Source organism: Azospirillum thermophilum (assembly GCF_003130795.1).
Taxonomy (GTDB): Bacteria; Pseudomonadota; Alphaproteobacteria; order Azospirillales; family Azospirillaceae; genus Azospirillum; species Azospirillum thermophilum.
On record NZ_CP029352.1, the window covers coordinates 175,001 to 290,343 of the forward strand.

A 115,343-nucleotide genomic window follows, 5' to 3' on the forward strand; every position below is an offset into this window, starting at 1 on the left:
TCGACTTGATCGCCCGCCGCGTGTCCCCATTTACCATCCAGGCGGATGGTGAAAGGATGGTAAGCAGATGGTCGACAACGTGCACGAGATCAGGCCGAAGGGCGGCGACAGCGAGAAGATCACGATCAATCTCGGCTACGTCGATCTCGGCCATATCGATCTGCTGGTGCAGGAAGGGTTTTACGCGAACCGCACCGACTTCATCCGCACCGCCATCCGCAATCAGATCGACCGCCACGGCGACGCCGTGCGGCAGGCGGTGACGCGCAAGAGCGTGGACCTCGGCCTGCGCCACTACACCCGCGAGGACCTCGAAGCCGCGCGGGACGCCGGGCAGAGGCTCGACATCCGCGTCCTGGGACTCGCCAGCATCGCCCAGGACGTCACCCCCGAACTCGCCCGCGCCACCATCGCCTCGGTTGCCGTGCTGGGGGCGCTGCATGCCAGCGCCGCCGTCAAGGCAGCCCTCGCGGACCGTATGCGGTAGGGCACCCGCCGCCCGCCGCATCCCTGAAAGGACACCGGGCCGGGTCTCCCAGCGAGCCCGCGTCCGAGCACAGAAAGCACCGATATGACCGACCGATTTCCCAGCGGTATGGCCGAGGCGACGCGCCTCACCCGCGCCGGCAAGCTCGCCGACGCGACCGCCCTCATCCAGCGCCTGCTGACGGGGGAGGGGGTGAGCGCGGCTTCCGACCCGGCAGGCGCCGGCTCCCCGGCCACCATCGACGTGAACCCCGTCACGGTGGGGGTGGCGGATGCGCCGCCGCACCGGGCCGCGACGGCGACGTCCGCCGGGGCATCCGCCGGCCGGTTCCATCCCAGGCCCCGGGCCGGTCTGGGCGAGACGCTGCGCGATCTCGCCAGGCGCGTGATGCCGGATGGCCCGGACCTCGGCGGCGGCGCCATGCGGCCCGCGGCCGACCCGCTGCCGGACGGCGCCTCCTTCACCACGGCGTCCTACCGCAACGAGGCGGGAGCGCGCGCCTACAAGCTCTATGTCCCCGCCAACCGGCGCGGCGGAGAGCCGCTTCCGCTGGTGGTCATGCTGCACGGCTGCACCCAGTCGCCCGACGATTTCGCGGCCGGCACGCGGATGAACGCGCTGGCCGAGGAGCACGGTTTCCTCGTCGCCTACCCGGAGCAGCCGTCCTCGGCCAACGCCAACAGGTGCTGGAACTGGTTCAGCCCGGACGACCAGCGGCGCGACCGCGGCGAGCCCTCGTTGATCGCGGGGATCACCCGCCGGATCATGCAGGATCACGGCGTGGACCCGGGCCGCGTCTACATCGCCGGGCTCTCGGCCGGCGGGGCGGCGGCGGCCGTCATGGCCGCGACCTATCCGGACCTCTACGCCGCCGTCGGCGTGCACTCGGGTCTGCCGCATGGGGCGGCCCGCGACCTCCCATCCGCCTTTGCCGCCATGCGCCAGGGAGGGGGAGTGGCGGTCCGGCGGTCCGGCGCCCCGGTCCCGACGATCGTCTTCCACGGAGACCGTGACACCACGGTCCACCCGCGCAACGGCGACGATGTCGTGGCCCAGTCGACGGCGGGTGTGCAAGGGACGCAGGCGACGGTGGAGCGCGGCACGGTGTCCGGCGGGCACGGCTACAGCCGCACCCTGCACGCCGACGGCTCCGGTCGGGTGCTGTGCGAGCAGTGGTCCATCAACGGCGCCGGTCATGCCTGGGCCGGTGGCAGTCCGGCCGGGTCCTACACCGATCCGCGCGGGCCGGACGCCTCGCGGGAGATGCTGCGGTTCTTCCTCGCGAACCCGCATCGCAGCGTGTCGTGACCTCCCGCCGGACCCGGCCCATGGCGCGGCCATCCGGCTGCGGCGTGGGCCGGCTTGCAGCAAGGCGGCCGCCGCCCGGAGGTCGATGACGCTGGGGCCGGATGCCGCGATGGCGCGCCGCATCCTCCAGCAACAGGCCGGCGGCCGCCACGCCGCTGGTGGTGGTCAGCGCCACCGGCAGCAGCCACTCGGCCATCTCGCGCTGGTCCGGTTGGGTGAAGGTCCGGAAGCCATAGATGGCGTACAGGGCTTCGAACTGGTCGTATCGGGGCTGGAAGCGGACGGCGTAGTCGGCGACGACGGACAGATCGGCGGGGCTGATGGTGCAGTAGCGGATCAGGCCGGGCTCGGCCGTCGGCAGCGCCTCGGTCTGGGCATCGGTGAGAGCGTGGCGGCGCGGCACGGTGGGGCTGTCCTGTTTGGAGTATGGCGCCCTCCCTTCGGGCATGAGAAAAGCCGCCGGGAAGCTGCCGGGCTGCTGGTGGGACGAGATGTCAACAAACTGAGACAGGCGGCCAAGCGCAAATCGGGCTCGTGGAGTACGATGCCGTTCGACATCAACTCTTCATCACGGAGGCACGCCGTCCATGACCGACGAGAAGGAGCAGCCCGCTGGCAGGCCAGTCGCGTTGACCGATAGCGAACTCGACGCTGCTGCTGGAGGTGGTGTGAAATACTATCCAACGGGAGCACTCCAGGGGCTCCCGATGGACGTTCTTATCGGACCCCCCTGGACCCAGGCATCCCCTCCTCCCTCACCCGGCAGAAGCCTGGCCAATCCACGTCCGATTGACCATCGTGGTCGAGGTGGCGCGCGAATGAACCGCTCCGGGTTTGTCGGAGGCCATTCGGCGAGTCACGCCGCCATGGCAGCGTCCTCAGCTTGGGCATGGTAGCGTGCTTCGGCTTCGGCGGGAGGAATACTGCCGATGGAGACGAAGCCCTGCCATGTCGACACGTATGTGAAATCGGCTACCCACAAGGCGTTCGGCCGTGGCGCCTGGAACTGCCGGTTCACCCGGTCGAGCGGACAGGATGCCGCCTTTTCGCTGACCGTCGTGCGCACCGTCTTGCCCCGCGTCGCCCCTTTCAGCCCCATGCGCCGCATCAGGCGAGCCACCGCGCAGCGCGCCACGTCGAAGCCGTCCCGCCGCAGTTGCCGCCAGACCTTCCGTACCCCGTAGACCTGGAAGTTCGCATCCCGGACCCCAGCCCCGCAACGTCTCCGCCGTGATCGAACACCATCCGCACCGTGCGCTCGCGGACTTCAGGGGCGTATTTGGGTGATGCCTGTTTCGTCATGATGACCCCATCCTCTCAAGAAACGGGGCCTCCGACCAATCCGGAGCGGTTCAGTCCCAGCAGTTCCCCTTGCGGCTCATGGATTGGACGATGCCGTGATCCTTCAAGGCTTTGCGGTACTGCGCCGCCGCGTACCGGCTGCCGCGGTCGGAGTGGAGGCTGCGGCTAGCGTTCCGATGCCGTAAAAGACAACTGCTTGTGCCGTGCCCGTGGTCAAGGCAATCCATCCGGTAGTTTTGTTTCCCCGATTCTTCTTAATCTTTCATAGTGGCAGAGATAAAGCGGAAAAAGCGACGGAAGAGGAATAAATTATTCCCGCCGGGATCATTGAAAATCCCGAATTTGTTATCTTTTCGCGCGGCGGCAATACGGGTCGGCTCCAATGCCGTTTCGCCAATAGCCATTGGCCATTTGTTTGCTCGGAGCCTGATCTGCGCGGTAAGCGCTGACGCGAATGGGGCGGCTGGCAATGAATGCAAGCTCGGTGCGAATGAGCATGGAACAAGAGCTCTGCCGCAGATTTGATGGTGCGACCTCATCCGGCCCCGATGACGCGCGCCTGAAGGATGTCGAGCTTGCCGCAGCCATACATCTGCCGATTCACCAACTTGAACTTGGTGACCTGCCCTCGGTCCGACCGTTGGACTACGGCAGAGTGATGGCCGCGATGACGGCATTCCGGTCCTTGACGGCCATGTTGGTGACGGATGTCATCAGGAAACCAGAGCCAGCAACAGCCCAGCACCGTCAAATCTGCGACAGAGCCCCTTTTCAGAGCCGATCCGGGGGCCCATTCCGATACCGGTTGGCAATCTGAGCCGTCAGATCAAATCCCGCGCCATGCCCGACCGGATCAGCAAGTCGGTATCCGGCGAGAACCGCGCCTTCAGTGGCAACATCGCCGCCCCCAGCACGCGGGCCATCGGGCCGATCGATCCCGCAATCACCGGCGCGGCCTTCAGCCCCGACCGGTTGAAGCGCTCCACCGCCGCCGACAGCCGGTGCGTGAAGCGGTCGCGCCAGGACGGCGGCAGGAAGCCGTCGACCACCACCTCCTGAAAATCGATGACGCTGAGCGCGGAGACGACGGCGCGCGACAGCTCGGCGCATGCCGTTTCGGCCCAGGCGTCGAAGATGGCGTCCGCCCGCTCGCCGCTGCCATCGGCAAGCGCGGCCGACAGCGCCGCCGACGGGTCGATCCCGGCAGCTTCCAACTCCCGTTCCAGCAGAAAGATGGACGCGCTGTGGATCAGTTGCCCCGGCGAGTTGCCCGGCCCGGCCGGACCCGTGGGCATCGAGCCGATGGCTCCCGCATTCCCCTGCTCCCCCCGATAGAGCCGCCCGTCAATCACCACCCCGCCACCGATGAAGGTGCCAAGATAGATGTAGAGCGCGCTGCGGCTGGTGATTGCATGGCCGGCGATCATCTCCGCCGCACAGGCCGCCGCCGCGTCGTTGTAGAGCGTCACCGGCAATCCGGTTTCGCGGGCGAAGGCGCCGCCAATGTCGGCATCGCGCCAGCCGTCCAGCGCCCTGGGCGCAAGCCCCAGTTCCGCCGACCAGGCGTGGATCTCGTCCGGCATCGCCACGCCCAGCCCGACCACCCGCGACCGGGCCGCCGGCGAAAGATGCGCCAGCAGCCCGACCGCCTGGGCGATCGCCGTGGAGATTGTCGGCTCCGGCAGCGGTGCGTCGTAGCGCACGCGGCTCGCCCCGAGTTCCTCGCCCAGCAGGTTGATCAAGATCGCTTCGACGCTGCGTCGGCCGATCTTCACCCCCAGCGAATAGGCCCCCTCCGGATTCGGCGCGATCGGGGTGGACGGCTGCCCGACCTGCCCGCGCACCTTGTCCAGCTTGACCAGCAGGCCGTCCTCCAACAGCCGGTTGACGATTACCGACGCCGCCTGTCCGCTCAGCCCGGTTTCCCGCGCGATTTCCGCCTTGGACAGCATGCCGGTCTGCAACAGCGCATGCATGACCAGCCGTTCGTTGTAGGCGCGCAGCCCGGTGGTATCGCCGCCCCGCATTCTCCCGCCGCCTCCCGCCTCTCATTCGAACGATAGTCCGTATAACAACCACTCTTAATAAAATCAAAGTGATTTATTTAATCGAGGCAGATCGCGATCATGGCTGCCGGTCCGATCGTCTTTGACCCCTCGCCACCCTAGCAAGCGGCAGCCGAAGGGGGCAAGATCTGCTGCAAAATCGGCCTAACCCTTTTCCGACACACCTTTCGCCTTACGCCACCCCCAACCGTCCCTCCGTGTCGATGGCAACCGCGACGGCGACTCGTCGGTGAATATCAAAATCAATATGATTTATCTATTGCGCCCCTCTGTTGCCTGCGCCATAGTGTTCGTACGCCATACAAACCGAATGCCGCAGATGCATCCGGGCGACTGGTCGCCGAGGCCGGCGGGATGAAAGCCGGGGCGCGGCCGAACAGGACATTGGGGAGGAAAACAGGAATGAAGCGTGCGCTTTCCTTGATCGGCGCGGCCGTCGCCGCGGTTCTCGGCGGCCCGACCCAGGCGGAGACTCTGTCGATCGCCACGGTGAACAACGGCGACATGATCCGCATGCAGAAGCTGTCGGAGCATTTCACCAAGGCCCATCCCGACATCACGCTGAACTGGGTGACGCTGGAGGAGAACGTGCTGCGCCAGCGCGTCACCACCGACATCGCGACCAAGGGCGGCCAGTACGACATCCTGACCATCGGCACCTACGAGGTTCCGATCTGGACCAAGCAAAAGTGGCTGATGCCGCTGACCAAGCTCGGCTCCAACTATGACGTCGAGGATCTGCTGCCCTCCATCCGCAGCGGCCTGACCACCGGGGGCACCCTCTATGCCGCGCCGTTCTACGGCGAAAGCTCGATGGTCATGTATCGCAAGGACCTGTTCGAGAAGGCCGGCCTGACCATGCCGGAGGCGCCGACCTGGGCCTTCGTCGCCGACGCGGCGCGCAAGCTGACCGACAAGAAGAGCGAGGTCTACGGCATCTGCCTGCGCGGCAAGGCCGGCTGGGGCGAGAACATGGCCTTCCTCAGCGCCATGGCGAATTCCTTCGGTGCCAGCTGGTTCGACATGAACTGGAAACCACAGTTCAACAGCGACGCGTGGAAGAAGACGCTGACGACCTATCTCGGCCTGATGAAGGACGCCGGCCCGCCGGGCGCCTCCTCCAACGGCTTCAACGAGAATCTGGCGCTGTTCCAGTCCGGCAAATGCGCCATGTGGATCGACGCCACCGTCGCCGCCTCCTTCGTCTCCAATCCGGCGCAGAGCAAGGTGGCGGACAAGGTCGGCTACGCGCTGGCCCCCGACACCGGCCTCGGCAAGCGGTCGAACTGGCTGTGGGCCTGGAGCCTCGCGGTCCCCGCCAGCAGCAAGAAGGGCGACGCCGCGCAGGCCTTCATCTCCTGGGCGACCTCCAAGGATTACATCGACCTCGTCGCCAAGGAGGAGGGCTGGGCCAACGTGCCGCCGGGCACCCGCAGCTCGCTCTACGCCAATGCCGAGTACCGCAAGGCCGCTCCCTTCGCCGACCTGACGCTGAAGTCGATCCAGGCCGCCGATCCGCAGCACCCGACGGTCCAGCCGGTCCCCTACACCGGCGTGCAGTTCGTCGCCATTCCCGAGTTCCAGGGCATCGGCACCGCGGTCGGGCAGGCTTTCTCCGCGGCGCTGGCCGGCCAGATGTCCGCCGATCAGGCCCTGCAAAGCGCCCAGACGCTGGCCACCCGCGAGATGACCAAGGCCGGCTACATCAAGTGACCGGCCACGCCTGACCGCGCGTCCCGCAACGTCGTTACCCAAGGGTCGAGCCATGGCCACCGCCCATTCGCGTGCAGCCGCGCGCCTGACGATGTCTCCGGCCGTCGTCCTGCTGCTCGGCTGGATGCTGATCCCGCTCGCGATGACGCTCTACTTCTCCTTCCTCCGCTACAACCTGCTGATGCCGGGGACGGAAGAGTTTATCGGCACGCTCAACTACCAGTATTTTCTGACCGATCCGGCCTTCTTCGCCGCGCTCGGCAACACGCTGGCGCTCGTCGGCGGGGTGCTGGTGCTGACCATCGCCGGCGGGATCGGGCTGGCCCTGCTGCTCGACCAGCCTTTCTGGGGACGGGGCATCGTCCGCCTTCTGGTCATCGCCCCTTTCTTCGTCATGCCCACCGTCTCGGCGCTGGTGTGGAAGAACATGCTGATGAACCCGGTGAACGGCCTGTTCGCCGCCATCGCCAAGGGGCTGGGCCTCCAGCCCTTCGACTTCCTGGCCGAAGCCCCGCTCTCCTCGATCATCCTGATCGTGACGTGGCAGTGGCTGCCCTTCGCCACGCTGATCCTGCTGACCGCGCTGCAGTCGCTCGACCGCGAGCGGCTGGAGGCGGCGGAGATGGACGGCGCCGGCGCGCTGGACCGCTTCGTCCACATCATCCTGCCCCACTTGGCCCGCGCGATGACGGTGGTGACGCTGATCCAGACCATCTTCCTGCTGTCGGTCTTCGCCGAGATCCTCGTGACGACCAACGGCGGGCCGGGCACCGCCACCACCAACATCACCTACCTCGTCTATGCCCAGTCGCTGCTGCAGTTCGATGTCGGCGGCGGCTCCGCGGGCGGCATCGTCGCCGTCATCCTCGCCAACATCGTCGCCGTCTTCCTGATGAGGATGATCGGCCGCAACCTGGACATCTGACCATGGCGCGCGCTGCAACCAACCGCCGCATGCTGGTCGTGACCCTTCTGGCCTGGACCATCGGGATCGTGATCTTCTTCCCCATCCTGTGGACCGCCCTGACCAGCTTCAAGACGGAGGCCGAGGCGGTGGCGACCCCGCCGACCTTCCTCGCTTTCGACTGGACGCTGGAGAACTATACAGAGGTCCAGCAGCGCTCCGACTATTTCCTCCATTTCTGGAACTCGGTCGTCATCTCGGTGGGATCCACCCTGCTCGGCCTGCTGGTCGCCGTTCCCGCCGCCTGGTCGATGGCCTTCGTTCCCGGCAAGCGCACCCGCGACGTGCTGATGTGGATGCTGTCGACCAAGATGCTGCCGCCGGTCGGCGTGCTGATCCCGATCTACCTGCTGTTCCGCGATTTCGGCCTGCTCGACAGCCGCATCGGTCTGGTCATCGTGCTGACGCTGATCAACCTGCCGATCATCGTCTGGATGCTGTTCACCTATTTCCGCGAAATCCCGGGCGAGATCCTGGAAGCCGCAAGGATGGACGGCGCCGGCCTGCGCGACGAGATCCTGTTCGTGCTGCTGCCGATGGCGGTGCCCGGCATCGCCTCCACCCTGCTGCTGAACATCATCCTGGCGTGGAACGAGGCGTTCTGGACGCTGAACCTGTCCGCCTCGCAATCGGCGCCGCTGACCGCCTTCATCGCCAGCTACTCCAGCCCGGAGGGGCTGTTCTACGCGAAACTGTCGGCCGCCTCGACCATGGCGGTCGCGCCGATCCTGGTTCTCGGCTGGTTCAGCCAGAAGCAGCTGGTGCGCGGCCTGACCTTCGGCGCCGTGAAGTAGGGGGGAACCCGCTATGGGTCAGATCACGCTCGACCGCGTCACCAAGAGTTTCGGCGACATCGCCGTCATCCCGCCGCTGGACCTGACCATCGGCAATGGCGAGTTCGTGGTGTTCGTCGGCCCGTCCGGCTGCGGCAAGTCCACGCTGCTGCGCCTGATCGCCGGGCTGGAGGACGTGTCGTCCGGCACCATCCGCATCGACGGCAAGGACGCCACCGTGCTGCCGCCCGCCCAGCGCGGGCTGGCGATGGTGTTCCAGTCCTACGCGCTCTATCCGCACATGACCGTGCGCAACAACATCGCCTTCCCGCTGAAGATGGCCCGGCTGGACAAGGCCGCCATCGACCGCAAGGTGGAGGCGGCGGCGAAGGTGCTGAACCTCACCAGCTATCTCGACCGCCGCCCGGGCCAGTTGTCGGGCGGCCAGCGCCAGCGCGTCGCCATCGGCCGCGCCATCGTGCGCGAACCGACCGCCTTCCTGTTCGACGAGCCGCTGTCGAACCTCGATGCGGCGCTGCGCGTCAACATGCGCCTGGAAATCTCCGAGCTGCACGCCAGCCTCGGCACCACCATGATCTATGTGACCCACGACCAGGTGGAGGCGATGACCATGGCCGACAAGATCGTGGTGCTGAACGCCGGCCGGATCGAGCAGGTGGGCTCCCCCATCGACCTCTACAGCCGTCCGCGCAACCGTTTCGTCGCCGGCTTCATCGGCTCCCCCGCATGAACTTCATCGAGGGCGAGCCCGCGCGCGGCGACGGCGCCGACTGCATCGGCATCCGCCCCGAACATCTGACCCTCTCGACCGAATCCGGCCGCTGGTCCGGCACCGTCACCGTGTCCGAACATCTGGGCTCCGACACCTTCGTCTATGTGCAGGTGGAAGGGATCGGCACGCTGGTGGCGCGGGCGGGCGGCGAGTTCCCCGTCCATCACGGCGACCGCGTCTGGCTGACGCCGCAAACCGAAAAGCTCCACCGTTTCGACGACCAGGGCAATGCCCTGTCTTCCGTCGCCGCCGGTGCGAAAGTGGCATGAAAGGCTCCACCATGAAACGTCTCGACGGCAAGTCCGCCATCATCACCGGCGCCGCCCGCGGCATCGGCCGCGCCTTCGCCGCCGCCTATGTGCGCGAGGGCGCCACTGTCGCCATCGCGGACATCAACGTCGCCGCGGCGGAGAAGACGGCGGCGGAGATCGGCCCCGGCGCCTATGCGGTGGCGCTGGACGTGACCGACCAGTCCTCCATCGACGCGGCGGTCGCCACGGTGGTGGAGCGGGCGGGTGGCATCGACATCCTGGTCAACAATGCCGCCCTGTTCGACCTCGCCCCCATCGTCGAGATCACGCGGGAGAGCTACGACCGGCTGTTCTCGATCAACGTCGCCGGCACGCTGTTCACCCTGCAGGCCGTGGCGAAGCGGATGATCGCGCAGGGCCGCGGCGGCAAGATCATCAACATGGCCTCGCAGGCGGGTCGCCGCGGCGAGTCCCTGGTGGCCGTCTATTGCGCCACCAAGGCGGCGGTCATCAGCCTCACCCAGTCGGCCGGTCTGAATCTGATCCGCCACGGCATCAACGTCAACGCCATCGCCCCGGGCGTGGTCGACGGCGAACATTGGGACGGTGTCGACGCCCTGTTCGCCAGGCATGAAGGCCTCCAGCCCGGCGAGAAGAAGCGCATGGTCGGCGAAGCCGTCCCCTTCGGCCGCATGGGCCGCGCGGAGGATCTGACCGGCATGGCGATCTTCCTGGCCAGCGCCGAGGCCGACTACATCGTCGCCCAAACCTACAACGTCGACGGCGGCAACTGGATGAGCTGAAGAACTCTCTCTGGAGCATCGCGACTCCCGCTCCCGCCCGCCGCAGCCCCCCTGAATCTCCCTCACCCGACCCGATCCCGGGGGAGAGAGGGATCTCCCCGCAGGACCCCGCCATGACCATCGCCCTTTCCGCCGCCACCCTCCCGGACATTGCCGCGCGGGCATCGGTGCCGGTCTACGACCGTTCCACCCTGTCCGCCGGGATCCTGCATTTCGGCGTCGGCAACTTCCACCGCGCCCATCAGGCGGTTTATCTCGACAGCCTGTTCACCCGGGGCCGCGACCATGACTGGGCGATCCTCGGCGCCGGCGTGATGCCGTCGGACCAGCGCATGCGCGACGCGCTGGAGGGTCAGGACTGGCTGACCACCGTGGTGGAGCAATCCGGTGCGCGGAGCCTCGCCCGCGTCACCGGCGCGATGATCGGCATGCTGCCGGTCGGCGACGGCGACGCCATCGTCGCCAGGCTGGCCGATCCCGCGATCCGCATCGTCTCGCTGACGGTGACGGAGGGCGGCTATTACATCGACGCCTCCGGCAAATTCGACACGGACCATCCGGCGATCCGCGCCGACATCGCAGCACCGTTCCGGCCGACCACCGTCTTCGGCCTGATCGTCGCCGGTCTGGCCCGCCGCCGCGCCGCCGGCACGGTGCCCTTCACCGTCATGTCCTGCGACAACATCCCCCACAACGGCGTCGTCACCCGCAACGCCGTGCTGGGCATCGCAAAGGGCATCGACGCCGACCTCGCCACCTGGATCGAGGGCGCCGTCGCCTTCCCCAACGGCATGGTCGACCGCATCACGCCAGCCACCGGCATGCAGGAGCGCGAGGCTCTCGACCGCGATTTCGGCATCGCCGACAACTGGCCGGTCTTCTGCGAGGACTTTACGCAGTGGGTGCTGGAGGACCGCTTCTCCGCCGGCCGCCCGGCCCTGGAGGCGGTGGGGGTGCAGTTCGTCCCCGACGTGACGCCCTTCGAGACGATGAAGATCCGCATCCTCAACGGCGGCCATGCGGTGATCGCCTATCCCGCCGGTCTGCTCGGTATCACCTACGCGCATGAGGCGATGGAAACCCCGCTGATCCGTGCCTTCCTGCAGAAGGTCGAGCGGGACGAGATCATCCCGACCGTGCCGCCGGTGCCGGGCACCGACCTGACTTCCTACTTCGGCATCATCGAGCGCCGCTTCGCCAATCCCAAGATCAAGGACACCATCCGCCGGCTCTGCCTCGACGGCTCCAACCGCCAGCCGAAATTCATCGTCCCGTCGATCGCCGATCGCCTGAAGTCGGGTGCCGGCATCGAGGGGCTGGCTCTGGAATCGGCGCTGTGGTGCCGCTACTGCTTCGGGACGACCGACGACGGCCAGCCGATCGAGCCGAACGACCCCGACTGGGACCGCCTGAACCGCGTCGCGGCACAGGCTCGCAGCGAGCCGGCCGTATGGCTCGACCAGGAGGACATCTACGGCGAGATCGGCCGGGCACAGCCCTTCCGCGACGCCTTCTCCACCGCCCTGCGCGCCCTGTGGACGGACGGCACCCGCGCGGTGCTCGCCCGCTATGCCGGCGGATCCAACTGAGGAACTTGCCCGCCATGACCGCCTTGCCGCCCCCCGCATCGCAACCCATCGACGTGCTGTGCCTGGGCGAGGTGCTGATCGACTTCATGCCCGCCGGGTCGTCCCGGCCCGGCGTGATCGGCGCCTTCGATCCGGCGCCGGGCGGTGCGCCAGCCAATGTCGCGGTCGGTCTGGCCCGGCTGGGCGTGCGCAGTGCCTTCATGGGCCGGACGGCGGCGGATGGCTTCGGCCGCTTCCTTGCTGGCGCGTTGACCGGGGCCGGCGTCGATGCCTCCCGCCTGCGCCGCGTCCCCGACGCCAGGACCCCTGTCGCCTTCGTCTCCCTCGACGAGGAGGGGGAGCGGGAGTTCCTGTTCTATGGCGAGCCGATGGCCGGCTTCTCCTCTGCCGACCTCGACCTCGATGCCATCGCTGCGGCCCGTCTTCTGCATTCCGGTTCCATCGGCCTGATCGACCCGGCGGCGCGCGAGGCGAGCCTGCTGGCGGTGGAGACGGCGCACCGCCATGGCCGGCTGGTGTCCTTCGACGCCAACCTGCGCCTCGCCCTCTGGCCCGACCGCGACACGGCGGAGCGACTGATCCGTCAGGGCATCGCCGCCGCCTCCATCGTCAAGCTCAGCGACGAGGAGTTGGAGTTCCTGACCGGCATCGCCGACCCCGACACCGCCGGCCGCGGCCTGTGGCATCGGGGCTTGCGCCTTCTGGTGGTGACGCATGGCCGCGACGGCTGCACCTTCCTGACCGCCGATGCGTCCGGCCATGTGCCGGGGGTGGCCGTCACCACCGTGGATACCACCGGTGCCGGCGACGCCTTCGTCGCCGCCCTCCTGGCCGGTATTCTTGAGGACGTCGACACCGCCTTCGCGCCAGACCGGCTGCACGAAATCTGCCGCTTCGCCAACGCCGCCGGCGCGCTGACCACCACGGCCCCCGGCGCCATCCCCTCCCTGCCCGACCGCGCCACGGTCAAGCAACTGCTGGACCGCTGAGGCAGGGCAGGTTTTGAAACTACCGGGGAGTGCGGAAGCCTCGCACCGGACGGATCAACTGCTCCAGCTTGCCGTGGCCGGCTTCCGTGCCAATGACGGTGAGACACGAGCCCCCATGAAGTGGGCGCCCAGCGCGGCGCGGCGGCGGGGCGTCAGGCGGCACTGGAGGACCGAGAACTGCAGCCAGCGTCCATAGGCTCCCGTCGCCTTGAACACGCGGTGCCAGCGCTTTGGGTCAGCACGCCGTCCTCGCCCTCGATGACATCCATCCTGGCGATCAGGCCGAGCCGGTCGGAAGCCAGTTCGATGGAGCGCAGCTCGAAGGGCGGGGCGGTGTCGGCCTCCTCCGGCGGGGGCAGCGTGCCGCGCCCGGCGTCCACGCGGGCGTGGGCGCGCTTGTCCTCCTCGGTGTCGGCGTTGGCCGCCCAGGCGCCCTCCACCCACTCCAGATAGGCCAGCCGCGGGCAGTGGACCCACTCGTTCACCATGCGCGCCGGCACCGGCAGGTCCGGATCCGTCTCCGGCGGGGCGGGAAGGGGCAGGGTCAACTGGTCGGTCATCGCGGCGGCTCCATGCCGGAAGTCAGTCGTCGGGCTTCGGCTCGGCGGGCATGAACAGGCCCAATCCGAAATGGCAGGCGTAGCCGAGCGCCAGTGGTCCCCGCTTCGCCTCGGGCAAGGTGATGCGCAGGAAGGTGCCGGCGGTGTCGAGCTGGGCTTCGCCGCGGCTGGCGCGGAAGCGGTGGAAGTGAAGGGGGAGGCGGTCGCGCCCGTTGATCCGGATCGTCTTTTCCTCGGTCACCTCCAGCCGGTGGGCTTGGTCGGCCGGAACGATTCCCCGGCGGATCAGCAGGCGCCGCGCCTCGGCACAACGCCCACCGGCTTTCAGGTGCCCGGAGGCGAGGAACGGGGTGGCGCTGATCCATGTGCGGCTTTCACGAAGGAATGGAACATCGTTCTCGAAGTCCTTCGGCGTGCCGAACCCCTCCAGTGCCAGCCGCCATTCCTGGCGGATGTCCGGGGCCTCGTCCGTCTCCTCTTCGGATCGGCGGCCCCGGTCCGGCTCCCGGATCCACAGCCGCGTCACCTGATCGAGGGCGGCCCGGGCCTTGGCATCGAACCCGCCATTCGCATAGACCACCACATGGTCGATGAACCCGTCCCCATCCGCATCCTGCGGCAGCCAGAAGGCGTGGGCGTGGGCGGGGTCGTCGGCCAGCGGACGGCCGTCGGCGTTCTTTCCCAGGAACACCGCCGGCGCACGGGGTCGCCGCCGGCCCGTCGCGGGATCGGTGTCCCAGCCGAAGCGGGCCAGCGTGGCAAGCCGCATCAGCTCGCCGATCTTCACCGTATCCTCGACGCGCGGGCGCGGACGCCCGGCCAGAAGGAAGCGGGCGACGGTGGGCAGGTTCGTCTCCGTTCGGTTCGGCCGGCCCGTGCGGTGGCGGGGCAGGGGGGACAGCGGAACGCGGCGGTACAGAACGTCGCCGCTGGCCGGCGGGCGGCTCCAGCCCTGGCGCTGGAAGTCGCCGGTGTCCAGCGCCAGCGCGTCGAACAGCCGTTCCGGAAGGATCGCCGCGGTCGGGGCGATCAGCTTCGCCAGGGCCTTGCCGGTGGGCGGCTTGGGCTTGGTCCAGGAAGCGAGCACCTGTGCCTCCGCCGCGGCCAGCAGGCGGGTGCGTTCCTGCGCATACCCGGCGGGCGACAGCGGGGCGATGATCCGGACGGTTTCGGCCCCATCCTTCCTGTCGCCATCATCGCCGTCCTGATCATCGGACGACGACGGGCGGCAGTTGATCGTCCACCTCTTGTCTTCGGTCTCCACCCGACATTCGGCCCAGCTTTCAGCGCGGCCGAGATAGCCGATGCGCTCCGCCAGATGGCGCAGCAGGGCGAGAGCCTCGTCCTCCAGCGTCAGATCTGGCCAGACGGCCACGATGGGCTCTCCCGCCGGGAAGCGGGCGAAGGCGTCGAACACCAGCTTGGTGTCCCCGGCCGCCGCCTGCGGCATGTAGTGCCGGCTGTGGGCGTGGACGACCGACTCCGGTAGCGCATAGTCGGGCGGCCGTTCGGCCAGACGGTCGATCAGCGCGGCCAGGGCGTCCCCGGAAAAGGCGTCGCGATCCGCCTTGCGGTACCATGTCGCGACCAGGGCGCGCAGGATCCGCCAGGGCTCCGGCGGCCAGGCGACGTCCGCCTCGTTGACGTGGCGGCCCCAGGGCGTGGCGTGGTAGCGCCCGGCGGGAAAGGTGAAGACGAGCGCCAGCATGGGCGGCTCACTTGCGCCAGGTGACGGTCAGGGCCGGCGGGTCGTTGAACAGCCCTTCCGCCGCCACGGCGCGGATCAGGCCGGGCAGCGCCGCCTCCAGCTCCGCCAGCGGCGGCAGGGCGAAGTCCTTGGGCGCGGTCACGCGGGGATCGCCGGCCAGCCCCAGGTCGCAGGCGGTGCGCAGCCGCAGGCTTCCCTCCAGGAAGCGCCGGATCTTGTAGAGCGCCAGGACCACCAGCAGCGTTTCGACCGTCACGCCCAGGCCGAAGGCGCGGATCTGCTGCAGATCCAGGTTGAAGTAGGCGAAGATGTGCTTGGCGACCCATTCCTCGCGCGCGAAGGGCACGTTGCCGAAGCCTTTGGCCGCGTCGCCGCTGGGGCTGACGCTGTCGTTCTTCACGCCGCCGCTGACCGCCTCGCGCACGTCTTCCGCTTCGATGAAGGAGGACAGCGCGCGCGGCAGGCGCAGGCGCCCTCCGGCCAGGTCCTTCTTCGCCAGGAACAGCCCGTGCAGAAGCGCGTTGGTGTCGAGCTTCAGCACCACGCGCGCGAGCTTGCGCAGATCGACGCGGCCCTCCTCCATCGCCGCGAGTTCAGCTTTCAGGAGGTCGAAGACCGTCTTGTCCTTGCCCTCCAGGATGTAGGGGGAATTCAGCCGGTGCGCCTCCAGCACGGAGTTGGTGAGCGGCTCGCCGTCGGCATTGACGACCTTGACCAGGGGCAGGCCCGACAGCGGCGGCTGCCAGTCGTCGGCGGTTTCGTTCCAGCACAGGGTTTCCAGGCGGTTCGCCATGCTCTGGGCGCTTTCCACCAGGATCATGCGTCCGCGGCCATCCGGTGCGGCGAAGACCGCGTGGCCGAGGTTGGGGAAGCCGGTCGGCTGGAAACGCTTTCCCTGGAGAGGCTCCAGCTCCGCCTTGATCAGCAGGCGCGGTGCGGTGGCGAGGGGGGAGAGGTCAAGCGGCATGGTCGGCGGTCTCCGTATCGGCGTTGGCGTCTGCGTTGGATTGCGGGTAGGCACGCTCGATCACGCGGTCCAACCCGTTGTCGTCGATGGGGATGAGCAGGGCGGCGGCAAGCCGGCGGGGATCGACGGCTCCGATCGCGAAGGTCCCCTCCCGGACCCGGCTGTCCAGGAAGGGCGACGCGATGCCCGAGGCGTGGGCGCGGAGCAGCGCATCGCGCACGGCCGGCGCCACCTCGCCGCGAAGCAGCCGGGCGACGAGCCCCGACGGGATGGGCAGCGCATGGTCGCGGGGAAGCGGGCTGCGCCGGCGCTCCCCGATCGTCCGTTCCTGGTGCAGCCGGTCGGCGGGCGTGAACAGTGGCTTCAGGACGGCATAGGGCAGGGGCATGGCGGCCCAACCCCGTCCAGCCGAATCCCGTCCAGGCGAATGCAGGCGCCACCGCCCCGGCCGCACCCAGACCAAGCCGGCCAGCAAGGCGGCGCAGCGCGCGTCGACGAAGGAGGACGTGTCGAGGAACGCCAGCACGGCGGACAGCGGCGCGCCCGTGGAGGCGCACAACGTGTCGTCCACACCCTCCTCCCGCCCGGTGCGGCCGATCAGGCGGCGGTTCAGCATGGCGATCAGGTTGCGCGTCAGGTCGCCATCGCCCCACACCACCTCCAGCCGGCCGTCGCGGGCGCCGGCCTTGCGGCGCTTCTCGTCGTACCAAGCCGGGCCCTTCTTGAACGGCTGGGTGAGGTCGAGCGGGGCGACGTGGGCGGCCACCGGCAGGATCGGGTCTTCCCGCTTCCTGTCGTCTTCGGCGGCCTTGGGTGGAGGGTGCCCGAGGCTCGCCAGGGCGGCGGCCACGTGGAACTCCGGCGAGCCATCGTCGGCCAGACTCAGCCACCGGGGGGACAGGGCCGGGGGCGGGGGCACGGTTTCCCGCGCCTTCGGGGCGACGGCGAGATAGCGCGCCACCGCGCCCAGCGCGATCAGCGCTGCCTGCACCTCCGGCTTCCCGGCGCCCGGCTCCGTCAGCGCGAACAGCGCGTCGTCCAGGCGCTGGGCCAGGATGCGGGCGCGCGCGCCTTCCTCACCCTTGCGCAGCCGGTATCGCACCCGCTCCAGCCAGTGCCCCTCTTCCAACTCGGCGATCAGCGCCACGGCCGGCGGCGCGACGGCCGTCACCCGGCGGCGTCCCAGCGGGGTGGCGAGGTAGGCCTTGCCGGCCCGCATGACGAAGCCATAGCGCTGGAAGGCGTCGATCCCGCGCGAGGTGCCCAGCGCTGCGGCGGCGCGGGCGAACTCCAGCCCGTCACGCGCGGTGCGGCCGTTCAGCACGGCTCGGCCTTCCGCCAGGAACTGCCGGATCTCCGCCGCGGTGGCGGGGCGGGACCACAGAGGTGCCCAGAACTCCGCCCGCGCGTCGTCCTCGTCCTCCACCCCGATGCCGCCCCAGCCGGCGCCCGTGGCCTTCACGGTGAAGGGAAAGCTGGCCCCGGACTGGCGCGCGCTCTCGTTCCGCCGGGTCAGCGCGCCGGCGAACAGCAGCGCCCCCTCGATCATCAGCACGAAGTCCCAGGGGTTGAGGTTGGGCGCGCCCTCGAATCCCGCCGTGGAGTTCGGGCCGCCCGCCGCACCGGGGGCGAACTGGCCGATGGCCGCGTCGGTCAGTCCATCCGTCGCGTCGCCGAACAGGGCGGCCCGCAGCATGGGCACGGCCTCCGGCCGGTGCGCGCCGGTCTGCGCGTCGAACAACCCGCGCGGCGTCTTGGACGAGACGAGGCGGCGCATGAAGTTGTTCGTGAAGTCCAGCCGCCCGTCGTTGCCGCCGGTGCCCAGCAGAGGCGGGAACAGCAGGTCGTCGCGCGACAGGGCGAGTGCCGCGTCGATCCAGATCAGCGCCTCGTCCGGCAACTGCCCGCGCAGGCGCAGGACGAAGGACAGCTTCGCCTCCCCCTGCGGGCGTTCGACGAGACCGGCGTCGGCCAGTGCCCGCTCGCAGATCTCCATCGCGGCGCGGAGGCCGGCGAAGCGCTCCGCCGGGCTGTCCCGCAACGGCGCGAAGCCGTCGCGGTTGTCGCCGGCGAAGAAACCGCTGCCGCCGTTCCACGGCGCCACCACCGCGCTCGGCCGGTAGTGGTCCAGGAAGAAGGACAGCAATTCCTCTCCGGTCAGCCGGGTGCGGAGGTGGAAAGCCTCGTCCCGCCACCAGCCGGCGACGTCCTTGTCCGCCTGTCCGGCAACCGGGTGTTCGGCGATCAGGCGCAGGACGCCCAGCGCCTTCAGATAGCCGGCCAGAGGAACCGGCGCGCAGCCGTTCAGGACATGCTCGTGCCGTTCACTCTTGCCCATGGTCGTCCTCCCGGGTCTTGCGCTGCCGGGCCTTGTCCTGTTCGTCCGCCGAGGCGCGCCAGTCGGCGATGCGCACCAGGCTTTCCAGCCAGGCGAGCCGGAACGGCTTGTGGTCTTCCAGCAGGCGCGCGGTGCGGGCGGCCCAGCTGAGCCCCTGCGTCTCGCTGTCGCCCAACTCCATCAGTCCGAGCGACAAGGACACCGGGTCCGACCGGCCGCCGTCGCCGAGATCGACGGCCGGCAAACCGTCCCCTTCATGGATGCCGCGGGCGAAGCGGAGCACGCCGGCCGGTGCGCTTTCCTGCGGAAGGGCGCGCAGCGACAGCCGGACCTTCCCATGGTGCGCGGCAATCAGATAGGCGACCAGATCGGCTCCATTGACGTTGGCATCCGCTCCGCCGTGCTGTTGCAGAAAGGCGAGTGCCGAGGCCAGCTCGTGCCGGAAATAGGGGCGCCCCTTCCTGCGGTCGTACCGCGACGCCTTCGCGAGAAGCGCGCCGTCCGGGCGGACGGGCTCGGTCATCCGCTCCTGGAACTTGGGATGCGCCTTGCCCACGTCGTGCCAGCGGGCGGCGGTCACGACCGCGGCGCGGTCCGCCGGGGACAGCGGATGGGTCTGTTCCAGCGCCGCGCACAGCGCTTCCGCCGTCTCCGCCACATGGACGAGATGGTCGGTCAGCGGGACCGGCCGGTCCTGGCGCGTGTCGCGGTCGTCGTCGTGGCTCTCGGTGTCGGGATCGGGCGCCCCGGCCTGCGGGGCGGAGGGCGGTTCGTGGATCGGAACCTTCCTGTCCGTGATCTCGGGCGCGAGGCCGATGACCGGATCGTAGCCGCCGAGCGCCGCGTCCAGCATGACGACGAGGCCGGGCCAGGGCTTGCCGTCCAGGCGCACCCAGATGGACTCCGTCCCTTTCGCCTGCGGATTCAGGCGCCAGCCCTGCCGGGCCTTCAGAAGCTCCTCCCCGCGCCGGATCGGCACGCTGCACAGCTCCTCCGGACGGGGCAGGGGCTGGTCGTCCGGTTTCCCCGTGGCGAAGTCCCGCCAGAGCACCTGGAAGTCGGTATCCTTCGTGTCGCGGATGAAGGGGCTGACGTCGATGTCGAAGCCGGTCAGGTCGGGATCGGTGTCGAACAGGTCCAGCAGATCCTTGCGCCGCAGCACATGCCGCACCGGCGGCGTGCGGTCGCCCGGCGTCCGTTCGGGCGGCGGCAGGTTGGCCGGCGCCGCGTCGACAAGGTCGGCGAGCCGGGTGTGCGCCTCCGCCAACCCCTCCGCCGCGTAGGGCACCGCCAGTTCGCCCTTGGGGTCGACCTCCTTTGAAACGGGCAGGTCGATCCAGCGGATCTCCGCACCGTCCCCGCACTCCCCGTACCGGTTGACGCGCCCGAAGCGCTGAACCAGCGACGGCCAGGGCGCCAGTTCGGTGAACAGCAGGGCGGAGGTGACGTCCACGCCCGCCTCGATGGCCTGGGTCGCGACGACGATGCGGTCCGCCGTGGCTTCCGGGCCGGTCAGGCGCTCCAACTGCGCCTTCCGCTCCGCCGGGCGGAAGCGGCTGTGGATCAGGAGCAGCCTGTCCGCGCCCTCCGGACCCATGCGCTTCGTCAGCGCCCTGTGCACCTTCTGTGCCCGCGCCACGGTGTTCAGGATGACGATGGTGGTGCGGCCGGGGCGATGCGCCTCCAGCACCTCGCCCGCCAGAGCCGCCGCGTAGGCGTCGATGTCCTTGCCGCCGGCGCCCCCTGGCCGTGACGTGGCGGGGCGGACATGCTTATGGGCCTCGACCAGCAGCCGGCGGACACGGGGGTCGGCGGCGTCCTGCGGCACGTCGTCGGGCACGCGCAGGATCCGGCTGGTATCCCGGTGGTCCACGGTGACGAGCCATGCCGGGTCCAGGGTCGCCGACAGCCACAGGGACCGTGCGGGGCGGGCCGTTCCCAACGCCTCCCGCAGCCCTTGCAGCTGCGCCGAGGTCGCCAGCCCGGCGCCCATCGCCTGCACCTCGTCGAACACCCATTGCGCGTCGTTGTGCAGCAGGGCGAAGTCCACCGGCCAGCGGAAGCGGCTCATGCCGTAGCCGCGCATCAGCGCCCGGCTCAGCAGCATGTCCTGGGTGCCGATCAGGATGGCCGGGCGTTCGGGGTGCCGCATCCAGGGCGGGGGCTCCTTCTCCCGCTCTCCGCCGCCCATCAGGACGACCACTCCGTCCTCCGGGTGGGGCAGGGAAACGTCCTCGCTGGCCCCGAGCCTGTCGAGCCAGCCGCGCACGGCGTCGCGGGTCTGCTCCACGAGCGTCCGCATCGGCAAACACAGCACCAGCCGCAGCGGCGTGTCCTCCCGCGCGATCCGGCGGCGCCACAGCCACCCCAGCACGATCGCAGCCGTCTTGCCGAGACCCGTCGGGGCAATCAGCACCTCCGGCCAGGGTTCCACCGCCAAGCGCCGCTGGTATTCGTAGGGCTGGAGCGGGTTGCCCATGGCACTGGCGAAAAAGGAATCGAAGGAGGTCATCGCGACCACTCCTGGAAGGGCAATGTGCAAATGATTGCTTACGGGTAAATTTATGTGATTAGCCCCGCCTTCGGAGTTATCATCGTGACAACGATAACTCAGGGATTGCAACCCCTGCTTTTTGTAATCAGCAGGGGTTGCAGGCCAAGCCCTTGCCTTTGGGCAAGGGAAGAGGCTTCCCTGTCATAGCTCACACCTAAAAGTGAACAGATAATCCCGCATGCGCCAAACCGGGGCGAGCGTAAGGAAAATGTGTCAACTCTTCGTTCATCTCACCCCATCCACCATTCCCGCACGCACCACGCGGGGATGGATCCATGCGGATACTGTTCGGGTGGCATCTGGACGGGCCGTGCTGGCCGGAGTCCTTTGACGGGTTGGACGCCAGCCTGGACACCGACGTCGTCGGGCCCGCCGGGCTGATCCGCTTTCTGGAGACCCGGCTGGGGCTTGCGGGGCCGGAATCCTCCCCGGCTCTGCGCATCGCGCAGTATCTGGCGCGGCTGCGCGCGGTCGATGACGGGCGGCGCTTCTTCAGCCGCTCCCTGGCGGCCGACGGTTGGTCCGTCGCGCGAATGGTGCTGGGCTGGCGCGACTCCCTGGTCGAGGCAGGCTGGAGCGGCGCGGTCGTCGGGGACGGCCCACGGCTCGACACGCTGGCGGAGGTGGAGCGCGTGCCGGGGGACGTGACCCAGGCTTGAAACCTCTCCCCCACCCAGACCATCCTGCAAATGGGAGTCGCGCCCAAAACGGAAGCGGGAACGCCGCTCCCTTGTTCGGGATCAAGAGGAAGAGACGTGCGTCCAACGATTGTCGAAATTCCTGAACAGAACACAGCGGTGGCGGTGCCAGCCCTGCAGGTGCTGTGGCCGAAATATGATGCAGCGGAGATGGGCAGGATCATCGACACGATGTTGCGGCCGAATGGCTATCGCCTTGTCGGTATCGTTCCCAAAGAGGGCGAGCCAGCGGCGTGCGTCATGGGATTCCGCCTGCAGCATTCCCTATGGCTTGGAAAATCCCTCTATATCGTCGACATTGCTACGCTGCCGGATTGGCGAGGCCGAGGGTACGCCTCCCACATGCTGGACTGGGCGGCGAAGGAAGCCGAAAGGCTGGACTGCAACGCGCTGCACCTCGATTCCGGGGTCGGTCCGGACCGGAGCGACGCGCACCGACTGTACATGGCGAAGCGGTACCGGATCGGCTGCCACCATTTCGTGCGCAAGCTGGGATAAGTCCCAACTCCCCCATGGCGGACAGAGCCCGCCTCCATGTCGTGAACCTCCATGTCGAGAAAAGGAGAGCCGGCCGACAAGTCCGCTCCCGCCCCCCGACCTGAACTCTCCTCCGGATTGGCCGGCCATCCGCCGGCACGGAGACGATCCGGCGCCGCACCAAGCACCAATTTCAACGGCGATTGATTTGGTCCTCCGAGGCTTCGGGCTAATTTGCCCGCGCAAATAAGGGGTATCCCCGCCGCCTCACCCAGGAAACCACATGCCGATCTCCATGTTCTACGAGCGTCCGGCCGCGCTGAATCGCGAGCAGCACGCCACCATCAAGCTGAAACCGAACGGGATGGATTTCTCCTTTGCGGCTGGAGTGAACTCGGTTCCTCTCGCGGGTGTCGAGTTCGTCGAAGCGGCCCGCTCCTACCCGATCTTTTTCGTCGAGCCGCAGGGGGCGACGCCTTTCCGATCGCGCTGCTCGGCATGGCATCCGACGGGAACCGCTTCGTGGCCAAGGACGGGGGATGGCGCGACAGCTACATTCCGGCATTCGTCCGCCGCTATCCCTTCGTTCTCGCCGACGACAGCACCGTCTGTTTCGACGAGGCCTATCCGGGCTTCAACGAGGCGGACGGCGAGCCTCTGTTCGACGCCGAGGGCAAGGAAAGCCCCTTCCTCAGCCAGACCATCGCCTTCCTCGTCCAGTTCCAGGAGGAAATGCGCCGCACGCAGGAGTTCGCCAGGCAACTGGCCGACCTGAACCTGCTGAAGTCCTGGGCGATCCAGACCAACGGCGTGGACGGCCAGCCGCAAATCCTCGACGGCCTGTCGATCGTGGATGCGCGCAAGCTCGCCCAGCTTCCCGACGAGGCGGTGCTGTCGCTGTTCCGGTCGGGCGCGCTTGCCTGGATCCACGCGCATCTGCTGTCGCTCGGCACCGTTCCGGCGCTGACCGTTCCGGCCGTCGCTCCGGCGAACGCGGACGCATGATCCCGCAGGGCCGCCTCCGGGCGGCATGCGGACTCTGAAAAAAGACGCCCCAGGGAGACAACCATGGTCAGGAAAGATCAACGGCGCGCGGCTGCGCCGCGCCACGGCGCATGCCATCTCGCGGCCTCCTGGCGGCGTGTCCTGATGCGCTCGACGGCGTTGTGCCCGTTGATCATCCTGGCCATGGCGGCCGGGGGCCCGGCGCAGGCGCAACAGGCGCCCGCCAGCAACTTGATCGTTCCCGACGGACGGACCGCGACCCGGCTGGACGTCCAGGGGAGCAAAACCGACATCACCACCGGCACGGTGAACGCGGGGATCGGTTTCAACTCCTTCTCCCAGTTCCAGGTCGGGGCCGGCAACACCGCCAACCTGCATCTGGCCCCGGGGACGGACCATCTGGTCAACATCGTCCGGAACGGGCCGGCGGTCGTCGACGGCATCCTGAACGGCTACCGCGAGGGCCGCATCGACGGTCATGTCGTGTTCGCCTCCCCCCAGGGATTCGTCGTCGGCGCGTCCGGCACGGTCAATGTCGGGGCGCTGACCGTGGTCACCCCGCCGGCGGACTATCTCGACCGCGCGGTCGGTCCGAACGGGGCCGTCGATCCGGCGCTGGCCCAACAGCTCGTGACCGGCAGCACCCCCATCTCGCCCGGCGGGCTGGTCGCCGTCCGGGGCAAGATCAACGCGCCGGGCGGCGCACGCCTGAAGGGCAAGCGGGTCGAGGTCGCCGGCAGCGTGAAGACCGGCCCGCAGGCCGCGCTCGACCCGGCCTTCGTCGCGGCGGTCAACACGCAGGGGCTGGCCGCCGGTGCCGGCATCGTCGAGCGCAACGGCGCCATCGAGATCGTGGCCGAGGACGATGTGGCGCTGTCCGGCCATCTGGCCGCCGACGGCGGCACCGGCCCCGCCGGCGCCGTGCATGCCGCCCGCGAGGTCAAGATCACCGCCGGCCGGGACATCGCCGTCGCCGGGACGGCGGCGGTCACCGCCAACGCCAACCGCGACGGCGCCACCGGCGGGACGGTCAACCTCTACGCCAGGCGCGACAGCAAGGTCGAGGCCGGCGCCCGGATCGAGGCGAAGGGCGGCCGCGGCGGCCGCGGCGGCTTCATCGAGGTCAGCGCGGCGAAGACCTCCGAACTTGCAGGCGGCAGCTTCGACGCGTCGGCCGCCGGCGGAACGGCGGGCGCCGTCCTGTTCGATCCGGCCGACCTGACGGTGTCGCGCAGCATCGCCGTGGCCGGCGACGTCACCCTGACCGCCGACAACAGCATCGTCGTGGCGCCGGGGGTGACGATCTCCAGCCGGAACGCCGTCAACGGGCAGTCCGTCGGCAACTCCGGCACCATCAGCCTCACGGCGCCCAATATCAGGGTCTCGGCGGGCGCCCTGCTGGACGCCTCCGCGAACAACGGCTTCGCCGGCGGCGACATCCGCCTGATCGCGCGCTCCGCCGGCGAGGCCCAGATGGGCCGGCTGACCAGCGCCACGAACATCTCGGTCGCCGGCACGCTGCGGGGCGCCAACATCACCCTGTCGGCCATCTCCACCGTCAAGGTCGAGCACACCGACGGCAACCTCATGCTGAGCGGCGAGGCCATCGGCGGCGACATGCCCGGCCTGACCGCCGGCCTCCTGGCGGGTCAGGGCAGCGCCGGGGTGTCCATCCTGGGCGGCGCGGTCATCAGCGGCACCGGCAACGTGACGCTGGAGGCGGCCAACGTCGTGTCGGTCAAGGAGAAGGCGTACAACGACGAAGGCTCGCCGGTGAACGTCACCGCACTGTACGGCGAGGCCATGGCGTCGGCCGAGACCCGCATCCGGGCCGGCGCCACCGTCGGCGCCGGCGGGACGCTGACGGTCCGCGCCGCCAACGCCGTGAACCTCACCGTCAAGGCGGTCAGCGAGTCCTCCAACGAGAGCAGCTACGTGGACGTCACGCTGGCCATCGGGAAGGCCGACGTGCGCGCCAGCGCCGTGATCGACAGCGGGGCGTCGCTCAGCGCCGGCGCGCTGAACCTGCTGGCGCGGAACGACGGCTCCTTCTCCGTGGAATCGAACGCCAGGGCGTATGACAAGGGGTCGATCGGCATGGCCGCCGCCATGCAGTACATCGACACCGACGCGACCGCCCACCTCGGCGCCAGCCTGACCGGCGCCAGCACCGTGATCGTGGATGCCGCGACCACCATCAAGGGGCTTTCCACCTCCGCCGGCACGTCGGCCGGCACCAGCAGCCTGGGCATCTTCGGCACGCTCGGCGGCGACAAGGCGCGGGAGCGGATCAAGGGCAAGTTCGACCAGTTCCAGGACGCGAAGGACGCCGTCGGGACGGAGGGCGGCGACCTGTCGTCGCCGATCAAGCTTGGCTCTGCGATGGCCCTGACCGTGGCCAACCAGACCGTGCGGGCCGACATCGAGGCCGATCCCGGATACGCGGCCCCGTCGGTGGCGGCCAGCAAGGCGATCGCCGTGACCGGCCGGTTGACCGTCCAGGGAATCCACAACAAGGCGGACAGCGCGGCCGAGGCGAAGGGCAAGGACGTCACGGCGACCCTCAGCGCCGGCATCGCGACCGGCCTCTACACCAACACCAACACCGCCATGGTCGGGCAGGGCGTTTCCCTGGCCGCCCCGGTCGTCGGCGTCGGTGCGGATACGGACCTGCCGCTGGCGGTGGACGTCGCCGACATCCTGACCTGGACCAAGTGGGACGATTTCGACACCATCAAGACCCGGGTGATGTCGCTTACCGACCTCCCGAAGATGCTGACGTCCTATGCCAGCGCGACGGCGCAGGGCAAGGCGGAGGTCAATGTCGGCGGCGCGGTCAACCTGTTCAGCCTCACCAACAGGACCACCGCCTGGGTCGACGACGGCGCCCGGATCACCACCGCGCCGTTCACGTACGATCGGACCACCAGGCTGGAAACCGGCTGGGACGCCGCCACCGGCGTTTCGACCTACCGGACGCTGACCTGGGCGGATACCGTCACGGTGCAGGCGCGGACCGCCGTCACCACGATCGACATCGGCGGCAACATCAGTCTGTCGCTGCAGGGCACCGGCGGCAACGAGGAGGGAGCCGCCGTCGGCGGCGCCACCAACATCGTCACCCACCGCACCACCACCAATGCCGGCATCGGCGCCGGCGTCGTGGTGGACACGCTGGGCGGCCTGTGGGTCAAGGCCGACACCACCAACTTCCTCCTGGCCGTCAGCCCGACGGCGGGGCGGGGCAGCGGCATCGGCGTCAACCTCATCCTCGGCCTGGTGACGGTCGGCGACGCCACCCATGCCAGCGTCAGCAGCGAGACGGACATCAGGGCCACCCGCGTGTACGTCGCGGCCGACCAGGCGATGAACGTCTGGAACGCCGCCGGCGCCTTCTCGATGAACAAGGAGGCGAGCGTCGGGGCTGCGGCCGCCGTCAACGTGCTGGCGACCGACACGGTGGCGCTGGTCGGCGACAACGGCGTCTATGACCCGACCGAGCGCAGCGCCATGTCGTCCGGCCGCCGCATCCGCACCCAACAGCTGGACGTCCGGGCGCTCAGCGACGGCGTCTCCGGCGCGCTGGCCGTCGCGGGCACCGTCACCAAGAATTCCAACGGTTCGGGCAAACCGGAGGACGACAAGGCCGACGTCGAGAAGAAGAGCGGCATCGGCGACAAGATCAAGGGGCTGGCCACCAGCGTCAAGGACAAGCTCGTCGAGACCTTCCCGGGCGTGGTGCGGGTGGCGTCCGAGATATCGGCGGCCATTCCGTCCGACCCCGGCGGGGAGCCGAAGCCGTCGGACGCGCAGTTCGGGCTGGCCATCTCCGGCTCCGGCACGGTGCTGCTGTCGGCGATGAACACGCGGGCCTCCGTGGACGGGGCGCTGGTGGAGAAGGAGGAGCCCTGGCTGAAGACCAACGTCCAGGCCGTGAACAACTCCTTCCTGCTCAGCCTGGCCGGCGCCGGTGCGCTGACCTGGTCGAAAAGCACGTCGAGCCAGCTGAACGCGGCGGTCGCCGGCGCGATGGCGATGAGCCTCAGCGACAACCACACCGACGCCGCCATCACCAATTCCCGGATCGAAAAAGCCGACTCGGTGCTCGTGCAGGCGCTGAACGGCGGCATGAACATCTCCATCGGTCTCGGCCTCGCGGTCAACAACTCCTCGGGCGAGAGCAACCTCAGCGGTGCCGGCTCCGTGTCGGTGTCGCTGGTGCGCGACACCGCCAGGGCCATCATCGACGGCTCGACCATCACCGGCGACCCGGGCAACCACGCCAACATCGACGGCGCGCCGGGAGACTACGTGAACGTCACCGCCTACCAGCGGACCGACATCGGCGTCGGCGGCGGCGCCCTGTTCGCCGGCGGCAAGGCCGGGGCGGGGCTGGCCTTCACCCTGGCGATCGTGGGCGATGGCATCGACGCCTACGGCGACCCGCTGAACGCCGCGGAGGCCGCCATCCGCAGCAGCACGATCAGCGCCTTCGACAGCGTGACGGTGTCCGCGCTCGACGTGCGCCGGATCGGCGCGGGCGCCGCGATGGGCAGCGCCATCACGGAAAACTCGGCGGCGGGCGCCTTCGCCCACGTCGATTCCGCCGCCACCAACCTCGCCGAAATCCGCGAGTCCTCGGTCCAGGCGACCGGCGCCATCGCCGTCCTGGCCGACGGCACGGCGAGTGCTACGCTCGACCACGCGCTGGCGCAGGACGGCAAGCTGGCGACCAGCGCCGACGCCTTCGACTTCGCCGGGAAGACCGTCGACAAGAACGGGCTGGGATCGACCATCGTCAGCGTGGCCGGCGTGGTGCAGCAGGGCCAGAACAACGTCGGCCTCGCCTACGCCGGCACGTCGGTCCGCAACCGCCACAGCGCCTCCATCGTCACCTCCACGGTGACCTCCAGCGGCGGCGCCGTGACGGTGGATGCCCGCGACAGCACCCTGATCGTGGCGGCCGGCATGGGGGCGGCGGTCGCCCAGGGCTCCTTCGCCGGGCTGGGCACCATGACCTTCAACCTGGTGCAGAACGAGACCACGGCGCGGATCGGTTCCGGGTTCACCGAACCGGGCGCCACGGTGGTGGCCGGCACCCAGGTGGCGGCCCGCGCCAAGGACGCGACGATCATCGCCTCGACCTCCGGCAATGTCGGCTACGGCGGGTCCATCGCGCTGGGCGGCGCCTTCTCGGTCAACGTCCTCGGCAGCGCGACGGTGGCCGAGATGGCGCGGACGATCGTCACGCCGGGCGCCGGGGGCCTGTCGGTCCTGGCGGATTCCAGCAGCCAGATCTGGGCGGCGGCGATCCAGGGCGCCTTCTCGAAGGAGACGGCGCTGTCCGGCTCCGGCACGGGCAACAACATCTCCAACCGGCTGGAAGCGACCATCCGCGACGTCGTCGCCGACGCGCCGGCCGCGAACGCCACGGTCAAGGTCACCGACAGCTCGTCGATCCGTTCGGCGGCGGGGGCGGCGGCCTTCAGCCTGAACACGGCGGCGGTCGGCGCCGGGCTTGCCGTCAACCGGCTGGGCAACACGCTGGCGGCGACGGTGCGCGGTCCCGACACCAATCTGGCCGTGCGCAACCTGCTGGTCGACGCCGAGACGCGCACCGAAATCACCACCGTGGCGGTCGGCGTCGCCGGCACGAACATGGCGGCAGTGGCCGGGTCCGTCGCCACCTCGATCCTCAACACGTCGGTGACGGCCGCGATCCGCGAGGGCGCCGTGGTGACGGCGGAGAACAACGTCGGGGTCACCGCCTCCTCCATCGACCGGCTGGACGCTTCGGGCGGCGGCGCCGGCGTGGCGTTGCAGTATTTCGGCATGGGCATCGGCACGGCGGTGAACGTCGTCACCGGCAGCACCAAGGCAGTGATTGCGGAGGGCGCGACCGTCACCGGCAAGGGACAGGAGCCCGGTGACCTGCTGACGGTGTTCGACGGCGGGCTGACCACGGCGCTCGACCTGTCGAGGCTCGACAAGACGGCGGACACGGCGAGCCGGTACGCCGTGACAAAGATGGAGGGATCGACCAAGAAGGTCGGTGGCGTCGCCGTCAACGCGGTGTCGCTGCAGCAGGTGGGCAGCTCCGCCGGGAGCGTCGGGCTGGCCTTCAACCTGATCGGCTCGGCGGCGCTGGCCGCGTCGGTCAGCACCAACGTGCTGGCCGGCGAGACGCTGGCGCAGGTGGACGATTCCACGGTGCGCGGCAGCAACCTCGACGTGCTGGCCGGCAGCCAGACCTACGCCGCCAGCATGGTCCAGGGCGTGGCCGGCGGTGCCGGATTCAGCGCGGCCGGCGCGATGCAGAGCACCGCCTTCAACCGCAAGACCAGCGCCACCGTCACCAACAGCAACGTGGAGGTCGGCGGCGCGGCCGGCATCGGCGCCACCGCGGCGCAGGCGTCGGTGGCCTTCAACATGGGGGCCAGCGTCAGCCTGGGCGGCATCGCCGCCGGGGCCATCGTCACCGTCTTCGACGCCCTGACCGAGGCCTATGCCGGGGGGAGCCTCATCGCCGCCGACCGGATCGCCATCAACGCGACAAGCCGGAACGGCCTGACGGCCATGGGCGACACGCTGTCCATCGGCGGCATCGGCGTCGGCGGCACGCTCGCCGTGACCCACAGCACGAACCGCACGCACGCCTATGCCGACGCCAAGGACGGCAACGGCATGACGCTGAACGCCCGCAGCCTGGACATCCGCGCCGACGGCGACAACCACTTCCTGGTCCAGGCCGTGTCCGCGTCCGGCGGCGCGTCGGCGGTCGCGGCGATGGCGAGCGTCCTCTACGCCGGCAACGAGACGCGGGCCGGCCTCTACAACGCGTGGGTCTACGGCGCGGCGCCGAGTTCGGACGTGACGGTCAAGGCCCACGACACCCTGGACGTCAAGGCCTGGGCGGGGGCGCTGGCCGTGGGCGGCGGCAGCAGCGTCGGCGTCGGCGCCAACATCGTGGTCGGCAAGTCGGACGTGGCGGCCGAGATCGACGGGGCGACCCTGACCGACGGCATCGGTGCCGTCACCGTCACCGCCCAGTCGGACCGCAGCGCCGACGTCATCACGCTGGGCGGCGCGCTGGACGTCGATGCGGGCATCGGCGGGTCGGCCGCCCTGGTCCTGTTCGGGCTGGGCAGCGCCGGCGATGCCTACAAGGTGCTGGACAAGGACGGGCAGGGCACGCTGACCAAGGCCGGCGGGCTGTCCGACACGACCGCCCTGACCACCAACAACCGCAGCCTGTCGGCGCAGGAAAAGGCCGACATCGACGCCCGCAGCCACCGCAACGTCGCCGCCGCCGTCACCTCCGGCAAGGCCAACACGACCAAGGCCCGCTTCGACAACAGCACGCTGGTGGGCAGCGGCCTGTATGTTTCGGCCACGGACCGGACGAGCACCCGCAACATCGTCGGCGGCGTCGGCGTCGGCCTCTCCGTGGGCGTCGGCGGGGCCGTGGGCGTGACCCGCGTCTACAACGACGTCACCGCCCAATCGGTCGGCAGCAGCGTCCTGGCCACGACGGTCGACATCCGGGCGGGTGCGGGAAACCTGGGCGATCACGCCGTCGACGTGATCGGCATCGCCGGCGCCCTCGGGTCCGTGGCGCTGGGCGCGGCCTATGCCGACGCGGCGATCGACAACCGGGTCACCGCCAGCCTGGACGCCGCCACCGGCACCGGGGCGGGAGCCGTGTCCGTCGCGGCGGCCGACGACAGCACGGTGAGCAGCAAGACCTACGGCGCGCAGCTCGGCCTGACCGCGGCGGGCCTTTCCATCGCGCGGGCCGGCAAGGACAGCGCCGTCCAGGCCTCGGTCGGCGGCGGCAGCAGCCGGTCGGTCACCGGATTCAACACCCTGACCGTCGACGCCGGGGAGAGCGGGGCGGTCATCGCGGAGTCCATCGCGGCGGCGGGCGGCATCGGGCTCTCGGTCACCGGCTCGGCGGCCGAGGCGCGGGACCGCGGCAAGGTGGCGGCGCTGATCGCCGCCGACACCGCCGTCGTCACGGGCGGTGCGGTGAGCCTGCACGCCCATGCCGCGCCGGACGTCCGGTCCCACGCCATCGGCGCCAACCTGTCGAAGGTCGGCATGGGCGCGTCGGTCGCGTTGGCGTCGCTGGAGACGCAGGTGACCGCCGCGACCGGCGACCGCTCCACCATCACCACCCCCGGCGCGGTCACCATCGCCGCCTCCGCCGCACCGGTGAGCGGCCGGGACAGTGCCCACGCCGAGGCCTACGGCGGCGTCGGCGGGCTGCTGCTGGGCGCCAACGCGACGGACGCCACGGCCCGCAACAGCTCGGCCGTGCGGGCGACCACCGGCACCGGCTCGTCCATCACCCACGGCGGCCTGTCGGTCACCGCGACGAACACGGCCGTCCAGACCGCGAAGGGGCTGGGCGTCACCGTCGGCGGCCTGCTGGCGCTGGGCGCCAACCTGTCCACGGCGGAATCCGAGATGGTGACCGAGGTGACGCTCGGCACCGGCAGCTACCGCGCGGTGACCGGTGCCGACGGTGCGGTGCGGGCCGGGACGGCCGTCCTGCTGTCCGCCGTCGGCGCCAGCACCAGCATCGCGGAGTCCGTGGCCGGCACCGGCGGCCTGATCGCCGGGTCGGCCTCGGTCGCGACCGTCAAGGACGACAGCCGGGCGCTGACGACCATCGCCGGGGGCAGCCGCAAGCCGGACGCGAGCCCGGCGACCCTCGTGGAGGGCAGCGGCGTCACCGCCGCCGCCGCCCACACCGCCACCTACCGCGGCCACGCCAATTCGGTGCAGGCGGCCGTCGCGGGCATGAGCGGCTCGCTGGTCGAGAACACGCTGACCGCCGACGTCGGGGTCGTCCTCGGCGACAACGTGCGGCTCTACGCGACGCGCGACGCGATGGTGCTCGACTCCCGCGCCTCGGTGATCCAGAACAACCCGCTGGACCGCGACGGCACCCCCGTCAGCAACGCCGAGGGCGGAGCCGGCGGCGTCGTGACCGGGGCGGCGGTCGCCAGCCGCACGGCGCTGAACACCCAGTCCCGGGTCGAGGTCGGCCAGGGCGATGAGCTGTGGGCCTTCGGCGGCGCCGTCCTGAACGGCGGCAAGCCGCTGGACATCAACGCCTCCACCATTCTGTCGATCGCCGACCGGGCCAAGCTGGTCACCGGCGGCCTGATCCAGATGCCGGAGGTGTCCTCGACGCTGACTGGCAGCGTGAGCAACGCCGTCTCCATCGGTGCCGGGGCGCATCTGAACGCCATCGGGAACATCGGCATCGGCGCCTATGTCGACGGCACCGTCACGGCAAGCGCGCTGGGCAAGACCTACGGCCTCGCGGGGGCGATCTCCGGCACGGCGAAGATCGGGCTGACCGCCAGCCAGTCGGTAGTTGTCGGCCCGGACGCCGACATCTGGTCGTGGGAGAACGCATCGCTGGCGGCCGGTGGGCGCGGCGACGGCAGCACGGGCAACCGGCTGCACATCGCCGCCTACACCGACATCTACAACGGCACGCCGTTCGCGGTGAAGACGGACCCCTACGCCGAATCCGTGGTCTCCAGCCTCAACACGATGCTGCTGGACGAACGGTCGAAGGTGCGCGCGGTCCGCGACGTCCGCCTGACAGCGGATCAGGGCGACACGGACGTCTACGGGTCGGGCAACGGCACCAACCCCTGGCTCGACCTGTTCGGCCAGAAGATCAGCGATTCCAAGGCGCTGCTGACCGCCACCGCGCGGATGGCGCTGCGCGGAGTCGTCGATGCGGGTGTCCTCTACGACCAGTCGCTGGTGATCGACGAGGCTCCCAACGATCCGACCCGCGTGGTCCTGACGAACGGCACCAACGGCTGGCAGGCTTTCGCCACCAGCGGCGGCGTGGTCGACACCGACCTGCGCCAGAGGCTTCAGGCGTTCCTCACCGCGAACCCGGGTCAGGCCGCGTTCTACGACCACCTGCTGGCCGGCCTTCCCGCGGATCAGCCCTATCGGGCCGTCGTGGTGTCCGGCCTGCGCGCGGCTCCCGGCAACATCGTGCTTCGCACCTCCGCCATGAGCGACGAAAGCCGGGCGACGTTGACCGCGCACGGCGCGCCGAGCATCCGCATCGTCAACAACAGCCGGCACAACCTGCTGCTCGACGGCGTCCACATCGCCGACGGCAGCGGCGGGCAGGTGCTGTTCGCCGGCCCTCTGCGGCGGACCGGCGCGCCGGCCGGCCTGACCATCGTGGAGGATGGCAAGAACCAGCTTCCCTCCGTCACCATCCTCAACACCTACGACAGGACCGACGCGGCGCCGCTGCTGGGCCTGCTGGGCTCCGTCTCCAACGCGCACGGCGCCGTCACGCTGGAGAACAAGTCCGGCGACATCCTCCAGATGGGCGGCATGTCCGCCCTGTCGCTTTCCGTCAGCGCGCCGCGGGGCAGCTTCACGCAGCGCGTGGACGGGATCTACCAGCTCGGCGGGGTCAATCTCACCCAGGTCGTGGCCACGGACCTTGCGAACGTCGGCGACCTCGCCAACCTCACCCGGAGCCTGAGCATCCTCTACCAGTCGAGCGCCAGCCGCGCGCTGGACACGCCGGCCTTCCTGGCGGGGAGCGGGCTCGTCACGGCCGGAAAGGTCGCGATCGTCGCCGACATCATCGACGTGGCCGGACGCATCGTCAGCCAGCAGACCTACAACTACGCCGTCCAGTTCGACCGGAACGACTCTGCTCTGATGGCGACCATGAACGCCGCCCGGTCCGCGTGGCTGGCGGGAACGGGTCCGCGCTACACCGACATCACGGGCACGGTGCTGAACGGTGCGGCACTCGCCACGGCGCAGTACGACGCGGCCAGCGACCGTATCCTGCTCAAGGACATCGTGTCCTCGACCCGGTCCGGCGGGCTTCCGACGGCGAACAGCGTGAGCACGCCGGGCGGTACGGTCAGGACCGTGTCACTGGTCGGCGGCGGCAGCGTCTATCTGGAAGGCAAGATCGTCAACACGTTGGGTTCGACCTTCGGCCCGTCCGGCATCGAGGTGCAGGCCGGTTACGGCAACCTCGAGGTGCGGAACACCACCGGCCGTGAGCTGGTCCTGGGCGGCATCGACGTTGGGGGCGCCAGCACCGGCCGGGTGACCCTGGTCGACAGGCTGAAGACCGACCAGCAGGGGCGCCCCCTGATCTCGATGTACGAATTCACCGCGGGCCAGGGACGAACCGACTATGTCGGCTATGACCCGGCCCGGCTGACCCCGGTCCCGGTGGCGGGCGACACGCAGCAGACCCGCAACCTCGTCTACAACCCGATGGCGGGGGCGGGCTTCCATTACACGTATTCCGCCGTCGCGGAGGTCTACCGGAGCGGGCCGGAACTCAACGACGCCTCCGTCCGCTGGGTCTCGCCCTGGACGAAGACCTTCGGCCCGGACCTGGCGGTGTTCACCGATCCCCTCGGCAACAGCGCGTCGGCCCTCAGCCAGACGCATCGCACGCCCGGCAACGGCGTGGACCCGATCAAATATGGTCTGGTCGACCTGCAATTCTGGCGGCGCGTCGGCGCGGACGCGCCGATCAACATCCGCTTCACCGGCAACGCCGCCGGCAACGTCACGATCAACTCCGACGCCAACCTGATCGTCGGCGGCGACATCCGGAACGGCGGCGGCACCACCGCGCTGTCCTCCTCGCTCGGCAACGTCACCAGCATCAACAACGCGACGATCACGTCGCAGGCGCTCGCCATCACGGCGGAGAAAGGCGTCGGCCTGCCGGGCGCGGCGCTGACCGTGGAACTGACCGGGAACCGGCTGTCCGCCGTCGCTCGCGAGGGCGACATCGACCTGACCGTCAAGGCCGCCAGCCTGTCCGCGCAGATCGACGCCCAGACGGGCAATGTCCGCCTGACCAGCAACGGCGAGATCACCGGCCACGACCGCGCCGCCAGCGGCTGGGGCTATGACATCCACGGCCGCGCGGTTTCGCTCACCACCACCGGCGGCGGCATCGGCACGGGCGCAGCACCGCTCGCCCTGCTGGCGACGGAGCGTCTGGACGCCAGGGCGACCAACGGCATCACCCTCACCCAGGTGCAGGGCGACCTCAAGGCCGGCTCCATCGTCTCCACCGGCGGCGACGTGAAGGTCGTGGCGCTGAACGGCAGCGTCACCGACGCCAACCCGGTCCAGATCGACGTGGAGAACCAGAAGCGCCTCGCCCAGGTCTGGAAGGCGCTGAACCTGACGGAAAACCGCACCGAGACGGAAACCGTCGCCGCCTACCAGAACCATGTGAAGGCGCAGTACCAGGAATACTGGAACATCCGCAGCGTCGCCTATTCCGGCGGCCACTTCGACCTGACCGGCAGGGCTCACTTCTTCAAGACGCAGGCGGCCGGGGCGCTCGGCAAGAGCAACCCGACCGACGCGGAGATCGCCGCCTGGGTCCAGGCCCGCTACGCCGAACTGACCGGCTTCTTCCAGCAGGAGGTGTTCGAAGGGGCGCCGCTGCCGGCGGCCTTCACCACCTACGACGCCAACTGGACCTACACGCTCGACCACGGATCGGCGCGGTACGCCGCGATGACGGCGGGCGCGCAGTGGAAGCAGTCCCAACTGCTCTACGCCGTCGACGCCAAGGCGGTGACGCCGGTCACGGGAACCAGCGTCCGCCGGGGCGAGCCCAACCTGTCGGGCGACAACGTGACGATCTCCGCCGCCCAGGGCGCCATCGGCAGCCCCGGCGCGCCGGTGGTCATCCATGTGCCGGTCAGCGGCGACTTCACCATCACCGACGCCCAGGCGGCGGCGCTGGCCGGTGCCGCACCGGGCGAGCTGACCACCGTCGAAAACGCCGACCACAGCCACACCATCACCATCGACAGCCCGAACCCGCTGTTCGTCAACGCGACCGGCCTGCTGCGGGCGACGGCCCTGCGCGACATCGTGCTGTCGGCCCCCGGAACCATCCGCACCGACGGCATCACTTCCACCGGCAACGGCGACGTCAAGCTGACCGCCGGCAACGGCATCCAGCAGGTGGGGACGACGGACAGCATCTCCGGCAGCCGGATCAAGCTCGACGGCGGCAGCGGCAGCATCGGGTCGCTCGACAACCCGCTTCTGGTCACCGGCGTGTCGGGCTGGGTCGACCTCGCCACCGCGGCCGGCGACATCGCCATTGCCCGCAGGACCGGCGACCTCGTCATCGGCAACGCCTATGCGGGCGGCAAACTGCAGCTCGACGCCCGGGCCGGCTCGATCCTGTCGGAGTTCGACACCTCGCGCGAGGCCATCCACCTCCAGGCCGATTCCATCGACCTGACGGCGGCCAACGCCATCGGCGACTGGACGTGGCGCCTGTCGGTCGGGCTGGGCAACGGCGTCCTGAACGCGCGTGCCACCCGCGATGTCTTCATCCAGTCCTTCGCCGACACGCTGCGGATCGGCAACGCCTCCACCGACATGACGCTGGTGCTTGGCGCGGCGAAGGACATGACCGTCACCGGCACCATCACGGCGCCGAACGTCGCTCTGGACGTCAAACGCGCCCTGTCTCTGGAGGCCGGCGCCGCCATCACCAACACGGTGCATCCGCTGGTCATCAAGGCGGGAAGCCTGTCCATGGCGGGCGGCAGCCGCATCTCGTCGGTTCAGGGCGTCGGGCTGGCGCTGAGCGGCGGCGCCACCATCGGTCAGGAGGGCGCCCCCGCCGCCACCATCACCGCCGCCGGCGCGCTGGACATCGGCAGCGGCAGCGGGGTCGTGACCCTGCGCGGCGCCGGCACCACCCTGAAGAGCACGGGCAACCGCGTGTCGATGACGCTGGCCGGGTTCGACCAGGGCGAAGGCACGGCCATCCTGGCCCGCGACAGCCTGACGGTCACCGGCACCGGGGGCATGGCGCTCAACGGGGCGATGACGGGCGGCGACGTGACGCTGGCGGCGAATACGCTGTCCGGGACCGGCGCCCTGTCGGCGGCCGGGCTGCTGTCCCTGACCAGCGGCGGCGACGCCCGGCTGACCGGCGGCAGCCTTACCGCCGCGACCGTTCGGCTGCGCAGCACCGGCGGGGCCTTCGATACCGGGCTGGCGACCGTCTCCGGCACCACCGTGCGCATCGATGCCGCCACGGCGCTTCGTGTCGGCGGGGCGGTCAAGGCGAGCGGCGCGGTCACCCTGGCCGGAGACAGCCTGGCGCTGGACGCCGCCGTCACCGGTGCGACGATCGGCGCGACCGCCGCCGGGAACGGGGTCGTGAGGGGCAACCTCAGCGGGACCAACGGCGTGACGCTCTCCGCCGGCGGCGACCTCGTTGTCGACACCGGGATCGAGGTGAGCAGCGCCTCGGGCGACGTGGCGCTGAGCGGGCGCTACCTCCGCCTGAACCATGGCAGCCGCGTGGCGGGCGGCACCTTGACGCTGACGACGACCGGGACCGGGGCCAACCTGGGCGAGGGGCTCGGCCCGGTGACGCTGAGCGCGCGCGGCGCGGCGACGCTGAGCTTCGCCGGCCTGACGGGTCTGGACGGCAGCATCACCACGGGCGGCGGCCTGATGCTGACGGCGGCGGGCGGCTTCGGTACGGCCGACAGGTCCGTCCTGCAGAGCCGGAGCGGCGACGTCTCGGTGACCGCCGCCTCCCTGGCGCTGACCGGCAGCACGCTCTCCGGCAAGGCGGTGACGCTGCGCGGCACCGCGGGCGATGTGGCGCTGGGCAGCAGCACCATCCAGGGCGAAACGGTGGTGCTGGAGGCGAAGGGCGCCCTCAGCAGCGCCGGGACGGTCGGTGCGACCGGCCAAGCCACCCTGACGGCCGGCGGTACCCTGAGCACCGCCGCCGGGGCGAAGGTCACGGGCGGCAGCGGCGACCTGACGCTGAGCGGTGCCAGCCTCACCCTTGGCGGCGACCATGCCGGCCGAGTGGTGACGCTGCGCGGCACCAGCGGTGCCGTGACCCTGGACGGCACGCTCACCGCGGCCACGCTGGACGCGCGGGCGGTGGGGGCCCTGACGGCCCGCCGGGCCTTGGCGGTCGGCGGGGCGGCCTCGCTCCAGGGGGCGTCGGTGACCCTGGCCGGCCTGAGCGCCGCGACGGCGACCATCCAGGCGACCGGGGCGGTGACGCTGGCCGGGGCGGTCGCGGGCACCCAGGGCGTGACGGTGTCCACCACCGGCGACCTCGTTGTCGACACCGGGATCGAGGTGAGCAGCGCCTCGGGCGACGTGGCGCTGAGCGGGCGCTACCTCCGCCTGAACCACGGCAGCCGGGTGGCGGGCGGCGCCTTGACGCTGACGACGACCGGGGCCGGGGCCAACCTGGGCGAGGGGCTCGGTCCGGTGACGCTGAGCGCGCGCGGCGCGGCGACGCTGAGCTTCGCCGGCGCGGCGGGGCTGGACGGCAGCCTCACCGCGGGCGACGGGCTGACGCTGACGGCGGCGGGCAGCTTCGGCACGGCCGACAGGTCCGTCCTGCAGAGCCGGAGCGGCGACGTCTCGGTGACCGCCGCCTCCCTGGCGCTGACCGGCAGCACGCTCTCCGGCAAGGCGGTGACGCTGCGCGGTACCGCGGGCGACGTGGCTCTGGGCAGCAGCGCCGTCCAGGGCGAGACGGTGGCGCTGGAGGCAAAAGGCGCGCTGAGCAGCACCGGGACGGTCGGCGCGACCGGCCAAGCCACCCTGACGGCCGGCAGCATGGCGCTGGGCGGCACGGTCACCGGCGGCAACGGCGTAAGCCTCACGGCCGGCGATGTGCTGAGCACCGCCGCCGGGGCGAAGGTCACGGGCGGCAGCGGCGACCTGACGCTGAGCGGGGCCAGCCTCACCCTTGGCGGCGACCATGCCGGCCGAGTGGTGACGCTGCGCGGCACCAGCGGTGCCGTGACCCTGGACGGCACGCTCACCGCGGCCACGCTGGACGCGCGGGCGGTGGGGGCCCTGACGGCCCGCCGGGCCTTGGCGGTCGGCGGGGCGGCCTCGCTCCAGGGGGCGTCGGTGACCCTGGCCGGCCTGAGCGCCGCGACGGCGACCATCCAGGCGACCGGGGCGGTGACGCTGGCCGGGGCGGTCGCGGGCACCCAGGGCGTGACGGTGTCCACCACCGGCGACCTCGTGGTCGACACCGGGGGCGAGGTGAGCAGCGCCTCGGGCGACGTGGCGCTGAGCGGGCGCTACCTCCGCCTGAACCACGGCAGCCGGGTGGCGGGCGGCGCCTTGACGCTGACGACGACCGGGGCCGGGGCCAACCTGGGCGAGGGGCTCGGCCCGGTGACGCTGAGCGCGCGCGGCGCGGCGACGCTGAACTTCGCCGGCGCGGCGGGGCTGGACGGCAGCCTCACCGCGGGCGACGGGCTGACGCTGACGGCGGCGGGCAGCTTCGGCATGGCCGACAAATCCGTCCTGCAGAGCCGGAGTGGAGCCGTGTTGGTGACCGCCAGGAGCATGGCGTTGGGCGGCGGCACGGTGTCCGGCTACAGGGTGACGTTGCGCGGCACCGCGGGCGACGTGGCGCTCGGCAGCAGCACCGTCCAGGGCGATCTGATGGTGACGGTGGAGGCGAAAGGCGCGCTGAGCAGCACCGGGACGGTCAGCACGACCAACCTGCTTGCCCAGACGGGCGGCAGCCTGATCGCCCTGACAGGCGGCAGCCTGGCGCTGGGCGGCACGGTCAGCGGTGCGCGGGTGAGCGCCACCGCCACCGACGCCGTCGCGCTGACCGGCGCGATCACCGGAAGCATCAGCGTGAACGTCACGGCCGGATCCACCGTGACGGGCGCCGGAGGGACGGCGATCACGGGTGGCAGCACCGTGACGGTGAGAGGGGGAAGCCTCGCTCTCGATGGCGGCCTCGAAGCCAAGACGATCACACTGGGCAGCACCAGTGGCGATGTGACCCTGGGCGGCACGCTCACTGCGACCACGCTGACCGCACGGGCGGCTGGGGCGCTGACGGCCCACCGGGCACTGGCGGTCGGCGGGACTGCCACGCTCCAGGGGGCGTCGGTGACGCTGGCCGGCCTGAGCGCCACGACCGCGGCCATCCAGGCGACCGGGCCGGTTGCCCCGGCGGGTGCCCGCGTCGTCCGGATCGCCGGGCTTGCCGCTGCGACGCTCGACCTCAGCGGTGGCGTCGTCACCATCGATGCCGCGCGGGTGACCCGTGCCACCATCAACGCCGACCGCCTGCGGATCAACGACATGGAGGTCGGGGACGGCGTCATCCTGCGGTCCGGCGACATCGTCGCCACGCTGCGCCAGGCGGCGGGCGCCGCTGCCGATGGCCGGGATCTCAGCCTCCACATCGACGGGCTCGATCGCGGAGCGGGCAGCGCGGCGATGCGGATCACGGCGGTCGCCGTCGCCGGGGAGTTGAGCCGCCTGCGCACCGTCGTCTTCGACACGACAGCGGCGCGGGTGCGCTTCCAGAACAGCGACGTCGCCGGAACCATGCGGCTGAACGCCGCCGGCGTCGGCCTCTGGATGGACAACGCGGACGGAACGCCGGTCGCAGTGGATCGCCAGTACCACGCCCCGAACGGCATGTTCGACCTCGCCGTCGACAACGGAGCGGTGACGACCACGGCCGCCCGGATCGTCCGTCCGGCGCCATCCCCCGCACCGGTGGAGTCCGGCAGGACTTCGGCCGTGCCGCCAGCGGACCTGGGCTCGCTGGCGAGCCGGATGGTGTCGAGCGCCACGGCGGCGGCGGCCATTCCGTCGGACACCCCTGCGGGGACGCGGCCGGCGTTCGCTCCGGGCGGGGCACCGGGTGCCTTCTTCAACGCCGGCCTTCCGGCCGGCGGCCCGGCTGCTCCGGTCGTCTCGCTTGCCGCAGGGACGACCCTCGGCGTCAACCTCGGCGGCCTGGAGTACGGACGGCCAGGCGCTGGCGCTGCCGGCCAGGAGCCGGGCGCCGGACGGTCGGTGGCCGCGCCGGGGCAGGATCAAGGAATGCAGCCTTCCGCGCGGCAGCCGGAGGAGCCCGCCGCGGGCGTGATGACCGGCGGTTCGGCGAACGGGAACGGCGAGAAGCGCCGGACCGCCGCGGAAACGAGTCAGCCGGACGCGGACCGCGAGTCCTCCGCAGGCAATTCCTCCAACCCGAAGAGTGAGCGTGACGGTGTCTGATCGAGCGATGGGGGGGCGTCCGCGGATCTCGTGGACGCAGAGGCGCGATGCCCGGCATTGCGGCATCGGCGGGTTGCTGCTTCTGGCGATGCTGCCCGGTGCGGCGTGGGCGCAGGGCCTTCCGCCCCAGACCCTTCCGCCCCAGACCCTTCCGCCTGCCGCCACGCCGAGCGTGATCGGTTCCGGCGGGGAGCGGCGGGAGGGGCCGGCGGAACCGCCGCCGCTGCAGGACGAGCCGCTGGTGGGCGGGCAGGGGTTGAACGGCCTGCCCCGCATCACCATTCGCGGCGGCGGATCCCGCTTCACGCTGAATGGCGTGGACTTCGATTCCTCCGGGCTGCTGGCGGTCGAGGAACTCCAGTCGGTGGCCGGACGCTACGTCGGACGCAGCCTGGGGTTCGACGACCTGCAGGAGATGGTGGACGCGGTCAACGCGCTCTACGACGCGCATGGCCAGGCGGCCGCACGCGCCGTCCTGCCGCCCCAGAGGATCGAGGGCGGGCGGGTGCGCATCCAACTGGTGGAAGGGCGGCTGGACGGCGTCGCGGTGCTCGGCGACCCGGCGGTCGGCGCGGAGTATGTCCGCAACCGCGTCCGTGCCGAACGGGGCGCCGTGCTCGACACCCGGGCGCTGCATCGGGACGTCCTGCGCTTCAACCTGACCAACGATGCGCAGCTCCGCGCGGCGCTGCAGCCCGGTCCGTCCTTCGGTCTGACCAACCTCGACCTCGCGGTGCTCGAACCGCCTCGGGTGTCACTGGACCTGCTGGCGGACAACTATGGGTTCGAAGCGACCGGGCGCGGGCAGGGCGGGGTCCTGTTCCGGACCGGCAGCCTGTTCGCCGCGGGCGACCGGGTGATGCTGTACGCCTCGGGGTCGCGCGGGACGCGGATGGCGAACATCGCCTACAACCTGCCGGCCGGAACCGAAGGCGGGCGCATCGGCTTCAGCGTCAGCGGAAGCCAGACCGAGATCGTGCAGGGGGACTACCGGGCCTATGACATCACCGGTGCGTCACGGGCGATATCGCTGAACGGCAGCCACCCGTTGTGGACCGGCGACAGCACGCTGCTGTCCGTCACCGGCGCGCTGACCCGCAGTCATGCGTCGAACAACATCGCCGACGTCTATGTCACGGGCACCCGTGCCAACAAGGCGTCGGTCGGCCTTTCCCTCTACTACGGCGACGCGGAGACGTCGGTCCTGGTCTCGCCCCTGGCGGAGCTGGCCCGGCTGACCGAGACGCCCGGCGGCCGGCGGCGCACGGCGACCTTCTTCACCGGCGACGCGAGCGCCGTTCATCGCTTGTCCGCGCCCTGGACCGTCCAGGCCCGCGGCAGCTGGCAGCTCAGCACGGTGCGGGGGCTTCCCGGCAGCCAGCTCTTCCAGATCGGTGGGGCGACCTCCCTGCGCGCGCTGCCCCCCGGGGCGCTGACGGGCGACACCGGCGTCTACGGCCAGTTCGAGCTGCACTGGGACGCCTCGCCGCTGGCCAAGGGGCTGGACCTGTACGGCTTCTACGAGACCGGCCTGGTCCGGCCGGCCGGCGGCAACCGGGTCGCCATGTCCGATGCCGGCATCGGCGCGTCGCTCCGCCTTTCCGACCGGGTCTCCACCGATCTGGCGGTCGCCGCGCGGATTCGCGACGGCGACGGCACGCCGATGGACCGCTATCGCCTGTATCTCCGAACCGTCTTCCACGTCTTTTGACGCAGCTCCTCCGACACTCCGTTCACCGATGCGCACCAGAAGGGTTTCCATGATGAACAAGACGCTTGTGGCCCTGTTCGCCACCGCCGCGCTGGTGGTCGGCCTGGCCGATCACGGTCCGGCTTTCGCCGCTGCCGGCACGCCGTCCAACACCGGCACGACCTCCGCCGGCGGTTCCGCCGCGCCCGCGAAGGAGGACGGCGCCAAGCCGGTCCCGGCCACCGTCGAAGGGTTCCGGTCCGCGAAGTTCGGGATGGGTGAGGAGGATTTGCGCAAGGCGATCCGCGCCGACTTCGGCGTGAAGGACACGGACATCGAACGGGCCGAGAATCCGGTCGAACGGACCACCGCGCTGTCGGTGACGGTGAAGGATCTTCTGCCGGGCGGCGGCCCGGCGCGGGTCAGCTACATCCTGGGCTACGCGACCAAGAAGCTGATCCACGTCAACGTGCTGTGGGCGCGCGACCTGGGCGATACGCCGAACGAGACGCTGCTGGCCAACGCCTCCACGCTGCAGGCCTATCTGAGCGAGCAGCCTTTCCAGCCGGACAATGTGGCGATGAACGCGCCGCTGCCCGACGGATCGGTCCTCCTGTTCCGTGGCAGCGATGCCAGGTCGCGAGTCGTGCTCTTGACGGTGAGCGGTCTCGCCCGTCAGGCGGAGCCCGGGAAGAAGCCCGGCGCCAAAGGTGCCGGCAAGGAGGCGGAGGACAGGCCGGTGATCCGGTTGTCCTACATCGCCAACCCGGCCGAGCCGGACATCTTCCGCGTGAAGCCCGGGCAGTTCTGACGCCGTGCGGCGGGGTGTGGCTTGGCTGCCGGGACTTGCCCTGGCGGTCTGCATCGTTGCCGGAGCTGCGCCGCTCGGGGCGGAGGGCGACGGGGCCGTCCGCGGCGGCGTCCTCGACCTGCGCGGCGGTGTGCCGAAGGAGCGTGCGCTGGCGCTCGATGGGGAATGGCTCGTCTCCTGGGGACGGCTGGCGGGGGCCGAGACCGGCTTGGGGCCGGGCGCCGTGGCGATGCCCCCGCCGCGCCCCGACGGCTGGACCACCGCCCGGCTGCCCGGCGTCTGGAACGGCCAGCCCCGACCGGACGGCACGGCGATGGGGTCGGTGGGGGTGGCGACCTACCGGCTTTTCATCCTGTTGCCGGAGGATGGGGTCGCCTACACCGTCCAGGTGCCCCTGGTGAAGTCGGCGTCGCGGGTGTGGCTGAACGGCTCTCCGGTGGCTGCGGCCGGACGGCCTGCGATGATCGCCTCCGCAGAGACCGCGCAGACGGCCACCCGGTTCGTCACCCTGCCGGCCGGTGAGGCCGCGGGCGAAGGGGCACGGGTCGCCGACCTCGCCATCGAGGTGTCGAACCACTTTCACCACGAGGGCGGCATCGGTTCGAGTCCGCGGCTTGCGGCAGGCGACTTCCTCCAGCGGGCCTGGACGCTGCGCCAGCTGGTCTCGGCCGGCGTGGTGCTGTCGCTGTTCCTGCTGGCGGCCTATGTCGCGGCCTTCGCACGGCGGGGAGAGCGGTCGGCCTATTATCTGATGACCGGCCTGCTGGCGGCGAGCGCGGTGCGCATGCTGTGCACCAGCGAGCTGCTCACCACGGTCTTCCCCGCCGTGGACGCGTCGCTGGCATACCGGCTCGAATATCTGCCGATCTACCTGTTCTGGCCGATATATTTCCATGCCCTGGACCATCTGCTGCCGGGATGCCTGAACCGGCGGGTCGGGCGGGCGATGGACCTGCTGGGAGGAGCCGGGGTCTTGTTCGTCCTGGTGGCCGACCCGATGGTCTTCACCCGCTTCCGCGACGTGGCGAGCGCGCTGCTCGGCCTGTCGATCCTCTATTTCATCGCCCGCATCGCCGCCGCCGCCCGGCAGCGGCGCTACGGGGCCTGGGTGCTGGGCGTGGGGGCGGTGCTGTTCATGGCCTCGGTCGTCCACGACGCCATGATGTATGCCCACCTGTTCGACAGTGTCGATCTTGCCCCGTTCGGCGAGCTGGCCTTTCTGTTCATGCACGCCCTGGTCCTGGGGCGCCGGGTGATGCGGGCCTTCGACGACGTGCGGAACCTGTCGACCGAGCTTGCCGCTTTGAACGAGGGTCTGGAGCGGCAGGTGCAGGACCGCACCGAGGCGTTGCGGCGGCAGTCGGCCATCGTCGAATCGGTCCTGCGCGAGGCCAAGGAGCGGGCGGAGGATGACGCGGCCGTGAAGACGCGCTTCCTCGCCCATCTCAGTCACGAGGTGCGCACGCCGCTGAACGCCGTCCTGGGCATGGTCCGGCTGATGCAGCGGGACTCCCTGTCGGCGGGGCAGGCCGACCGGCTGCGGGTCATCGACGGGGCCGGGCGGCAGCTGGTCGCCTTGCTGGACGAGGTGCTTGAGCTGTCGCGGCTGGAGGCGGGCCGGGTGATGCTGGCGCTCGAACCGAACGACGTTCCGGGGCTGGTCCGCGACGCCGTGGCGCTGTGCCGGCCGTCGGCGGCCGACAAGGGGCTGGACGTCACGCTGACCATCGGGAAGGCCGTCGGTTGCTGGTACCTCGTCGACGGGCGCCGGCTGCACCAGATCCTGCTGAACCTTCTGTCGAACGCGATCAAATTCACGCCCCGGGGCTCCATCTCCGTGACGCTGGACCTCGGCGCGGAGGCCGCGCCGCAGGGCGAGGGACATCGGCGGCTGGTCCTCTCGGTGGCCGACAGCGGCCCCGGCGTGCCGGACGCGGCCAAGGCGACCATCTTCGATGCCTTTACCCGCCTGGAGAGCGCGGGGCTGGCCAAGGGCAGCGGTCTCGGCCTTGCCATCGCGCGGGGGCTGGTGGAGGCGCTGGGCGGGACGATCCGGGTCGCCGACCGGCCGGGGGGCGGCGCGCTGTTCACGGTCGAGCTTCCGGTCACGGCTGCCGGCGAACCCGCGGCGCCGGCCCGTGAAGCGGTGCCGGAGGTGCCCGCGCTCGACATCCTGATGGTGGAGGATGCGCCCGAGAACCGCGCCGTCCTGCGCGCCTTTCTTGCCGCCGGCGGCCACCGGGTGACGGAGACGGACCGCGCGGAAGAGGCGGTGCGGCTTCTTCTGGCGCGCCGGCGCTTCGACGTGATCCTGATGGACATCCGGCTCGCCGGGATGAGCGGCCTGGAGGCGGCCCGCCGCATCCGCGCGCTGCCCGACGAGGCGGCGGCCCTGACCCCGATCATCGCCGTCACCGCCAACGTTTCGTCGGCCGACGAGGTGGACTATCGGGCGGCGGGCATCGACGATCTCCTTCCCAAGCCTCTCGACCCCGACCGCCTGGCCGCGGCCTTGGCCCGCTTCGCGCCCGCCGGCCCGGCGGCGGCCCTGCGGGCCTCATCGACCGGCCGCCAAGCGCCCCGGCTGGCGGAGACCATCGCTCTGGACCGGCTGGGCGCGCTGCTGGATCTGTTCGCCGCCACCTGCCGGGAGCAGCGCGCGGCGCTGGCCGCGGCGGACCGGGCGGGGGACGGCGCATGGCTGGCCGCCATCGCCCACCGGCTGAAGGGCTCGGCCGCGACCTACGGGTTTCCCGCGCTCGCCAACGCCGCGGCGTCGCTGGACAGGGCCGTGCGGAGCGACGGGCCGGCGGGTGCCCCGCTCGCCGACCGGGTGCGCGCGGTGGACGCGGAGTTGAGAGCCGTGCTGGAGGCGCTGGACGCGCGTCGTCGAGCCCCGGCGGATGGTTAGGCACCGGGACGCCCGGCCCTTGCTGGGAGTCCGGCCAGTCGGACCCGGCTCAATCGGACTCCGGCGCACTCTCCGACAATGCGTAGCCGACCCCGCGCACGGTGACGATCGGCGCCGGCCGGCCATCGTCGCTCCTCATCTTGCGCCGCAGCCGCATGACCAGCATGTCGACCGTGTGCTCGCTGACGTTGTCCCGGTCCCGGTTGCTGATGACGTCGAGCAGGTACTCCCGATTGACCGGATTGGGCCGCATCGCCGCCAGCGCCGCCAGCACGTTGAATTCGCCGGTGGTCAGCGCCTGGAAGGACCCGTCCGGACGGAACAGCGCACGGCGCACGAGGTCCAGCGTCCATCCGTCGAAACGCAGGTAGGAGTCGTGGGATTTCCGACGCAGCAGGTTTCGCACCCGGGCCAGAAGCTCCCGCGGGTCGACCGGCTTGGTGACGTAGTCGTCGCCTGCGTCCTCCAACGCGCCGATCCGGTCCTCGTCGTCGGTGTGGACCGTGACGAACATGAGACCCGTCCGGTCGCGGATGTGCAGGCTCCGCGCCAGTTCCAGCCCGTTGGCATCGGGCAGATTGATGTCGAGGAGCACCAAGTCCGGATGCTCCTCGGTCAGCAGGCGCTGCATCGTCGCCGCATCGGGGGCATGCAGGACGCGGTACCCGGCGTCGGCCAGACAGCCCGCGTACAATTCGCGAAGCTCGGCCGCATCCTCCACCACCAGAACCGTGGCTTGTGCCATCCCGTCTCCAAAGGTTGCGGCCATACAGACACGAGCAAAAATGCCTACGTGCCAAAACCCTATCGTGCTGGCAATCGAAATTTGTCGTCACCAGTCAGGTCGCTTCTATCATACAACGGTGCGTCGACAAGGAGCAAGACGGCTTCATCATGGCCAGAACCATCCGCTTCGCGCAGCTTTTTGCGCTGTCTGCCCTTTTTGCCATCGCTTATCATCTCGGCGCCTTGGCCAGTGTGCGGATCGCGCGGATTCCCGAGGCCAACTGGACCGTGATCTGGCTGAGCTCCGGTATCGGGCTGCTGTGCGTGCGGGCGATCGGGTCGGCGGGGCTGGCGGCGATAGGGGCGGCGGCGTTGGCGACCTCCACCGTCTATTATGCCGTGCGTCTTGGCCTGCCTTGGCCGCAGGCGCCCGTGGCGATCCTGTCGACCGCGGCGCTGGACCTGCTGCAGGTGTGGATGGCGGCGCAGGCCGACCGGCGGCTCGGCCACTGGCCGGTGGACGGGCGGATCGAGGGGACCTATGGGCGGATGGTCACCTACCTTCTGCGGGTGTGCCTGCTGCCGCCCCTGGTGACCTGCACGCTGCTGGTCGTGAAGGATCCGCTGCTCGGGATCGGCAGTCTGAGCCCCGACGGCAGCGTCACCGGCATGCTGATGAAGATCTTCATCGTGGTGACGGGCAACGCGCTGGGATTGTTCCTGCTGGGGCCGCTGGCCGCGCTGTGGGATCGCCGGCAGGCGTTGAGGGCGGCCGGGCCGGAACTGCTGGTGATGCTGGCGCTCGTCCCGTTGCCCGTGCTGCTGTCCACCCTGGCGATCCCGCACGTCGCCATCCTGGCGTTCGCGGTGGCGCTGATGGTGGCGGTGCGGCATGGGCTGGCCGGCTCGGTTCTGGCGGTCCTGGTGCTGACCCTGACCACGGTCGCCACCGTGGCCGCCAAGGCCGGCCCCTTTCCGGTCGATCAGGCGGGAATGACGATGTTCGGCTTCGCGCTGGTGATCGTGGTGTTGGGGGTGACCTTCCATTTCGTCGGCCTGGCTGTGGACACGCTGGCGCATCAGCAGGCGAACCTGGAGCGGCTGGTCGCCGCGCGCACGCAGGCTCTTGAGCGGAAGAGCGCCGAGTTGGCCGCCCTGGCCGATCGGAAGACGGCCTTCCTCGCCTGGCTGAGCCATGAGGTGCGCACGCCGCTGAACGCCATCCTGGGCATGGTGCGGCTGATGCGGCGCGATGGTCCGGGGCCGGATCACCAACGTCGGCTGGGCATCGCGGAAACGGCGGGGCGTCATCTGGTCCGGCTGCTCGACGATGTGCTGGAGCTGTCGCGCCTGGAGGCGGAGGCGGTGACCCTGGCACCGGAGCCGGCCGACGCGCGCGCCCTGATCGGCGAGGTGGCCACGATCCTGCAGCCCGAGGCCGAGGCGAAGGGCCTGCGCCTGGCCGTCGTCGTCAGCCCGACGCTTCGGCCGGCCTATCGCCTGGATCCGCTCCGGCTGCGCCAGCTGCTGTTCAACCTGATTGCCAACGCCATCAAATTCACCGACGCCGGCATGATCATCGTGCGGCTGGGCACCGAAGACACTCCCGACGGCACCCGGCTGGTCCTGGAGGTCGAAGACACCGGCCCCGGTGTGCCCGAGAGCGCGCGGGACAGCATCTTCGATGCCTACGACCGTGCCGGGGCGGGGGACTCGCGGTCGGACGGCACCGGCCTGGGCCTGGCCATCGTGCGGCAGATCGTCGAGCGGATGGGGGGACGGTCGGGGTGACCACCGGCCGCAGCGGCGGCGCCTTGTTCCGCCTGTCCATTCCGGCGACCACGGCCGTGGCGGAGCCGGCACGCCCGCACGCCGATGCGGACGGGCTGCGGGCCGCCCGCTGCGGATTGTTGCCCGTGCCCCCGATGGACATCCTTCTGGTGGAGGACGGGCCGGAGAACCGCATGGTCATCATGGAATGGCTGGCCCCCGGCGGTCACCGGATCACCTGCGCCGCCAGCGGGGAAGAGGCCCTGCGCGCGGTGGCGGAGCGGCCGTTCGATCTGATCCTGATGGACATCCGCCTGGAAGGCATGGACGGGACGGAGGCCGCCCGGCGCATCCGCGCCTTGCCGGACGAGACATCGGCGATGACGCCCATCATCGCCCTGACCGCCAACGCCAGTTTGAAGGACCGGGAGACCTACACCGCCGCCGGCATCGACGAGGTGCTCACCAAGCCCGTGAACCCCGATGCGCTGACCGACGCCCTGGCCCGGCACGCCCCGTCCGGCGCCTGCCGGGCCGGACCGATGGAAGAGTCCCAGGCCGGTGACGCTCCGGCTCCGGTTTCGGCCCTGGCCCCGGCGGTCGCGGAGCGGCTCGCCTCTCTCTTCGTCACGGTGGCGCATGGCCTGGACGCGGCGTTGTGCGACGCCCAGAAGGCGGGCGACCGGGACGAGATGGAGCGCATCGCCCATCGCCTGCGCGGGTCCGCCGGCACCTATGGCTACCCGCGGCTGGCCGGTGCCGCGGCGGCCCTTGAACGGGATCTGCGGCACGGGGTCGACGGCGAGCGCTTGATGACCGCGGTGGCCGAGGTTCGTGCTGCGCTGGGGAGCGTCGTGGGCGTCGGCGCAGGCAACGTCCGCTGACCGTGCTGCAGGGAGAGAGTTTACGCCGGCTTCTGCTTGTTCATGCCGGAAAGCAGGCGGCTTGGATGAGGCGGTCGAACATGGCGTCTGCGGGCTTCGGCGCCGGAACCATTCCGATGCGCGGAGAACCCTGCGCCGCCGAGGGGTTGACGCCGCCGCCGTCGCACCCTTCCATCCGGCCACCGCCTGCTCCCCCGAGATGCGTTGGGTGCGACGGGATCATCCTGCCCCGACCTGGGTCCGCCGGTATGCCTGTGCGAACCACCGAACCGGGGCAGGACCATATCGAGCATTGACCGGGCCGGTGTCCGGCAGGCCCCTGCCGGGCCACGGTCATCACGCAGGCTTCCTCGTGCTTGCCCGCACCACCAGTTCGCAGTCCAGGTCCTGGTGCGCGGGCAGCACCTCGACGCCGCGCAGCCGGGAAAGAACCTGGCTTGCCGCGATCGACCCGATCTTCTGTTGCGGCGGTCGGATCGTGGTCAGCGGCGGCTGCGTCGAATCCGCGAAGGTCAGGTCGCCGAATCCGATCACGGCGACATCCTCGGGAACCCGCAACCCGCGGCACGCCAGCTCGCGAAGAACGCCGAGCGCCAGCGTGTCGTTCGAACACGCCACGCCGTCGATGTCCGGGTGACGGTCCAGCATCTCGCTGATCAGGCGGGATCCGATCGACGCCCGGACGACATCGGTCACCACCAGGGACATCGGCTCGTGGAGGCCTCGCTGGCGCACCTCCTCGGCATAGCCGTCGGCCCGCTTGTGCAGGCGCGTGTCCTGGGCCGCAGCCACGCCGATATAGGCGACCCGGCGGCTTCCCTGATCATACAGGAAGCCGGTCTGCCGCCGTCCGACGTCCGTGTGCGAGAACCCCACGGACAGGTCGATCGCGACGCCGGGCGCATCCGTCACGTCCCAGGTCTCCACGACGGGGATGCCGGCGGACCGCAGCATCGCCCGGGTTCCCTCCGTGTGCTCGAAGCCTGTCAGCACGATCGCCGCCGGCGACCAGGCAAGGAAGGCGCGGATGAGATGCTCCTCCCGCTCCGGATTGAATTCGCTTACCCCCAACATGGTCTGATACTGCGCGGCGTGCAGCAGATCCTGCAGGATGTTGTAGGTTTCCGCGAAGAAGGAGTTCGTGATCGACGGGAGGATGACCGCCACGGTTCTGCTCTTCCCGGCCGACAGCCCCCCCGCCATCAGGTTGGGCACATAGCCGCATTCATCGATGACCTTGCGGATGCGCTCGGCCATCGAGGGCGAGACCTCCTCCGGCCGGCGGCAATAGAGCGAGACCGTGCTGGGCGAGACCTGAGCGATGGCGGCCACCTCGATGATCGTCATGCGCTTCTTGGTTTGGCGTCGGCGCCTCTGTGGCTGCGGCTGCGTCTGCGTTGCCTCACGCATTGCCTGCTTCCTCTGTTCCGGGGACCGTTCCGTGCGGAACGGCCTTGCTTGCCGATGGCTGTACGGCGCCAGCCATCCGCGCACCCAATATTGTTGATCCGGAGCCGGGAAGGAAGTGGGTAGTAGTCCCGGCCGGTCCGGTCCGCCTCCGGTTGCGCCGCCAGTCCGGCCGCGGGCCCGGCGCCAGGACGATCCGTGCCCCGGCCTCCCGGTCATGTGGCCGAGCGTCCCCTGGTCCGGGCCAGACAGGAGAAGGGAAGAAACGGGTCCTGCTTCGCTTCGTACCGGATCAGCCAGACGCAGACGCAGGAGATCGCCGACACCCCGGCGAGGTAGGCCACGACGTACCGCGGGTTCCCGTCTCCGAGTGCCAGCAGCGACGCGGCGAACAGCGGGGTCATGCCGCCGACGATCGCCGACACCTGATAGGCGACCGACAGGCCCGTGTACCTCACGTTGGTGTCGAACATGCGGCTGAACATGGTCGGCTGCACCGCGAACAGCGTGACCGGGCCCAGGCTGAAGCCGACGATCATGGCACAGTAGATCAGGACCACGTCGCGCGTTCCCAGCACCTCGAACAGGCCGAAGCTGATGACCGTACAGACCAGCGATGCCAGGAGGTAGATCGAGCGCTGGCCATACCGGTCGGACAGCCAGCCGGCGATCGGGCACATGACGATGCCGACCGAGGCGGCGAGCAGCATTCCCGTCAGCGGGACGTGCCGGTCCATGCCGAGGGTCGACACCATGTAGGCGACCGCGAAGGAGTAGATCGCGTTGAAGAACACCGTCTCGACCAGCCGCGCCCCGGTGGCCAGGATGATGTTGCGCGGATGGCGGCGGAACAGTTCGACGACCGGCAGTCCCTCCGCCGCCCGCTGGCGCGACGCGCTGCCGGTCACGGGATGTCCGGTGCGCGGCTCGGCCGTCCGGCGGGGCTCGGCGCCGTCCTGCGGGCCGGCGGCCATGCCGCTCCCCTGTGCCGAGGCGAAGTCCTTGGTTTCGGCGACGTGGATCCGGATGTAGAGGCCGACGACCAGCATGGGCGCCGAGAGCCAGAAGGGAATCCGCCAGCCCCATGACATGAACTGGGCATCCGTCAGCAGAAGATCGCAGGCCGCGAAGACGCTGGTGGCGAGGATGACACCGGCGGACGAGGCCGCCTGCGGCAGGGATCCGATGAAGCCCCTCCGGTTCCGCGGGGCGGATTCGATCGCCATCAGCGAGGCCCCGCCATACTCCCCGCCAAGGCCGAAGCCTTGCAGGAGGCGCAGGGCGACGAGCAGGATCGGCGCCCAGATGCCGACCTGTGCGTAGGTCGGCAGACAGCCGATCAGGAAGGTGGTGATCCCGACGATCATGATCGTCCAGATCAGCGTCACCTTGCGGCCGACGCGGTCCCCGAAATGGCCGAAGACGATCCCTCCCAGCGGACGGGCCCAGAACCCCACGCCGAAGAAGGCGAAGGCCGCGATCGTGGCCACCATCGGATCGGCGTCGGGAAAGAAGAGCCGCCCGAAGACCAGGCCGGAGGCCGTTCCGAATGCGAAGAAATCATACCATTCGAGGAGCGCGCCGGCGAAGCTGCCGGCGACGACCTTCCGCAAGGCGGGCTCCCGAAGGCCGGCTTGGGTGAACTTCTCGCTGCTCATGATAGAGACCTCCAGCTCTTCGGGCCTGCCGGGTGGAAAAGGAGAGCAGAGCCTGCCGGTGACGGCGGCGATGGCGAGGCAGCTCGCCCTGCTCTCCGTTGTCAGGCATTCCTCCTGACTGCGGTTATGCCTTGGCGGATTCCTGCTGGGCGCGGATCATGGCGATCTTCTTCCCGAAGATGAGCTGCAGGATGATGAAGGGGATGAAGACGGTCGCGAGGACCGGCAGTGCCGGCAGGCCGGCAGCGCCCTTGATCAGCATCGCACCCGAGGCGATCAGCAGCATGAACACCAGCTTGCGGAAGACCGGCGTCGGAAGCCGCTTGTGCACGAACTGCCCGACCAGGGAGCCGAGGATCATCATGGGAACCGCGAACACCACCAGCTTGACCGTCGAGACCGTCAGGATGCCGCTCGTCGCCAGGCCGCCGATGATGGTGATGTTGTTGGCGGTGAAGAAGGCGTTGAGCGTGCCGCGGAACGCCGCGGGGCTGAGGTTGCGCAGCATGCCGTAGATCACCACCGGCGGGCCGTTGGTGGAGAAGGCCGCGCCGAGCGCACCGGCGATGGCGCCCATCGGCGCCGCGATCCAGCGCTTGTCGTAGGTCGGCAGGCGCGGGATGAACAGGCTGTAGGCCGAGTAGACGATGAGGAAGACGCCGAGGCCGATCTTCATCATGTAGTCCGGCAGGTAGGACAGTGCGTAAAGCCCGACCGGGACGCCGAGGAACGAGAAGGCGATCAGCACGGCGGCCGACTTCCAGTCGGTTTCCTTGCGCGACAGCCAGGTCGCATAGAGCGCGGTGGCGGTTCCGACGATGACCGACATCGGAGCCGCCATCTTCACCGGCAGCATCAGCGACACCAGCGGCATGGTGGTCAGCCCGCCGCCGAAGCCGGCGCAGATGCCGACGAAGGTGTAGAGGAACATCAGGGCGCATACCGTCAGGACGGTGGTCGTGTCCAGCAGCGTCCCGTCCGGCGTGAAGATGGCAAGAAGGTCCATGGCAGGCTCCCTAGTTCAAGGTCAGGCCGGCGTCGACGATGAAGTCCTGGCCGGTGCAGCCGCACGACTCGTCCGATCCGAGGAAAAGGGCCATCCGGGCGCAGTGGGTGCCGTCGAGCCGGAACTTGAGCGCCTGGAGCTCGACGAACTGGTTGACCGCCGCGGGGTCCAGCTTGGCCCACATCGCGTCCTGCTTGGGAGTGCGGATGGCGCCGGGGACGAGGCTGTTGACCCGGATGTTGCGGGCGCCGAGTTCCTGGGCCAGCGTCCGGGTGAAGCCGTGGATCGCCGCCTTGGACAGGGAGTAGAGCACGCGGCCCGGCCGGCCGCGCATCCAGTTGATCGACCCCATGTTGATGATCGATCCGCCGCCCTTCTCCGCCATGCCGCCGATCACCGCCTGGATGGCGAAGATCTGGTGGCGGAGGTTCACGGCGATGCGGTTCTCGAAATACGCTTCGGTGATGTCCTCGATCTTGTGGTGATCGTCGCTCCCCGCATTGTTGACGAGGATGTCGACGACGCCGAGCCTGGCGGCGATCGTCGCGAAGCAGTCCTTGAGCTGCCCGATGTCGGTCACGTCGCAGGGAAGGAAGAGGCAGCCGAGTTCGGTTGCCAGCGCCTCCCCGGCCTTCCGGTCGACGTCGAGGAAGCCGACCTTCGCGCCCTGGCTGACGAAGGCACGGACCAGTTCCTCGCCGATGCCGCTCGCGCCGCCGGTGATGGCGACGACTTTCCCCTCCAGGGACGAATAGTGCACGTTTTTTTGATAGTTCATTTGCACGCACTCCTACGGGAAAGGCGGTCGCCTTTCCCCCGTTCGCCGATCCCACGGATCGGGCACTGTTCTTATTTCCGGTTGCCGTGAAGTCCGGCGTGGACGACCTTGTAGGTCGCGCAGAAGTCCTCGGTCCCGAACCCCGCCGCGACGCCCTTGTCGTAGACCTGCTTGACCAGCGCGACGCCCGGAAGGTGGAGCCCCTTCTCCTGCATCATGGTGCACATGATGTTGACGTCCTTCGCCATGTTCTGCAGGGAGAACACCGGCTTGTAGTTCTCCTCGATCAGGCTCTTGACCTTGCTCGTGAGATAGAAGTTCATGGCGCCGCCGTAGGACACGGCCGTCGTGAATTCCGCCTTGCCGATGCCGTAGACCTCCGCCGCATTCAGCATTTCGTTGACGCTGTTCTGGATGCCGGCGACAAGCGTGTTGTGCAGCATCTTCATCACCAGGCCGCGGCCGTTGGCGCCGAGATGGATCTGGTTCGATCCCATCATCGCCAGCAGCGGGCGGACGGTCTGGTAGGCGCTCTCGTCGCCGCCGACATAGATGCCGAGCTCGCCGGCCTCCGCGGCCGGAACCGATTTGACGACCGGCGCGTCGAGCATCGCCGCGCCCTTGCCCTTCACCGTCTCCGCCAGGGCCTGGGAAACGCTGGGGTCGATGGTGGACATGTCGACGGTGATCTGGCCGGCGCGCAGATGGGGCAGCATCGCCTCGTAGACCGCCTGGACGTCCACGGATTTCGGCACCATCGTGAAGATGACGTCGGCGCGCCGGGCGATGTCCTCGATGGACGCGGCCGCCTCGGCACCCGCCGCGACCACCCGGGCGATGGCCTGCGGGTTCATGTCATAGACCAGGACGGTGCCGGCGAACTTGGTCACCAGGTTCCTGGACATGGGCTCACCCATCAGGCCGAGCCCGATGAAACCGATCGTCTTCATGTCAGTCTTCCTTGAAAGCGGGTTTGCGCATGCCCGCGACGGCGGTGCGCATGGTGAAGAGAGCGCCGGAGAGCGGCCGCTCGCGCAGCTCGTCTTCGGACATGTTCTCGCGGGTCGTGGTGATGTAGAGCGTCTTCATGTCGTCGCCGCCGAAGCAGACCATGGTCGGGCAGCGCGCGGGCAATCGATGCTCTTCGAGGATTTCGGCGGCCGGCGAGATCCGGGCGATGCGGTGGCCGTCGAACAGTGCCGTCCAGTAGCAACCCTCGACGTCCATGGCCGCGCCGTCCGGCCGCCCGTTGCCACGCGGGAAGCTCATGAAGACCTCGCGGCGCCCCGGCTCCCGGCTGGCGGGGTCGATCGGGGTCCGGTACAGGACGTGGTTCGGCGTGTCGGTGGTGTACATCCACCGCCCGTCCGGGCTGAACGCCAGACCGTTGGCGCCGAGGATGTCGCACTGCACCACCTTGACCGTCAGGCCGGCATCGACCCGGCACAGCAGCGCGCCGTTGTAATCGCGCGGGGACCAGTAGGTTCCGGCGTAGAAGCGGCCGTAGGGGTCGACCCCGCCGTCGTTGAAGCGGGCGAGGAGGGGGTTGTTCGGGTTGTCGCAGATCTTCCTTTCGATGGTCCCCTGCGCGTCGGCCAGATAGATCCCGGTGCGCATGGCCAGGATGAAGCCCCCCTTCTCGCGCAGGGCGAAACACCCGACCTCCTCCTCGAAGCGGAGGATCCGATGGTCCGTGCCGTCGGGCCGGCAGGAATGAAGCTCCTTGCGCAGGATGTCGGTCCAGTAGAGGCGCCGGCCCGTCTCGCACCAGGTCGGGCACTCGGGAAGCTCCCCGATGTAGTCGAAGAGCGGTACGGGCTCATTCATGGCTCGACACCCTGATGCTCATCTGAAGGGAAAGGGTCTCTCCGGGAGCCACCCGCCGCATCGCACGGCCGTCCAGGTCGACCGGAAGGTCGTTGATCGCGTTGTTCACGTTGGTCACCGGCTCGACGGCGACGAAGTTCTTCGCGGCCGGCGGGATGAACAGGACCGCGTTCGTCGCCTGCGGCGAGTCGATCGCGACCGTCACCTTGCGGCCCGGCCAGGTGATCGTGGCGGGTCCTTCCCAGTCGCAGAAGCAGTTGTCGATGGACCCGGCGACCGGAGCCCGGGGAGACCGGTAGCTCCACTCGGGCGGCACCTCGCCCATGGAAACGGGAAGGCTGTCCGGGCCGTTGAACAGGACCTTTCCCGCCGAGAAGTGCAGCAGTGCCGCGCTTGCATCGGGGAAGTAGGGATGGAAGCCGAGCCCGACGGGCACCGCCTTCCCCGCCAGGTTCCGGTAGGTCAGCTCGACGGTCAGCTCCCGGTCGTGCAGTTCGAAGAGCTGTGTCGCCTGGTACGGCCAGGGCCAGTGGTGTTCCTCGCCCTTCACCGGGCTGTGCACGAACGTCAGGGCGATGGACCGGTCGGAGGTGTCCGCGACCTCCCAGGGGCGCTGCCAGGCGTTGCCGTGGATCGAGTGCGGGTGGTCCCCGAAGTTCCGGGCGAGCTGGAAGCGCTCGCCCTCATACGCGAACCGGCCGCCGGCGATGCGGTTCGAGTAGGGCACCAGCGGATAGCAGGCGGACTGGTTGACGATCACGTCCTCGCCCGCCGGCAGGGGACGGAGGATGTCCACCTCCCCGAACGTCAGGGAGGCGATGGCGCCCCCGAGGTCCGGTGCCACCTCCAGGGCCATGCCGCCCCGGGCTATGCCGATCCGGCGGGGCATCAGTACACCTGACCGCCGGAGACGGTGACGGCCTTGCCGCGCACCGCCGCGAGCTGCTCCTTGGCGCGGGCGACCAGCATGCTCATGTCGGAGCCCAGGGCCACGAAGGTGAATCCGAGATCCTGATAGCGGGCGACCAGATCGGGATTGCCCCCGACGATTCCGCAGGGCTTGCCCAGCGCCCGGCACCGCTGCACGGCCTCCTTGATCTTGGCCTGCACCTCGGGATGGGCGGGATTGCCGATGTGCCCCATCGCGCTCGACAGGTCGCCGGGGCCGACGAACAGGCCGGTGACGCCGTCGAGCGACCCGATCGCTTCGAGATTGTCGATGGCATTCGGGGTTTCGAGCTGCAGGATCAGGCACAGCTCTTCGCGCGCCTCCCGCACGAAGTCGGGGTTCATGCCGTAGTGGCTGGCGCGATGGACGGCGGCGAAGCCGCGCTTGCCGAACGGCGGATAATAGGCGGCGTCGACCGCCTTCCTGGCGTCCTCGGCGTTTTCGACGAACGGCACCATCAGGCTGGCCGCGCCGCCGTCGAGGGCGCGCTTGATCAGGACCGGATCATTCCAGGCGAGCCGGTACAGCGGCGTCACCCCGGTGCCGGCCGAGCGCACGGCGCGGTCGATCCGGATGGCGTCCGCGGAATCGACCGGCACATGCTCCTGGTCCAGGACCAGGAAATCGAATCCCACGCGCGCCATCGCCTCGGCGACCGTGTCGCTGCCGGTCATCATCCAGGTGCCGAGTTGGAGCTTTCCGGATTCGATGTTGCGCTTGAACTGGTTCATGACGCTGTATCCTCAGTAGATATGCGGTTCCGGCACGGCTTCCCCGGCCTGGAGGAAATCGAAGTCGCAGCCCTGGTCGGCCTGCGTGACATGCTGCTGGTAGAGAGCTGCGAAGGAGCGCCCATAGGTGCGGTGCACCGGCTTCCAGGCCGCGCGGCGTGCGGCGAGTTCCTCGTCGCCGACCAGCATGTTCAGGGTTCCGGCGGCGACATCCAGCTCGATGATATCCCCGGTCCTGACGAGCGCCAGCGGACCGCCCACGGCAGCCTCGGGGGCGACGTGCAGGATGCAGGTGCCGTAGTGGGTGCCGGACATCCGGCTGTCGGAAATGCGCACCATGTCGGTGACGCCGTCCTTCAGGAGCTTCTTCGGGATCGGCAGGTTGCCCCATTCCGGCATGCCCGGGGCGCCGACCGGGCCGGCGTTGCGCAGGATCAGCACCGAGTCCCTGGTCACCTCCAGGGCGGGATCGTCGATCCGCTCGGAGAGTTCCTGCGGGGTGTCGAAGACGATCGCCGGGCCGCGGTGCTTCAGCAGCGACGGCTGGGCCGCCGAGGACTTCATGACCGCGCCGTTCGGGCACAGATTGCCGCGCAGCACGGCGAGCGCGCGGCCGGTGGACAGCGGGATGACCGGGTTGTTCAGCCCACGGATCACGTCCTCGTCGAAGCACGCGGCGTTTTCGATCCAGTCCGAGACCGGCCGGTTGGTGACGCCGACCATGTCCAGCCGCAGGAACGGCTCCAGCTTCTTCATCAGCGCCATCAGGCCGCCCGCGAAGTAGAAGTCCTCCATGAGCCGGTCGCCGGACGGGAACAGGTTGGCCAGGACCGGCACCTCGCGGGCCACGGCTTCCATGTCCTCGAGCGTCAGCGCGATCTTCGCGCGGTTCGCCATGGCGATGAGATGGATGGCGGCGTTCGTCGATCCGCCGAGCGCCATGTACGCGACGATGCCGTTCAGGAAGTTGCCCTTCTCCAGCCATTTCGACGGCCTGTGGTCGTGCCAGACCATGTCGACGATCGTCTTGCCGCACAGCGCCGCCATCTGCGGGTGCCGGGAGTCGGCCGCCGGGATGGAACTCGCGCCGGGAAGCGTGAAGCCGATGGCATCGGCGATGGAGGTCATCGTCGAGGCCGTGCCCATCGTGTTGCAGGTCCCGATCGACCGGGTCATCGCCCCTTCCAGCTCGACCCAGTCGTGCTGCGTGATGGCACCGACCCGCAGCTGGTCCCAGAACTTCTTGGTATGGGTTCCGGCGCCGGTGATGTGGCCGCGCCACTTGCCGGAGGACATCGGCCCGGCGGGGCAGAAGATGGCCGGAATGTCCATGCTGAGCGCGCCCATCAGGAGGGCCGGCGTGGACTTGTCGCAGCCGCCCATCAGGACGGCGCCGTCGATCGGATGCTGGCGCAGAAGCTCCTCGGTCTCCATGGCGAGGAAGTTGCGGTAGAGCATCGTGGTGGGCTTCACCATGACCTCGCCCACCGACAGCGCGGGAAGCTCGACGGGATAGCCGCCCGCCGCCCAGACAGCCCGCTTCACCGCCTCGGCACGCTCACGCAGGTGAACGTGGCAGGCGCTCATCTCGCTCCAGGTATTGATGATTCCGATGACGGGCTTTCCCAGGAATTCCTCCCTGTTGAGCCCCATTTGCTGCGTTCTCTGGCGATGCGCAAACGCACGGATGGTATCCGGCGCGTACCAGCGTTGGCTGCGCAAGTCGGAGACGCCGACTTTTCGAAGGTGGGAGGCATCGAACATTTTGTCTATTCCCGGTATCGAGGTCCGAACGCAGGTTCGTAACGTTACGATTCGTGGGCGCATGCGGCGCCATGGTGCTCTTCGCAGCTAGGCTCATGCTGCTCTCGGTTTCGTCGCCGAACCGGGGGCAGTGCTCCATATGTCAAGGATTTGCAAAGCGCAGCGATCTGAAGCGGACCGATCGCGACCCCACGGAGCCGGACCGGCTGCAGCGCTGCGAAACATGGAGGAACATACACCCACGTCGTTTTCGTAACGTTACGAAGGCTACCGTCGTAACGTTACGATTGCCATGCGGCCGTCTGTCGCAGGTGCGATTTGGCTGGTCCGGCGCCGGTGCGAAGGGGGGTGTCGGCGCGGTCATTCCTTCGCGGTGGCCGTGCTTGCCGAGAGGATAGCTTTCCGGAACCGGGAGGACCTCGCTATCCTGCTCGAACCGGGCATGGACGAGGCATCGCCGGTGCTGTTGCCCGATATGCGGTCGCGATCCTGTCGTTCCGCCGTGACGGCCGGGGGCTTGTCCAGGCGTTTGAGCGGACGCTCGAAGCGGCAGCGGCCCACCAGGGCTCCCGCACCCCGATCTGGTCGCGGTGCAGCCGGAGCGACCGCGGCAGCCTCCGGGCGCGTGCGCTGCGCCTGCGGACGGGCAGGCAACGGCCGTTTCCCGCCTGGACGGGAGCGGGCAACAGAGCGAGGGACGAGCAGCATGAGCAGCAAGCCTGAGGCGGCCACCGGCGGTACGGTGCCCCAGCGCTTCTACCACGGCACGCGGGCCGACCTGAAGCCGGGCGACCTGATCGAGGCCGGCTGCAACTCCAACTACGGCCGTCGAAAGAAGGGGAGCTGGGTCTATCTGACCGCGACCCTCGACGCCGCGATCTGGGGCGCCGAACTGGCCGCCGGTGACGGGCGCGGCAGGATCTACATCGTGGAGCCGACGGGCCCGATCGTGGATGACCCGAACCTGACCGACAAGAGGTTCCCCGGCAATCCGACCAGGTCCTACCGCTCCCGCGAACCGCTTCGGGTCACGGGCGAGATCACCGATTGGCAGGGGCACTCTCCGGAGCAGCTCGTGGCCATGAAGAACCATCTGGAACAGCTCAGGCAGCAGGGAATCGAGGCGATCGACTAGAAGCACGTCCCCTGCCGGGCGCAGGGGAGTCCCGGTGCGAACGGCGTTCGCAGCCACCTTCGCCGGATCGGATCGGGGCCTGGATATCCGCCCGCTGCTGACGCATGGACAGTGAAAGGACCGGTCATGGCGATTGCCAAGAACACGATCTGCCTCTGGTACGACAAGGACGCCGAGGCTGCCGCCCGCTTCTATGCCGAGACTTTTCCCGACAGCTCGGTCGGGGCCATCCATCGCGCGCCCGGCGACTACCCCTCCGGCAAGGCGGGCGACGTGCTGACCGTCGAGTTCACCGTCGCCGGCATCCCTTGCCTCGGCCTCAACGGCGGACCAGCATTCCGGCACAACGAAGCCTTCTCGTTCCAGATCGCCACCGACGATCAGGAAGAGACCGACCGCTACTGGAACGCCATCGTCGGCAACGGCGGGCAGGAAAGCGCCTGCGGCTGGTGCAAGGACAAATGGGGCGTCTCCTGGCAGATCACCCCGCGTGTGCTGACCGAGGCGCTGGCGGTGGGCGGCGATGAGGCGAAGCGCGCGTTCGACGCGATGATGAGCATGACGAAAATCGATGTCGCCGCGATCGAGGCGGCTCGACGCGGCTGACCGGTCGCGGGCGGGTGTCGACCGCTGCCCGCCGCGGCCGGAGGGCCGGGACCGTGCCGCCGTTCGACGACAGGGGCGGAACGGTCCTGGCCATGCGTCAACCGGGCTGCACGGCCTGGACTGCGACGGCACGGCCGTCCGAGTATTTGCGCCGGAAGGCCTTCCAGGGAGCATATTCCGGCGAGTTGAAGAAGGCCTTGATCTCTTCTTTCGAAGGGAATGCGACGATCAACACGCGGTTGTTCCATGCTCCTTCCAGGACGACGCCGTCGTCATCATAGGCGATCGGCGTACCGCCGAACATCTTCAGAAGCGGCAGCACGTGCCGCTCATATTCCTCCATTTTCGGCATGTCGAAGATGCTGATGTCGATCACAAGGTAGGCCGTCACGGTTTCATCTCTGCTGTCCAATTGATGCGTGACGGCATCTAATCAGGTCCCGGCAAACAGGTTTAGACGGTCAATGTGACCATGACTGTCCTGCATCCGGGACAATGGGCCCCCCCTCCACGGGTACGGCACCCGCCGGGCCGGAACGGCCCGATGATCCTCGTCGCGGTGACCGGGTGCCGCCATGGCGGGGTCAGATCACCGCGAGCAGGCCGCCGCGACCAGCGCGTCGTTCTCGGTGCGCTTGCTGACGTCGGCTTTCACGAAGAGGGCGGGAACGCCCAGCGCCCTGATGACCTCGGCGGCCGGTTCGCCGCCCTCGCGCGGCGTCTCCGTCACGTCGGAGACGATGACGGCCCGTGCGCCGTGCTCGGCCGCGCGCAAGGCGATCGCCCGGCCGATGCCGCTCGACGCGCCGGTCACCACGACCACCTTGCCGTTCAGAATGTCGCTCATGATGGATCTCGCTGGGAAGAGGGGGCGCGCCGGATCAGGCCGGCTGGGAGGGGGGGTGCGTCACGGGCAGGGCGCCAAGCTGTTCCAGCAGCTTGTAGAGGTTGGCGACGCCCCAATGCTCGACGATCCGGCCGTCGCGCACGCGCATGGCGTCCACCGTCTCGAAGGCGATGGCCTTGCCCGTGGGGGCGATGCCGAGGAAGGGTCCCAGGTGGGTGCCGTGATAGGTCTTGTAGGTGGTGACCAGATCGCCGTCGGCGACCTGCCAGTGGATGTCCGCATGGAAATCCGGGAAGGCGGCACGCAGGGCCTTGTACAGGCGAAGCGTGCCGGCGCGGCCGGGCGTGCCGCCCGGCTGCGGGGTGTGGTCGAGGTAGTCGGGGGCGAAGAGCTCCTCGAACAGGGCATAGTTGCCGCGGCCCTGGACCTCTTCGGTGTTGCGGCGCACGACGGCGATCGCCGCCTGGCTTTGGGGCGTGCTCGACATGGTGATGATCTCCACGCGCTCGGGTCAGCCGAACATCCTGGCGACGGTGCGGGCGACGATCTCGCCCTGGTGGCGGGCGCCGGCGAGCTCGATCTCGGAGGGCTGGCGCGACCCGTCGCCGGCCGCGACGGTGGTGGCGCCGTAGGGAGCGCCGCCGACGATCTCGCTCATCGTCAACTGGCCCTGGTGGCTGTAGGGCAGCCCGACGATGACCATGCCGAAATGCAGCAGGTTGGTGATGAGCGAGAACAGCGTGGTCTCGTTGCCGCCATGCTGCGAGGCGCTGGAGGTGAAGGCGGCGCCGACCTTGCCGTTGAGCGCGCCGCGCGCCCACAGCCCGCCGGCCTGGTCGAGGAAGGCGGCCATCTGCGAGGACATGCGGCCGAAGCGCGTGCCGGTGCCGACGACGATGGCGTCATACTGCTCCAGCTCGGCCACCGTGGCGACCGGCGCGCTCTGGTCCAGCTTGAAGTGGGCATTCCGGGCGATCGCCTCGGGCACCGTCTCCGGCACCCGCTTGACGTCCACCTCGGCACCGGCGCTGCGCGCACCCTCGGCGATGGCATGGGCCATCGTCTCGATGTGGCCGTAGGACGAGTAGTAGAGAACCAGGACCTTGGCCATGAAAGCGTTCCTTCGGTGATGGCGGGGAAACCCGGCGCAAATGACCGCGGGGGAGGGGCCGCTGCCGTCGCGGCGATCCTGCGTCCGTGCGCTGGCTGGCCTGATGCTAGTACTACAGCGGGGATTTTCTGAGGCTGACGGTGGGCGCTGTCGGCTGTTGAGCGTGGATCAGCAGGGAGGATCCACGGATGACGGTCATTGCCGAGACGGCAGGGTGGGCGCGTGCCCTGGAGGAATTGGTCGAGCACCTGGCTCCGCGCTTTCGTCGTGTGGAGGTGCGGCAGCGGGCGTTGAGCTATCTGCGCGGGCTGCTGGCCCCTCTGGAGCGCAAGAACGGCTGGCATCTGGCGGAAGCCGCCGGGGATCGCACGCCGGACGCCCTGCACGACTTCCTCGGGCGAGCGCGCTGGGACGCGGAGGCGGTGCGCGATGACCTGCAAGCCTATGTGAGCGAGCACTTGGGGGATGCCGACGGCGTGCTGGTGCTCGACGAGACCGGCTTCCTCAAGAAAGGGATGCGCTCGGTCGGCGTCAAACGCCAGTACTCCGGCACCGCCGGGCGCACCGAGAACTGTCAGGTCGCCGTGTTCCTCGGCTATGCCAGCCGCCACGGCCGGGCGCTGATCGACCGCGCGCTCTACCTGCCCGAGGAGTGGGCGGCGGATGCCGACCGCCGGCATCTGGCCGGGGTGCCGGAGGAGGTGGCTTTCGCCACCAAGCCCAAGCTGGGGCGGGCGCTGCTGGAGCGCGCCGTCGCGGCGGGCGTGCCCTGCGCGTGGGTGACGGCCGACAGCGTGTACGGCGGCGACTACGCGTTGCGGCTGTGGTTGGAGCGGCAGCCGCTCGGCTATGTGCTGGCGGTCACCAGCAAACAGCGGGCGCCACTCGGCTTCGACACCGTCAAGCAGCGGGCCGCCGCGTGCGTCGGCGCCGCCGATTGGCACCGCCTGAGCGCCGGAGATGGGGCCAAGGGGCCACGCCTGTACGACTGGGCCTACAAGGTTTACCCGTCACTGCGGGAGGGCTGGAGCCGTGGCCTGCTGGTGCGCCGCTCGATCGCCGAGCCGGACAAGCTGACCTACTACCTGACCTTCGCGCCGGAGGGCACGCCGTTGGCGACGCTGGTGCGGGTCGCGGGGGCACGCTGGACGGTGGAGTCGTGCTTCGAAGCCGCCAAGGGGGAGGTCGGTCTGGATCAGTACGAGGTGCGCACCTGGACGGCGTGGCACCGCCACGTCACGCTGGCGATGTTCGCCCTGGCCTTTCTCACCGTCGCCCGAGCGGCGGCCATCGGGGGGCGAGGAGCGCGTCGATCTGTCGGCCGATGTCCTGCCCCTCACCGTGCCGGAAATCAGACACCTGCTTGCCTCCTTGATCGGCCCGCCCCGGCCCGATCCCGCCGCCGTTATCGCTTGGTCCGTCTGGCGACGGCGCCACCAACAACGAGCACGCCAGTGCCACTGGAAACGCCGCACCCAAACCGATAAATCTCCGCTGTAGTACTAGCACTCGAAGCATGGCTTGATTATCCCCCGGGCGTGGGCAACATTGTGCCGTTTTTCGATCCAATCGGCGGGTGCAGATGCAGGACCTGAACGACACCATCGCCTTCGTGAAGGTGGTGGTGGAGGGCAGCTTCACGAAGGCGGCCCGGCGGCTGCGGCTGCCCAAGACGACGCTGAGCCGCAAGGTGCGCGACCTCGAACAGCGGCTCGGCATCCAGCTTCTGCACCGCACTACCCGCCGCATCGGGCTGACCGAGGCGGGTACGGTGTATTTCGAGCGGTGCCGCCGCATCGCCGAGGAGCTGGAGCAGGCCGAAAGCGCGGTAGCCCAGCTTCGCGACGCCCCGCGCGGCTGGCTGCGCGTCACCACGCCGCCATCCTTCGGCATGAAGGTCATCGCACCGTTGATGCCCGATTTCCGCGCCAGCTACCCCGACGTCCGCATCGATCTGGTGCTCAGCCATGAAACCCTCGATCTGGTGGCGCGGGACATCGACGTGGCGATCCGGATGGGGCCGCTGCAGGACTCCTCGATGGCGGCCCGCAAGCTGGGCGCCCTGTCCCGCCACGTCTATGCGGCACCGGCCTATTGTGCCAGCCATGGTGCGCCGGCTCATCCGGACGACCTGGTTCGGCATGCCACGCTGGCCAGCATGACGGCCCGGCGTCCGACCGGCCATGTGTGGCGGCTGGCACGGGCCGGCGAGGTGCGGGATGTGGCACTCGACCCGGTGATGACGGCCGATGATCCGGAGATGCTGATCCCGGCCCTGCTTGCCGGGGGCGGGCTGGTCCTCGCCACCGACTTCTCCATGCGGCCCTACCGGTCGGCCGGTCAGGTGGTGCGGGTGCTCGACGGGTGGGCGGCGTCGGACGTCGACCTGCACGCGGTCTTTCCCGGTGGGCGGGTCCAGCCGCCGAAGGTGCGGTCCTTCCTGGATTTCCTGGTGGCGCGCATCGATCTCGGGGACCGCGCCGGCCAGGGGTGAACGTTCGGCTCAGCCCTGCCTGATCAGGCTGTGGACCATCAGCGCGCCGCCGAACTGCTGCAGGCGACCGCCCTCGGCGATGCGACCCAGCGGGATGGGGGCGAAGCCCAGCCGTTCGATCAGGCCGGCGACCTCGGCAGTGGCCCCTTCGTCGTCGCCCGACAGGAACAGGACGCGGCGCCCGTTCTCCTGCGGGTCCTTCGCCAGCACCGCGGCCGGCAGCGTGTTGAAGGCCTTGACGACGCGGGCGCCGGGCACGGCCTCGGCGACGATGTGGGTGGACGGGCGGCCGCCCAGGTCGCGGGGCGTGAAGGCCGGGAAGTCGATGGCATTGGTGGCGTCGACGACGATGCGGCCGTTCCAGGCCGGCGCTTCGTGCACGGCGTCGCGGACCGCGTCGTAGGGAACCGCCAGGATGACGATGTCGGCGGCGAGCGCGTCCCGCAGCGTGGCGGGGACGACGCCGGGCCCCAGATCGTGGGCGAGGTCGGCCAGGGTTTCCGGTCCGCGGCTGTTGGCGATCAGGACCTCGATTCCCTTGCGGGCGAACTGTCCGGCGACGGCGGCGCCGATGGCGCCGGACCCCAGGATGGCATAGGTGGTCATGACGATGGTCCTTTCGAGACAAGGGGGTGGATGGATGGATCAGACCGCGCGGGGGGCCGCGGGTTTGGGCAGGGAATCGGGCAGGGGGATGAACTCGGTTTCGCCGGGGACGGCGGGGAAGCGGCCCTCGCGCCAGTCCCGGGCGGCCTGTTCGATGCGCTCGCGCCGGCTGGATACGAAGTTCCAGTAGATGTGCCGCCGTCCGTCCAGCGGTTCGCCGCCCAGCAGCATCAGCCGGGCCGGACCGACGGCGCGCAGCACGATCTCCGCCCCCGGCTGGAAGACGACGAGCTGGTCCTTGCGGAACAGGCCATCCTCGGAGACCGCCTCCACCGCTCCGTCGACGATATAGGCGGCGCGCTCGACGTGCTCGGCGTCGACGCGCAGCCGGGCCCCGTCCTGCAGGATCACGTCGGCGTTGAACAGGTCGGAGAAGGTACGCGTCGGCGCCCGCCGGCCGAGCAGGGAGCCGGCGATCAGCCGCAGGTCGATGCCGTCGCCTTCGATCCGCGGCAGCGCCTCGGCCGCCACATGCTGGAAGCCCGGGTCGGTTTCCTCGTGCTGCGCCGGCAAGGCGATCCAGCTCTGGAAGCCGAACAGCCGGTGGCCGGTGCTGCGGGTGGCGGGGGCGGTGCGTTCGGAATGGACGATGCCGCGCCCGGCGGTCATCAGGGTCACCGCCCCCGGCTCGATCGCCTGGACGAAGCCCTCGCTGTCGCGGTGGACGATCTCGCCCTCGATCAGATAGCTCAGGGTCGACAGGCCGATGTGCGGGTGGGGGCGGGTGTCCATCCCCTCGCCGGCGGTGAAGGTGACCGGGCCGAAGCTGTCCAGGAAGATGAAGGGGCCGACCGACCGGCGCATGGCCGACGGCAGGGAGCGGCGGACCTGGAACCCGTCGCCGATGTCGCGGACGGCAGGCAGCAGGATGTGTTCGACTCCGGCGGCGGGGCGCACGGTCATGGCAGGAACTCCCGGTCTTGGAAGGAGCGGCGCGGGGCTGGTGAGGTCTGGCAAGCGGCCCGTCGCTGCTGGTGAGGACAAGCTAACGCCGCTGGACCTTCGGAAAAACCGGGATAAGATGGATCGAAACGTTCGAGAAATTGGAAATGTCCGACCCCGGCACCCCGACCTTCGACCAGCTCCGCGTTTTCCTGACCGTCGTGGATACAGGCAGCTTCGCCGGTGCGGCGCGCAAGCTGGGGCGCGCCACCTCCGTCATCAGCTATTCGATCGCCAATCTGGAACTGCAACTGGGCGTCTCGCTGTTCGACCGCGAGACCACGAAACGGCCGCAACTGACCGACGCCGGCCGGGCCGTGCTGGCGGAAGCGCGAACCATCGCCAACGGCATGGGCAGCCTGCGCGCCAAGGTGAAGGGCCTGATCGAGGGGCTGGAGTCCGAGGTGCATCTGGCGCTCGACGTCATGTTGCCGGCCCGGCGGGTGGTCGATGCGTTGAAGGCCTTCCGCGAAGCCTACCCGACCGTGACGCTGCGCCTGTATGTCGAGGCGCTGGGCGCCGTCACCCAGATGGTCCTCAACCGCACGGCGACGGTCGGCATCAGCGGGCCGCTGGACATGGAGATCGACGGCATCGAGCGGATCGGCGTCGGATTCGTCGAGCTGGTGCCGGTCGCCGCGCCGTCCCACCCGCTGGCGCTGGCCGGGCGCAATCCACCCGGCGCGGGGCGCGAGCATGTGCAACTGGTGCTGACCGACCGCTCCACCCTGACGCAGGGCTGGGAGTTCGCCGTCATCGGCACGCGCACCTGGCGGCTGGCCGATCTGGGCTCCAAGCACATGCTGCTGCGCGAGGGGATCGGCTGGGGCAACATGCCCCTGCCGATGATCCAGGAGGATTTGGACAGCGGACGGCTGGTGCGGCTGGACATGCCCGACTGCAAGGGCGGTCCCTACCGGCTGCAGGCCGTGCACCGCACCGACAGCCCACCGGGGCCGGCGGCCTCCTACCTGATTGCCCGCTTCGAGAGCCAGATGGCGGGGTGATAGCGTTTTGCACCAATTGTTCTTATTTATACAACAGAGAACTCGTAATTTGCATATTTATCGCTGTCACGGGAACAGTTAGCGTCCCGGTATCGACCGGCACGGCAGACTGCCCGCGTCCGGCCTGATCCCGATCTCTTCCCAGGCTCCAAGGACGCGGATCATGAGCCAAACCACCTCCCTCTGCGCCGCCGCCGGCGATATCCTGTCCGCGCTTTCCTGCAAGCTGCACGGCGCGGGCTGCTCCGCCGTCCGCACGGTGCTGGACCTCTTCATGATGCCGTCGGGCAACCAGCGGCTGCTCGGCTGGCTCGGCAATCACCTGCTGTCGATTGCCGGTCAACTCGCCGGCGGCGCGTCGGACCTGATTCCGGCCTATCCCACCGCCATCGGTCCGGTCCTTGCGGCTACCGGCTGCGCGGCCATCGTGGCATTGCGCTCGCTCGGCAGCGCCGCCGTGCTGGCGGCCCTCCTGGTGATCGCCGGCCTTCTGGCGGTCGGCGCCGGCCTCCGCCGCACGGCGCGCCCATCCCCTTTTCCCGCCCGGAGCGGAGCGCTATAGCTTGTGGATCAGCCTGCCGGCGTGCCTGGCGTCCCGCTCGCCCGCAGGCTGGGGCTTCCGCGACACCGATATCGTCAGAACCCTCTTCGCCCGGCTGGGGTGGGGGCGTTCGAATCCTGGGAGCAACGCTTGATCATCGTTACCGGCGGCACGCACGGCATCGGCCGCGCCTGTGTGGAGCGGCTGGCCGGCGACGGCCACGCCGTCCTTTTCACCGGGCGGGATGAGGTGGCCGGCGCCGATCTTGCCGGCCGCTGTCCGGGCGCCGTCTTTCAACGCGGCGACGTCGCGTCCCCCGACGACTGCGCCCGCGCGGTCGGCCGGGCGATGGAACTCGGCAGCGGCCGCATCGCGGGGCTGGTCAACAATGCCGGAATGTCACGCCGCGTCGCCTTCGCCGAGGCGCAGGTGGAGGATTGGGATCAGGTGATGGCGGTGAACGCCCGCAGCGCCTTCCTCTTCACCCGGCTTGCCCTGCCGGGCCTGCGGGCGGCGCGCGGGGCGGTGGTGAACGTCGCGTCCGTCGCCGGAAAGACCGGGGAGGAGGGGCTGGCGATCTACTGCGCGTCCAAGGCGGCCGTGATCGGCATGACGCAGGCGCTGGCGTTGGAGTTCGGCGCCGAGGTCCGCTTCAATGCCGTCTGTCCGGGCCAGATCGACACCCGCATGATGCAGGGCATCAAGACGCAGGAGATCAAGCGCCGCCGCCTGGAGCAGCGCATCCCGGCCGGCCGCTTCGGCGCCCCGGAGGAAGTCGCCGATGCGGTCGCCTGGCTGCTGTCGGAGCGGTCGAGCTACGTCAACGGCACCGTCCTGACCATCGACGGCGGCGAGACCGCCGGCATGCGCACTCCGCGCGGTCTGGACGAGGCGTGACGGGAAGAGGGGGCCGGCGAGGCCGTCGTGGGAGGGAACGGCCACCGCCGCCGTCCGGTCATGCCTTCTTGTCGGCCAGCGGACAGCCGCCGGCTTCGAGCGGACGGAAGGCATCGGCAGCGGGAATGGTCTTGATGTGCTTGTAGTAGTCCCACTCCGCCTTCGATTCCGCCGGCGACTTGACCTGGAAGAAGTGCATGTCGTGCACCGCCCGGCCATCCACCCGCACGGTTCCCTTGCCGAACAGCTTGTCGTCGATGGGGATCTCGCGCATGGCGGCGGCCACCTTGGCGGCGTCGGTGGTCCCGGCGGCCTTCACCGCCTTCAGGTAATGCAGGGCGCCGCTGTAGACGCCGGCCTGATTGCCGGTGGGGCGCCGGCCCTTCATTTTCGCCGCGAAGCGGTCGGCGAAGGCGCGGGTGTCGGCATTGAGGTCCCAGTAGAAGGCCTCCGTCAGGTAGAGCCCCTGGGCCGACTGGAGCCCGACCGCGTTCACGTCGGTCAACTGCATCAGCAGGGCGGCCAGCTTCTGCCCGCTGGCGGTGATGCCGAACTCCGTCGCCTGCTTCACTGAATTGATGGTGTCGCCCACCGCGTTGGCGAGGCCGATGATCTGCGCCTTGCTGGCCTGGGCCTGCAGCAGGTAGGACGAGAAGTCGGGCGCGTTCGGCGGGTGGCGGACGCTGCCGGCCACCTGCCCGCCGGTGGCGGCCACCACGCTGCCGGCATCCTTCTCCAGCGCGTGGCCGAAGGCGTAGTCGGCGGTCAGGAAGTACCAGCTCCGGCCGCCCTCGCCGACGACGGCGCGGGCGGTGCCGTTGGCGAGCGCCCAGGTGTCGTAGGTCCACTGCACGGTGTTGGGCGAGCATTTCGGCCCGGTCAGCTCGGTCGTGCCGGGTCCGGATGCGATGAACATCGCCTTGGAGTTGCGCGTCACCTCGTTGACCGCCAGCGCCACCGACGAGAAGGGCACGTCGAGGATGGCGTTCACCTGCTCGCGGTCCAGCCATTGCCGGGCGATCGAGGACCCGAGGTCGGGCTTGTTCTGGTGGTCGCCGGTGATGACCTCGATGGTCACGCCCGGCATCTCCCCGGCGAAGTCCTCCGCGGCGAGCTGGGCCGCCACCACCGATCCCATGCCGGTCGAATCCGACGCGAAGCCGCTCATGTCCGTCAGCACGCCGAGCTTCACCCGGCCGCCCGGCTCGTCGGCCAGGACCCCGGTCGCCGTCAGGGCGACGAGGGCGGCCGCGCCGATCCCGCCACCGATCCTGCCGCCGATCCTGCCGCCGATCCTGCCGTTGACCCCTCTGCCGATCCCTCCGCCGGTCACCGCACGCGTCATCGTCCGATCCTCCCCGTTGATTTCATTCTTGAGCCGGCTGCAGGCGTTCAGCCGCGCAGATCCCGCAGGAGCCCCTGCGCGACGTCCATCCTGACGGTGCCGCGCTCCACCAGCAGGTGGGCGACGCGCTCGATCTCCCCGCCGACGGCGCCCGCCATCATGGCGATGTTCTGGGCGTGCAGCGCCATGTGGCCCTTCTGGATGCCGGTGGTCGCCAGCGCCTTCAGGGCCGAGAAGTTCTGCGCCAGCCCGACCGCCGCGATGATGCGGGCGAGCCGCGCGGCCGAGGTGACCCCCAGGATCTTCAGGCAGGCCTGGGCGGTCGGGTGCAGCCGGGTGGCGCCGCCGATCAGCCCCACCGCCATCGGCAGCTCGATGGAGCCGCCGAGGCTGCCGTCGGCCGCGATCTCGAACCGCGTCAGGCTGCCATAGGAGCCGCCGCGGGCGGCATAGGCATGGGCTCCGGCCTCGACGGCGCGGGTGTCGTTGCCGGTGGCCAGCACCACGGCGCTGATGCCGTTCATGATGCCCTTGTTGTGCGTCGCCGCCCGGTAGGGGTCGGCCGCCGCGAAGTGGCAGGCGCTGATGATGCCGTCGCGCACCTGCGCGCCCGTCATGCCCTCCACCGCGAGGCGGTCGAGGCTCCAGACGGCATGCGCGCGGGCAAGCCGGCGGTCCGCGAGGTTGGAGAGGATGCGCAGGTAGACCCTGCCGCCGGTCCAGCCGGCGATGTGCGGCGCCAGCGCCTCCGCCATGCTGTTGACGGCGTTGGCGCCCATGGCGTCGCGGGTATCGACGATCAGGTGGGTGATCAGCATCGGGCCCCCTGCCGTGTCGAGCACCCGCACCTCCAGGTCGCGGAAGCCGCCGCCGAGGCCGAGCAGGACCGGGTCGCAGCCGTCGCAGACCGCCTTGACCTCCTCCCGCCGGTCGAGGATGCGCAGCCGCGCCGCATGGGGATCGGCCACCCCGACCGTCTGGATCTGCGCGATCATCAACGTGCCGGAAAGCCCGGTGGTGAAGCCGCCGGTCTCGTAGCACTGGCGCCCGGCGTTGCAGACCGCTGCGACCACCGAGGACTCCTCGGTCGCCATGGGGATCAGGACGTCCTCGCCATCGATCCGCATGTTGGTGGCGATGCCCAGCGGGACGTTCATCGTCCCGACGACGTTCTCGATCAGCCGGTCGGCGAGCGCGGCATCCAGGTTGCCGGTGTTCGCCAGATGCTCGACCAGCGCCGGCTCCAGCCCGGCGAAGGCGGCGACCTGCTCCAGCCGCTCGCGCTGGCTCATCCTGTGGAAACCGGAAATGCGGGATCTGCGGGCGTTCTGCGGCACGAGTTCGGTTCTCCCTGTCCGGCCCCCGGTGTCCGGGTCATTTGTTTGCCAATCACATGGTCCGTGATACGAAGGGACGGTTCAAGGGACGGTCGGCCGCTTTGTTCGGCGGACTGTCCCAGGGAAATCGCTGGGACGATTGCCGGAATCCGCCATGACGCGCGTCACCGACCTGACCGACCGCATCACCGACCTGATCGAGCGCGGCCTGCTGAAGGCGGGGGAGCGGCTGCATTCCGTGCGCAGCGGGGCGAAGGAGCACGGCGTCTCCAAGAACACGATGGCGGAGGCTTACGACCGGCTGGTGGCGCTCGGCTACCTGGAGGCCCGGCAGGGCTCCGGCTACTATGTCGCCCGGGCCGTCCGCAGCCGGGTGGAGCATGGGGCGCCGCATGTCGCCGAGGCGCTCGACCACCTCTCCCTTCTGCGCGAACAGTTGGAGCGCCAGTATGCCGTGCGCGTCGGCGACGGCCGCCCGCCGCCGGACTGGATGGAGAAGCTGGAAGTCGGCGTCCGCTGCCGGCTCGCCCGGCCGGCCGGCGGAACCGAGCTCGATCACGGCTACGGCAGCCCGTGGGGCTATGCGCCGCTGCGCGAGCGCATCGTGGTGACGCTGGCCGAGCGCGCCGTCGCCGCCCGGCCCGACCAGATCCTGCTGACCCAGGGGCGAACCACGCGCTGGACCTGATCGCGCGGCAGATGCTGCAGCCGGGCGACACCGCGCTGGTCGACACGCCCGGCTACTACCCGCTGTTCGGCAAGCTGAAGCTGGCGAAGGTCGCCATCGCCGGGGTGCGGCGGCGGGCCGACGGACCGGACCTGGAGGAGTTCGCCGCCAAGGCGGCGGCGCTGCGGCCGAAGCTCTTCTTCACCCAGCCGCTCGCCCACAACCCGACCGGCGGCTCGCTGTCCATCGCGGTCGCCCACCGGCTGCTGCAGATCGCCGCCCGGCATGGCGTCACCATCGTGGAGGACGATCCCTTCGCCGACGTGCTGCCGGCCTCCTCCCCCCGGCTGGCCGCGCTCGACCAGCTTGAGCGGGTGATCTATGTCGGCACCTTCTCCAAGACGCTCTCGGCCAGCCTGCGGGTCGGATACATCGCCGCCGCGCCGGCGCTGGCGAAGAGCCTGTGCGACCTGAAGATGCTGACGGTGGTGAGCACCTCGGACTATGTGGAGCGGCTGGTCTACACGCTGATCGCCGGCGGGCAGTATCTGCGCCACCTGCGCCGGCTGCGGAGCCGGATCGAGGCGGCGCGGGAAGCGGCGCTGGCGGCCCTGGACCGGGCCGGGGTCGCGGTTCCCGTCACGCCGGCCGGCGGCTACTATGTCTGGGGGGAACTGCCGGCCGGCATCGACGAGGCGGCGCTGGTCCGCACCGCCGCCGACCGCGGCCTGTTCCTGGCGCCGGGCTCCGTCTTCGCCCCGGAACGGAGCAGCGGCCCGCCGGCCCTGCGCATCAACATCGCCTATGCGACCGATCCGCGGTTCCTGGAGTTCATCGCCGGCTACACGGGCCGGTGATCCGGGGCCGCCTCCCCGCCGGGATCCGCAGCGTCTTCCGAGCGCATCGCACGATTGACAGACGGGCGGCCGGCCTCTATCAAAACACGCATTGTCAGCGGTTCTCCCGGGCGCAAGCCGGGAGATTAAAAGGGAACGACGGAAGCGACAGGCGTCCCAGCCTGATGCAAGCCGTGGCTGTCCCCGCAACTGTGAGCGGCGAGTCGGCGCCAACGAGCCACTGACCGGAGATCCATGGATCCCGGCCGGGAAGGCGGTGCCGGATGACGACCCGCGAGCCAGGAGACCTGCCTCTGACAGCGTCACTCTGCCTTCGATCGGGGTGTGTCGAAGGTGCGGAAACCCGTCGTGGTGACGCGTCCATTGGCGTTGCCGCGACCAGGTTTCGGGACGGTTCATCCCCCTGAGGCATGTCGCAGGCGAATGGTTCTCAAGGCGCGGGGCCCCGCGTCGTGGCGTCCATTCGGCAACGCCCGTTCAACGCAACGGTCCCGGTCTTCCGGGGCCGGCATGGATGTGCGGCCCGGACGGGCGGCTGTTCGGCCGCACCGCTTGCCCGAACGCGCCTCCATGCCTGCAGCAGGACGTGGCAGGACATGCAGACAAGCTGTTCAAAAAGGCGTTTTCTCGTTCGACTCACCTTGGCGGTTCTCGGGGGCACGGCTGGAATGGCCCCTCCATCGGCCGCCTCCGCATCGGCCGCCTCCGCATCGGCCGATGAGCTTCGGCTCGTGCCGCTGGAGGTGACGGCCCCGGCCGAAGTGACGGTGCCCCAGGAGCAGGCGACCACGAGTTCCAGCGTGATCGGCGCCGAGGAGATCGAGCGGCAGCAGATCCGCCGGCTCGACGATGCGCTGAGGCTGGTTCCCGGCGTCAGCCTGTCGGGCCGGCAGGCGCCGGGCGGCGCGCAGACCGTGCGGTTGCGCGGGCTGGGGCCGCGCAACACCCGCTTCTTCATCGACGGCGTCGAGATGAGCGACACCAGCCAGTCGCAGTCGCAATATCCGGCCGGCGAGATGGACACGGCCGACATCGAGCGCATCGAGGTCCTGCGCGGTCCGCAGCCCGGCCGCTTCGGACCGGATGCCGGCGGCGGCGTGGTCAACATCACCACCCGGCGGCCGACCGGTCCGCTGAGCGGGCGGGTCGGGGCCGAATACGGCAGCTACGACACCAAGCGGGGCAACGCCTCGCTGTCGGGGGCGCAGGACCGGGTCGACTACCGGCTATCCCTGTCCGGAACCCATTCCGGCGGCTACTCGGACTTCAGCCGCCACCGCGGCGGACAGGAGAAGGACCCGTTCCGGCAGTGGGCCGCCGCCGGCCGGCTCGGCATCCAGGCGACAGAGACGCTGCGCCTCGACGCGACGGCGCGCTACCAGCGCAAAACCCTGACCTACGATCCGGCCACCCGCGACAACGACTGGTCGCGCGACGAGACCGAACGGTTCCTGCGCCTGGGCGGCTCGCTCGACAGCCTGGGCGGCAGGCTGGTCCACGGCTTCGGGGTCGCCAACACCACCAACACCCGGCAATACTGGGGCGAGGGCACCAGGGGCGACACCTACGACGGCCACAAGACGCGCCTCGATTACGTTGCCAATGCCAAGCTGTCCGACCGGCTGTCGCTGGGCTACGGCGCCGACGCCACCCGGGAGAGCATGGAGCAGCACACGCCGGGCTTCGCGCCGCGCGCGCCGGACATTCGGGCGCACAACTGGCGCAGCGGCGCCTTCGCCACCGTCGGCGTGACGCCGGTGGCGCCGCTCGACCTGTCGGCGACGATCCGCGGCGACCGCCACACCGATTACGGGGGCAAGGGAACCTGGCGGCTCGGCGCCGCCTACCGGATCGGGGAAACCGGGACGACCCTGCGTTCCAGCTACGGCACGGCGTGGCAGCCGCCTTCGCTCTACGAGCGGTTCGATCCCTGTTACGGCAGGAACGATCTGCGGCCGGAGCGCAGCCGCGGCTGGGATGCCGGCGTCGAGCAATCGCTGCTGGGCGGGCGGCTGACCACCGGCGCGACCTATTTCCAGGCCAGCACCCGCGACCAGATCAACTGGCTGTCCGGCCCGGCGACCAGCCCGGCCTGTTCGGGCGGCGGCTATGTCAACGTGGACCGCACGAAGGCGCAGGGCATGGAACTGGAACTGGCCGCCCGCCCGAGCGCGACGACCGATCTCCGCGTCGCCTATTCCTGGCAGAGCGTGGTCAACGCCAACACCGGCCAGCGTCTGCGCAACCTGCCGCTTCACCAGGGCAGCGCGTCGGTCGGCTGGCGCTTCCTGCCCGAGGCCTACGCCAACCTCGGCCTGCGCTATCGCGACATGGTCGAGAATTACGGCACCGGCAGCGCCTTCCTCACCGCCGACCTCCGGCTGTCCTACGACCTGACCGACGCGGTGACGCTGCAGGGCCGCGTCGAGAACCTGTTCAACCGCCGCTACGAGGAAGTCTACGGCCACGCCACGCCGGGCCGCTCGGCCTACGCCGGCCTGTCCGCGCGCTTCTGACGCCGCCATCTCCGGGAGAATCCCATGAATACCGCATCCTCCATCGCCTCGCACGTCGTCGAGGAACCCGGCATGGGCCGGGTCGAGATCTTTCCGCTGTCGACAGATCAGGACCTGCTGTTCGCCCTGCTGAAGGATGCCTTCGAGGTGTGGTGGCGGGACATCGTGTTCGGCACGCTCATCCAGGGGGCCGTCTTCGAGATCCACGCGCCCAACGCCCCGCGCAAGGTGTCGCTGTTCGACGGCTACCTGACCGTCGATTTCGGGGCGTGGCATTTCCACGTCTGCATCGGTCCCCATCGGGGGACGCCGCGCAATCCGGTCGATCCTGCGCTTGCCCGCATCCGCCGGACGGCGCGGGCCGAGATGTACCGCGTCCTCGGGGCCGACGGCGCGCCGCGAAGCTGGGGCCTGCGGCTGTTCAACGGCAGTGGAGAGCAGCAGATGACGCTGTTCTTTCCCAACCCCTTCCTCGGCGAGAACGACCGCATCCTGAAGGAGCCGGACTGGAACCGCCTGTCGATGTGGGACGCGTTCCGTCAGCGTTATCTCGGGCTGGACGCCGATCCGCTCGACCGCAGCGGGAGCAGGTTCCGGTGCGGCGGCTGAGGCTGCGTCTCGGGGCTGCGGTCCTGGCCCTGCCGGCGGTCCTGCAGCCCGTCGGGGCCGCCTGGGCCGCCGGTCCGCGGGCGGCATCGGCCACGGTGTGCGGCGACCAGTATCTGCTGGCCCTTGCCGATCCGGAGCAGATCGCCGCCCTGTCGCCGCAGGCAACCGACCCCTGGCTGTCGCTGATGGCCGGCGAGGCGGCCCGCCACCGGCAGGTCCGGCCGAGCGCCGAGGCCTACCTGTCGCTCGGCGTCGACGTGGTGCTGGCGAACGGCTGGAGCGACCACAAGACCCTGGAGCTGCTGGAGCGGTTCGGCGTGCGCATCGTGCGCATCCCGCTGGCCGAGCGGTTCGAGGACATCGCAAGGGTGACGGCCGAGGTCGCCGAGGCGCTGGGCCATTCCGACCGCGGCGCGGCACTGAACGACGCGGTCGGCCGGCGGCTGGCCGCGCTGCGCGGCGAGGATGCCGGCGCCGGCCGCCCGGCGCTCTACCTGCGTCCGGGTGGCGGCACCGCCGCCGCCGGGACCTTCGTGGACGAGGTGATGACGGCGGTCGGTCTGACCAACCAGGCGACCGCCGAGGGGCGGTCGGGCTGGACCGGCTATGACCTGGAGCGTTTCGTCCTCAACCCGCCCCGGCTTCTGGTGACCAGCTTCTTCGAGAGCCCCGACCGGTCGCTGCGCCGGGCCTTCGGGGATCATCCGGCCTTCGTCCGCCGGATGCGGGCCACCCCGACCGTGGCGGTGCCCGGCAAGAGCTGGGTGTGCAGCGGCTGGTTCCTCGTCGAGGCTGCCGAAACCCTGGCCCGCGGCCTGCGGCAGCTTCCGCCGCAGGTCTCATCGAACGGAAATCCCTGATCCATGCGCACGTTGCCCCTCCTCTCCGGTCTGGCCGCCGCCCTGCTGGCCGTATCCGTTGCCGGCCTCGCCACCGGCTACGCCCCGCTTCCCCCTGCCGAGGTGATCGCCGGCGTCTTCGGTGCCGGGGACCCGCCGACGGTCGCCGTCGTCCGCGAGATCCGCCTGCCGCGGCTGCTGCTCGGGATCGAGGTCGGCGCGGCGCTGGGCATCGCCGGCGCGGCGCTCCAGGGATTGCTGCGCAACCCGCTGGCCGAGCCGGGGCTGATCGGCGTCTCGGCGAGCGCCGGCCTCGGCGCTGTCGTCGCCTTCTATTTCGGCTTCGCGGCGCTGTCGCCCTATGCGCTCCCCGGCATGGCGATGACCGGCGCCGTCCTTGCGACCGGGCTCCTGCTGGCGGTCGCCGCCCGCGACGGCGGCAGCCTGACTCTCATCCTGGCGGGGATCGCGCTCTCCAGCCTCGCCATCGCGCTCACTTCGCTGGCCATGAACCTCGCCCCCAATCCCTATGCCGTCACGGAGATGCTGCTGTGGCTGATGGGATCGCTGAAGGACCGCACGCCGGGCGATGCGCTGACCGCCTTTCCCTTCATCCTGGCCGGCGGCGGCCTGCTGCTCGCCACCGGCCGCGGGCTCGATGCCCTTGCCCTGGGCGAGGATGCAGCCCGCAGCCTGGGGATCGACCTGACAAGGCTGCGGCTGGCCGTCGTGGGCGGCAGCGCCGCGGCGGTCGGGGCGTCGGTGGCGGTGTCCGGCTCGATCGGCTTCGTCGGGCTGGTGGTGCCGCATCTGCTGCGTCCCCTGGTCGGGCACGAGCCCGGCCGCCTGCTGCTGCCGAGCGCGCTCGGCGGGGCGGTGCTGGTGACGCTGGCCGACCTGGTGTCCCGCCTGATCCCCACCGCGCAGGAGGTCATGCTCGGCGTCCTCACCTCGCTGGTCGGCGCGCCCTTCTTCCTGTTCCTCATCCTGCGCGCCCGGCGGGAGGCGTGGTGACGATGCTGTCGGCCCGCGGAATCACCCTGCGCCTGGGGGAACGCCCCATCCTGACCGATGCCGGCTTCACGGCCCGGCGCGGCGCCGTCACCGGACTGATCGGGCCGAACGGCGCCGGCAAGTCCACCCTGCTCCGGGCGGTCGCCGGCCTGCTGCCCCATGACGGCGACGTCCGCTTCGCGGGGCAGCCGCTGCCGGCGGATGTGCGCGCGCGGGCGAAGCTGCTCGGCTATCTGCCGCAAGGCCACCTCGTCCATTGGCCGCTGACGGTCCGCCGCACGGTGGCGCTGGGGCGGCTGCCGCATCTCGGTCCGCTCGGACGGCTGGGACGGGCGGATGAAGACGTGATCGAGCGGGTCATGGCGGCGACCGGCGTCGCCGCGCTGGCGGCGCGCGCGGTGCCGACCTTGTCGGGTGGCGAGCGGGCGCGCGTGATGCTGGCGAGGGTCCTGGCGACGGACGCTCCGGTGCTGCTCGCCGACGAACCGACGGCGGCGCTCGATCCCGGCCACCAGCTCCGCATCATGGCGCTGCTGCGTGCCGAGGCGGCGGGGCGGAACCGCGCCGTCGTCGTCGTGCTCCACGATCTGTCGCTTGCCGCAAGGTACTGCGACGAGCTCGTCCTGATGATGCCGGACCGGCGCGTGGTCGCGGGAGATGCCGCGTCGGTTCTGACCTCCCCCCTGCTGCAGGAGGCCTACGGCGTCCCCTTCGCGGTGACGCGGGCGGCCGGCATCCCGGTGGTGCTTCCCCGTCCGGGACACGACCGGTCCGCTTGAGCGCCGGGGATCGGCCCCCCGATATTGGCGGCCCGATACCGGGGCTTGATGATTCTCAACGACATCGACCCCTGTATCGCGATTTCCTAATGGAAAGTCCGTTCTCGGAGATCGTCATGAAGTTCGCCATCGCCAGCCAGAATTTCCGGACCGTCACGGCGCATGCGGGCAAGACCCGCCGCTTCCTGCTGTTCGAAGGAACGCCGGGGTCCGAGCCGGTCGAGACGGGGCGGCTGGATCTGCCCCGGGAACTGGCCTTTCACGATTTCGCCGGCGGCCCTCACCCGTTGGACGAGGTGGACGTGGTGATCGCCGGCAGTGCCGGGCCGGGCTTCATCGCCCGGATGCGCGAGCGGGGGGTCCATGCCGTGGCCACCGGCGAGACCGATCCGCGCACCGCGGTTGCCGCCTATCTGGGCGGCGCGCTGCGTCCGGCCGCGGCGCACGAGGAGTGCGGCCATCATGGCTGATGTGCGGGTCGCCGGATCGCCCGAGCCAGCGGCGGCTGCAGCCCGGCCCGTGTCGGACCACGGCGCGGAGCCGTTTTCCCGCCTCGGCGAGTTTCCGGTCTCCTTCTTCTCCGCCGTGATGGGGTTGAGCGGCCTGACCGCCGCCACCCAGCGCATGGAAGCCGCCCACGGCCTGCCGGCGGGAGCCGGGACGGCGTTGTTCGCCCTGACCGCCGCGGTCTTCCTGCTGCTGTCCGCGACCTATCTCTGCAAGGTGATCCGTCATCCGGAGGCCGTCCGGGCGGAGTGGAGCCATCCGGTCCGGATCTGCTTCTTCCCCACCATCTCGATCAGCGCCATCCTGCTGGCCACCGCGGCGCAGGGGGTGGACGCCGGCCTGTCCTTCGGGCTTTGGGCGGCCGGGGCGGCGGCGCATCTCGTCCTGACCGTTCTGGTGATCACGGCCTGGATCAACCATGCCCGTTACGAGATCGCGCACTTGAACCCGGCCTGGTTCATCCCGGTGGTGGGCAATGTGCTGGTTCCCATCGCCGGCGTGCATCATGCCCCGCCGGACCTGTCCTGGTTCTTCTTCGCCGTCGGCCTGCTGTTCTGGATCGTGCTGCTCACCATCGTGATGTACCGGCTGATCTTCCACAGCCCCCTGCCGGGGCGGATGGTGCCCACCCTGTTCATCCTGCTGGCGCCGCCGTCCGCCGGCTTCATCTCCTACGTCGCGCTGACCGGCGGGATCGATCCGTTCGGCAGGCTGCTCTATTTCTGGGCGGTGTTCTTCTTCCTGCTGTTGCTGCCGCAACTGGGGCGATTCTCCAGGCTGCCCTTCACCCTGTCCTGGTGGGCCTATTCCTTCCCGCTTGCCGCCTTCACGATCGCGACCAGCCAGATGGCCGGTCTTGCCGGCTCCCGGGTCTATGCGGCCGCCGGAACCGGGCTGTACGGGCTGCTGGTCCTGGTGGTCGGCGGGCTGGCGATCCGGACGCTGGCCGGCGTACGACGCGGAGAGTTCTGCCGGCCGGAGCAGTGACCTGCCGCGGGATGCGGCGCCCCGTCGGCTTCCCTGCCGGCGGGGCGCTTTTCGTTTGCAGCCAATAATTTTTCGGGAAATTGAGAATTCTTCAAGAAGCCCAGGCCGGCCTTCGCCAGAATTCGCTTCGCCTACGTACGGCCCCCCTTGAGCCGGGGACCGCGCCTTACCGGCCTGGAGTTCAGCATGATCGACGACACCTTCGTAGAGCTGTCGCGCTGGCAGTTCGCCGCGACGGCCATGTACCATTTCCTGTTCGTGCCCCTGACGCTGGGCCTGTCATGGATGCTGTTCATGATGGAGGCCGTCTACGTCATCACCGGAAACATCGTCTACAAGGACATGACGAAGTTCTGGGGCAAGCTGTTCGGCATCAATTTCGCCCTGGGCGTCACCACCGGCCTGACGATGGAATTCCAGTTCGGAACCAACTGGGCCTATTACTCCCATTATGTCGGCGATGTTTTCGGCGCGCCGCTGGCGATCGAAGGGCTGATGGCGTTCTTCCTCGAAAGCACCTTCATCGGCCTGTTCTTCCTGGGCTGGGACAAGCTTTCGAAGCGACAGCACCTTGCGGTGACCTTCTTCACGGCGCTGGGATCGAACCTGTCGGCGTTGTGGATCCTCGTCGCCAATGGCTGGATGCAGAACCCGGTGGGGGCGGAGTTCTCGGCCGAGACCATGCGCATGGAGATGACGAGCTTCGCCGAACTGCTGTTCAACCCGGTGGCGCAGGTGAAGTTCGTGCATACGGTGGCCGCCGGCTACGTCACCGCCGCCATGTTCGTGATGGGCATCAGCGCCTGGTACCTGCTGAAAGGGCGCGACATGGCCTTCGCCAAGCGGTCCCTGTCGGTCGCGACGGGCTTCGGGGTCGCGGCGGTGCTGTCGGTCATCGTTCTCGGCGATGAAAGCGGGTACGAGCTGGGGGACGTCCAGAAGACCAAGCTGGCGGCCATCGAGGCGGAATACCACACCGAGCCGGCCCCGGCCGCCTTCACCCTGTTCGGCCTGCCCAACGACGAGACGATGGAGACCGATCATGCGGTGAAGCTCCCCTGGCTGCTGGGACTGATCGCCACGCGCTCGACCGACCGGCAGGTGACCGGGCTGAACGACCTCACCCGCCAGCACGAGGCGCGCATCCGCAGCGGCATGGTCGCCTACGCCAACCTGGAGACGCTGCGGGCCGGCGATCGGTCGGAGGAGGTCGCGAAGACCTTCGCCGCGCACAAGGCCGACCTCGGTTACGGCTTGCTGCTGAAGCGCTACACCGCCGCGGTGGTCGATGCGACGGACGAGCAGGTGGCCCGGGCCGCGCGCGACACCATCCCGCCGGTGGCGCCGCTGTTCTTCAGCTTCCGGGTGATGGTGGCGCTGGGCTTCACCATGCTGGCGCTGATCTTCGCCGCCTTCTGGTTCAACATGCGCCGGACCATCGTGGAGCAGCGCTGGCTGCTGCGGGCACTGGTGGCGGCCATCCCGCTGCCCTGGATCGCCTGCGAGGTCGGCTGGTTCGTCGCCGAGTTCGGGCGGCAGCCCTGGGCGATCGGCGAGGTGCTTCCGACCTTCCTCGCCACTTCGACCCTGACCAAGGGAGACCTGATCTTCAGCCTGGCCGGCTTCCTCACCTTCTACACCGGGCTGCTGGCGATCGAGCTGTTCCTGATGGTCCGTTTCGCGCGCAAGGGGCCGGCCTCGCTCGGCACCGGGCGCTATTTCGGGGAGCGCGGTCCGGGGCGCCCGAGCGCCGGCGCCATCGGAACCGCCATGCCCACCCCGGCCGAGTGAGGAGACTCCGTCATGATCCTCGATTACGAGACGCTGAAGCTCGTCTGGTGGGTGCTGGTCGGTGCGCTGCTCATCGGCTTCGCCGTCACCGACGGCATGGACATGGGGGTCGGCATCCTGCTGCCCTTCGTCGGCCGCAACGACGGCGAGCGCCGTGTCGTCATCAACACGGTGGGACCGCATTGGGACGGCAACCAGGTCTGGCTGATCACCGCCGGCGGGGCGATCTTCGCGGCCTGGCCCGCGGTCTATGCCGCCGCCTTCTCCGGCTTCTACATGGCGATGCTGCTGGTGCTGTTCGCCCTGTTCTTCCGGCCGGTCGGCTTCGACTACCGTTCCAAGATCGCCGACCGGCGCTGGCGCAACGCCTGGGACTGGGGCCTGTTCACCGGCGGGCTGGTCCCCGCCCTGGTCTTCGGCGTCGCCTTCGGCAACCTGTTGCAGGGCGTGCCCTTCCACCTCGACTCCCTGCTGCGCGCCCATTACGAGGGGGCGCTGCTGACGGCGCTGCTGCCTCTGCTCAACCCGTTCGCGCTGCTCGCCGGGCTGATCAGCGTCGCCATGCTGACCATGCATGGCGCGATCTGGCTGCAGATGCGCACGGAGGACCCGGTTGCCGGCCGGGCGCGGCGGGCGGTCCGGGTGATGGGCCTGCTGGTGGTCGCGGGCTTCGCGCTGGCCGGGCTGTGGGTGGCCTTCGGCGTCGACGGCTACCGCATCGTGAGCCAGCCGGCGCTGGACGCCCTGCCGAACCCGCTCGCCAAGCAGGTGGTCAGGGCGCCGGGGGCCTGGCTCGACGTCTACGGGCGGCTGCCGGTGGCGATTCTGGCCCCGGCCGCCGGGTTCGCCGGGGCGCTGCTGGCCATGCTGCTGAGCCACGCCGGCCGGCCGGGGCTTGCCTTCGTCGCCAGCGCGCTGTCGATGACCGGCATCATCGGCACCGCCGGGCTGTCGATGTTCCCCTTCATCATGCCGTCGAGCACCCATCCGGGCTCAAGCCTGACCGTTTGGGATGCCCCGTCGAGCCACCTGACGCTGACCGTGATGTTCTGGGCCGTGCTGGTGTTCCTGCCGCTGGTGCTGGCCTACACCGTCTGGTGCTATGCCCGGATGTGGGGCAAGGTCACGGTCGACGCGATCGAGGCCGACAGCTCCACCGCCTACTGACTTCCGGGAGAGGAGACGATCATGTGGTATTTCACCTGGGTCCTCGGCCTGACGGCCGCCCTGTCGCTCGGCATCATCAACGTGCTGTGGCTGGAGGCGGAGGACGCCGTGCAGGGACGCACGGCAGGCCGGACATAGCCGGCGGCCGGCGGCGATGGCGCGCGGCACCCCCCGTCCCCTGTCCGACCTGCTGCCCGGCCAGCGGCGGCGGCTGACGCTGGCCGTCGCCGCCCACGGGCTGGCGGGCGTCCTGCTGATCCTGCAGGCCTGGCTGATCGCCGGCATCCTGAACGACGTGGTGTTCGGGACGCAGCCGGTTCCCCTCTCCCGCCTGCTGGCGGTCCTGCCCGTGCTGCTGGCGCGGGCGGGGCTGCTGTGGCTGGCGACGGTGGCCGCCGCCGACGCCGCCATCGCGATCAAGGGGCAGGTGCGGCAGATGCTGCGCTCGGCCGTCGCCCGCGGCCCGGGCGGGGCGGACGCCGGAAGCTTCGCCAGCCTGATGGTGGAGGGGGTGGAGGCGCTCGACCCCTTCGTGTCCCGTTACCTGCCGGCGATGGCCCAGGCGGTCTTCCTGCCCCTGGCGATCCTCGCCGCCGTCCTGCCGCTCGACTGGCTGTCGGCGCTGATCCTTGCGCTGACGGCGCCGATGATCCCCGTCTTCATGATCCTGATCGGCCGCGGGGCGGAGCGGCTGAACCTGGAGCAATGGGCGACGCTGGCACGCCTGTCGGCCTATCTTCTGGACGCGGTGCAGGCGCTGCCGACGCTGCGCCTGTTCGGCGCCGTGCCGCGCGAGGCGGCACAGGTGGCGGGTTCGGCGGAGCTGTACCGCCAGCGCACCATGCGGGTCCTGCGCGTCGCCTTCCTGTCGGCGCTGGTGCTCGAATTCCTGGCGACGGTCAGCATCGCGATGGTCGCCCTGTTCATCGGCTTCGCACTGCTGTGGGGCGAGATGCCCTACCAGCGCGGCCTGTTCATTCTGCTGCTCGCTCCGGAATTCTACCTGCCCCTGCGCTCTCTCGGCGCCCATTACCATGCGCGGATGGAGGCGCTGGGTGCCGCGGCCCAGATGGCCCCGCTGCTGGACGCCCCGGCCGCAGCTCTCCGGCCGGCCGCTCCCGCGGTGGCCGCCGGGGCGCCGCGGGTGGAGGTGCGGGACCTGCGCTTCGGCCATCTGGCGGACCGGCCGCCTGTGCTGGACGGCCTGTCCTTCGTCCTGGAGCCCGGCAGCCTGACGGCGCTGGTCGGGGCGAGCGGTGCGGGCAAGAGCACGGTCATGGGCCTGCTGCGCGGCCATCACCGGCCGTGGAGCGGAGAGGTGCGGATCGGCGGGCTCGCGCCCGATGCACTGCCGACTCCGCCCGCCTGGATCCCGCAGCAGCCCCATCTGTTCGCCGGCACGGTCGCCGACAACATCCGGCTCGGCGTGCCCGACGCCGGGGAGGAGGAGGTGCGTGCCGCCGCCCGCCGCGCCCATGCCGACGGCTTCATCGAGCGGCTGCCCGAGGGCTACCGGACGATGCTCGGCGAGCGGGGGGCCGGGCTGTCGGGCGGCGAGATCCGGCGCGTCGCGCTGGCCCGCGCCTTCCTGATGGGGAGCCCGCTGGTCCTGCTCGACGAGCCGTCCGCCAGCCTCGATCATGAGAGCGAGGAGGCGCTGGTCGCCGCCCTCGACGAGCTGCGGCGCGACCGCACCGTGCTGGTGGTCGCCCACCGGCTGACCACGGTACGCGCCGCCGACCGCATCCTGGTGCTGTCGGGAGGGCGGATCCCGCAGGAGGGGAGCTTCGCCGTCCTCAGCGGAACGGATGGCCCGTTCGCCCGGCTGGCGGGGCCGCGCTCGCCCCTGCTCGGCGCGCTGACGGCGGCGGGGCGGGCATGAGAACGCTGATCTTCCTGGCCGGGCTGCTGAAGGGCAACCGGCGCCGGGCAGCGGCCGGGCTGGCGCTGGCCGTGGTCTCCATGCTCGCCAACATCGCGCTGATGGCGGTGTCCGGCTGGTTCCTCACCGGCATGGCGCTCGCCGGCGCCGCGGGCGCCGCCTACAACGTCTTCCTGCCCTCCTCGCTGATCCGCGGCTGCGCCATCCTGCGCACCGGCGGGCGCTATCTGGAGCGGCTGGCGACGCATGAGGCCACCTTCCGGCTGATCGGGGCGCTGCGGGCGCGCGTCTTCCTGGCGCTGGCGCCGCGGCTGCCCTTCGGCCTGCCCGGCCTGCACAGCGGCGACCTCGCCGCGCGGCTGGGCGGCGATCTCGACAGCCTGCAGCGGGCCTATCTGCAGGTGCTGGTCCCGTCGGCCGCCGCCCTGCTGGTGGGGGCGGCGGTGGTCGCCTATGGCTGGAGCCTCGCCCCCGCCATCGCCGCGGTGATCGCCGGGGGGCTGCTGCTCGGCGGGGTCGGGCTGCCGGCCCTGCTGGCGCTGGCGGGACGCCGGCCGGGCCGCGAGGCGGTGGCGGCGGCGAGCGCCCTGCGCGTGTGGGCGGTCGACATGGCGGAGGGGCGGGAGGAACTGGCGGCCTTCGCCGCCACCGACCGCCACGGCGCCCGGATGGACGGGCTGCAGTCCCGGCTGGAGGCGGCGCAACGGCGGGCGACGCGGCAGGATGCCCTTGGCGTGGCGGGCGCGCAGGCGCTCGGCTCGCTCCTGCTGTGGGCAGTGCTGCTGGTCGGCGCTCCGCAGGTCGTCGTCGGCGCGCTGGCCGCCCCGGATCTGGCGCTGCTGGCCTTCCTGGGGCTGGCGAGCGTCGAGGCGGTGGGACCGCTGGCCAGCGCCTTCCAGGCCTGGGGCGCACTGGCTGCGGCGAGCGAGCGCGTCCGGCCGCTGCTCGACGGTGACGCGTCCGGCCCGGCCGCGGCGGAGGTGCCGGCCGCCGTGGATCGGCGCGCCGCGCCGCATGTCCGGCTGGAGGCGGTGCGGCTGCGCTACCCGGGGGCGGCGGCCCTGGCGCTCGACGGGCTGACGCTGGATCTGCCGCCCGGCAGCCGCGTCGCGCTCGTCGGGCCGAGCGGGTCGGGCAAGAGCACGGTGGTCGCCCTGCTTGCCGGCTTCCTGCGACCGGAGAGCGGCGCGCTGGAGCTGGACGGCCGGCCGGTCCGGGACGGCGCCGCCGCTGCGTGGCTGGCGGTGGCGCCGCAGACGCCGCATCTGCTGGCGGGGTCGGTGAGGCGCAATCTGGCGGTGGCTGCCCCCGACGCGGACGAGGCTGCGATGGTGGAGGCCTGCGGCAAGGCCGGGCTCGGCGGGTGGCTCGCCGGGCTGCCGGACGGGTTGGAGACGATGATCGGGGCCGGCGGCCGGCCGATGTCGGGCGGCGAGGCCCGCCGGCTGGCAGTGGCGCGGGCCCTGCTGGGCGATGGCCCGCTGCTGGTGCTCGACGAGCCGGGGGAAGGGCTGGATCCGGCGACGGAGCAGGCGATGCTCGGCCGTCTGCTGACGGAGGAGACCGGCCGCACGATCCTGCTGATCACCCACCGGCCGACCGGGCTGGAACTGATGGACCATGTGGCGGTGCTGGACCGCGGGCGCGTGCTGGAGCAGGGCGACCCCCGCACGCTCGCGGGACGCGACGGTCCCTTCCGCCGCTTCCTGGAGCGCAGCTTCGTCTAAGCAGGTTTTCCGAACTCCGCCCACACATGGGCGGGCTCGGAAAACCTGCGAATCTCTGGGTTTTGCAGGTTTCTCCAGGCCGGGCCATGTGTGGTCCGATCTGGAGAAACCTGCCTAGCCTATTCGGCCAGGGCGGCTTTGCGCAGGGCCGGCAGGTTGCAGAGCACCAGGTTGGGTCCCTTCTCGGCGACCAGCCCGCTCCGCTTGAACTCCGCTACGGTACGGCTGGCCGTTTCCATGGTGATGCCGAGCATGGCGCCGAGATCCTCGCGGCTGAAGACGCGCACCGGGCGGTCCGGGTGATCGGCGCAGAGCTGGAGCAGAAGACGGGCGAGCCGCTGGCGCGCGCTGCCGGTGGACAGCTCCGTCAACCATTCATCGGCCTGACGCACCGACTGGTGCCAGCGCTGCATGAGCTGCCGGTGCAGTCGTGGCGTGGCGTGGTTCAGCCGCTCCACCACCTCACGCGGAATCCGGCATGCCGCAACCTCCTGCAGGATGATCGCGGCGTGCTCGTAGGCGCTGCCGACCAGCACCTCCAGGCCGGCGACCGCGCCGGGGCGCAGCAGGCGGACGATGCGCTGGGTCCCGTCCGGCAGATATTGCACCAGCTTGACGAGGCCGCTGCGGATGGTGAAGACGGCGCGCCCCTCGTCGCCGGCCTCGTACAGGCTGCTGCCCGGCTGGAACTGCAGTTCGTCGATGGGAAGATGCACCAGCTTGAAATCGGGCTCGGTCAGATCCGCGAACAGCACCAGATCGCGAATTCCGCATTTGCGGCATTCGGCGATGCCCTTCCAGGCGGCCTCGATTTGACTGTTACGCACGGCGCTGCGTCCAGGGCGCAGAGAAGGCAGGCGGGATCATGGCGCAAAATGGGACACCGTCCGGCATTTGGCAAGCACGGCAACGGGTGTCCCGTCTCGCGCATCCGCCGGCCGGCCTTTCCGGTTCGCGGAGGGCAGCCGGGCCGCGCCGGGGGACAGGGAAGCCAGGCGGCCCTTGCCGATGCCGGCGGCCCGCCTCAGGCGCGGTCGGCGCGGGACAGGGCGTCGAGGAAATGCCCCATCGCCAGCTTCATGTCGTTGAACACGGTGCCCTGCGAAACGCCGAGATGGGCCGCGATCTGGGGATAGGACATGCCCTCCACCCGGTTCAGCACCCAGACCCGGCGGGCGCGGTCCGGCAGCGTGTCCATGGCGCCCATGAACTGCGTCAGCCGTTCGCGGTGGAGCAGCCGGTCCTCCACCGAGGGGGAGGTGCAGGCGATCTCCAGCGGATCGACGGAGTCCGATGCCGGCGCCTCGAACCGTTCCTGGGTCCGGCGGCGGCGGATATGATCGAGGGCCAGGTTCTGGACGGTGCGGTGGAGGAAGGCCGCGATGTTGTCGATCGGTCCCCGCTGCGCCGCGCTGCAAGCCCGGAGGTAGCTTTCCTGGATCACGTCCTCCGCGGTCGGCACGTCGCGGACGATCCGCAGGGCCCGCCCCAGCAGCGATTGACGGTGATCCAGATAGATGGCGGTCAGACTTGCGGGCATGGTCGGCCTATCCGTCGCGCTGTGCGCTTCCTCGTTCACGAAACTGATAATCATTCTCATTTTGTGATGTCAAGCCGGCCGCGGGCAGGTCCGGCACGATTGTGGTGGTCCCGGTCTCGAACGTCTAAGTTACGGGACCAGGACGACGGACGGCAGGCGACGCGGGTGACGCAGGACAAGGCAGACGCAAAGAGGCCCGAGGAAGGCTACCGGCATGCGGACCCGGTGACCGATGCGGCGCTCGACTGGTTCGTCCGGCTGCTCGACTCTCCGGCCGACCCGGCGACGCTGGCCGCCTACCGCTCCTGGCGGCAGAGCGATCCCCGTCACGCCGAGGCGTTCGACCGGCTGACGGAGGTCGGCGCCCTGCCGGAGCTGCGCAGTGCGACCCTGGCACACTATCCGGCGACCCCGCTGCCGGCCCGGCCGCGGCGGCGGGCCTGGCTGGGCGCGATGGCTGCGGCCCTGCTGCTGGCCGTGGTCGGCACCCACCTCTATCCCGACCTGCGGGTCCGCTGGAGCGCCGACCACCGCACCGGCACCGGCGAGCGGCGGGACGTGGTGCTGCCCGACGGTTCCCGCCTGATCCTTGACAGCGACAGCGCCGTGGCACTGGCGTTCACCGGGACGGAGCGCCGGGTGGCGCTGATGCGCGGCCGTGCCTATTTCGACGTCGTCCGCGATCCCGCCCGCCCGTTCCGCGTCGCCGCCGGATTCAGTACGGTCGAGGTGACGGGGACCGCCTTCACCGTCCAGTCGGACCGGCGCGAGGATACGGTCTTCCTGGAGCACGGTCGGGTGACGGTCAGCCGGCTGGACGATCCGGGACAGCCGGTGACGCTGGCTCCCGGCGACCGGCTGACCGCCACCGCGCTCGGCCTGACGATGCAGCACCATGCCGACCGGCCGCGGCGCTGTCGTGGCGGGACGGCCGCTATGCCTTCCACAACGAGCGGTTCGCAACGGTGGTCGAGACGTTGCGGCGCTATCATCCCGCGCCGATCCTGCTGCTGGACGACCACGTCGCGTCGCAGCCCGTCAGCGGGAACTACCGGCTGGACGACCCGGCCGGAGCGCTGGCCGCGCTGGCCGGCATGATCGGCGCGCGGATGACGGTCTTGCCGGCCGGCATCATCGTGCTGCGCTGACCCGTCCGGCGCCCGGCCGCCTGATTCTGAGAAGCAGTCGCAACTTTTTTTGTGAGGTGCCGCAACCCCGGACGTCTGGCGAACAGGGGGAGGCGGGCTCGACGGCCTGCAATTGAAATCCCCACCCCAGCCTATGACGGGAGTCGCAGGGAATGGTCCGCCGTACGGCATCCATAATCGAAGAGTCAAACTTCAACCGGTCCCGGATCGCCGGGTATTTGTTTGCTGCATTGATGGCCTCCACCGCGCTTGGCGTCGCGCTGACGGCGACGCCCGCGGCAGCCCAACAGGGTGCGCCGGCCGACGGCCCGGCGGCCTTCTCTCTGCCTGCGCAGCCTCTGCGCAGCGCGATCGACGCCTTCAGCCGGCAGACCGGCTGGCAGGTCGGCTATCCCGGCACGCTGACCGACGGGCGGACCTCCCGCCCGGTCAGCGGCACCATGCCGCCGGCCGAGGCGCTGAGCGCCCTGCTGGCCGGCACCGGGGTCACCTATCGCCTGACCGGTCCGGCCAGCGTCACGCTGGCTCCGGCCCCCGCCGCATCGGGTGACGCGGTGGTGCTGGGCCCGGTCTCGGTGTCGGCATCCGCGTCCTCCCCGGCGCCGACCGGCCCGGCGCAGATCGTCGTCACCAAGGAGGAACTGGAGCGCAAGAACCCCCAGGACATCCGCGACGTCTTCGCCGGCGAGCCGGGGGTACGCGTCGGCAGCTCCGTCCCGATGTCGCAGAAGGTCTACGTCAACGGCGTGGAGGAGACCAACCTGTCCGTCAGCATCGACGGCAGCCGGCAGAACAACAAGGTCTTCCACCACAACGGCACCACCCTGATCGACCCCGCCTTCCTGAAGTCGGCGCGCGTCGATGCCGGCGTGGCTCCGGCCGATGCCGGGCCGGGGGCGCTGGCCGGCTCCATCGTCTATGAGACCAAGGACGCCCGCGACTTCCTGGCCGGCGACGGCGTCGGGGCCTTCGTCAAGTCCAGCTTCGGCACCAACGGATCGGTGTTCACCAACAGCGTGGCCGGTTACGGCCGCCACCAGGGGCTGGAGGGGCTCGGCTATTTCACCTACGGCAAGGGCGGCCGCTTCAAGGACGGCGATGGCCACAAGGTCGAGGGCAGCGCGACCGACCTGAAGAGCGGTCTCGGCAAGCTCGCCTACGAGACCGACGCCGGCCACCGCCTCCAGCTCAGCTACGAGCGGGTCTATGACGACGCGCCGCGTCCCTTCCGCGCCAACACCGGCTTCATCGCCGGCCGGCCGGCCTGGGAACCGCGGGTGCGCGACTACACGCTGGACCGCCAGAACCTCGTCTTCACCTACACCGACAGCCAGCCGACCGACCTGTGGAACCCCAAGGTCGTCGTCGCCTACGGCCGCACCGACATCGAGACGCCGATCTTCACCCGGCCGGTGGGAAGCAGCACGGTTCCCGGCCGCTATCCCGGCAAGGGCGCGACCAGCTCCTTCAACGGCAAGCTGGAGAACGCCTTCGGCGTCGGCCTCGGCACCGTCACCGCCGGCACAGACTTCTACGTCGACCGCGCCAATTACGAAGACCGGACGATGACGGCGGTGGAGAAGGCCCGCAACGTCGGCGTCTACGGCCAGGCGCGTCTGACCCCGGTCGAGCGGGTGCGGCTGTCCTTCGGCCTGCGCGCCGACCAGCAGTGGTTCGAAGGCACCACCGGCGAGACGTGGAGCAACAGCGGCGTCAGCCACAACATCTCCGGCGAAGTGGACGTGTGGCCGGAGTACCTGACGGCCAAGGCCGGCTATTCGCGGAGCTGGGGCGGCGTGCAGCTTGCCGAGAACTTCGTGATGAACCCGGCCTGGCGCTATGGCGCCGGCCCGCAGCCGGTGACCGCCGACAACGTGACCGCCGGGCTGGCCGCCCGCTACCAGGGCTTCACCGCCGAGGGGCGCGTCTTCCGCACCGTGCTGGACGATGCCCGGACCCCGCGCTTCGCCGCCGGCAGCGGCACCCTGACCCGCGACGTCAAGTCGAAGGGCTACGAGGTGGCCATCGGCTATGCCTGGGACACCGGCCACGTCCGCGCCAAGTACGCCGACATCGACGTCACCATCGACGGACTGCCCGCCGACTCCGACACCGGCACCTACCTCGCCACCCCGATGGGCCGCGTCTACACGATCGGCGGTGCCCACACCATTCCCAAGTGGGAGCTGACCTTCGGCGCCGACGTGGAGATCGTGCTGGACTACGACAAGGTGCAGGCCGGCCAGAAGCCGCTGAAGGGCTATGAGACGGTCAACCTGTTCGTCGAGCACCGGATCCCGCAGTACTCCAACCTGACGCTGCGCGCCGACGTCCGCAACCTGTTCGACGAGACCTATGCCGACCGCGCCACCTACGGGCAGGAGTTCGGCACCGTCACCCCGCTCTACCAGCCGGGTCGGACCTTCCTGCTGACCGCCTCGGCGAAGTTCTGACCTCCGCACCACAACCGGGAGCCTCCCCGCATGCTGCATTCGACCGCCCATTTCGAGACGGAGCACGGCAAGCGCTACGCCACCCAGCTCTGCCGCCACTTCGCCCACAAGATCGAGACGGTGGAGACCGAGGAGGGCGGGGAGTGCCGCTTCTCCATCGGCACGGCCCGGCTGCGGGCGGCTCCCGACCGGCTGACCATCGAGGCCAGCGCCCCCACCGCGGCGGAACTGGCCGAGCTCCAGTCGGTGGTGGAGAGCCACCTGCTGCGCTTCGCCTTCCGCGAGGGCGACAGGCGGCTCGATTGGGCGGCGTGACGCCGCCTCTCGCCCCCGCCTTGTCCGAAGCCCTTCAGGATCGGCAGATGATGCGCTCCACCCAACAGATCGCCGAGCATGCCACCTTCCAGAACTTCGCCAACTGCTATTGGCGGGAGATCGACGCCGGCCGGGCCGCGCGGCACGGGACGGAGGCGGACGCCGGTATCGAGTGCATCGAATGGCTGCTGCCGTCGCAGCGGACCGCGCTGAGGGTCGAGATCGTCTCGCGCTCGCTGTGCGGCCCCTGCGGCTTCGGGCGGATCTGGAGACGCGCCCTGCCGGATGCCTCCTGGCAGCAGACCGAGCCCTTCACCGCGCTGTGCTGTCTGGCCGGCGAGAGCTATCGCCGGATGGAGGAGAAGGGTGGCGGGAAAGACCTGCGCGGCAGCGAACTGGAGCTGCTGCTGCGCGTCCTGCAAAGCTACCAGTCGGTCCAGCGCTATCTCGACGCCGCCGTGCCGGCGGACGGCGACGAGGACGATTTCATCGCCGCCGAACAGTCGCTGGTCTTCGGCCACTGGCTGCACCCGACGCCGAAGAGCCTTCAGGGCATGACCCCCTGGCAGCAGCCGGTCTACGCGCCGGAACTCGGCGGGCGGTTCCGCCTGCACTGGTTCGCCGCCCCGGCGGCACGGGTCGGCCATCGGTCCGCCTTCCACCAGTCGGCCCCGGAGATGATCGCGGCGATCCTGGGCGACGGGCCGGCCGGCCTCGCCCCGAAGGCCGACGAGCTTCTGATTCCGATGCATCCGCTCCAGGCGGAGGCGCTGGCGCTCGACCCGGCGGTGCAGGCGATGATGGCGCGCGGCGCGCTGCGGGCGCTGGGCGCCGCCGGGCCGGAGTTCACCGCCACCTCCTCGGTGCGGACGGTCTACAGCCCGGACAGCCCGTGGATGCTGAAATTCTCGCTGCCGGTGCGCATCACCAACTCGGTCCGCGTCAACAGGCGGCACGAGCTCGACGCCGGCGTCATCATGGCGAGACTGATCGCCGCCATCGGCCCGGCGCCGGGGCAGCGCCTCGGCTTCGTGCTCGATCCCGCCTACATCACGCTCGACACCGGGAGCGGCGGCGAGAGCGGGTTCGAGGTGATCATCCGCGAGAATCCCTTCTCCGCAGGCCGCCAGCGCGGCGTCGCCACCGTCGCGGCACTGGCCGCCGAACCGCTGCCCGGCCGCCCATCCCGGCTGGAGCGGGTCGTGCGCCGCGCCGCGGCGGAGCGCGGCGGCAGCGTGACCGGGGCGGCGCGGGCGTGGTTCGAGGCCTATCTGGACTGCGCGCTGGATCCGGTGCTGCGCCTCTACGACACGCACGGCATCGCGCTGGAGGCGCACCAGCAGAACGGGCTGCTCGATCTCCGCGGCGGCATGCCCGTCCGTTTCCTCTACCGCGACAACCAGGGCTTCTACCTGTCCAACACCTATCGGGACGCGCTGCGCCGGCTGATCCCGGAGGCGGACAACATCCGTTCCCTCTATTACGACGAAGAGGAGATCAATCGCCGCTTCTCCTACTACGTCATCGTCAACCAGATCTTCTCGGTCATCGCTCGCATGGGCAAGGACCGGCTGGCGGCGGAGGAGGACCTGCTGCGCATGCTGCGCGCCCGGCTGGAGCGGCTGGCCCTGTCGCTCACGCGCGCGGGGCGCCGCTTCGCGGGGGAGGTGCTGGACAGCCCGACCATCGGCGCCAAGCAGAATCTGACCGCCGGGCTGCTGGACATCGACGAGCTTCGGACCGCCGACGAGGCCGGCCTCTACGCCCGTTGGCCCAATCCCCTCTGCCGGACCGGCGGCGTCGCGGGGAGCGAGGGAGGACGCCGTGCCCTTTCCGCGTGACCTGCCCGGCCACCCCGAGGAGCGGGTGGTCCGCCAGCTTGCCGCCGCCCTGCTGTTCGAAGGGATCGTCGCGCCGGCGGTGACCGGCGACGAACGCCTCTCCTGGCGCTCGGGCGAGGGGGAGTTCCGCTGCCTGGGAACCTTCGGCCCCTTCGGGCGCCCGCGGATCCGGCCGGGATCGGTCGAGATGCGGGGCGAGGACGGCGACTGGCGGGCCGCCACCCTGGCCCGGATGGTCGCCGGCCTCGACGCGCCCGATCCGAACAGGGACGGCCTGCTGGCGGAGCTGGAGCGCACCGTCGCGCTCTGCCGGTGGAACGCCGCCAACCTCGCCGCCACCCCGCGCCATGGCCTGTCCTTTGCCGATCTGGAGGGCCGGCTGGAGGAGGGGCATCCATACCACCCCTGCTTCAAGGCGCGGCTGGGCTTCGACGAGGCCGACCATGCCGCCTTCGGGCCGGAGGTCGGGCAGCGCTTCCAGCTCGTCTGGCTGCTGGTCGCCCGGTCCTGCCTGCACCAGGCGATTCCCGGCGACGAGGAGGCGTTCTGGCGCGCCGAACTCGGCCCCGTCGCCTGGGAGACGGTGCGGCGCCGCCGGGCGGAGCTGAACCTGCCGGTGAGCGACTACGGCCTGCTGCCGCTGCATCCCTGGCAATGGTGGGCGCTGCGGGAGGGGGAGGTGGCGCCGTGGCTGGCCCCCTGGCTGGCCGACGGCCGGGCGGTCTGCCTGGGGCCGCTGGGCGACCATTACCGGGCCAGCCAGTCGCTGCGCACGGTGATGAACACCGACGACCCGCGCAAGGCGGACGTCAAGCTGGCGCTGAACATCGTCAACACCGCCTCCCGCCGGATCATCGAACCGCATTCGGTGTGCACCGGCCCGGCGATCTCCGGCTGGCTGACCGCCGTGGTGGAGGGCGATCCGGACTTCCGCGAGCGCTATCCGCTGACCCTGCTGCCGGAATATGCCGGGGTCATCGCCGACCGCGAGGGGCGGCTGGCCGGGCAGATGGCAGCGCTGTGGCGGCGCAGCGTGCAGTCGGTGCTGGGGAGGGCGAGTCAGCCGTTCCCTTCAACATGCTGATGGTGACGGAGGCGGACGGGTCCGCGTTCGCGGCACCCTGGATCGAGCGGTACGGGCTGCTGCCCTGGCTCGACCGGCTGCTGGAGGCGGCGGTGCTGCCGGTCTGGCACCTGCTGGTCCGCCACGGCATCGCGGTCGAGGCGCACGGGCAGAACATGATCCTGGTCCACCGCGACGGCTGGCCGGTGCGGCTGGTCCTGCGCGACTTCCACGACAGCGTGGAGTACGCACCGGACTTCCTGGCCGACGCCAGCCGCCTGCCGGACTTCCCCAGCCTGCATCCCGCCTACCGGGAGGCGCCGCCCGACCGGTACTATTGGGCGAGCGGCGTGGACGCGCTCCGCGAACTGGTCATGGACACCCTGTTCGTCTTCAACCTGACCGAACTGTCCGACCTGCTGGCGTTGACGCACGGGCTGCCGGAGGACGTCTTCTGGCGGCGCGTTCACGAGCTTCTGGAAGCCCATGCCCGCCGCCACGGGCTGGAGGAGCGGCACCGCCGCGTCGGCCACGCCGCCCCGGAAATCCTCACCGAATCCCTGCTGCGCGGAAAGCTGCTGCGCGCGCGGGAGGAGATTCACCACAGCGTTCCCAACATCTTCGCGCGCTTCGCGCCATCAGCTTCGGGGAGCTCCCGATGATCCGCATCGACGACCGATCCTATTCCCGGGCGGAGGTCGAGGCCCTGACCGCCGGCCATGCCGGGCAGGCCCGCCTGTCCGACCGGCCCGGCGCCCGCTTCGCCGTCTGTTTCGCCGGCACCATCGACTGGCTCGCCCTGTTCTTCGCCATCCGCGCGGCGGGCGGCAGCCTGCTGCCGCTGCATCCCTCCACCCCGGTCGAGGCGGCGCGGCGGTTGGCGCGCGAGGCCGGCTGCCATGCGCTCTACCACAACAGCCTGGCGGCGGAGGAGATCGTTCCGTTCTCCGGCGATCCGGCGCCCGGCCGGCTGCTGCAGATGAGTTCCGGGACCACCGGCGCCCCCAAATGCATCGCGCGGAGCTGGGAGGAGATCGACCGGGAGATCGAGAGCTACGTCGGCTTCTTCACCGAGCCTGCCGGCATGACCCCGGTCATCGCCTGCCCGACCACCCATTCCTACGGGCTGATCTGCGGGCTGCTCGCCGGACTGCGGCGCGGGGCGGAGCCGGTGATCCTCGACACCACCAACCCGAAGTTCCTGCTGAAGGCGCTGCGGGAGATCGACCGGCCGCTGCTCTACGCCTCGCCGGTCATCCTGCACACGCTGGCCCGGCTGATGCCGGAGGGGGAGCGCATCCATGCCGTGATGACCTCCGGCACCCTGCTGCCGGACCCCTGGTTCGCGCGCATCCGCGGCAGGACCGTCCACATGTTCCAGCAATACGGCTGCTCGGAGGCCGGCTGCATCGCGGTCAATGCGGACATGGCGGCCAGCGCCGACCTCGGCCGCGTGCTGCCCCACCACCGCCTGACCACCGGGACGCAGGACGCCGCGGCGGAGATCGTGCTGTCCGGCCCCGGCGGTGAAATCCGCACCCACGACCTGGGATACCGGCGCGACGACGGAATGCTGGTGTTCGTGTCGCGCCTGGACGACACCATCAACGTCGCCGGCCTGAACGTCTACCCGCAGGAGGTGGAGGACGTGGCGATGGCGCTGCCCGGCGTCACCGACGCGGTCGCCTTCCGCCGCAGCGACCGCTTCGCCGGCGAGCGGGTCGCCCTGCTGTTCGCCGCCGCGCCGGAGGTGACGGAACAGGCCCTGCGCGACTGGTGCCGCAGCAATCTGGCGGCCCACCAGCAGCCGGGCGCGGTGATCCGCGCCGACGCCCTGCCGCGCATGGCCAACGGCAAGATCAGCCGGCGCGAGGTCGCCGCACGCTATGGGGAGGCCGCGCCATGACCCGGGCCGACATCGTCGAGGCCATCCGCACCGTCCTGCGCGACCATCTGGAGAACCGACACCTGGAGGCGTTCGGCCCGCAGGCCCGGCTGAACGAGGATCTCCATCTCGACTCCGTGCTGATGATGGAGCTGTTCCTCCAACTGGAGCTGTCCTTCGGGCTGGACGCCCCGGACGAGCTCGTCACTTCGCGCGATCTCTCCACGGTGGCCGACGTGGCGGGCCTGTTCGCCGGCGCCGCGCCGGCCGCCGCGGCCGAGGCGCCCCCGCCCGGCAGCGTGCATGGCGAGGAGTACCAGGACATCAAGGTGCACTGCTTCGTCAGTTGCGTCTGCGACGCGCTGAAGCGGGCCGGCATCGACCATCGCCCCTTCTATTTCGGGGTCTGGGATGCCGGGTTCGAGGTCGGGGCCGACCAGGTCCTTCGCTATCACGCCCCCACCGTCAGCCACGATGTCTTCCGCGACTGGTACCGCCGCCTGTACGGGGCGGAGGTGCGGCAATGGTACGATCCCGCCCGCGGCAAGGAGGAGAACCTCGCCGTCCTTTTCGATCTGGTGGAGCGGCGGGCGGACACGCTCAGCGTCATGGCGATGGTCGATCTGTTCCACCTGCCGGAGCGGGAGAACAAGTTCAACCAGAACCCCTTCCCGCATTACCTGATGCTGGAGAAGAGCGGCGATCCGGCGACCTTCCTCGTCCGTGACCCCGACTTCCGCTGGGAGGGCGAGATCGCGCGGGAGCGGATCGCCGACGCCTTCCGCCAGCCCAGCGTCGGCGGCGGCTACCTGTTCGACCGGCGCGACCTGCATCCCGCACGGCCCGCCGACATCGCCGCCTATTTCGAAGCCTGCTTCCGGGCCGATGCCAATCCGCTGACCGAAGCGGTGCGCGCCATCCTGCGGGCCCATCTGGGCGGGACGGCCTGCCTGCCGCCCGCCAACCTCTCGATGGCGCTGCGCGAGCTGCCGGTGATCGCCATCCGCAAATACGCCTACGAGCACGGTTTCGCCTTCTTCTGGCGGGCGCTGCGCCTGTCCGACGATGGTTTCCTCCTCCGCTGCGACGCCATCGAGGAGCTGTTCCAGGGGTTCAAGTCCCTGCACTACGCCATCCTCCGCCTCGCCCAGACCGGCGACGTCGGGCTCGCTCCCGACCTGTTCGGGCGGCTGGATCGGCTCGACCGGCAGGAGATGGCGCTGAAGGCCGATCTCGCCGCCGTGTTCCACCGGTGGCGCGCCGCCGCCGGCCTGACCGCATTGTCTGCCGAGGTCGCGTGATGAAGCTCTCGCTCTGCACCATCACCTTCCGCCACCATCTGGTGTCGCTGGAGGATCTGGCCGTGTGGGCTGCCGGCAACGGCTTCCAGGGGATCGAGCTGTGGGGGGCGCATGCCCGCAACATGGCCGGCAGTGCCAACCGCGACGGCGCATGGCTGGCGGGGTTCGGCCTGTCGGTGCCGATGGTCAGCGACTATCTGCCGCTCGACGGCGAGCCCGACGCGCTGGTGCGCAAGACGCTGGATCTGTGCCGTCTGGCCCGGCTCTGGGGCGCCGGCAAGATCCGCACCTTCGCCGGCAGTGCCGGCAGCGCGCAGACGCCGCCGGACCGGCAGGGCTTCATCGCGGAGCGGCTGCGGACCCTGTGCGGACTGGCGGCCGACCACGGCCTGTCGCTGCTGGTGGAGACCCACCCCGGCACGCTGGCCGACAGCCTGAAGGCGACCCGCGCGCTGATCGCCGCAGTCGATCATCCCGCGCTGAAGGTCAATTTCGACGTGCTGCACGTCTGGGAGGGCGGCGACGACCCGGTGGCGGCCCATCGGGTGCTGCGGCCGCACATCGGCCATTACCACCTGAAGAACATCCGCGCCCGCGCCGACCTGACGGTGTTCGAACCGGCCAACGTCTATGCGGCGGCAGGGCGGCGCGACGGGATGGTGCCGCTGTTCGACGGGGCGGTGGACTATCGCCGTTTCCTGGCCGAGCTGGCCGGCGATCCCGCGGCGGAGGGCTCGCTGGAGTGGTTCGGCGACGACTGCTACGCGGTTCTGCGGCGCGATCGCGACGGCGTGGCGGAGGCGACGGCGCCCGCCGCCGGGATCGACCGGCCCCTCCGCGCCGGTGCCCGCCGCTGACGCGCCGGGGCGGCCCCGCCTGCCGCCCCGGCGAGAGCAGCCGTTTCATGCTTATAGAATAAACCAAATACCCGGCGAATTTGTCCGCAACTTCAAGTGGGATTTTTCTGCCCGGAGTTGCTTTCTTTTTAACCTTTTGAGGTACCCTGAGCCCCTTCGACACTGGCACGACACATCGACCCGTCCGGTTAAAGGGACACAGGAGCCTCATCATGCTGTCCACCGTAGCATCGCTGCGCATCGGTCAACGCATCGCCCTCGGTTTCGTTGCCGTCATTCTGCTGTCCCTGCTTCTGGTCGGGGTGGTCTGGGTCAAGCTGAACGAGATAGAGGCGAGCTTCAGCGGATTCTCCAGCGTGAACGCCGCGAGCCTCCTGGTCCGGGACGTCGAGACGAAGGCCAAGGAGTCGGGGATCCGCGTCGGCGACGTCATCATTTCGCAGAACGACGAAGCCAGGGCCAAGCTGCAGGAGATCAACGAGGACTGGCGCAAGTCGATCGAGACCGCCAGGGCGGCGCTGACCAACCCGGAATGGTCGAAGACCTTCGCCGCCGTGGTCGAAGCGGAGAAGCGCTACGCCGACTATGTCCGGAGCGTGGACGCCGGGCTGAAGGAGCGGGAGCGGCTGATCAACGAGGTTCTGGCGCCGGCCGACACGCGCATCCGCCAGTTCCTGACGGAGATCGTCGTCGAAATGCAGACGGCGGGCCGACAGGAGTCCGTCGCCGCCGTCGCCGCCGCGCAGGATCACCTGCTGCGCGGGCAACTGTACGTCTACAAATTCCTCGTCACCAACGAGGCGTCGGAAATGATGCTCTCGGCCATCGAACTGGATGCCCTGCGGGAACCCCTCGACCGGCTGGAGCGGATGGAGACCGGGGCGCCGGAGCTTCTGCGGAAGCTCGCCCTGATCAAGCAGGACGTCGCCACCTACGCCGCCGCGACCGTGCAGCTTGAGAAGGTGATCGTCCAGCGGCTGGCGGATACCGAGGCGATGGCGGAGAACCGCCAGCAGATCCAGGACGCCATCGGGGTCATCCGGGCTTCCCAGGAGGAGGCGATGGCAGGATCCCACGCGGCGGCGGTCGACGATGTCGGGTCCGCCCGCAGCACCATGATGGCCGTTTCCCTGGTTTCCCTGCTGATCGGCGTCGTCCTCTCGCTGGGGCTGACCCGCGGCATCACCCGCCCGATCCAGGCCATGACCGAGGCCATGCGCCGTCTGGCGACCGGTGACACGACGGTCGAGGTGCCCGCCAGCGGGCGGAAGGACGAGATCGGCGCGATGGCCGCCGCCGTCGTGGTCTTCAAGGCCAATGCCGTCGAGCGCCTGCGCATCGAGGCGGAGCAGGCCGCCGAGCGGGCGGTGAAGGAGAGGAGGACGGCCGAGATGGAGCGGCTCGTCCAGGGCTTCGACACGACGATGAGCAGCGTGCTGGGCAGCGTCGCCTCGTCGGCCACGGAACTCAGCCACACCGCGGATTCCATGGCGCTGCTGGCCGAGCAGACCAACCGCCAGTCGGCGGCGTCGGCATCGGCGGCCGAACAGACGAGCGCCAACGTCCAGACGGTCGCCGCGGCCACCGAGGAGATGGCGGTGTCGATCCAGGAGATCGGCCGGCAGGTCGCCAACTCCACCGCCATCACCACGCAGGCGACGCAGCAGGCGACCGAGACGACGGAGCAGGTCCGCGGTCTCGCGGCAGCGACCGACCGCATCGGCGAGGTGGTCAAGCTGATCCAGGACATCGCGAGCCAGACCAACCTGCTGGCCTTGAACGCGACGATCGAGGCGGCCCGCGCCGGCGAGGCCGGCAAGGGCTTCGCCGTGGTGGCGAGCGAGGTGAAGCAACTCGCCAACCAGACCGCCCGCGCGACGGAGGAGATCGCCCAGCACATCGCCGGCGTCCAGACCGCCACGCAGGCGACCGTCGCGGCCATCGGCGGCATCGGCCAGACGATCACGACGATCAACCAGATCACCTCGACGATCGCCGCCGCCATCGAGGAGCAGAACGCGACCACCGGCGAGATCGCCCGCAATGTCCAGCAGGCGGCGCGCGGCACGCAGGAGGTGAAGGTCAACGTCGTCCAGGTGAACGAGGCGGCTACCCAGACCGGAGCCGCGGCGACCCAGGTTCTGGGTGCCTCGAACGAGCTGTCGCGGCAGGCGGAGGATCTGCGGCGCGAGGTCGAGACCTTCCTGTCCAGCATCAGGGCCGCCTGAGTCCTCCGGCCCGCAAGGAGGCCTGCAAAGCCCGCCCCCGGTCCGGGGGCGGGGCGGCCTTTCCCGGCGTCAGCGGATGCCGGCGCGCATGAAGCTCTGGACGAACTGGCGCTGGAACAGCAGGAAGGCGACCAGCAGCGGGGCGGCGGTCATCAGGGTCGCGGCGGTGATGACCGACCAGTCGATCCCCTGGTCGGTGGAGGCGAAGACCGACAGCCCGACGGTCAGCGGCCGGGTGGTGACCGAATTGGTGATGATCAGCGGCCACAGGAAGTTGTTCCAGTGGTAGCTGATCGACACCAGCCCGTAGGCGACGTAGACCGGACGGGCGAGCGGCACATAGACCCGCCACAGGATGCCCAGCGTGCCGGCCCCCTCCACCCGTGCCGCGTCGTCGAGCTCGCCCGGCACCGTCTTGAAGGTCTGGCGCAGCAGGAAGATGCCGAAGGCCGACGCCATGTAGGGCAATGCCATCGCCGCGACGCTGTCGACGAGGCCGAGCGCATGCATGCTGCGGTAATTCTCCACCACGAGCGCGTCGGGCATCAGCAGAAGCTGGAGCAGCACCAGCAGGAAGGCCGCCTGCCGTCCCCGGAAGTCGAAGCGGGCGAAGGCATAGGCCGCCAGCGTGCACAGCAGGAGCTGGCCGGCGAGGATCATGGTCACCAGCGCCACCGTGTTCAGCAGATAGCGCGGGAAGGGCGCCGCCGCCCAGGCGCTGGCGAAATTCTCCAGCGTCAGCGGGGCCGCGGGGTCGAAGCGGACGGCGTAGGCGCCGGGGTGAAAGGCGGTCCACAGCGCGAACAGCAGCGGCAGCACCCACAGGATCCCGAGCAGCCAGGCCCCTGCCGTCTCCAGCATGTCGAACAGGCGGTCCGTCATCGGAGGCCCCTCATCGGTAATGCACCTTGCGGTCGAGGAAGACGAACTGCCCGACCGCCAGCACCATCAGGATCCCCACCAGCACCGTCGTCAGCGCCGCGGCGTAGCCGGTATCCCAATAGCGGAAGCCGACCTCGTAGATGTGGTAGAGCAGCAGTGCCGTGCTGTTGTCGGGGCCGCCGCGGGTCATGACGACGACGAGGTCGACCATGCGGAAGGCGTTGATCACCGCGTTGACCAGCACGAACAGCGTGGTCGGCATCAGCAGCGGGAAGGTGATGCGGCGGAAGATGTACCAGCGCGACGCCCCCTCCAGCGCCGCCGCCTCGCGCAGCGAGGGCGACAGCCCCTGCAGGGCGGCGAGGTAGAAGATCATGAAGAAGCCCGCCTCCTTCCACACCGTCACCACCATCAGCGCCGGCAGCGCGGTGGAGCGGTCGCCCAGCCAGTTCTGCGCCGGCAGGCCGAACAGTCCGGTGATCTGGTCGATCAGCCCGTAGCCGGGCGTATAGAAGAACAGCCAGATGTTGGCGACGGCGATCATCGGCAGGATCGTCGGCGTGAAATAGGCCACCCGCAGCGCCGTGCGCCCGCGGATCTTTCCGTTGACCCACAGCGCCATCAGCAGGGCCAGCGCCACCGAGACCGGCACGGTGCCGAGCGCGAACAGCAGGTTGTTGACCAGGCTCTTCCAGAAGACGGGGTCGTCGACCATGGTGGCATACTGGTCGAGCCCGACGAAGCGCGCCGGCCGTGCCCCCTTGGGCGTCGAATGCAGCGAGCTCCAGATCGAGGCGACCGCCGGGTAGTAGGTGAAGGCGACCAGCAGCACCGCCGCCGGAAGCAGCAGAAGCCAGCCATGGATGTGCGTGGTGAGGCGGCGGTCGGTCATGGTGCTTCGTCAGGTCCCAGTCCCAGGAAGGCCGGGAGGGACGCCGCGGCGTCCCCCTCCCGCGCCGGTTACCGGTAGGCCTTCAGGATGCGGTCGGCCTCCTTCTGCGCGTCCTCCATCGCCTGGCGCGGCGGCTTGGCACCGGTCAGCGCCGCCTGCAGCCCATCGTTCAGCGCCTTGGTGACGCGCTGGTTGTCGTGGGTCGACAGCTCGGCGGTGGCGTGGGGAAGCTGGTCGCGGGCGACGGCCGCGGCGGGGAAGTCGGCGACGTAGGCCTTCATCGCCGGCGTCTCCCAGGCGTCCGGGCGGACGGCGACATAGCCGGTGTCGATGCCCCACCGGGCGGCGCGCTCCGGCGTGGTCATCCACTTGACGAAGCGGAAGGCGGCGTCACGCTGCTCCGGCTTGGCCGACTTGAAGACGTAGAAGTTGCCGCCGCCGGTCGGGCTGCCGCGGCGCGCCTTCTCCGGCAGCATGGCGACGCCGAACGGGAAGGGCGCGTTCTTGCGCACGTTGGTCAGGTTGCCGGTGGTCGTCCACATCATGGCGACCTTGCGCTCGAAGAAGTCCTTCGGCGTCGTGCCCCATTCGACGATGCCCGGCGGGTGGACCTTCTGCTTGGCGGCGAGGTCGACCCAATACTGCAGCGCCTCGACCACCTGCGGCTTGTCGAAATAGGTCTCGGTGCCGGCCTCGTTCATCAGCCGGACGTCGTTCTCGGTGGTGAGCGCCTGGAACAGCCAGTAGGGGAAGCCGGAGGACGGGATCTGCACGCCCCACTGCGTGACGTTGCCGTTGGCGTCGCGCTTGGTCAGCCTGGCCGCCATCCGCGCCATCTCGTCCCAGCTCTGCGGCGGCTTCTCCGGATCGAGGCCGGCCTCCTTGAAGGCCTCCTTGTTCCAGTACATGACGATGGTGGAGCGCTGGAACGGGATGCCCCAGGTCTTGCCGCCGGTGCGGCTGTTCTCCATGAAGGCCGGGTAGAAGGCCGCCAGGAAGGCCTTGTCGTCCGCCGACTTCGCCATCTCCTCGAAGGGGACGATCGCGTCCTCGTCGATCAGCGTGTACATGTCGGTCGACAGGATCACCGCCACCTGCGGGGCGTCGCCGCCCTTCATCGCGGTCAGGACCTTGGTGATGGTGTCCTGATAGCTGCCGGAATAGACCGGCTCGACCTTGACGTCGGGATTCTCCTTCTCGAAGCCCGCGACGTAATCGTCGATCAGCTTGGTGATCGGGCCGCCGACCGCGACCGGATAATAGAAGCTGATCTTGGTCGCCGCCGCCGCCGGCAGCGCTGCCAGCGTCATCGCGGCGGCCAGCATCGCCGACCGCAGTCCCCGCCGAACCGTCATCCTTCGCTCCTGTCGTTCTTGGGTTGTTATTGTGGTGTGTCGCGCGGCGCGTCAGCGCGCCGCCGCCGTCAGACAGCCGGCCGGGTCGGCCAGCGCCCCGTCCGGCAGGCGGCGCCCCGTCCCGGCGTCGAAGGCGTGGAGGTCCTCCGGCGACCAGGACAGCCGTACCGGCATTCCCGCCGTCACGCCGGCCCGCCCGGCCATGCGCACGGCGATCGTCTGCGTCTCGCCGTCCCCGCCGCCGATGCGGCAGGCCACCACCGTGTCGGCGCCGTGGTAATCGGTGTCGGCGACGGTCGCCTCGACAGGACCGGCGGCGTCCAGCAGCACCGCCTCCGGACGGACGCCGAGCGTCACGCCGGGGACCTGCGGCAGGCGGAACAGGTTCATCGGCGGCGTGCCGACGAAGCGGGCCACGAAGACGGAGGCCGGACGGTCGTAGAGCGCCTCCGGCGCCCCGGCCTGTTCCACCCGGCCGGCATTCATCAGCACGACCTGGTCGGCCATGCTCATGGCTTCGGTCTGGTCGTGGGTGACGTAGAGCATGGTGATGCCCAGCCGCTGCTGGAGCGCGCGGATCTCGCGCCGCATCTCGTGCCGCAGCTGGGCGTCGAGATTGGACAGCGGCTCGTCCATCAGGCAGACCGGCGCCTTGGCGACGATGGCGCGGCCGAGCGCCACGCGCTGCTGCTGCCCGCCCGAAAGCTGCGAGGGCCGGCGGTCGAGAAGCCGACCCAGCCCCAGCAGGTCGGCGGCCCAGCGCAGCCGCTCGTCCCGCTCCGCCGCCGGGACCTTGCGGATCTTCAGTCCGAACAGGATGTTCTCCGCCACCGAGAGGTGGGGGAACAGGGCGTAGGACTGGAAGACCATGGAGATCCGCCGGCGGGCCGGCGGCAGGTCGGTGACCTCGGTGCCACCGATATGGATGCGCCCGCTGCTCAGCGTGTCGAGCCCGGCGATCAGGCGCAGCGTCGTCGACTTGCCGCAGCCGGACGGCCCCAGCAGGACCAGCATCTGCCCGGCGTCGGCGGTCAGCGTCACCGAATCGACGGCGGCCGTGGCTCCCCAGCGCTTGGTGACCTGGTCGAGTTCGATGCTGTGCTGAATGGGCATGGCGGGGCCGGAAGGGTTGGGGCCGGCGGGCGCCGTGCATGGCGCCCTGCGGCATGAGGCAGGGAGACTGCCGTATGCAGACGACAGGGGCGTGACGGTTCGGTTGTGGTTTTGTGTCGCCCGCTTGCGTCGCCGCTCAGCCGGCCGTCTTGCCCGAGCGCGCCGCGGCACAGGCGGCCAGCAGGGCGGGGTCCGCCGGGGCGGGGTTGCCCAGCCGGCCCGGATCGAACGCCGCGAGGTCGAAGGCGGTGCGCCCCTCTGCCGCCAGGTCGGCGACGGCCTGTCCGATGCCGCCGGACGCGGCGATGCCCGCGCCGCAGCAGCCGCTCGCCACCAGCAGGCCCGGCAGGCCGGGCACCGGCCCCAGGTTGAACCGGCCGTCCGGCGTGTAGGTGGAGAGGCCCGACACGTAATGGGCGATGCCGGTGTCCATCACCGCCGGAAAGACGCGGGCCAGCCGCTCCGCCCCCTCGGCCAGCGTCTCCCAGCCGCCATCGGAGTCGCCGAGGTCGAGACCGTCGATGCGGTCGGGCAGCAGGCGCGGGTCGAGCACGAAGGAGGTGCGGCCGCGCAGGCCGAACAGCAGGCACCCCAGTTCCGGCCGTGCATAGGCGCCGGCATCGGGCAGCACGGTCACCGGATGGTCCGGCGGGAACAGCCGCGGATCGGGCGCGGTGATCCAGTACTGGCTGCGTACCGGGGCCTGCGGCAGGCCCACCCGGGCCGTCCAGGCCAGCGTCCCTGCCCAGGCTCCCGCCGCATCGACCACCAGCGGGGCGGCGACCGCTCCCCGGTCGGTGTCCACTCCGGTGATCCGACCGGCGGCGGTCCGCAGCCCGGTCACCGTGACCCCGCTGCGAAGGAGGGCGCCGCGGCGGCGGGCTGCCCGGCCGTAGGCGTCGGCCAGCCGGTAGGGGTCGAGGAAGCCGTCCGCCGGCATGAAGGCGGCGCGCAGCACCGTCTCCGCGGCGAGCCAGGGGACCCGCCGCGCCGCCTCCGCCGCATCCAGCCACTCCACGGCTTCGCCATCGGCCGCCGCCATCAGCGCCTCCAGGGGCGCCAGCGTGGCGGGGGAGCCCGCGACATGCAGCGTGCCGACCCGGCGGAGGTCGAGCGGTTCGCCGAGTTCGGCTTCCAGCTCCGCGATGGCGTCGTAGGTGCGGCGGACGAGGGCGGCGGTGGCGCGGTCGGACCGCGCGCGGGTCAGCAGGGCCGCCGCCCGGCTGGTGGCCGACGCCGCCGGCGCATTGCGCTCCAGCAGCAGGACTCGCCGGGTGTCGCGGCGCGTCAGGTGCCACGCGATGGACAGCCCCAGGATTCCGCCGCCGACGATCACCACGTCGGCGGTGGCCGGCAGGGTCACGGCTTCTCGCCCCGCGCCAGCCGCGCCTCGATGGCATCGAGCAGCGGAACGGCTTCGGCGAGGCTGCCGACCACGTAATGGGCGCCGGCCCGGCGCAGCCGGTCGGCCGCCGGCCGGCGCAGGGCCTCGCGGCGCCCCTCCGGCAGGGCGGTCCATTCGGGAAGCGGCACGCCGACCTCGTTGCCGGTGTCGACGAGCGCGATGGTCCACATGCCGGCGTTCAGCCCCTCCTCGACGTCCACCACCGTGTCGCCGATCTTCACGCAGGCCTCGACCGGCGAGATGCCCAGCTCGATCACGCATTTCAGCGCCATTGCCGGGCCGGGCCGGCCGGCCGGCGTCTCGCCGGCGCAGACCACGAGGTCCGGCGCATAGCCCTGCGACGCGGCGACCCGCTGCACCACCTCCATCACCGGGCGGGGATAGCCGGTGGTCGAGCCGATCTTCAGACCGCGCTCGCGCATCGCCGCCACGGCCGCCACGGCGCCGGGGATCACATCGGCATGGCGTTCGACGACGCCGACCTGCAGCGGCAGGAAGATCTCGTAGAGCCGGTCGACGTCGGCGTCGGTCGGACCGCGTCCGTGCGTCGCCGTCCAGGCCGCGGCGACGGCGGGCATGCGGGTGACCGCCTGGATATGGTGCCACTTGGCCATGCCCATCGGGCCGCGGGCCTGCTCCAGAGTGATCTCGACGCCGGCCTGCCGGAAGGCCTCCATGAAAGCGCCGGCCGGGGCGAGGCAGCCGAAATCGACGGTCGTGCCGGCCCAGTCGAGGACGACGCCCTGCAGCGGACCGGTGTAGCGGCGGGTGTAGGTGAAGCTCATGACGGGGACTCCTCGGTTACGGCCTGCCCGATGCGACGCCCATCTCGGCGAGCGTATTGCGGATGGCTTCCAGCGCGCCGCGCATCTCGGCGGCACCGAGCCGGCCGATGCAGCCGATGCGGAAGCTGTCGGCGACCGTCAGCTTGCCGGGATAGAGGACGTAGCCGCGCTTGCGCATCCGCTCGTAGAAGTGCGGGAAGTCGAAGGCGGGGTCGGCCGGCATGCGGACGGTGACGATGACCGGCGCCTGCAGCGCGTCGGGCAGCAGGGTCTCGAACCCCATGGCGCGCAGACCCTCCACCAGGATCCGGCAGTTCTCGCGGTAGCGCGCCCCGCGCCCTGCGACGCCGCCCTCCGCGGCATGTTCGGACAACGCCTGATCGAAGGCGGCCAGCACATGGGTGGGCGGGGTGAAGCGCCACTGGGCGTTCGCCTCGAAGCCGCGCCACTGGTCGTGCAGATCGAGCGTCAGGGAATGGGCATTGCCCCTGGCCGCCTCCAGCGCCGTCCGCCGGACCAGCACGAAGCCCGTGCCGGGAACTCCCTCCAGGCACTTGTTGGAGGAGGCGGCGACGGCCTGGAGCGGCGTCTCCCGCGCGTCGAGCGGCAGGGCGCCGAAGGCGCTCATCGCGTCGACCAGCAGGGCGCGGCCATGGCGGGCAGTGACCTCCGCCACGCGCTGCAGCGGGTTCAGGATGCCCGAGGTGGTCTCGCACTGGACCACCGCGACATGGGTCACGGCAGGGTCCTCCGCCAGCGCGCGGTCGAGCGCCTCCGGCGATACCGGGAGATCCTCCGCCGTCTCGATCATCGTGACGGCGCGGCCGATCACCTCGGCGATGCGCACCATGCGGTGACCATAGGCGCCATTGACCAGGACCAGCAGCTTGCCCGTGCGCGGCACCAGCGTGCCGATCATCGCCTCCACCGCGAAGGTGCCGGAGCCCTGGAGCGGCACCGCGGCGAACTCCCCGCCGCCGCCGATCATCTCCACCAGCCGGTTGCGGATGCGCGCGTTCAGCTCGATGAAGGCGCCGTCGCGCGAACCCCAGTCGCGCAGCATCGCCTGCTTGACGGTGGCCGAGGTGGTCAGCGGGCCGGGGGTGAGGAGGAAGGGGTCTTTGGGCGGGAAGGTCATGGTGCGGGTCCGATCGACGACAGCCGGAGGTGGACGGATCAAGCCGCCGCGACTACCATAATTCCAATCCATTCCGTCTATGGACCCATAGATGAAATCCATAAATCACTCCCAGCTCCGCGCCTTCCATGCCGTGGCGACGGAAGGCAGCTTCACCAAGGGGGCCCGGCTGCTGCACGTCACCCAGCCGACGCTGAGCCAGGAGGTGAAGGCGCTGGAGGAGACGCACGGCGTCCTGCTGTTCGACCGGTCCCGCCGCAGCGTCGCGCTGACCGAGGTGGGGCAGAGCCTGTTCGCCGTCACCCGCCGCCTGTTCGCGGCGGAGCAGGAGGCGGTGGAACTGCTGGCCGGGGTGCGGCATCTCGACGGCGGCTCGCTGGCCGTCGGGGCCGACGGACCGTTCCACGCGGTGCCGCTGCTCGCCGACTTCGCCAAGCGGCATCCGGGGCCGACCGTCTCCCTCTCGGTCGGCAACTCGCAGGAACTGCTGCGCGGGCTGCTGGACACCCGCATAGACGTGGCGGTGCTGGCCGACGTGCCGGGGGACTCGCGGCTCTATGTCGTGCCGCTGCGCCGCGACCCGGTGAAGGTGCTGGTGCCGCGCAGCCATCCGCTGGCCCGCCGGCGGGCAGTGACGCTGGCGGAGGTCGCAGCCGAGAAGCTGGTGCTGCGCGAGCCGGGCTCGATGACCCGCCGGCTGGTGGAGCAGGCGCTGTCCGCCGCCGACCTCAACCCCGCCGCCACGCTGGAGATCCAGAGCCGCGAGGCGGTGGTGGAGGCGGTGGCGTCCGGCCTCGGCCTCGGCTTCGTTTCGGCGGCGGAATTCAACGCCGATCCGCGGCTGGTCCTGCTGCCCTTCGCCGGGGTGACGGTGGAGATGGACGAGTATGTCGTCTGCCTGCGCGAGCGGCGCCGGCTGGCGGTGGTCCGCGCCTTTCTGGAGGTGGCGCGGGAGCGGGCAGGGTAGGGGAGGTCAGTGTCGCAGGCGGTCGAGAATCTGCCGCCGGTGGTCGAGACCTCCGAAGAACACGGCGAGGATGCGGACTTCTTCCAAGAGGTCGTCGATCTCGAAATAGACGATGATCCGATTGCTCGTCACCGTGCGGATGCCGGGCCGGATCGCAGGCTGCTCGGTCCCCCGGTGGGGATGGGTTGTGAAGCTCCGCAGATAGCCGAGTGCCTCTTCGATGCGATGAGCGGCGTGATCCGCGGCGGTGGCCGGATCGTCGCCAAGCTCCTGGTAGATCCGGAAAAGATAATCTTCGATCTGGTCGAGATCGCGCGCCACCTCTGCCGCAAGACGGAGCCTATAGTGCCGCACGCGCCTGTCTCTTTTGCTCCAGCCGTGCGCGGGTATCGGCTTCGATGTCGTCCAGGTCGACGAACGGCCCGGCCCGGCGCTTGTCGATCAGCGACCGCAGAGCGGCAATCTCGGCCTGCCGCATCTCGTCGTCGGTCCGCAGCATTTCCAGCCCGCGCTGCAGAACGGCGCTGAGGCTTGGGAACCGCCCCGCGTCGACGAGGCTCCGCGCGTAGGCTTCCTGTTCGTCGGTCAACGAAATCGAGGCCTTGACGGTCATGGCCACCTCCTCCCAGCAATATGCTACTGGGTAGTACCGGGCTCAAGGGTGTCTTGCGGCCGCCCCTACCGCGCCCGCCACGCCTGGGTTCGGCGGCCGAGGCCCCAGCCCAGGGCCGCGTGCAGCAGGCGCACGCCGGCCGAGGTGTAGACGATCATCATCGCCATGGCGGCGGCTCCCGCCACCTCTCCGGCGTCGTCCATGGTCAGCACGGCGACCGAGGCCGGCTTGGTGTCGGGGGCGTAGAGGAAGACCACCGCCGACACCGTCGTCATGGCGTTGACGAACAGGTAGATCGCGATGTCCAGGATGGCCGGCAGGCACAAGGGCACCGTCACCCGCCAGAAGGTCCGCCAGACCGGCACCTTGAGGCTGGCCGACACCGCCTCGAACTCGCGGTCGAGCTGCTTCAGCGCCGTCACCGCCGTCAGGTGCCCTACCGTGTAGAAATGCACGACGGTGGACAGCACCAGGATCGCCATCCCGTGATAGAGGACGCCCAGCGGGTTCCAGGGCGCGTTGAAGAAGAAGATGTAGGCGAGGCCCAGCACCATGCCCGGCACCGCCAGCGGCACGATGGCGGCGAACCGGACCACGCCGGCCAGACCCCGCGCCGCCGGGCTGCGCTCCACGAGCCAGGCGCCGAGGAACACCACGGCCGTGCCGGCCAGCGCCGTCCAGGCCGCCAGCCGCAGGCTGTTGCCGTAGCTGGCCCAGCCGGCGCTGTCGAGTTCGGCGAAGTCGTAGTTCGCCAGCGTCAGGCTCAGGTTGTAGGGCCACAGCGTGACGAAGGAGGCGAAGCCCGCCGTCCCCAGGATGCCCAGCAGCACCCCCGCCACCGCTATGCAGAACAGCATCGCCAGCGCATCTCCAAGCGGCTGGCGGCGCGGGGCATAGGGGACGGATCGGGCGGACAGCAGGGCCATCTGCCGGCGCTGGCCGATCCAGTCGGCGACGAAAGCCAGCACCGCCGGGATCAGCAGCACCATGCCGACGACCGCCCCCATGCCGAAATTCTGCTGCCCGACCACCTGCTTGTAGACGTCGGTCGCCAGCACGTTGGTCGAGCCGCCGATCACCTTCGGCACGCCGAAATCGGTGATGACCAGCGTGAACACCACGAAGACGGCGGAGATCAGGCCATAGCGCGCGCCGGGCAGGGTGATGGTCAGGAAGCGGCGCAGACGCCCGGCGCCCAGCGCCTCCGCCGCCTCGTAGAGCCGCGCGTCGGCGGTCGACAGGGCGACGATCAGGATCATCACGGCGTGCGGGAAGGTGTAGAACACCTCGCCCATCACGATGCCGACGGGGCCGTAGATCGAGTGGCCCAGCAGCCAGTCGCGCAGCAGCCCCTTGTTGCCGAACAGATAGACCAACGCGATGGCCGGCAGCAGAGACGGCGCCAGGATCGGGATCTGCGCCAGGATCTTGAACAGCCCCTTGCCCGGCATCGCCGTGCGGGTCAGCGCGAAGGCATAGGCGAAGGCCAGGGGCACCACGATGGCCGTGGTCAGCAGCGACAACGTCAGGCTGGTCCGCACCGACTCCATCAGCGCCGGCGTGGCGAGGAAGGCGCGGAAGTTGGCGAGCCCGACGAAGACGTCCTCGCGGTCGTACAGGCTGCGTAGCAGGATCGTGCCGAGCGGCAGCAGGACGAAGACCGTCAGGAACAGCACCAGCGCCGCAAGCCCCGAGCCCAGCAGGCGGGCCTCCCCGCGATCGACCGGCCGGCCGGCGTTCACCGCGAAGGCGCTCACGACAGGCCCGCCTCGAACACGCGCAGCCGCTCCCGCGGCAGCGAGACGGCCAGCCGCCGCCCGGTGGACAGGTCGAGGTCGCGCACGAGGTTGGCGGACAGGTCGGCGGTCAGCCGCATCCCGCCCAGCCCGTCGCAGGCCAGCCGCGCCCGGTGGAACGGACCGAGGAATTCCAGGCTTTCGATCACCGTCTCCAGCCGGTTGGTCCCGCCGGGGGCGCGGACCAGCACATCCTCCGGCCTGAGGCAGACGGTGACGGGGGCGCCGCTCGGCAGCTCGGCCTCGCATTCCAGGTCCAGCCCGCCGAGCCTGACAAGCCCGCCGTCCGCCGCCACGCCGGGCAGCATGTTCATGGAGCCGACGAAGTCGGCGACGAACTGCGTCGCCGGGCTGCGGTAGATGGTGTCGGGGCTGCCGACCTGCTCGATCACGCCGTGGTTCATCACCACGATGCGGTCGGCCATGGTCAGCGCCTCCTCCTGGTCGTGGGTGACCATGATGGTGGTGATGCCGAGACGCTGGTGCAGCTCGCGGATCTGGCGGCGCAGGTTCATGCGCACGCGGGCGTCGAGCGCCGACAACGGCTCGTCCAGCAGCAGGAGACCGGGGGAGGGGGCGAGCGCCCGGGCCAGCGCCACGCGCTGCTGCTGTCCGCCGGACAGCTGCCCCGGATACTTCGCCCCGATGCCGGGTAGCCCGACGAGGTCCAGCAGTTCCTCGACCCGCGTCCGCTCCGCATCCCGCTTCAGCGACAGGCCATAGGCGACGTTCTTGTGGACGGTCAGGTTGGGGAACAGGGCGTAGGACTGGAAGACGATGCCGTAGTTGCGCGCCGAGGGCGGCAGCCGCGACACGTCCCGCCCGTCGATCTCCACCCGTCCCGTCGTCTGCGGGTCCAGCCCGGCGATGACCCGCAGCAGGGTGGTCTTGCCGCAGCCGGACGGCCCGAGGAAGCAGACGAACTCGCCCCGCCGGACGTCGAGCGAGAGACCCTTCAGCGCCGTGAAGCGGTCGTAGCGCTTGGTGATGTCGGTCAGGCGGAGATAGGGCAGGTCGGTCATGGCGCCACCGCGGCTGGTCTTGAAGGGAGGGCGGGGCCGTCCGCGGGGTGCGGGCCGGCCCCGGATCACCGTTACGACTTCGGTTCGGACTTCGCGTTGTAGC

General features: G+C 70.1%; 88 protein-coding genes, 4 pseudogenes and 1 riboswitch (1 of these 93 cut by a window edge). Of the genes and pseudogenes, 51 read left to right on the forward strand and 41 right to left on the reverse strand.

Annotated features, from left to right (window positions below):
- The first annotated feature begins 67 nt into the window (after window positions 1-67).
- Together DEW08_RS00780 and DEW08_RS00785 are read left to right on the forward strand one after the other, a co-directional pair.
- Complete coding sequence (locus DEW08_RS00780) at window positions 68-487, forward strand: CopG family transcriptional regulator (RefSeq protein WP_109323677.1); 420 nt, start codon at window positions 68-70, stop codon at window positions 485-487.
- A gap of 84 nt (window positions 488-571) precedes the next feature.
- The gene (locus DEW08_RS00785) at window positions 572-1,795 is read left to right on the forward strand and encodes an extracellular catalytic domain type 1 short-chain-length polyhydroxyalkanoate depolymerase (RefSeq protein ID WP_109323678.1); all 1,224 of its coding nucleotides are present in this window, start codon (window positions 572-574) and stop codon (window positions 1,793-1,795) included.
- A 151-nt stretch (window positions 1,796-1,946) separates the two neighbouring features.
- On the opposite strand, the pseudogene DEW08_RS33645 reads toward DEW08_RS00785, so the two are convergent.
- The 4 genes and pseudogenes from DEW08_RS33645 to DEW08_RS00805 all read right to left on the reverse strand — a co-directional run.
- Window positions 1,947-2,243 (reverse strand): annotated as a pseudogene (locus DEW08_RS33645) (DUF4158 domain-containing protein); the annotation flags it as partial.
- A 471-nt stretch (window positions 2,244-2,714) separates the two neighbouring features.
- A pseudogene (locus DEW08_RS00795) lies at window positions 2,715-3,002 on the reverse strand (IS3 family transposase); the annotation flags it as partial.
- Window positions 3,003-3,150: 148 nt separating this feature from the next.
- A pseudogene (locus tag DEW08_RS33380) lies at window positions 3,151-3,255 on the reverse strand (DDE-type integrase/transposase/recombinase); the annotation flags it as partial.
- Between the two features lie 663 nt (window positions 3,256-3,918).
- Window positions 3,919-5,124: an ROK family transcriptional regulator gene (locus tag DEW08_RS00805; protein ID WP_211107080.1), complete on the reverse strand. Its 1,206-nt coding sequence runs from the start codon at window positions 5,122-5,124 to the stop codon at window positions 3,919-3,921.
- Between the two features lie 441 nt (window positions 5,125-5,565).
- Between DEW08_RS00805 and DEW08_RS00810 the strand changes: the two genes are divergently transcribed.
- From DEW08_RS00810 to DEW08_RS00840, 8 genes are all read left to right on the forward strand, one after another.
- The gene (locus DEW08_RS00810) at window positions 5,566-6,876 is read left to right on the forward strand and encodes an ABC transporter substrate-binding protein (protein WP_109323680.1); all 1,311 of its coding nucleotides are present in this window, start codon (window positions 5,566-5,568) and stop codon (window positions 6,874-6,876) included.
- A 52-nt stretch (window positions 6,877-6,928) separates the two neighbouring features.
- Window positions 6,929-7,801, forward strand: a complete 873-nt coding sequence (locus tag DEW08_RS00815; protein ID WP_109323681.1) for a carbohydrate ABC transporter permease — start codon at window positions 6,929-6,931, stop codon at window positions 7,799-7,801.
- A 2-nt stretch (window positions 7,802-7,803) separates the two neighbouring features.
- Complete coding sequence (locus tag DEW08_RS00820) at window positions 7,804-8,634, forward strand: carbohydrate ABC transporter permease (RefSeq protein ID WP_109323682.1); 831 nt, start codon at window positions 7,804-7,806, stop codon at window positions 8,632-8,634.
- A gap of 13 nt (window positions 8,635-8,647) precedes the next feature.
- Window positions 8,648-9,364 (forward strand): ABC transporter ATP-binding protein, encoded by a 717-nt coding sequence (locus tag DEW08_RS00825; protein WP_425429087.1) that lies wholly within the window; start codon window positions 8,648-8,650, stop codon window positions 9,362-9,364.
- On the forward strand, window positions 9,361-9,675 hold the full coding sequence (locus tag DEW08_RS33650) for a TOBE domain-containing protein (RefSeq protein ID WP_245986044.1): 315 nt from the start codon (window positions 9,361-9,363) through the stop codon (window positions 9,673-9,675). The genes DEW08_RS00825 and DEW08_RS33650 overlap by 4 nt, the downstream gene beginning before the upstream one ends.
- An 11-nt stretch (window positions 9,676-9,686) precedes the next feature.
- Window positions 9,687-10,460, forward strand: a complete 774-nt coding sequence (locus DEW08_RS00830; RefSeq protein ID WP_109323683.1) for an L-iditol 2-dehydrogenase — start codon at window positions 9,687-9,689, stop codon at window positions 10,458-10,460.
- 113 nt (window positions 10,461-10,573) lie between these two features.
- Entirely contained in the window at window positions 10,574-12,049 is a 1,476-nt protein-coding gene (locus DEW08_RS00835; protein ID WP_109323688.1) for a mannitol dehydrogenase family protein, read from the forward strand.
- Window positions 12,050-12,063: 14 nt separating this feature from the next.
- Window positions 12,064-13,038: a PfkB family carbohydrate kinase gene (locus DEW08_RS00840; protein WP_109323689.1), complete on the forward strand. Its 975-nt coding sequence runs from the start codon at window positions 12,064-12,066 to the stop codon at window positions 13,036-13,038.
- A gap of 152 nt (window positions 13,039-13,190) precedes the next feature.
- Here the strand turns inward: DEW08_RS00840 and DEW08_RS00850 are convergent, their stop codons facing one another.
- From DEW08_RS00850 to cas3g, 5 genes are read right to left on the reverse strand one after another with little or no spacing between them, the layout of a single operon-like run.
- A complete protein-coding gene (locus DEW08_RS00850; protein ID WP_245986046.1) occupies window positions 13,191-13,598 on the reverse strand; it encodes a CRISPR-associated protein Cas4 in 408 nt (135 codons plus the stop codon).
- A 22-nt stretch (window positions 13,599-13,620) separates the two neighbouring features.
- Window positions 13,621-15,306: a type I-G CRISPR-associated protein Csb2 gene (gene csb2, locus DEW08_RS00855; RefSeq protein ID WP_109323690.1), complete on the reverse strand. Its 1,686-nt coding sequence runs from the start codon at window positions 15,304-15,306 to the stop codon at window positions 13,621-13,623.
- A gap of 7 nt (window positions 15,307-15,313) precedes the next feature.
- Window positions 15,314-16,273: a type I-G CRISPR-associated RAMP protein Csb1/Cas7g gene (gene cas7g, locus DEW08_RS00860; protein WP_109323694.1), complete on the reverse strand. Its 960-nt coding sequence runs from the start codon at window positions 16,271-16,273 to the stop codon at window positions 15,314-15,316.
- The gene (gene cas8g1 / locus DEW08_RS00865) at window positions 16,263-18,611 is read right to left on the reverse strand and encodes a type I-G CRISPR-associated protein Cas8g1/Csx17 (protein WP_109323696.1); all 2,349 of its coding nucleotides are present in this window, start codon (window positions 18,609-18,611) and stop codon (window positions 16,263-16,265) included. Before cas8g1 ends, cas7g begins: the two co-directional genes overlap by 11 nt.
- On the reverse strand, window positions 18,598-21,123 hold the full coding sequence (gene cas3g / locus DEW08_RS00870) for a type I-G CRISPR-associated helicase/endonuclease Cas3g (RefSeq protein WP_181449412.1): 2,526 nt from the start codon (window positions 21,121-21,123) through the stop codon (window positions 18,598-18,600). Before cas3g ends, cas8g1 begins: the two co-directional genes overlap by 14 nt.
- A 317-nt stretch (window positions 21,124-21,440) precedes the next feature.
- On the opposite strand from cas3g, the gene DEW08_RS00875 reads away from it, so the two are divergent.
- From DEW08_RS00875 to DEW08_RS00910, 7 genes and pseudogenes are all read left to right on the forward strand, one after another.
- On the forward strand, window positions 21,441-21,824 hold the full coding sequence (locus DEW08_RS00875) for a hypothetical protein (RefSeq protein WP_181449413.1): 384 nt from the start codon (window positions 21,441-21,443) through the stop codon (window positions 21,822-21,824).
- Between the two features lie 96 nt (window positions 21,825-21,920).
- Window positions 21,921-22,361 (forward strand): GNAT family N-acetyltransferase, encoded by a 441-nt coding sequence (locus DEW08_RS00880; RefSeq protein WP_109323702.1) that lies wholly within the window; start codon window positions 21,921-21,923, stop codon window positions 22,359-22,361.
- 343 nt (window positions 22,362-22,704) lie between these two features.
- A pseudogene (locus DEW08_RS31835) lies at window positions 22,705-23,345 on the forward strand (SapC family protein).
- A gap of 231 nt (window positions 23,346-23,576) precedes the next feature.
- Window positions 23,577-41,459: a leukotoxin LktA family filamentous adhesin gene (locus tag DEW08_RS00895; protein WP_168220217.1), complete on the forward strand. Its 17,883-nt coding sequence runs from the start codon at window positions 23,577-23,579 to the stop codon at window positions 41,457-41,459.
- Window positions 41,460-41,532: 73 nt separating this feature from the next.
- On the forward strand, window positions 41,533-43,170 hold the full coding sequence (locus tag DEW08_RS00900) for a ShlB/FhaC/HecB family hemolysin secretion/activation protein (RefSeq protein ID WP_168220218.1): 1,638 nt from the start codon (window positions 41,533-41,535) through the stop codon (window positions 43,168-43,170).
- A 49-nt stretch (window positions 43,171-43,219) separates the two neighbouring features.
- A complete protein-coding gene (locus tag DEW08_RS00905; RefSeq protein WP_109323707.1) occupies window positions 43,220-43,960 on the forward strand; it encodes a hypothetical protein in 741 nt (246 codons plus the stop codon).
- 16 nt (window positions 43,961-43,976) lie between these two features.
- Window positions 43,977-46,871, forward strand: a complete 2,895-nt coding sequence (locus DEW08_RS00910) for an ATP-binding protein (protein WP_109323708.1) — start codon at window positions 43,977-43,979, stop codon at window positions 46,869-46,871.
- Between the two features lie 49 nt (window positions 46,872-46,920).
- Here DEW08_RS00910 and DEW08_RS00915 read toward each other — a convergent pair whose 3' ends face one another.
- The gene (locus DEW08_RS00915; RefSeq protein ID WP_109323709.1) at window positions 46,921-47,616 is read right to left on the reverse strand and encodes a response regulator transcription factor; all 696 of its coding nucleotides are present in this window, start codon (window positions 47,614-47,616) and stop codon (window positions 46,921-46,923) included.
- A 149-nt stretch (window positions 47,617-47,765) separates the two neighbouring features.
- Here DEW08_RS00915 and DEW08_RS00920 point away from each other — a divergent pair, with 149 nt between their 5' ends.
- A complete protein-coding gene (locus tag DEW08_RS00920) occupies window positions 47,766-49,388 on the forward strand; it encodes a sensor histidine kinase (protein ID WP_109323712.1) in 1,623 nt (540 codons plus the stop codon).
- Window positions 49,385-50,251: a response regulator gene (locus DEW08_RS00925; RefSeq protein ID WP_109323713.1), complete on the forward strand. Its 867-nt coding sequence runs from the start codon at window positions 49,385-49,387 to the stop codon at window positions 50,249-50,251. Before DEW08_RS00920 ends, DEW08_RS00925 begins: the two co-directional genes overlap by 4 nt.
- 336 nt (window positions 50,252-50,587) lie before the next feature.
- On the opposite strand, the gene DEW08_RS00930 is transcribed toward DEW08_RS00925, so the two are convergent.
- The 9 genes from DEW08_RS00930 to araD form a co-directional block, all read right to left on the reverse strand.
- Complete coding sequence (locus DEW08_RS00930) at window positions 50,588-51,598, reverse strand: LacI family DNA-binding transcriptional regulator (protein WP_245986049.1); 1,011 nt, start codon at window positions 51,596-51,598, stop codon at window positions 50,588-50,590.
- A gap of 275 nt (window positions 51,599-51,873) precedes the next feature.
- A complete protein-coding gene (locus tag DEW08_RS00935) occupies window positions 51,874-53,316 on the reverse strand; it encodes an MFS transporter (RefSeq protein WP_109323715.1) in 1,443 nt (480 codons plus the stop codon).
- Between the two features lie 124 nt (window positions 53,317-53,440).
- Window positions 53,441-54,322, reverse strand: a complete 882-nt coding sequence (locus tag DEW08_RS00940) for a sulfite exporter TauE/SafE family protein (RefSeq protein ID WP_109323716.1) — start codon at window positions 54,320-54,322, stop codon at window positions 53,441-53,443.
- Window positions 54,323-54,332: 10 nt separating this feature from the next.
- On the reverse strand, window positions 54,333-55,100 hold the full coding sequence (locus tag DEW08_RS00945; RefSeq protein ID WP_109323718.1) for an SDR family NAD(P)-dependent oxidoreductase: 768 nt from the start codon (window positions 55,098-55,100) through the stop codon (window positions 54,333-54,335).
- 71 nt (window positions 55,101-55,171) lie between these two features.
- Window positions 55,172-56,050, reverse strand: a complete 879-nt coding sequence (locus tag DEW08_RS00950) for an NAD(P)-dependent oxidoreductase (protein ID WP_109323719.1) — start codon at window positions 56,048-56,050, stop codon at window positions 55,172-55,174.
- Window position 56,051: 1 nt separating this feature from the next.
- The gene (locus DEW08_RS00955; protein ID WP_109323720.1) at window positions 56,052-56,927 is read right to left on the reverse strand and encodes an SMP-30/gluconolactonase/LRE family protein; all 876 of its coding nucleotides are present in this window, start codon (window positions 56,925-56,927) and stop codon (window positions 56,052-56,054) included.
- Window positions 56,920-57,816, reverse strand: a complete 897-nt coding sequence (locus DEW08_RS00960; protein WP_109323721.1) for an aldose 1-epimerase — start codon at window positions 57,814-57,816, stop codon at window positions 56,920-56,922. The genes DEW08_RS00955 and DEW08_RS00960 overlap by 8 nt, the downstream gene beginning before the upstream one ends.
- Complete coding sequence (locus DEW08_RS00965; RefSeq protein ID WP_109323722.1) at window positions 57,816-58,607, reverse strand: HpcH/HpaI aldolase family protein; 792 nt, start codon at window positions 58,605-58,607, stop codon at window positions 57,816-57,818. The genes DEW08_RS00960 and DEW08_RS00965 overlap by 1 nt, the downstream gene beginning before the upstream one ends.
- A 12-nt stretch (window positions 58,608-58,619) precedes the next feature.
- The gene (gene araD / locus DEW08_RS00970) at window positions 58,620-60,371 is read right to left on the reverse strand and encodes an L-arabinonate dehydratase (RefSeq protein ID WP_109323723.1); all 1,752 of its coding nucleotides are present in this window, start codon (window positions 60,369-60,371) and stop codon (window positions 58,620-58,622) included.
- Window positions 60,372-61,077: 706 nt separating this feature from the next.
- Between araD and arr the strand changes: the two genes are divergently transcribed.
- Together arr and DEW08_RS00980 are read left to right on the forward strand one after the other, a co-directional pair.
- Window positions 61,078-61,506, forward strand: coding sequence for an NAD(+)--rifampin ADP-ribosyltransferase (gene arr / locus DEW08_RS00975; RefSeq protein WP_109323724.1), 429 nt, complete (start codon window positions 61,078-61,080; stop codon window positions 61,504-61,506).
- A 126-nt stretch (window positions 61,507-61,632) separates the two neighbouring features.
- Entirely contained in the window at window positions 61,633-62,112 is a 480-nt protein-coding gene (locus DEW08_RS00980; RefSeq protein ID WP_109323725.1) for a VOC family protein, read from the forward strand.
- Window positions 62,113-62,209: 97 nt separating this feature from the next.
- On the opposite strand, the gene DEW08_RS00985 is transcribed toward DEW08_RS00980, so the two are convergent.
- From DEW08_RS00985 to wrbA, 4 genes are all read right to left on the reverse strand, one after another.
- Complete coding sequence (locus DEW08_RS00985; RefSeq protein ID WP_109323726.1) at window positions 62,210-62,503, reverse strand: DUF1330 domain-containing protein; 294 nt, start codon at window positions 62,501-62,503, stop codon at window positions 62,210-62,212.
- 198 nt (window positions 62,504-62,701) lie between these two features.
- Window positions 62,702-62,959 carry an SDR family NAD(P)-dependent oxidoreductase gene (locus DEW08_RS00990; RefSeq protein ID WP_109323730.1) on the reverse strand — a complete coding sequence of 86 codons (258 nt, stop codon included), beginning with the start codon at window positions 62,957-62,959 and terminating at the stop codon, window positions 62,702-62,704.
- Between the two features lie 34 nt (window positions 62,960-62,993).
- The gene (locus DEW08_RS00995; RefSeq protein ID WP_109325220.1) at window positions 62,994-63,446 is read right to left on the reverse strand and encodes an ester cyclase; all 453 of its coding nucleotides are present in this window, start codon (window positions 63,444-63,446) and stop codon (window positions 62,994-62,996) included.
- A gap of 24 nt (window positions 63,447-63,470) precedes the next feature.
- Complete coding sequence (wrbA, locus tag DEW08_RS01000; protein WP_109323731.1) at window positions 63,471-64,070, reverse strand: NAD(P)H:quinone oxidoreductase; 600 nt, start codon at window positions 64,068-64,070, stop codon at window positions 63,471-63,473.
- Window positions 64,071-64,258: 188 nt separating this feature from the next.
- On the opposite strand from wrbA, the gene DEW08_RS01005 reads away from it, so the two are divergent.
- Window positions 64,259-65,557, forward strand: coding sequence for an IS701 family transposase (locus DEW08_RS01005; RefSeq protein ID WP_109323732.1), 1,299 nt, complete (start codon window positions 64,259-64,261; stop codon window positions 65,555-65,557).
- 95 nt (window positions 65,558-65,652) lie between these two features.
- Entirely contained in the window at window positions 65,653-66,564 is a 912-nt protein-coding gene (locus DEW08_RS01010) for a LysR family transcriptional regulator (protein ID WP_245986050.1), read from the forward strand.
- A 9-nt stretch (window positions 66,565-66,573) separates the two neighbouring features.
- Here the strand turns inward: DEW08_RS01010 and DEW08_RS01015 are convergent, their stop codons facing one another.
- Window positions 66,574-67,170: an NADPH-dependent F420 reductase gene (locus DEW08_RS01015; RefSeq protein ID WP_109323735.1), complete on the reverse strand. Its 597-nt coding sequence runs from the start codon at window positions 67,168-67,170 to the stop codon at window positions 66,574-66,576.
- A gap of 39 nt (window positions 67,171-67,209) precedes the next feature.
- A complete protein-coding gene (locus tag DEW08_RS01020) occupies window positions 67,210-68,133 on the reverse strand; it encodes a pirin family protein (RefSeq protein WP_109323736.1) in 924 nt (307 codons plus the stop codon).
- 146 nt (window positions 68,134-68,279) lie between these two features.
- Here DEW08_RS01020 and DEW08_RS01025 point away from each other — a divergent pair, with 146 nt between their 5' ends.
- The 3 genes from DEW08_RS01025 to DEW08_RS01035 all read left to right on the forward strand — a co-directional run bounded on the left by DEW08_RS01025 (window position 68,280) and on the right by DEW08_RS01035 (window position 70,617).
- Window positions 68,280-69,179 (forward strand): LysR family transcriptional regulator, encoded by a 900-nt coding sequence (locus DEW08_RS01025; RefSeq protein WP_109323738.1) that lies wholly within the window; start codon window positions 68,280-68,282, stop codon window positions 69,177-69,179.
- A gap of 163 nt (window positions 69,180-69,342) precedes the next feature.
- Window positions 69,343-69,741 (forward strand): hypothetical protein, encoded by a 399-nt coding sequence (locus DEW08_RS01030; protein ID WP_109323739.1) that lies wholly within the window; start codon window positions 69,343-69,345, stop codon window positions 69,739-69,741.
- A 129-nt stretch (window positions 69,742-69,870) separates the two neighbouring features.
- Window positions 69,871-70,617 (forward strand): SDR family NAD(P)-dependent oxidoreductase, encoded by a 747-nt coding sequence (locus DEW08_RS01035; RefSeq protein WP_109323740.1) that lies wholly within the window; start codon window positions 69,871-69,873, stop codon window positions 70,615-70,617.
- Window positions 70,618-70,675: 58 nt separating this feature from the next.
- On the opposite strand, the gene DEW08_RS01040 is transcribed toward DEW08_RS01035, so the two are convergent.
- A complete protein-coding gene (locus DEW08_RS01040; protein WP_109323741.1) occupies window positions 70,676-71,962 on the reverse strand; it encodes an ABC transporter substrate-binding protein in 1,287 nt (428 codons plus the stop codon).
- Between the two features lie 47 nt (window positions 71,963-72,009).
- Window positions 72,010-73,254, reverse strand: a complete 1,245-nt coding sequence (locus DEW08_RS01045; RefSeq protein WP_211107082.1) for a hydroxymethylglutaryl-CoA reductase, degradative — start codon at window positions 73,252-73,254, stop codon at window positions 72,010-72,012.
- Window positions 73,255-73,453: 199 nt separating this feature from the next.
- Between DEW08_RS01045 and DEW08_RS31850 the strand changes: the two genes are divergently transcribed.
- From DEW08_RS31850 to cydC, 14 genes are all read left to right on the forward strand, one after another.
- Complete coding sequence (locus tag DEW08_RS31850) at window positions 73,454-73,987, forward strand: GntR family transcriptional regulator (protein WP_245986051.1); 534 nt, start codon at window positions 73,454-73,456, stop codon at window positions 73,985-73,987.
- Window positions 73,988-73,998: 11 nt separating this feature from the next.
- Complete coding sequence (locus tag DEW08_RS31855; RefSeq protein ID WP_245986052.1) at window positions 73,999-74,823, forward strand: aminotransferase-like domain-containing protein; 825 nt, start codon at window positions 73,999-74,001, stop codon at window positions 74,821-74,823.
- 81 nt (window positions 74,824-74,904) lie between these two features.
- Window positions 74,905-75,132, forward strand: a riboswitch (cobalamin riboswitch).
- Between the two features lie 359 nt (window positions 75,133-75,491).
- Entirely contained in the window at window positions 75,492-77,339 is a 1,848-nt protein-coding gene (locus DEW08_RS01055; RefSeq protein WP_245986054.1) for a TonB-dependent receptor plug domain-containing protein, read from the forward strand.
- 24 nt (window positions 77,340-77,363) lie between these two features.
- Window positions 77,364-77,948 (forward strand): DUF7676 family protein, encoded by a 585-nt coding sequence (locus tag DEW08_RS01060; RefSeq protein WP_109323743.1) that lies wholly within the window; start codon window positions 77,364-77,366, stop codon window positions 77,946-77,948.
- The gene (locus DEW08_RS01065) at window positions 77,936-78,808 is read left to right on the forward strand and encodes an ABC transporter substrate-binding protein (RefSeq protein ID WP_109323744.1); all 873 of its coding nucleotides are present in this window, start codon (window positions 77,936-77,938) and stop codon (window positions 78,806-78,808) included. The genes DEW08_RS01060 and DEW08_RS01065 overlap by 13 nt, the downstream gene beginning before the upstream one ends.
- A gap of 3 nt (window positions 78,809-78,811) precedes the next feature.
- Window positions 78,812-79,801, forward strand: coding sequence for a FecCD family ABC transporter permease (locus DEW08_RS01070; RefSeq protein WP_109323745.1), 990 nt, complete (start codon window positions 78,812-78,814; stop codon window positions 79,799-79,801).
- A 2-nt stretch (window positions 79,802-79,803) separates the two neighbouring features.
- Window positions 79,804-80,580, forward strand: coding sequence for an ABC transporter ATP-binding protein (locus tag DEW08_RS01075; RefSeq protein ID WP_245986123.1), 777 nt, complete (start codon window positions 79,804-79,806; stop codon window positions 80,578-80,580).
- A 116-nt stretch (window positions 80,581-80,696) separates the two neighbouring features.
- On the forward strand, window positions 80,697-81,050 hold the full coding sequence (locus DEW08_RS01080; RefSeq protein WP_109325221.1) for a NifB/NifX family molybdenum-iron cluster-binding protein: 354 nt from the start codon (window positions 80,697-80,699) through the stop codon (window positions 81,048-81,050).
- Window positions 81,043-82,074: an SLAC1 anion channel family protein gene (locus tag DEW08_RS01085; RefSeq protein WP_109323747.1), complete on the forward strand. Its 1,032-nt coding sequence runs from the start codon at window positions 81,043-81,045 to the stop codon at window positions 82,072-82,074. The genes DEW08_RS01080 and DEW08_RS01085 overlap by 8 nt, the downstream gene beginning before the upstream one ends.
- A 186-nt stretch (window positions 82,075-82,260) precedes the next feature.
- On the forward strand, window positions 82,261-83,865 hold the full coding sequence (locus DEW08_RS01090; RefSeq protein WP_109323748.1) for a cytochrome ubiquinol oxidase subunit I: 1,605 nt from the start codon (window positions 82,261-82,263) through the stop codon (window positions 83,863-83,865).
- A 12-nt stretch (window positions 83,866-83,877) separates the two neighbouring features.
- Window positions 83,878-85,032: a cytochrome d ubiquinol oxidase subunit II gene (gene cydB, locus DEW08_RS01095; protein ID WP_109323749.1), complete on the forward strand. Its 1,155-nt coding sequence runs from the start codon at window positions 83,878-83,880 to the stop codon at window positions 85,030-85,032.
- A gap of 21 nt (window positions 85,033-85,053) precedes the next feature.
- Window positions 85,054-85,170 (forward strand): cytochrome bd-I oxidase subunit CydX, encoded by a 117-nt coding sequence (gene cydX, locus DEW08_RS01100; protein WP_109323751.1) that lies wholly within the window; start codon window positions 85,054-85,056, stop codon window positions 85,168-85,170.
- Window positions 85,171-85,186: 16 nt separating this feature from the next.
- Window positions 85,187-86,914: a thiol reductant ABC exporter subunit CydD gene (cydD, locus tag DEW08_RS01105; protein WP_109323752.1), complete on the forward strand. Its 1,728-nt coding sequence runs from the start codon at window positions 85,187-85,189 to the stop codon at window positions 86,912-86,914.
- Entirely contained in the window at window positions 86,911-88,641 is a 1,731-nt protein-coding gene (gene cydC / locus DEW08_RS01110) for a thiol reductant ABC exporter subunit CydC (protein ID WP_109323753.1), read from the forward strand. The genes cydD and cydC overlap by 4 nt, the downstream gene beginning before the upstream one ends.
- A gap of 119 nt (window positions 88,642-88,760) precedes the next feature.
- On the opposite strand, the gene DEW08_RS01115 is transcribed toward cydC, so the two are convergent.
- Window positions 88,761-89,468, reverse strand: coding sequence for a Crp/Fnr family transcriptional regulator (locus DEW08_RS01115; RefSeq protein ID WP_109323760.1), 708 nt, complete (start codon window positions 89,466-89,468; stop codon window positions 88,761-88,763).
- A gap of 197 nt (window positions 89,469-89,665) precedes the next feature.
- Entirely contained in the window at window positions 89,666-90,181 is a 516-nt protein-coding gene (locus tag DEW08_RS01120) for an RNA polymerase sigma factor (RefSeq protein WP_109323761.1), read from the reverse strand.
- Between the two features lie 225 nt (window positions 90,182-90,406).
- Here DEW08_RS01120 and DEW08_RS01125 point away from each other — a divergent pair, with 225 nt between their 5' ends.
- The 10 genes from DEW08_RS01125 (at window position 90,407) to DEW08_RS01160 (ending at window position 103,272) form a co-directional block, all read left to right on the forward strand.
- Window positions 90,407-91,279, forward strand: coding sequence for a FecR family protein (locus DEW08_RS01125; RefSeq protein WP_168220219.1), 873 nt, complete (start codon window positions 90,407-90,409; stop codon window positions 91,277-91,279).
- Between the two features lie 283 nt (window positions 91,280-91,562).
- Window positions 91,563-93,782 (forward strand): TonB-dependent receptor, encoded by a 2,220-nt coding sequence (locus DEW08_RS01130; protein WP_109323769.1) that lies wholly within the window; start codon window positions 91,563-91,565, stop codon window positions 93,780-93,782.
- Window positions 93,783-93,812: 30 nt separating this feature from the next.
- Window positions 93,813-94,097: a DUF2218 domain-containing protein gene (locus DEW08_RS01135; RefSeq protein WP_109323771.1), complete on the forward strand. Its 285-nt coding sequence runs from the start codon at window positions 93,813-93,815 to the stop codon at window positions 94,095-94,097.
- Between the two features lie 47 nt (window positions 94,098-94,144).
- Complete coding sequence (locus tag DEW08_RS01140) at window positions 94,145-95,938, forward strand: IucA/IucC family protein (protein WP_109323772.1); 1,794 nt, start codon at window positions 94,145-94,147, stop codon at window positions 95,936-95,938.
- Window positions 95,922-97,022, forward strand: coding sequence for an IucA/IucC family protein (locus DEW08_RS31615; protein ID WP_211107084.1), 1,101 nt, complete (start codon window positions 95,922-95,924; stop codon window positions 97,020-97,022). Before DEW08_RS01140 ends, DEW08_RS31615 begins: the two co-directional genes overlap by 17 nt.
- The gene (locus DEW08_RS31620) at window positions 97,016-97,663 is read left to right on the forward strand and encodes an IucA/IucC family C-terminal-domain containing protein (RefSeq protein ID WP_211107086.1); all 648 of its coding nucleotides are present in this window, start codon (window positions 97,016-97,018) and stop codon (window positions 97,661-97,663) included. The genes DEW08_RS31615 and DEW08_RS31620 overlap by 7 nt, the downstream gene beginning before the upstream one ends.
- Window positions 97,660-98,907 (forward strand): AMP-binding protein, encoded by a 1,248-nt coding sequence (locus tag DEW08_RS30940; RefSeq protein ID WP_168220220.1) that lies wholly within the window; start codon window positions 97,660-97,662, stop codon window positions 98,905-98,907. The genes DEW08_RS31620 and DEW08_RS30940 overlap by 4 nt, the downstream gene beginning before the upstream one ends.
- Window positions 98,904-100,187: a DUF6005 family protein gene (locus tag DEW08_RS01150; RefSeq protein WP_109323773.1), complete on the forward strand. Its 1,284-nt coding sequence runs from the start codon at window positions 98,904-98,906 to the stop codon at window positions 100,185-100,187. Before DEW08_RS30940 ends, DEW08_RS01150 begins: the two co-directional genes overlap by 4 nt.
- Entirely contained in the window at window positions 100,187-101,044 is an 858-nt protein-coding gene (locus DEW08_RS01155) for a sugar phosphate isomerase/epimerase family protein (protein WP_109323774.1), read from the forward strand. The genes DEW08_RS01150 and DEW08_RS01155 overlap by 1 nt, the downstream gene beginning before the upstream one ends.
- Window positions 101,045-101,256: 212 nt before the next feature.
- Window positions 101,257-103,272 carry a methyl-accepting chemotaxis protein gene (locus tag DEW08_RS01160; RefSeq protein WP_245986056.1) on the forward strand — a complete coding sequence of 672 codons (2,016 nt, stop codon included), beginning with the start codon at window positions 101,257-101,259 and terminating at the stop codon, window positions 103,270-103,272.
- A gap of 69 nt (window positions 103,273-103,341) precedes the next feature.
- Here DEW08_RS01160 and DEW08_RS01165 read toward each other — a convergent pair whose 3' ends face one another.
- The 7 genes from DEW08_RS01165 to DEW08_RS01195 form a co-directional block, all read right to left on the reverse strand.
- Entirely contained in the window at window positions 103,342-104,154 is an 813-nt protein-coding gene (locus DEW08_RS01165; RefSeq protein ID WP_168220221.1) for a carbohydrate ABC transporter permease, read from the reverse strand.
- A gap of 10 nt (window positions 104,155-104,164) precedes the next feature.
- Window positions 104,165-105,046 (reverse strand): carbohydrate ABC transporter permease, encoded by an 882-nt coding sequence (locus DEW08_RS01170; protein ID WP_109323775.1) that lies wholly within the window; start codon window positions 105,044-105,046, stop codon window positions 104,165-104,167.
- Between the two features lie 68 nt (window positions 105,047-105,114).
- Complete coding sequence (locus DEW08_RS01175; RefSeq protein ID WP_109323776.1) at window positions 105,115-106,401, reverse strand: ABC transporter substrate-binding protein; 1,287 nt, start codon at window positions 106,399-106,401, stop codon at window positions 105,115-105,117.
- 51 nt (window positions 106,402-106,452) lie between these two features.
- Entirely contained in the window at window positions 106,453-107,514 is a 1,062-nt protein-coding gene (locus tag DEW08_RS01180) for an ABC transporter ATP-binding protein (protein WP_168220222.1), read from the reverse strand.
- Window positions 107,515-107,650: 136 nt separating this feature from the next.
- Complete coding sequence (locus DEW08_RS01185; RefSeq protein WP_109323777.1) at window positions 107,651-108,877, reverse strand: NAD(P)/FAD-dependent oxidoreductase; 1,227 nt, start codon at window positions 108,875-108,877, stop codon at window positions 107,651-107,653.
- Complete coding sequence (gene phnX / locus DEW08_RS01190; RefSeq protein ID WP_109323778.1) at window positions 108,874-109,704, reverse strand: phosphonoacetaldehyde hydrolase; 831 nt, start codon at window positions 109,702-109,704, stop codon at window positions 108,874-108,876. The genes DEW08_RS01185 and phnX overlap by 4 nt, the downstream gene beginning before the upstream one ends.
- A gap of 16 nt (window positions 109,705-109,720) precedes the next feature.
- The gene (locus tag DEW08_RS01195; protein ID WP_109323782.1) at window positions 109,721-110,842 is read right to left on the reverse strand and encodes a 2-aminoethylphosphonate--pyruvate transaminase; all 1,122 of its coding nucleotides are present in this window, start codon (window positions 110,840-110,842) and stop codon (window positions 109,721-109,723) included.
- Between the two features lie 91 nt (window positions 110,843-110,933).
- Between DEW08_RS01195 and DEW08_RS01200 the strand changes: the two genes are divergently transcribed.
- The gene (locus tag DEW08_RS01200) at window positions 110,934-111,809 is read left to right on the forward strand and encodes a LysR substrate-binding domain-containing protein (protein WP_109323783.1); all 876 of its coding nucleotides are present in this window, start codon (window positions 110,934-110,936) and stop codon (window positions 111,807-111,809) included.
- A gap of 6 nt (window positions 111,810-111,815) precedes the next feature.
- Here DEW08_RS01200 and DEW08_RS01205 read toward each other — a convergent pair whose 3' ends face one another.
- The 5 genes from DEW08_RS01205 to DEW08_RS01225 form a co-directional block, all read right to left on the reverse strand.
- Window positions 111,816-112,130, reverse strand: a complete 315-nt coding sequence (locus tag DEW08_RS01205; protein WP_109323784.1) for a KluB — start codon at window positions 112,128-112,130, stop codon at window positions 111,816-111,818.
- Window positions 112,131-112,149: 19 nt separating this feature from the next.
- The gene (locus DEW08_RS01210; protein WP_109323785.1) at window positions 112,150-112,422 is read right to left on the reverse strand and encodes a ribbon-helix-helix domain-containing protein; all 273 of its coding nucleotides are present in this window, start codon (window positions 112,420-112,422) and stop codon (window positions 112,150-112,152) included.
- A 65-nt stretch (window positions 112,423-112,487) separates the two neighbouring features.
- Window positions 112,488-114,179 (reverse strand): putative 2-aminoethylphosphonate ABC transporter permease subunit, encoded by a 1,692-nt coding sequence (locus tag DEW08_RS01215; RefSeq protein ID WP_109323788.1) that lies wholly within the window; start codon window positions 114,177-114,179, stop codon window positions 112,488-112,490.
- Window positions 114,176-115,240: a putative 2-aminoethylphosphonate ABC transporter ATP-binding protein gene (locus DEW08_RS01220; RefSeq protein ID WP_109323789.1), complete on the reverse strand. Its 1,065-nt coding sequence runs from the start codon at window positions 115,238-115,240 to the stop codon at window positions 114,176-114,178. The genes DEW08_RS01215 and DEW08_RS01220 overlap by 4 nt, the downstream gene beginning before the upstream one ends.
- 71 nt (window positions 115,241-115,311) lie before the next feature.
- Window positions 115,312-115,343, reverse strand: partial view of a putative 2-aminoethylphosphonate ABC transporter substrate-binding protein gene (locus DEW08_RS01225; RefSeq protein WP_109323790.1) — the 3' end only. The gene runs 1,009 nt beyond the window's last position; the window shows 32 of its 1,041 coding nt (coding positions 1,010-1,041); the start codon falls outside the window, past its right edge; its stop codon occupies window positions 115,312-115,314.

Coding starts and splice junctions, on each gene's coding strand:
- DEW08_RS00780 (WP_109323677.1), top strand. CDS start 68: ATGGTCGACAACGTGCACGAGATCAGGCCGAAGGGCGGCGACAGCGAG.
- DEW08_RS00785 (WP_109323678.1), top strand. CDS start 572: ATGACCGACCGATTTCCCAGCGGTATGGCCGAGGCGACGCGCCTCACC.
- DEW08_RS00805 (WP_211107080.1), bottom strand. CDS start 5,124: ATGCGGGGCGGCGATACCACCGGGCTGCGCGCCTACAACGAACGGCTG.
- DEW08_RS00810 (WP_109323680.1), top strand. CDS start 5,566: ATGAAGCGTGCGCTTTCCTTGATCGGCGCGGCCGTCGCCGCGGTTCTC.
- DEW08_RS00815 (WP_109323681.1), top strand. CDS start 6,929: ATGGCCACCGCCCATTCGCGTGCAGCCGCGCGCCTGACGATGTCTCCG.
- DEW08_RS00820 (WP_109323682.1), top strand. CDS start 7,804: ATGGCGCGCGCTGCAACCAACCGCCGCATGCTGGTCGTGACCCTTCTG.
- DEW08_RS00825 (WP_425429087.1), top strand. CDS start 8,648: ATGGGTCAGATCACGCTCGACCGCGTCACCAAGAGTTTCGGCGACATC.
- DEW08_RS33650 (WP_245986044.1), top strand. CDS start 9,361: ATGAACTTCATCGAGGGCGAGCCCGCGCGCGGCGACGGCGCCGACTGC.
- DEW08_RS00830 (WP_109323683.1), top strand. CDS start 9,687: ATGAAACGTCTCGACGGCAAGTCCGCCATCATCACCGGCGCCGCCCGC.
- DEW08_RS00835 (WP_109323688.1), top strand. CDS start 10,574: ATGACCATCGCCCTTTCCGCCGCCACCCTCCCGGACATTGCCGCGCGG.
- DEW08_RS00840 (WP_109323689.1), top strand. CDS start 12,064: ATGACCGCCTTGCCGCCCCCCGCATCGCAACCCATCGACGTGCTGTGC.
- DEW08_RS00850 (WP_245986046.1), bottom strand. CDS start 13,598: ATGACCGACCAGTTGACCCTGCCCCTTCCCGCCCCGCCGGAGACGGAT.
- csb2 (WP_109323690.1), bottom strand. CDS start 15,306: ATGCTGGCGCTCGTCTTCACCTTTCCCGCCGGGCGCTACCACGCCACG.
- cas7g (WP_109323694.1), bottom strand. CDS start 16,273: ATGCCGCTTGACCTCTCCCCCCTCGCCACCGCACCGCGCCTGCTGATC.
- cas8g1 (WP_109323696.1), bottom strand. CDS start 18,611: ATGGGCAAGAGTGAACGGCACGAGCATGTCCTGAACGGCTGCGCGCCG.
- cas3g (WP_181449412.1), bottom strand. CDS start 21,123: ATGACCTCCTTCGATTCCTTTTTCGCCAGTGCCATGGGCAACCCGCTC.
- DEW08_RS00875 (WP_181449413.1), top strand. CDS start 21,441: ATGCGGATACTGTTCGGGTGGCATCTGGACGGGCCGTGCTGGCCGGAG.
- DEW08_RS00905 (WP_109323707.1), top strand. CDS start 43,220: ATGATGAACAAGACGCTTGTGGCCCTGTTCGCCACCGCCGCGCTGGTG.
- DEW08_RS00915 (WP_109323709.1), bottom strand. CDS start 47,616: ATGGCACAAGCCACGGTTCTGGTGGTGGAGGATGCGGCCGAGCTTCGC.
- DEW08_RS00920 (WP_109323712.1), top strand. CDS start 47,766: ATGGCCAGAACCATCCGCTTCGCGCAGCTTTTTGCGCTGTCTGCCCTT.
- DEW08_RS00930 (WP_245986049.1), bottom strand. CDS start 51,598: ATGACGATCATCGAGGTGGCCGCCATCGCTCAGGTCTCGCCCAGCACG.
- DEW08_RS00935 (WP_109323715.1), bottom strand. CDS start 53,316: ATGAGCAGCGAGAAGTTCACCCAAGCCGGCCTTCGGGAGCCCGCCTTG.
- DEW08_RS00940 (WP_109323716.1), bottom strand. CDS start 54,322: ATGGACCTTCTTGCCATCTTCACGCCGGACGGGACGCTGCTGGACACG.
- DEW08_RS00945 (WP_109323718.1), bottom strand. CDS start 55,100: ATGAACTATCAAAAAAACGTGCACTATTCGTCCCTGGAGGGGAAAGTC.
- DEW08_RS00950 (WP_109323719.1), bottom strand. CDS start 56,050: ATGAAGACGATCGGTTTCATCGGGCTCGGCCTGATGGGTGAGCCCATG.
- DEW08_RS00955 (WP_109323720.1), bottom strand. CDS start 56,927: ATGAATGAGCCCGTACCGCTCTTCGACTACATCGGGGAGCTTCCCGAG.
- DEW08_RS00960 (WP_109323721.1), bottom strand. CDS start 57,816: ATGCCCCGCCGGATCGGCATAGCCCGGGGCGGCATGGCCCTGGAGGTG.
- DEW08_RS00965 (WP_109323722.1), bottom strand. CDS start 58,607: ATGAACCAGTTCAAGCGCAACATCGAATCCGGAAAGCTCCAACTCGGC.
- araD (WP_109323723.1), bottom strand. CDS start 60,371: ATGTTCGATGCCTCCCACCTTCGAAAAGTCGGCGTCTCCGACTTGCGC.
- arr (WP_109323724.1), top strand. CDS start 61,078: ATGAGCAGCAAGCCTGAGGCGGCCACCGGCGGTACGGTGCCCCAGCGC.
- DEW08_RS00980 (WP_109323725.1), top strand. CDS start 61,633: ATGGCGATTGCCAAGAACACGATCTGCCTCTGGTACGACAAGGACGCC.
- DEW08_RS00990 (WP_109323730.1), bottom strand. CDS start 62,959: ATGAGCGACATTCTGAACGGCAAGGTGGTCGTGGTGACCGGCGCGTCG.
- DEW08_RS00995 (WP_109325220.1), bottom strand. CDS start 63,446: ATGTCGAGCACGCCCCAAAGCCAGGCGGCGATCGCCGTCGTGCGCCGC.
- wrbA (WP_109323731.1), bottom strand. CDS start 64,070: ATGGCCAAGGTCCTGGTTCTCTACTACTCGTCCTACGGCCACATCGAG.
- DEW08_RS01005 (WP_109323732.1), top strand. CDS start 64,259: ATGACGGTCATTGCCGAGACGGCAGGGTGGGCGCGTGCCCTGGAGGAA.
- DEW08_RS01010 (WP_245986050.1), top strand. CDS start 65,653: ATGCAGGACCTGAACGACACCATCGCCTTCGTGAAGGTGGTGGTGGAG.
- DEW08_RS01015 (WP_109323735.1), bottom strand. CDS start 67,170: ATGACCACCTATGCCATCCTGGGGTCCGGCGCCATCGGCGCCGCCGTC.
- DEW08_RS01020 (WP_109323736.1), bottom strand. CDS start 68,133: ATGACCGTGCGCCCCGCCGCCGGAGTCGAACACATCCTGCTGCCTGCC.
- DEW08_RS01025 (WP_109323738.1), top strand. CDS start 68,280: ATGTCCGACCCCGGCACCCCGACCTTCGACCAGCTCCGCGTTTTCCTG.
- DEW08_RS01030 (WP_109323739.1), top strand. CDS start 69,343: ATGAGCCAAACCACCTCCCTCTGCGCCGCCGCCGGCGATATCCTGTCC.
- DEW08_RS01040 (WP_109323741.1), bottom strand. CDS start 71,962: ATGACGCGTGCGGTGACCGGCGGAGGGATCGGCAGAGGGGTCAACGGC.
- DEW08_RS01045 (WP_211107082.1), bottom strand. CDS start 73,254: ATGAGCCAGCGCGAGCGGCTGGAGCAGGTCGCCGCCTTCGCCGGGCTG.
- DEW08_RS31850 (WP_245986051.1), top strand. CDS start 73,454: ATGACGCGCGTCACCGACCTGACCGACCGCATCACCGACCTGATCGAG.
- DEW08_RS31855 (WP_245986052.1), top strand. CDS start 73,999: ATGCTGCAGCCGGGCGACACCGCGCTGGTCGACACGCCCGGCTACTAC.
- DEW08_RS01055 (WP_245986054.1), top strand. CDS start 75,492: ATGGCCCCTCCATCGGCCGCCTCCGCATCGGCCGCCTCCGCATCGGCC.
- DEW08_RS01060 (WP_109323743.1), top strand. CDS start 77,364: ATGAATACCGCATCCTCCATCGCCTCGCACGTCGTCGAGGAACCCGGC.
- DEW08_RS01070 (WP_109323745.1), top strand. CDS start 78,812: ATGCGCACGTTGCCCCTCCTCTCCGGTCTGGCCGCCGCCCTGCTGGCC.
- DEW08_RS01075 (WP_245986123.1), top strand. CDS start 79,804: ATGCTGTCGGCCCGCGGAATCACCCTGCGCCTGGGGGAACGCCCCATC.
- DEW08_RS01080 (WP_109325221.1), top strand. CDS start 80,697: ATGAAGTTCGCCATCGCCAGCCAGAATTTCCGGACCGTCACGGCGCAT.
- DEW08_RS01085 (WP_109323747.1), top strand. CDS start 81,043: ATGGCTGATGTGCGGGTCGCCGGATCGCCCGAGCCAGCGGCGGCTGCA.
- DEW08_RS01090 (WP_109323748.1), top strand. CDS start 82,261: ATGATCGACGACACCTTCGTAGAGCTGTCGCGCTGGCAGTTCGCCGCG.
- cydB (WP_109323749.1), top strand. CDS start 83,878: ATGATCCTCGATTACGAGACGCTGAAGCTCGTCTGGTGGGTGCTGGTC.
- cydX (WP_109323751.1), top strand. CDS start 85,054: ATGTGGTATTTCACCTGGGTCCTCGGCCTGACGGCCGCCCTGTCGCTC.
- cydD (WP_109323752.1), top strand. CDS start 85,187: ATGGCGCGCGGCACCCCCCGTCCCCTGTCCGACCTGCTGCCCGGCCAG.
- cydC (WP_109323753.1), top strand. CDS start 86,911: ATGAGAACGCTGATCTTCCTGGCCGGGCTGCTGAAGGGCAACCGGCGC.
- DEW08_RS01120 (WP_109323761.1), bottom strand. CDS start 90,181: ATGCCCGCAAGTCTGACCGCCATCTATCTGGATCACCGTCAATCGCTG.
- DEW08_RS01130 (WP_109323769.1), top strand. CDS start 91,563: ATGGCCTCCACCGCGCTTGGCGTCGCGCTGACGGCGACGCCCGCGGCA.
- DEW08_RS01135 (WP_109323771.1), top strand. CDS start 93,813: ATGCTGCATTCGACCGCCCATTTCGAGACGGAGCACGGCAAGCGCTAC.
- DEW08_RS01140 (WP_109323772.1), top strand. CDS start 94,145: ATGATGCGCTCCACCCAACAGATCGCCGAGCATGCCACCTTCCAGAAC.
- DEW08_RS31620 (WP_211107086.1), top strand. CDS start 97,016: ATGCTGATGGTGACGGAGGCGGACGGGTCCGCGTTCGCGGCACCCTGG.
- DEW08_RS30940 (WP_168220220.1), top strand. CDS start 97,660: ATGATCCGCATCGACGACCGATCCTATTCCCGGGCGGAGGTCGAGGCC.
- DEW08_RS01150 (WP_109323773.1), top strand. CDS start 98,904: ATGACCCGGGCCGACATCGTCGAGGCCATCCGCACCGTCCTGCGCGAC.
- DEW08_RS01155 (WP_109323774.1), top strand. CDS start 100,187: ATGAAGCTCTCGCTCTGCACCATCACCTTCCGCCACCATCTGGTGTCG.
- DEW08_RS01160 (WP_245986056.1), top strand. CDS start 101,257: ATGCTGTCCACCGTAGCATCGCTGCGCATCGGTCAACGCATCGCCCTC.
- DEW08_RS01165 (WP_168220221.1), bottom strand. CDS start 104,154: ATGACGGACCGCCTGTTCGACATGCTGGAGACGGCAGGGGCCTGGCTG.
- DEW08_RS01170 (WP_109323775.1), bottom strand. CDS start 105,046: ATGACCGACCGCCGCCTCACCACGCACATCCATGGCTGGCTTCTGCTG.
- DEW08_RS01175 (WP_109323776.1), bottom strand. CDS start 106,401: ATGACGGTTCGGCGGGGACTGCGGTCGGCGATGCTGGCCGCCGCGATG.
- DEW08_RS01180 (WP_168220222.1), bottom strand. CDS start 107,514: ATGCCCATTCAGCACAGCATCGAACTCGACCAGGTCACCAAGCGCTGG.
- phnX (WP_109323778.1), bottom strand. CDS start 109,704: ATGAGCTTCACCTACACCCGCCGCTACACCGGTCCGCTGCAGGGCGTC.
- DEW08_RS01195 (WP_109323782.1), bottom strand. CDS start 110,842: ATGACCTTCCCGCCCAAAGACCCCTTCCTCCTCACCCCCGGCCCGCTG.
- DEW08_RS01200 (WP_109323783.1), top strand. CDS start 110,934: ATGAAATCCATAAATCACTCCCAGCTCCGCGCCTTCCATGCCGTGGCG.
- DEW08_RS01210 (WP_109323785.1), bottom strand. CDS start 112,422: ATGACCGTCAAGGCCTCGATTTCGTTGACCGACGAACAGGAAGCCTAC.
- DEW08_RS01220 (WP_109323789.1), bottom strand. CDS start 115,240: ATGACCGACCTGCCCTATCTCCGCCTGACCGACATCACCAAGCGCTAC.